Annotated in this window: 87 protein-coding genes, 1 tRNA gene and 1 pseudogene; 78 read left to right on the top strand and 11 right to left on the bottom strand. The window is 57.1% G+C overall.

Annotation, left to right across the window (positions count from 1 at the left end):
- The first annotated feature begins 229 nt into the window (after nt 1–229).
- Nucleotides 230–318, top strand: a tRNA-Ser gene (locus HMPREF9166_RS08885).
- A gap of 86 nt (nt 319–404) precedes the next feature.
- Here HMPREF9166_RS08885 and HMPREF9166_RS08890 read toward each other — a convergent pair.
- Genes HMPREF9166_RS08890 through HMPREF9166_RS08900 form a run of 3 tightly spaced genes read right to left on the bottom strand, consistent with a single transcriptional unit; the run spans nt 405 to nt 2,799 of the window.
- On the bottom strand, nt 405–1,511 hold the full coding sequence (locus tag HMPREF9166_RS08890; RefSeq protein ID WP_009753680.1) for a tyrosine-type recombinase/integrase: 1,107 nt from the start codon (nt 1,509–1,511) through the stop codon (nt 405–407).
- Between the two features lie 3 nt (nt 1,512–1,514).
- Complete coding sequence (locus tag HMPREF9166_RS08895; protein WP_009753681.1) at nt 1,515–1,979, bottom strand: hypothetical protein; 465 nt, start codon at nt 1,977–1,979, stop codon at nt 1,515–1,517.
- Nucleotides 1,980–1,992: 13 nt separating this feature from the next.
- Nucleotides 1,993–2,799 carry a GIY-YIG nuclease family protein gene (locus HMPREF9166_RS08900; RefSeq protein WP_009753682.1) on the bottom strand — a complete coding sequence of 269 codons (807 nt, stop codon included), beginning with the start codon at nt 2,797–2,799 and terminating at the stop codon, nt 1,993–1,995.
- A 313-nt stretch (nt 2,800–3,112) separates the two neighbouring features.
- Between HMPREF9166_RS08900 and HMPREF9166_RS08905 the strand changes: the two genes are divergently transcribed.
- Nucleotides 3,113–3,565: a DUF3290 domain-containing protein gene (locus HMPREF9166_RS08905; protein ID WP_009753683.1), complete on the top strand. Its 453-nt coding sequence runs from the start codon at nt 3,113–3,115 to the stop codon at nt 3,563–3,565.
- A gap of 1 nt (nt 3,566) precedes the next feature.
- Nucleotides 3,567–4,202 carry a DUF421 domain-containing protein gene (locus HMPREF9166_RS08910; protein ID WP_009753684.1) on the top strand — a complete coding sequence of 212 codons (636 nt, stop codon included), beginning with the start codon at nt 3,567–3,569 and terminating at the stop codon, nt 4,200–4,202.
- Nucleotides 4,203–4,278: 76 nt separating this feature from the next.
- Here the strand turns inward: HMPREF9166_RS08910 and HMPREF9166_RS08915 are convergent, their stop codons facing one another.
- Nucleotides 4,279–4,737, bottom strand: a complete 459-nt coding sequence (locus HMPREF9166_RS08915) for an Hsp20/alpha crystallin family protein (protein WP_009753685.1) — start codon at nt 4,735–4,737, stop codon at nt 4,279–4,281.
- Nucleotides 4,738–5,128: 391 nt separating this feature from the next.
- On the opposite strand from HMPREF9166_RS08915, the gene HMPREF9166_RS08920 reads away from it, so the two are divergent.
- Genes HMPREF9166_RS08920 through HMPREF9166_RS08930 form a run of 3 tightly spaced genes read left to right on the top strand, consistent with a single transcriptional unit; the run spans nt 5,129 to nt 7,176 of the window.
- Nucleotides 5,129–5,494, top strand: coding sequence for an arsenate reductase family protein (locus HMPREF9166_RS08920; protein WP_009753687.1), 366 nt, complete (start codon nt 5,129–5,131; stop codon nt 5,492–5,494).
- A gap of 39 nt (nt 5,495–5,533) precedes the next feature.
- Entirely contained in the window at nt 5,534–6,517 is a 984-nt protein-coding gene (locus HMPREF9166_RS08925; RefSeq protein WP_039981296.1) for a YeiH family protein, read from the top strand.
- 14 nt (nt 6,518–6,531) lie between these two features.
- Nucleotides 6,532–7,176 (top strand): DNA glycosylase, encoded by a 645-nt coding sequence (locus HMPREF9166_RS08930; RefSeq protein ID WP_009753689.1) that lies wholly within the window; start codon nt 6,532–6,534, stop codon nt 7,174–7,176.
- 270 nt (nt 7,177–7,446) lie between these two features.
- Here the strand turns inward: HMPREF9166_RS08930 and HMPREF9166_RS08935 are convergent, their stop codons facing one another.
- The gene (locus tag HMPREF9166_RS08935; RefSeq protein WP_009753690.1) at nt 7,447–8,733 is read right to left on the bottom strand and encodes an adenylosuccinate synthase; all 1,287 of its coding nucleotides are present in this window, start codon (nt 8,731–8,733) and stop codon (nt 7,447–7,449) included.
- Between the two features lie 25 nt (nt 8,734–8,758).
- A complete protein-coding gene (gene purB, locus HMPREF9166_RS08940) occupies nt 8,759–10,051 on the bottom strand; it encodes an adenylosuccinate lyase (RefSeq protein WP_006690502.1) in 1,293 nt (430 codons plus the stop codon).
- A gap of 170 nt (nt 10,052–10,221) precedes the next feature.
- Here purB and HMPREF9166_RS08945 point away from each other — a divergent pair, with 170 nt between their 5' ends.
- The 6 genes from HMPREF9166_RS08945 to HMPREF9166_RS08970 all read left to right on the top strand — a co-directional run bounded on the left by HMPREF9166_RS08945 (nt 10,222) and on the right by HMPREF9166_RS08970 (nt 16,566).
- Nucleotides 10,222–10,959 carry a metallophosphoesterase family protein gene (locus tag HMPREF9166_RS08945; RefSeq protein WP_009753691.1) on the top strand — a complete coding sequence of 246 codons (738 nt, stop codon included), beginning with the start codon at nt 10,222–10,224 and terminating at the stop codon, nt 10,957–10,959.
- A gap of 61 nt (nt 10,960–11,020) precedes the next feature.
- Complete coding sequence (locus tag HMPREF9166_RS08950) at nt 11,021–12,331, top strand: metallophosphoesterase family protein (protein ID WP_009753692.1); 1,311 nt, start codon at nt 11,021–11,023, stop codon at nt 12,329–12,331.
- 207 nt (nt 12,332–12,538) lie between these two features.
- Nucleotides 12,539–13,147 (top strand): biotin transporter BioY, encoded by a 609-nt coding sequence (locus tag HMPREF9166_RS08955; protein ID WP_009753693.1) that lies wholly within the window; start codon nt 12,539–12,541, stop codon nt 13,145–13,147.
- 17 nt (nt 13,148–13,164) lie between these two features.
- Nucleotides 13,165–13,845, top strand: coding sequence for a dethiobiotin synthase (gene bioD, locus HMPREF9166_RS08960; RefSeq protein ID WP_009753694.1), 681 nt, complete (start codon nt 13,165–13,167; stop codon nt 13,843–13,845).
- Nucleotides 13,846–13,974: 129 nt separating this feature from the next.
- Entirely contained in the window at nt 13,975–15,321 is a 1,347-nt protein-coding gene (gene bioA, locus HMPREF9166_RS08965; RefSeq protein WP_009753695.1) for an adenosylmethionine--8-amino-7-oxononanoate transaminase, read from the top strand.
- A 144-nt stretch (nt 15,322–15,465) separates the two neighbouring features.
- Nucleotides 15,466–16,566 (top strand): DUF2939 domain-containing protein, encoded by a 1,101-nt coding sequence (locus HMPREF9166_RS08970; protein ID WP_009753696.1) that lies wholly within the window; start codon nt 15,466–15,468, stop codon nt 16,564–16,566.
- 166 nt (nt 16,567–16,732) lie between these two features.
- Here the strand turns inward: HMPREF9166_RS08970 and HMPREF9166_RS08975 are convergent, their stop codons facing one another.
- From HMPREF9166_RS08975 to HMPREF9166_RS08985, 3 genes are read right to left on the bottom strand one after another with little or no spacing between them, the layout of a single operon-like run.
- Complete coding sequence (locus tag HMPREF9166_RS08975; RefSeq protein WP_009753697.1) at nt 16,733–17,551, bottom strand: MetQ/NlpA family ABC transporter substrate-binding protein; 819 nt, start codon at nt 17,549–17,551, stop codon at nt 16,733–16,735.
- Between the two features lie 20 nt (nt 17,552–17,571).
- The gene (locus tag HMPREF9166_RS08980) at nt 17,572–18,225 is read right to left on the bottom strand and encodes a methionine ABC transporter permease (protein WP_009753698.1); all 654 of its coding nucleotides are present in this window, start codon (nt 18,223–18,225) and stop codon (nt 17,572–17,574) included.
- Nucleotides 18,194–19,246, bottom strand: coding sequence for a methionine ABC transporter ATP-binding protein (locus HMPREF9166_RS08985; RefSeq protein WP_039981298.1), 1,053 nt, complete (start codon nt 19,244–19,246; stop codon nt 18,194–18,196). The genes HMPREF9166_RS08980 and HMPREF9166_RS08985 overlap by 32 nt, the downstream gene beginning before the upstream one ends.
- A gap of 340 nt (nt 19,247–19,586) precedes the next feature.
- On the opposite strand from HMPREF9166_RS08985, the gene HMPREF9166_RS13140 reads away from it, so the two are divergent.
- From HMPREF9166_RS13140 to HMPREF9166_RS09150, 36 genes and pseudogenes are all read left to right on the top strand, one after another.
- Complete coding sequence (locus HMPREF9166_RS13140; RefSeq protein WP_071586087.1) at nt 19,587–19,742, top strand: secretion protein HlyD; 156 nt, start codon at nt 19,587–19,589, stop codon at nt 19,740–19,742.
- A 43-nt stretch (nt 19,743–19,785) separates the two neighbouring features.
- Complete coding sequence (locus HMPREF9166_RS08990) at nt 19,786–20,268, top strand: hypothetical protein (RefSeq protein WP_009753701.1); 483 nt, start codon at nt 19,786–19,788, stop codon at nt 20,266–20,268.
- Nucleotides 20,262–20,405 carry a hypothetical protein gene (locus HMPREF9166_RS12580; protein WP_009753702.1) on the top strand — a complete coding sequence of 48 codons (144 nt, stop codon included), beginning with the start codon at nt 20,262–20,264 and terminating at the stop codon, nt 20,403–20,405. The genes HMPREF9166_RS08990 and HMPREF9166_RS12580 overlap by 7 nt, the downstream gene beginning before the upstream one ends.
- Before the next feature lie 90 nt (nt 20,406–20,495).
- Nucleotides 20,496–21,896, top strand: coding sequence for a hypothetical protein (locus HMPREF9166_RS08995; protein ID WP_009753703.1), 1,401 nt, complete (start codon nt 20,496–20,498; stop codon nt 21,894–21,896).
- 302 nt (nt 21,897–22,198) lie between these two features.
- Entirely contained in the window at nt 22,199–25,942 is a 3,744-nt protein-coding gene (rpoB, locus tag HMPREF9166_RS09000) for a DNA-directed RNA polymerase subunit beta (protein WP_039981299.1), read from the top strand.
- Between the two features lie 45 nt (nt 25,943–25,987).
- Entirely contained in the window at nt 25,988–29,992 is a 4,005-nt protein-coding gene (gene rpoC / locus HMPREF9166_RS09005) for a DNA-directed RNA polymerase subunit beta' (RefSeq protein WP_175279254.1), read from the top strand.
- A gap of 196 nt (nt 29,993–30,188) precedes the next feature.
- Nucleotides 30,189–31,739, top strand: coding sequence for a gluconokinase (locus HMPREF9166_RS09010; protein WP_009753707.1), 1,551 nt, complete (start codon nt 30,189–30,191; stop codon nt 31,737–31,739).
- A gap of 195 nt (nt 31,740–31,934) precedes the next feature.
- Nucleotides 31,935–33,359, top strand: a complete 1,425-nt coding sequence (gndA, locus tag HMPREF9166_RS09015) for an NADP-dependent phosphogluconate dehydrogenase (RefSeq protein WP_009753708.1) — start codon at nt 31,935–31,937, stop codon at nt 33,357–33,359.
- Between the two features lie 231 nt (nt 33,360–33,590).
- On the top strand, nt 33,591–34,910 hold the full coding sequence (locus tag HMPREF9166_RS09020; RefSeq protein WP_009753709.1) for a gluconate:H+ symporter: 1,320 nt from the start codon (nt 33,591–33,593) through the stop codon (nt 34,908–34,910).
- Nucleotides 34,911–34,955: 45 nt separating this feature from the next.
- Entirely contained in the window at nt 34,956–36,470 is a 1,515-nt protein-coding gene (locus HMPREF9166_RS09025; RefSeq protein WP_009753710.1) for an L-fuculokinase, read from the top strand.
- A gap of 17 nt (nt 36,471–36,487) precedes the next feature.
- Nucleotides 36,488–36,844: a PTS glucitol/sorbitol transporter subunit IIA gene (locus HMPREF9166_RS09030; protein ID WP_009753711.1), complete on the top strand. Its 357-nt coding sequence runs from the start codon at nt 36,488–36,490 to the stop codon at nt 36,842–36,844.
- A gap of 10 nt (nt 36,845–36,854) precedes the next feature.
- Complete coding sequence (locus HMPREF9166_RS09035; RefSeq protein WP_039981301.1) at nt 36,855–37,919, top strand: 2-hydroxyacid dehydrogenase; 1,065 nt, start codon at nt 36,855–36,857, stop codon at nt 37,917–37,919.
- A 12-nt stretch (nt 37,920–37,931) separates the two neighbouring features.
- Entirely contained in the window at nt 37,932–39,029 is a 1,098-nt protein-coding gene (locus HMPREF9166_RS09040; RefSeq protein WP_009753713.1) for a zinc-dependent dehydrogenase, read from the top strand.
- A gap of 91 nt (nt 39,030–39,120) precedes the next feature.
- Entirely contained in the window at nt 39,121–41,103 is a 1,983-nt protein-coding gene (locus tag HMPREF9166_RS09045) for a YjhG/YagF family D-xylonate dehydratase (RefSeq protein ID WP_009753714.1), read from the top strand.
- Between the two features lies 1 nt (nt 41,104).
- Complete coding sequence (locus HMPREF9166_RS09050) at nt 41,105–42,013, top strand: dihydrodipicolinate synthase family protein (RefSeq protein WP_009753715.1); 909 nt, start codon at nt 41,105–41,107, stop codon at nt 42,011–42,013.
- A gap of 108 nt (nt 42,014–42,121) precedes the next feature.
- Entirely contained in the window at nt 42,122–42,970 is an 849-nt protein-coding gene (locus tag HMPREF9166_RS09055; protein WP_009753716.1) for a MurR/RpiR family transcriptional regulator, read from the top strand.
- 32 nt (nt 42,971–43,002) lie between these two features.
- Nucleotides 43,003–44,220: an AAA family ATPase gene (locus HMPREF9166_RS09060; RefSeq protein WP_009753717.1), complete on the top strand. Its 1,218-nt coding sequence runs from the start codon at nt 43,003–43,005 to the stop codon at nt 44,218–44,220.
- A 12-nt stretch (nt 44,221–44,232) separates the two neighbouring features.
- Nucleotides 44,233–44,880 carry a DUF4276 family protein gene (locus HMPREF9166_RS09065; RefSeq protein ID WP_009753718.1) on the top strand — a complete coding sequence of 216 codons (648 nt, stop codon included), beginning with the start codon at nt 44,233–44,235 and terminating at the stop codon, nt 44,878–44,880.
- A 49-nt stretch (nt 44,881–44,929) separates the two neighbouring features.
- Entirely contained in the window at nt 44,930–46,015 is a 1,086-nt protein-coding gene (gene rfbG / locus HMPREF9166_RS09070; RefSeq protein WP_009753719.1) for a CDP-glucose 4,6-dehydratase, read from the top strand.
- 156 nt (nt 46,016–46,171) lie between these two features.
- Nucleotides 46,172–47,968: a thiamine pyrophosphate-binding protein gene (locus HMPREF9166_RS09075; RefSeq protein WP_039981302.1), complete on the top strand. Its 1,797-nt coding sequence runs from the start codon at nt 46,172–46,174 to the stop codon at nt 47,966–47,968.
- A complete protein-coding gene (locus HMPREF9166_RS09080) occupies nt 47,965–48,972 on the top strand; it encodes an NAD-dependent 4,6-dehydratase LegB (RefSeq protein WP_009753721.1) in 1,008 nt (335 codons plus the stop codon). The genes HMPREF9166_RS09075 and HMPREF9166_RS09080 overlap by 4 nt, the downstream gene beginning before the upstream one ends.
- Nucleotides 48,973–48,987: 15 nt before the next feature.
- Nucleotides 48,988–50,214: a LegC family aminotransferase gene (locus tag HMPREF9166_RS09085; protein ID WP_039981303.1), complete on the top strand. Its 1,227-nt coding sequence runs from the start codon at nt 48,988–48,990 to the stop codon at nt 50,212–50,214.
- A complete protein-coding gene (gene neuC / locus HMPREF9166_RS09090) occupies nt 50,204–51,385 on the top strand; it encodes a UDP-N-acetylglucosamine 2-epimerase (protein WP_039981305.1) in 1,182 nt (393 codons plus the stop codon). Before HMPREF9166_RS09085 ends, neuC begins: the two co-directional genes overlap by 11 nt.
- A 24-nt stretch (nt 51,386–51,409) precedes the next feature.
- Nucleotides 51,410–52,498, top strand: coding sequence for an N-acetylneuraminate synthase (gene neuB, locus HMPREF9166_RS09095; RefSeq protein ID WP_009753724.1), 1,089 nt, complete (start codon nt 51,410–51,412; stop codon nt 52,496–52,498).
- Entirely contained in the window at nt 52,495–53,163 is a 669-nt protein-coding gene (locus HMPREF9166_RS09100) for an acetyltransferase (RefSeq protein ID WP_009753725.1), read from the top strand. The genes neuB and HMPREF9166_RS09100 overlap by 4 nt, the downstream gene beginning before the upstream one ends.
- Entirely contained in the window at nt 53,150–53,848 is a 699-nt protein-coding gene (locus HMPREF9166_RS09105; RefSeq protein ID WP_139062656.1) for a cytidylyltransferase domain-containing protein, read from the top strand. Before HMPREF9166_RS09100 ends, HMPREF9166_RS09105 begins: the two co-directional genes overlap by 14 nt.
- A complete protein-coding gene (locus tag HMPREF9166_RS09110) occupies nt 53,845–55,224 on the top strand; it encodes a hypothetical protein (protein WP_009753727.1) in 1,380 nt (459 codons plus the stop codon). Before HMPREF9166_RS09105 ends, HMPREF9166_RS09110 begins: the two co-directional genes overlap by 4 nt.
- Before the next feature lies 1 nt (nt 55,225).
- A complete protein-coding gene (locus HMPREF9166_RS09115) occupies nt 55,226–56,026 on the top strand; it encodes a class I SAM-dependent methyltransferase (RefSeq protein WP_009753728.1) in 801 nt (266 codons plus the stop codon).
- The gene (locus tag HMPREF9166_RS09120; protein WP_009753729.1) at nt 56,023–57,180 is read left to right on the top strand and encodes a hypothetical protein; all 1,158 of its coding nucleotides are present in this window, start codon (nt 56,023–56,025) and stop codon (nt 57,178–57,180) included. Before HMPREF9166_RS09115 ends, HMPREF9166_RS09120 begins: the two co-directional genes overlap by 4 nt.
- A 21-nt stretch (nt 57,181–57,201) precedes the next feature.
- On the top strand, nt 57,202–58,242 hold the full coding sequence (locus HMPREF9166_RS09125) for a nucleotidyltransferase family protein (protein WP_009753730.1): 1,041 nt from the start codon (nt 57,202–57,204) through the stop codon (nt 58,240–58,242).
- Between the two features lie 39 nt (nt 58,243–58,281).
- Nucleotides 58,282–58,406 (top strand): annotated as a pseudogene (locus tag HMPREF9166_RS13310) (secretion protein HlyD).
- Between the two features lie 35 nt (nt 58,407–58,441).
- Nucleotides 58,442–59,923, top strand: coding sequence for a hypothetical protein (locus HMPREF9166_RS12590; protein WP_009753731.1), 1,482 nt, complete (start codon nt 58,442–58,444; stop codon nt 59,921–59,923).
- A complete protein-coding gene (locus HMPREF9166_RS11740; RefSeq protein ID WP_009753732.1) occupies nt 59,923–61,674 on the top strand; it encodes a cyclopropane-fatty-acyl-phospholipid synthase family protein in 1,752 nt (583 codons plus the stop codon). Before HMPREF9166_RS12590 ends, HMPREF9166_RS11740 begins: the two co-directional genes overlap by 1 nt.
- An 84-nt stretch (nt 61,675–61,758) precedes the next feature.
- A complete protein-coding gene (locus tag HMPREF9166_RS09140; RefSeq protein ID WP_039981308.1) occupies nt 61,759–62,643 on the top strand; it encodes an NAD(P)-dependent oxidoreductase in 885 nt (294 codons plus the stop codon).
- Between the two features lie 36 nt (nt 62,644–62,679).
- Entirely contained in the window at nt 62,680–64,008 is a 1,329-nt protein-coding gene (gene rfbH / locus HMPREF9166_RS09145) for a lipopolysaccharide biosynthesis protein RfbH (protein WP_009753734.1), read from the top strand.
- Nucleotides 64,009–64,038: 30 nt separating this feature from the next.
- Entirely contained in the window at nt 64,039–65,868 is a 1,830-nt protein-coding gene (locus HMPREF9166_RS09150; protein WP_009753735.1) for a glycosyltransferase, read from the top strand.
- An 18-nt stretch (nt 65,869–65,886) separates the two neighbouring features.
- Here HMPREF9166_RS09150 and HMPREF9166_RS09155 read toward each other — a convergent pair whose 3' ends face one another.
- On the bottom strand, nt 65,887–67,020 hold the full coding sequence (locus HMPREF9166_RS09155) for a YibE/F family protein (protein ID WP_039981309.1): 1,134 nt from the start codon (nt 67,018–67,020) through the stop codon (nt 65,887–65,889).
- A gap of 392 nt (nt 67,021–67,412) precedes the next feature.
- Here HMPREF9166_RS09155 and HMPREF9166_RS09160 point away from each other — a divergent pair, with 392 nt between their 5' ends.
- The 30 genes from HMPREF9166_RS09160 to HMPREF9166_RS09300 all read left to right on the top strand — a co-directional run bounded on the left by HMPREF9166_RS09160 (nt 67,413) and on the right by HMPREF9166_RS09300 (nt 103,498).
- Nucleotides 67,413–67,613 carry a 50S ribosomal protein L9 gene (locus HMPREF9166_RS09160; protein WP_039981310.1) on the top strand — a complete coding sequence of 67 codons (201 nt, stop codon included), beginning with the start codon at nt 67,413–67,415 and terminating at the stop codon, nt 67,611–67,613.
- A gap of 82 nt (nt 67,614–67,695) precedes the next feature.
- Nucleotides 67,696–68,007, top strand: a complete 312-nt coding sequence (locus HMPREF9166_RS09165) for an HMA2 domain-containing protein (RefSeq protein ID WP_039981311.1) — start codon at nt 67,696–67,698, stop codon at nt 68,005–68,007.
- Nucleotides 68,004–68,672 carry an HMA2 domain-containing protein gene (locus HMPREF9166_RS09170; protein WP_009753740.1) on the top strand — a complete coding sequence of 223 codons (669 nt, stop codon included), beginning with the start codon at nt 68,004–68,006 and terminating at the stop codon, nt 68,670–68,672. Before HMPREF9166_RS09165 ends, HMPREF9166_RS09170 begins: the two co-directional genes overlap by 4 nt.
- Nucleotides 68,660–70,783 carry a cation-translocating P-type ATPase gene (locus tag HMPREF9166_RS09175; RefSeq protein ID WP_009753741.1) on the top strand — a complete coding sequence of 708 codons (2,124 nt, stop codon included), beginning with the start codon at nt 68,660–68,662 and terminating at the stop codon, nt 70,781–70,783. Before HMPREF9166_RS09170 ends, HMPREF9166_RS09175 begins: the two co-directional genes overlap by 13 nt.
- 116 nt (nt 70,784–70,899) lie before the next feature.
- The gene (locus HMPREF9166_RS09180; protein WP_009753742.1) at nt 70,900–71,316 is read left to right on the top strand and encodes a flagellar protein; all 417 of its coding nucleotides are present in this window, start codon (nt 70,900–70,902) and stop codon (nt 71,314–71,316) included.
- 148 nt (nt 71,317–71,464) lie between these two features.
- Nucleotides 71,465–71,746 carry a flagellar biosynthesis anti-sigma factor FlgM gene (gene flgM / locus HMPREF9166_RS09185; protein ID WP_009753743.1) on the top strand — a complete coding sequence of 94 codons (282 nt, stop codon included), beginning with the start codon at nt 71,465–71,467 and terminating at the stop codon, nt 71,744–71,746.
- 11 nt (nt 71,747–71,757) lie between these two features.
- Nucleotides 71,758–72,246 (top strand): flagellar protein FlgN, encoded by a 489-nt coding sequence (locus tag HMPREF9166_RS09190; RefSeq protein WP_039981723.1) that lies wholly within the window; start codon nt 71,758–71,760, stop codon nt 72,244–72,246.
- Between the two features lie 6 nt (nt 72,247–72,252).
- Nucleotides 72,253–72,744, top strand: a complete 492-nt coding sequence (locus HMPREF9166_RS09195; protein WP_009753745.1) for a hypothetical protein — start codon at nt 72,253–72,255, stop codon at nt 72,742–72,744.
- Nucleotides 72,745–72,791: 47 nt separating this feature from the next.
- The gene (gene flgK / locus HMPREF9166_RS09200) at nt 72,792–74,516 is read left to right on the top strand and encodes a flagellar hook-associated protein FlgK (RefSeq protein ID WP_009753746.1); all 1,725 of its coding nucleotides are present in this window, start codon (nt 72,792–72,794) and stop codon (nt 74,514–74,516) included.
- Nucleotides 74,517–74,526: 10 nt separating this feature from the next.
- Nucleotides 74,527–75,861, top strand: coding sequence for a flagellar hook protein (locus HMPREF9166_RS09205; protein ID WP_009753747.1), 1,335 nt, complete (start codon nt 74,527–74,529; stop codon nt 75,859–75,861).
- A 39-nt stretch (nt 75,862–75,900) separates the two neighbouring features.
- Nucleotides 75,901–76,485, top strand: coding sequence for a DUF6470 family protein (locus tag HMPREF9166_RS09210; RefSeq protein WP_039981312.1), 585 nt, complete (start codon nt 75,901–75,903; stop codon nt 76,483–76,485).
- Nucleotides 76,486–76,500: 15 nt separating this feature from the next.
- Nucleotides 76,501–76,944, top strand: coding sequence for a flagellar assembly protein FliW (gene fliW / locus HMPREF9166_RS09215; protein ID WP_009753749.1), 444 nt, complete (start codon nt 76,501–76,503; stop codon nt 76,942–76,944).
- Nucleotides 76,944–77,168 carry a carbon storage regulator CsrA gene (gene csrA, locus HMPREF9166_RS09220; RefSeq protein ID WP_009753750.1) on the top strand — a complete coding sequence of 75 codons (225 nt, stop codon included), beginning with the start codon at nt 76,944–76,946 and terminating at the stop codon, nt 77,166–77,168. Before fliW ends, csrA begins: the two co-directional genes overlap by 1 nt.
- An 83-nt stretch (nt 77,169–77,251) precedes the next feature.
- Nucleotides 77,252–77,677, top strand: coding sequence for a flagellar protein FlaG (locus tag HMPREF9166_RS09225; RefSeq protein WP_039981314.1), 426 nt, complete (start codon nt 77,252–77,254; stop codon nt 77,675–77,677).
- Nucleotides 77,678–77,695: 18 nt separating this feature from the next.
- Nucleotides 77,696–79,339, top strand: a complete 1,644-nt coding sequence (gene fliD, locus HMPREF9166_RS09230; protein WP_009753752.1) for a flagellar filament capping protein FliD — start codon at nt 77,696–77,698, stop codon at nt 79,337–79,339.
- A gap of 18 nt (nt 79,340–79,357) precedes the next feature.
- Nucleotides 79,358–79,774 carry a flagellar export chaperone FliS gene (gene fliS, locus HMPREF9166_RS09235; RefSeq protein ID WP_009753753.1) on the top strand — a complete coding sequence of 139 codons (417 nt, stop codon included), beginning with the start codon at nt 79,358–79,360 and terminating at the stop codon, nt 79,772–79,774.
- Complete coding sequence (locus HMPREF9166_RS09240; RefSeq protein WP_009753754.1) at nt 79,764–80,108, top strand: hypothetical protein; 345 nt, start codon at nt 79,764–79,766, stop codon at nt 80,106–80,108. Before fliS ends, HMPREF9166_RS09240 begins: the two co-directional genes overlap by 11 nt.
- A gap of 265 nt (nt 80,109–80,373) precedes the next feature.
- On the top strand, nt 80,374–81,699 hold the full coding sequence (locus tag HMPREF9166_RS09245; protein ID WP_009753755.1) for a flagellin: 1,326 nt from the start codon (nt 80,374–80,376) through the stop codon (nt 81,697–81,699).
- 114 nt (nt 81,700–81,813) lie between these two features.
- A complete protein-coding gene (locus HMPREF9166_RS09250) occupies nt 81,814–85,728 on the top strand; it encodes a glycosyltransferase (RefSeq protein ID WP_039981316.1) in 3,915 nt (1,304 codons plus the stop codon).
- A complete protein-coding gene (locus HMPREF9166_RS09255) occupies nt 85,725–87,203 on the top strand; it encodes a glycosyltransferase family 2 protein (protein WP_009753757.1) in 1,479 nt (492 codons plus the stop codon). The genes HMPREF9166_RS09250 and HMPREF9166_RS09255 overlap by 4 nt, the downstream gene beginning before the upstream one ends.
- Nucleotides 87,200–90,433: a hypothetical protein gene (locus HMPREF9166_RS09260; protein ID WP_009753758.1), complete on the top strand. Its 3,234-nt coding sequence runs from the start codon at nt 87,200–87,202 to the stop codon at nt 90,431–90,433. Before HMPREF9166_RS09255 ends, HMPREF9166_RS09260 begins: the two co-directional genes overlap by 4 nt.
- Complete coding sequence (locus tag HMPREF9166_RS09265; RefSeq protein ID WP_009753759.1) at nt 90,430–93,270, top strand: hypothetical protein; 2,841 nt, start codon at nt 90,430–90,432, stop codon at nt 93,268–93,270. Before HMPREF9166_RS09260 ends, HMPREF9166_RS09265 begins: the two co-directional genes overlap by 4 nt.
- Nucleotides 93,221–94,597 carry a hypothetical protein gene (locus HMPREF9166_RS09270; protein ID WP_009753760.1) on the top strand — a complete coding sequence of 459 codons (1,377 nt, stop codon included), beginning with the start codon at nt 93,221–93,223 and terminating at the stop codon, nt 94,595–94,597. The genes HMPREF9166_RS09265 and HMPREF9166_RS09270 overlap by 50 nt, the downstream gene beginning before the upstream one ends.
- On the top strand, nt 94,584–95,501 hold the full coding sequence (locus tag HMPREF9166_RS09275; protein WP_039981317.1) for a tetratricopeptide repeat protein: 918 nt from the start codon (nt 94,584–94,586) through the stop codon (nt 95,499–95,501). The genes HMPREF9166_RS09270 and HMPREF9166_RS09275 overlap by 14 nt, the downstream gene beginning before the upstream one ends.
- Complete coding sequence (locus HMPREF9166_RS09280; protein WP_009753762.1) at nt 95,498–98,236, top strand: glycosyltransferase; 2,739 nt, start codon at nt 95,498–95,500, stop codon at nt 98,234–98,236. Before HMPREF9166_RS09275 ends, HMPREF9166_RS09280 begins: the two co-directional genes overlap by 4 nt.
- A 222-nt stretch (nt 98,237–98,458) precedes the next feature.
- Complete coding sequence (locus HMPREF9166_RS09285) at nt 98,459–98,659, top strand: cold shock domain-containing protein (RefSeq protein WP_006304954.1); 201 nt, start codon at nt 98,459–98,461, stop codon at nt 98,657–98,659.
- Between the two features lie 191 nt (nt 98,660–98,850).
- Nucleotides 98,851–99,396 (top strand): ribosome hibernation-promoting factor, HPF/YfiA family, encoded by a 546-nt coding sequence (gene hpf / locus HMPREF9166_RS09290; protein ID WP_006690299.1) that lies wholly within the window; start codon nt 98,851–98,853, stop codon nt 99,394–99,396.
- Nucleotides 99,397–99,499: 103 nt separating this feature from the next.
- A complete protein-coding gene (locus HMPREF9166_RS13150; RefSeq protein ID WP_009753764.1) occupies nt 99,500–100,309 on the top strand; it encodes a PepSY-associated TM helix domain-containing protein in 810 nt (269 codons plus the stop codon).
- A complete protein-coding gene (locus HMPREF9166_RS13155; RefSeq protein ID WP_254655029.1) occupies nt 100,213–100,794 on the top strand; it encodes a PepSY domain-containing protein in 582 nt (193 codons plus the stop codon). The genes HMPREF9166_RS13150 and HMPREF9166_RS13155 overlap by 97 nt, the downstream gene beginning before the upstream one ends.
- Before the next feature lie 46 nt (nt 100,795–100,840).
- Nucleotides 100,841–103,498, top strand: a complete 2,658-nt coding sequence (locus HMPREF9166_RS09300; protein ID WP_009753766.1) for a cation-transporting P-type ATPase — start codon at nt 100,841–100,843, stop codon at nt 103,496–103,498.
- 87 nt (nt 103,499–103,585) lie between these two features.
- Here HMPREF9166_RS09300 and HMPREF9166_RS09305 read toward each other — a convergent pair whose 3' ends face one another.
- The gene (locus HMPREF9166_RS09305; RefSeq protein WP_009753767.1) at nt 103,586–104,473 is read right to left on the bottom strand and encodes a radical SAM protein; all 888 of its coding nucleotides are present in this window, start codon (nt 104,471–104,473) and stop codon (nt 103,586–103,588) included.
- Nucleotides 104,474–104,534: the final 61 nt, after the last annotated feature.

A 104,534-nucleotide genomic window follows, 5' to 3' on the forward strand; every position in this document is an offset into this window, starting at 1 on the left:
AAACCGAAGGAACTGCAGCGGATCGAAGATTGGGTTAACAACTATCCGCGCAAAATTTTCGGATATAAGTCAGCAAATGATATGTATGCTGCGATGATATAACTCGCTAAAAGTTTAACGAGACCTTGCGACAATTAAACTTGCAATGTGCCTCTGGCATACAATGCAGAAAAATTCCTTGCCATGCACTCGCTCCTATGATATAATGCGACTTGTCGCACAGCGGCATGGAGAGGTGTCCGAGTGGTCGAAGGTGCTTGACTCGAAATCAAGTGTGGTGATGAGCCACCGTGGGTTCGAATCCCACCCTCTCTGCCAGTAAAATCAAGGCTTCCGAGCATTTTGCTCAGAAGCCTTTTTCTGTTCTATTTTTATTTTTGACAGCCTTTTTGACAGCCTGGCTGTCACGGGGAATACTTTTCTTCACACTTGACTATTTTTTCCGTGATACCTTCCTGCATCTGTTCCGTGTTGTGCACATATCTATCCATCGTGAAGGATGCAGATGAATGACCAAGGCGCAGCTGTATCTTCTTCGCGCTGATCTCCTGCTCTGCAAGCATGGTTGCATGCGTGTGTCGAAAGGAGTGAAAGCGAAGATTCTTCGGCAAGTTCAGCTTCTCCTTCAAATCGGCGAAGATGTGCGTCAGGGCAGTCAGTGTCATGGGCTGACGTACATCTTTGAGGGAGCGGAAGATATAGTCATCCTTCGTGAGCCGAATGCCCTGCGATAGCAGCTGCTCGGCGAGCTTCTTTTTCCACGCGAGGAGATTCTGCACGGCAGCGGGGGAGAGTGTGACCGTGCGAACACTGTACGCCGTCTTGGGTGCGCCCTCATACTCCTTAGACCCGCGATTTCGTGCCTTGGAAACATGGATGAAAGCGGCATCCGCATCGAAGTCCGACCAGTGCAGCGCGACAATCTCTCCGCGACGCAATCCCGTTCCCCATGCAAAGGAAAAGAGGTGCTCGATCTGCGATCCACTCACGGCACTCATGAGCGCGTGATAAATTTCAGGTGTTACAATCCCTGTCGTTGTCGCCGTGTGTTTTGGCTTGCGGATGAATTCCATCGGATTGTTCTCGACCAGTTGTTCAAATTTTGCCGCCTTAAAGATGGAGTGAAGGAGCGTATAGACTGCCTGTCTTGTGCGATCTCCTGTGATCTGTGAGAGAACACGCTTTATTAGTGCAGGCTTTACATCATTGATCTTCATGTTGGGCGGGATGATGGAGAGGATGTACTTGTCCAGAAACCTGCGATAGGTCGTCAGCGTCGATTCTTCGAGTTTATCCACCTCGCGCTTTGTTTGTAAGAAAGTCTCGGCGAAGTTGTGGAATGCGTCAACGAGGAGGAAGTCGGAGAAGTTCGCGGCAAGTACACGCCGCCGCTCTACTTCTAAGTCTTTTAGACTGTAGGCGTAGATGTACCGCTTGACTCGCTCGCCCGTGATGGGATTCTCGACGGTCACGCTTGATTGATAGCGCCCGTCCTTGCGTTTGGTTGGCATTTGTCATTTCCTCGACCGTTCGGCGATCTCTTCCCTGTGCTTTTGGGAATATCCGGCGACGGCGTTCATCAGTGTTTCTTGCTTCGTCCCTGGGATAATACGAGAAGTTTTTCCGTTGGCACCACGATCAACACTGTCGCCACTTTGATCATAGGCAACCGCATCTATGTGAGTAATCATCTGATCCTTTAGATCGAATTTATCATAGAAAACTAGCCGTTTGATAACTTTTCCCCGAAAGGGGCGTTGCTGTGCATAGGCATCGTCGAGCTGCATATACCACCAAACGTAGATTGCATTTTCGTCCAGAGATTCTCCTTTTTGTTCAAACTTTATGCTCGCAGAATCGAAAAAGATTCCGACACGATCATCCGAATCCACCCATACCCAATTGGCCGCTGCGGCCGTTCCTGCCATCGTTAACGAGAAAAAGGCAGCCAACAGGAACGATAGAAACAGCTTTTTCATGGAAATAACCTCCTTACAAATCGCCCAGCTTCACGCCGCCTGCTGTCTTCCATAGGAGGCGTCCGTTGCTGCTGTTCCCAAGGACGACGGATGCCGCGGCAGACGGTGAGCTAAAGCCATGGTCACGCTGGAACACGCCGCCCTTGATGACGCCGTCCTGCTCAAGCATATCTCGGATGATGGCGTAGTTTAATGTCGTGAAGGCAGGGGCGACAGTCGAAGCGATGCGAGAGCCCTTCTGTACGGTGAACCCCTCGTTTGATTTGAAGCCGGTCGCATCGGCGTCCTTCGCCTTGCAGAAAAAGGCTTCCCCTTTCTTCTCCACAGTGCGCAGAGCATTATAGCCGAACGTACCGAGAAAGAGTCCAATCTCATCCATGAATTCCTCGGCAAAGAGAGCGTCACCGGCGCTAATCATGATGTTCTGATTCGACTGCTTCGTCTTTACCGTGTGTCCGTTGTTCGTGATCGTTTGGCAGAGTGCATGTTCCGCAAAATGCAGAATGGACTTGTTCAGATCGGCGGAGCAGAAGGCTACCGCCGTGATCCAGTCCTCCTTATTTTTCGCATGATTCAGTAGGCGATTGTATAGATTGGAGGATTCGCCGATGTATAGCGTCTCCACGCCCAGCAGCTCCCTCTCGTAGAAGAGGCAGTACACGCCGATGTTGCATTGCTGGATCTCTCCGGCAGCATCTGCCAGATGATCGCGCGGAATTTTCAGAGCTCTCGTATTCGAGCCTTTCCGCGATGCGAGAACAATTCCATCCATTGAGCCGTCGAAGAGCAGGAACTCGACGGCTTTTTTCTTTGTGTGCATCAGGGGGCCCTCCGTATCAGCAATCTATACGCTTCAGCTCCGCAAATTTCTCCGACACCCCGACAGATCGCGCAATCTGGTAGATAGAGCAGTCTTGTCCTAGATTTTTTGCAGAATATCTATGCCTACGGGGCTGTCCATATCCATGCGCATTACCTTAGATCAAATGATCTACCTATATTTTATAGAGATTTTGTCTCTTTTGCAAGATTGTCATTTCTCCTGCATAGCAAATCCATATACCGCTCAAAAGACCATTGACAGAAAGTGTTCGGCGTAGTAGCCTATACGAACATGGAAGGGGGGCGTTTCGTTGCCATTTTATACCTACAGCTATATTGAGCAAGTTGGACAGGCGAGCCATACGGCGTGGTATGTCGTCTCATTCCTCGCGCTCGCTGCGCTGCTTGTTGTGAGCATCAAGTATCTGCGCAGCAGCTTTTCCTCGCGCTACCGCGATCTTGTCGTCCTGCTGTTTCTGGCGGTGATCTTCCTCGGGGGCATGCAGTACGGCGACTACAACCGCATGAAGAGCGACCGCGAGCAGACCTCACGCATGGCACAGTTCGTGCAGAGCCTCGGGAAGGATCTCGATGTCCCTGTCAGTGATATCAAGGTGAACTCGACCAATCTGAAGCAGGGCATGCTCGTCGATGTAGAGGGCACGTTCTACGTGATTCATTTCAATGCGGACTACACGTCGTTTCAGTATGAACGCACGCATCTCCTGCGGCGGGATATACAGATCGTAGATAAGGAGGACTGAGATGATCGTCTACTCACTGGTACTCGCAAAACTCGCTCTCGGTCTGCTCTGTCTCATCGTGCAGATCAACCTCCTTGGCAAGGGCAACCTCGCCCCCACGTCCGCGACCGATCAGGTGCAGAACTACGTGCTCGGCGGCATCATCGGCGGTGTTATCTACACCAGTGCCATCTCTATGATTGACTTCCTCCTCGTGCTCGTCGCGTGGACGCTCCTCGTGCTCCTGCTGAAATATATCAAGGCGAACAACCGCCGCGTCAAGGAGATCGTTGACGGATCGCCTGCCATCCTCATCGAGCGCGGCAAAATCCTCATGGACGAGTGCATGCGGCAGGGGCTCCTCGCGCATGATCTCACGCTGAAACTGCGTCTGGCGGGCGTCTACTACATCAAGGATGTCAAGCGTGCCGTGCTCGAGCCGAATGGACAGCTCACCATCATCCAGTATGGTGAGGAAAATGCGCGCTATCCGCTCATCCTCGACGGGCAGGTCGATGAGGATATCCTTGAGCTCATCGAAAAAGACCACGTGTGGCTGAACGCTGCCCTGCGCGATGCGGGCTACGAACTAAAGAACGTCTACGTTGGCGAATACAAGGACGGCAATCTCGCCATCTATCCGTACGCGGAGTCCTAAAATTGGCAAAAACAGAGCCACGCGAAAGAGTTGCTTTCGCGTGGCTCTGCTTATCAATGACAGGAAGCCCCCAAGATCAGTGGATCTCGATCTGCTTGCGCTCAGGGGCAGATGCCGATTTCGGCAGGTTCACCTGCAGGACGCCGTCCTTGAACTCGGCGCGGATGTTCGCGTCATCGATGCCGTCGATGTAGAACGAGCGGCTGACTTCGCCCGTATGACGCTCGCGGCGGATGTAGCTGCCGTTGTCGTCCTTTTCGTCCTTTGACTCGTTGTGCGTCGCAGCGATGGTGAGGTAGCCATTCTCGTAGCGGAGACTGATGTCTTCCTTCGCCATGCCCGGCAAGTCGGCGCTCAGCTCGTAGTGGTCGCCGCTGTCCTTTACATCAACCTTGAATGAGGATGCCCCCCAGTTCGCTGCGGGGAAGCTGCTGTCGAAGAAGGAATCGCGCATGGCGTCGAAGAGATCAAACGGGGTATTATGCTCACGTGAGGTAAGCCCGCGATGTCCGCCAAAAGGTACAAGTCCAAACATGATGATCAACTCCTTAGGTTTTTTTGTTGGCTGATGCGCTGTTTGGTATTCGCCTCAGCCATGTGAATATCTTTATTGGGAAGGTGCTTCAATCACCTTTCGATTGTTATTATACTGCTAAAAGTCAAAAAGTCAATAGGTCAAAAAGAAAAAATTGAAAAATTTTTTTGTAACGATATAATAAAGGAACCACTGATAAAATGAAGTCCCTCGGATTGGCGCAGATTTTTTGTCCGTACGAGGCGGAAAACCGGACGCAGAGAGGGGCTCTGTGGAGGATTTTCTGCCGAAGTGCAGGCAAAAAGATGCGTCAAGATGGCGTGGCTGAGTTTAGCAGTGATTCCTGAATAAAGATATATGTTATTTCGTCAATGGAACTGGAGGAAACAATATGGCAGATACGGAAGTTCTTTTTATCGGCTACCCGAAGTGTTCGACGTGTCAAAAGGCGGAGAAATTCCTGCGTGCGCACGGCTGTGCGGCACCGATGCGCGACATTAAGACACAGAACCCGACGGCAGAGGAGCTGCGTGCGTGGCACAAGAAGAGCGGACTGCCGCTGAAGCGGTTCTTCAATACGAGCGGGATGATCTACCGCGACCGCGGGCTGAAGGATACGCTGCCGGAGATGTCGGAGGAGCAGCAGTACGCCGCGCTCGCCTCGGACGGGATGCTCGTGAAGCGGCCGCTCCTCATCACGAAGGACCGTGTCTTGGTGGGCTTTCGCGAGGCGGAGTGGGCAGAGCTGTTTGCGTAGGGGATGATCCCGCAGGCGCGTTTTGAAAGAAGGATTTCGATGAAACGAGAGTACATGGACGGCATCCTCTATGCGATGCTGTTTGCCGTGCCGGCCTACGTGCTGGGGCTGTATTTCCCCATTGTGGGCGGACCCGTGTTCGGCATTCTGCTCGGGATGCTGTTCGCGAAAAAGCGGCGTCCGGAGAAGACGGAGAGCGGCATCCGCTTTACGGGCAAGAAGATTCTCCAGTATGCGATCATCCTGCTCGGCTTTGAGATGAATCTCTTTCACGTTGTGGAGGTGGGAGAGCAGTCCCTCTATGTGATGGTCTTTACGCTCGCGGCAGCGTTCCTTGCGGCGCTTGTCGTGGGACGTTTGATGGGGCTTGATCGCGACATGACGGCGCTCGTTGGTGCGGGAACGGCGATCTGCGGCGGCTCGGCGATTGCGGCGGTTGCCCCTGTGATCGGGGCAAAGGATCGGGATGTGGTGATCTCGATTGCGACGATTTTCTTCTTTAACGTGATTGCGGTCTTTCTCTTTCCGTTCCTCGGGCACACGATGGGGATGTCCGATCAGGGCTTTGGCATGTGGGCAGGCACGGCGATCAACGATACGTCGTCCGTGGTTGCGGCAGGCTATGCGTACAGTCACGATGCGGGCGCGTATGCGACGATTGTGAAGCTGACGCGTACGCTGATGATCGTGCCGGTCTGCCTCTTCTTCGCGCTGCTCGTGATGCGCGGGGCGAAAAAGAGCGGCGCAGGGTTCTCTCTTCGGCGCATCTTTCCGATGTTCGTGCTCTACTTCATCGTCGCGTGCATTGTCAATACGACGGGCATTCTCCCCGCAGAGCTCTCGCATGGGCTGGGGATGCTCGGAAAGTTCGCGATTGTGCTCGCGATGAGTGCGATCGGGCTGAACACGGATCTCCCTTCGCTTGTCAAGAACGGGGCGCGGCCGCTTGCTCTCGGGATGGTGTGCTGGGCAGCAGTGGCGGTGACGTCGCTTATCGTTCAGCATGCATTGGGGCTGCTGTAAGGGGCGGGGGGACAATGAGGAATCAAAAAACCACGCATGAAAAAAACACAGCGACGGATGAACAGGATGTCGAGCTGCGGCCGTTTCCACCGTTTCTGCCGCCGCAGGCGACAGTGCTGATGATGGGGAGTTTTCCGCCGGCAAAGGAAAAGCGGGCGATGGCATTCCACTACCCGAACTTTCAAAACGATATGTGGCGCGTCTATGGGCTCGTGTTCTTCGGTGATGCAGCACATTTTCAGGTGCCGGGGGAGAAGGCTTTTGATGCGGAGCGCATCAAGGCGTTTCTCACGGAGCGCGGCATCGGCTCGTGTCCCGGCGTGCGGCGCGCCATCCGCACGCACGGCAATGCGTCCGACGCCTATCTGAAGGTCGTGGAGACGGTGGAGCTGCCCGAGATTCTGGCGCAGATCCCACAGTGCCGCCGCATCTGCACGACGGGCGGAAAGGCGACGGAGATCCTTTTTGATCTGCTCACGGCGGAGAAGAAGGGCAAGGATGTCAAGACGGGCGAGACCGTTCCTGCTCGCTGCGGTACGCGTGAGCTCCTCGTCACACGCCTTCCGTCCACTTCGCGTGCCTATCCGATGAAGCTTGAGAAGAAGGCGGAGGCGTATCGGCAGTTTTTCCGCACGGCGGGGTTCACGGTGACGGAGTAGGAGAATAAGACGAAAAAGGGACTGTCGCACGAAGTTTGTTGATCTGCCCCCAAAAGTTAGACTTAGGAAAACTAATTTTGGAGGCACTACATCTAGCTTCGAAGAGCAGTCCCTTCTATATGATTGTTATCTGTGAGGTGTGTATTGTATGGTGACGATATGCACTTCTTTTGTTTCTTTCAGCACACGATAGATATTTGATCGGAGATTCAATCCATTGTAAAACGGCACGATATGAGATGATTCATACCGTGCCGTTTTTGTATTCTCTTAGAACAAGTCGTTTGCGAGGACGATGGTCTGCTCGCGTGAGGGGCCGACGGAGATGACGCCGAGGGCAATGTCCGTGATCTCTGCCATGCGCTCGAGGTATTTGCGTGCCTTTTCGGGGAGGTCGCCGTAGCTGCGGATGCCGGAGATGTCCGTCTTCCAGCCCGGGAAGGTCTCATAGACCGGCTCGACCTCGGCGAGGACGTTGAGGCTTGCGGGAACGCCCTTGAGGAGCTCTCCCCTGTACTTGTAGCCCGTGCAGATCTTGATCTCGTCAAAGCCGTCAAGGATGTCGAGACGTGTGACCGCCATGTAGTCGATGCCCGAGAGCATCCCCGCATGGCGGACGACGACGGCGTCGAGCCAGCCGGTACGACGCGGACGCCCCGTGACGGTGCCGAACTCATGTCCCGCCTCACGCAGTTTCTCTCCGATGGGGTTCAGCTGCTCCGTGGGGAAGGGACCCTCGCCGACGCGTGTGCAGTATGCCTTGACAACACCGACGACCTTGTCGATCTTCTTCGGCGCAACCCCCGCGCCGATGGTGACGCCGCCCGAGATGGGGTGTGAGGCGGTGACGTAGGGGTAGGTGCCGTAGTCGATGTCCAGCATGGTCGCCTGTGCGCCCTCGAAGAGAATTTTGCGCCCCGCGGCGATCTCCTCGTTGATGAGGGGAATGGTGTCGGTGACGAGCGGACGCAGACGTTCTGCGTAGCCCTGGTACTCCTTCAGCACCTCGTCATAGTCAAGGGGCTCGTGGTGGTAGACAGCGGCGAGCTCTGCGTTCTTGTTGTCGAGGTTTTTCTTAAGCTTCTTGGCAAACTCTGCGCCGTCCATGAGGTCACAGACGCGGATGCCGATGCGGTCGTCACGATCCATGTAGCAGGGGCCGATGCCGCGTCCTGTGGTGCCGATCTTGTCTGCGCCGCGCTGGGCGTCGCCGATGCCGTCCATCAATCGGTGGTAGGGCATGACGACGTGCGCACGGTCGGAGATGCGAATGTTCGATGTGTCGATGCCGCGCGCCGCCATGGCGTCCATCTCCTGCAGACAGATCTCGGGGTCAAAGGCGACGCCGTTCGCGATGATGTTGTGCGTGCCTTTGTAGAGGATGCCTGAGGGCAGGAGGCGGAGTTTATACTCTTCGCCTGCCGCGACGACGGTGTGTCCCGCATTGCAGCCGCCTTGATAGCGGACGACGGTGTCTGCCTTGCTCGCGAGGTAGTCGACGATTTTCCCTTTGCCCTCGTCGCCCCACTGCGTTCCCGTAATAACGATGGTTGACATAATGAGTCCCCCTTATTTCTTCTCCTTAGAGATCAAATCGTGCAAAGATGTCGTCGACGTTGCGCAGGAAGTACTGGTAGTCAAAGCACGCGTCGATTTCCTCCTTCGTGAGGTGGGCGGAGATGTCGGCGTCCTTCTCGACGTTCGTGCGGAAGTCCTCCTTGTCGAGCCAGCGCTTCATGGCGTTGCGCTGCACCCAGACGTAGGCGGTCTGACGCAGGATGCCCTTGTTGACGAGTGCCGTGAGGATGCGCTGACTGTAGATGAGACCGCCCGTGCGGTTCATGTTGTGCAGCATGGCGTCCGGGTAGACGAGGAGCTTGTCCACGATGCCGGTCAGCTTGTGCAGACAGTAGTCCACATTGATCGTGCTGTCGGGCAGGATGACGCGCTCGACGGAGGAATGCGAGATGTCGCGCTCATGCCAGAGGGTGATGTCCTCCATCGCCGCGACGGCGTTGCCGCGCACGAGTCGTGCCATGCCCGAGACACGCTCGCAGTTGATCGGATTGCGCTTGTGCGGCATCGCCGACGAGCCCTTCTGTCCCGCCTTGAAGAACTCCTCTGCCTCACGGATGTCCGTGCGCTGGAGGTTGCGGATCTCGGTGGCGATCTTTTCCAAGGTGCTCGCGATGATGGCGAGTGTCGTGACGAACTCGGCGTGGCGGTCACGCTGGATGACCTGTGTCGCCAGACGGACGGGCGTCAGCCCCAGTTTTTTGCACGTCAGTTCCTCGATGCGCGGGTTGATGTTGGAGTACGTGCCGACCGCGCCCGAGAGCTTGCCGACGGAGACGATTTTCTTGGCATGCGTAAGACGCTCGATGTCGCGCTCGATCTCCGCACTCCAGAGCAGAAGCTTCAGCCCAAAGGTCATCGGCTCCGCGTGGATGCCGTGTGTACGTCCGATGCACGGCGTATGACGGAACTCGTTCGCGCGGCGGCGGAGCACGGTGCGGAATTCCTGCAGATCGTCGAGGATGATGGCGGCGGCGTCGCGCATCATGACGCAGTATGCCGTGTCCTTCACGTCGCTCGAGGTGAGTCCCTTGTGGATGTATTTCGAGTCCTCTCCGATATTCTCCTCGAGGTTCGTGAGAAAGGCAATGATGTCGTGGTCGGTGGTCTTTTCGATCTCGTTGATGCGCGCGACGTCAAACTTCGCCTTTGCCTTGATGTTCTCTACGGCGGCGGCGGGGATCTCGCCCAGTTCCGCCATTGCCTCACACGCAGCGATCTCGACGTTCAGAATGGTCTGCCACTCGTTCTGAATCGACCAGAGATGCCCCATCTCCGGGCGTGTATAGCGTTCTATCATGTGCGTCCTCCTGCCTGAAAATAAACAAATTTATCCTGCACTATCATATATCTCCATGGGACGATTGTCAATGTTATGCGGAGACAGCGTTTTGTATACGGGATATTCTCATGCGGATTTCAGGGTTCTTACGATATAATAGAAATGTTTATTGCGGAGGGGGCGATCGGATGTTCCGCCGGATTCTTGCTGTCGGCGATGTGCACGGGGAGGCAGACGGGCTCGAACGTCTCTGGAAGAAGATTGCGTTTGACGATGAGCGGGATCTGCTCGTCTTTCTCGGCGACTATATTGACCGCGGCACCGCGCCTGTCCGTGCCCTGCAGTTCGTGCAGCGGCAGGTGGAGAAGTACCGCAATGTCCACGCACTCATGGGCAACCACGAGGCGATGATGCTCAGCTATATTGATGCGTATGGACTGGGGCGCACGATCATGGGGCACTTCGATCTTTGGCTGGCGAACGGCGGCAGGATCACGAGGAAGCAGCTTGCCGCTCTGCCAAAGGCGGAGGCGGAATCGCTGACGGCATTCGTTCGGTCACGCCCGATTTCCTTCCGCACATCGCATGCCGGTGAGGACATTCTCTTCGTTCATGCGGGTGTGAATCCTGCGGCAGAGGACTGCCGGGAGGATATGCTTTGGATTCGTGAGAAGTTTTTCGCGGGGTATCACGGCAGCACGCTGGTTGTTGTCGGACATACGCCGACGCAGATGCTGCGGCGCGGCGGCGCAGCGGTGCCGCTCTTTCTGCCGAACAATATCATCGCCTGCGACACGGGCGCGTATCTGCCCGGCGGACGCATCAGCTGTGTGGACACGGCGCACTATCTGCGCCTGCGAGCGGGCGGACATGCGCTCACGGCGGGAGAACGCGCATCCTGCTATATGCAGGCGGAGCGCGGGTAAGGCTCGTGTGATTCCTTAGATGTATCAGTGATTCCTTTATATAGGAGAGAGGAAGAAATTGATGGAAAGGAAAAAGACGTTTACGCGCCGTACGTTTATCAAGGCGGCGATAGCGGCGGGGACAGCCGCTGCAGGCGGTGCGGCGCTCTGGAAGCTTGCCGGTATGGAGTGGCTGCGCAGGAAGGGTCTGCATCCCTTTCCCAATACTCTCTATATCGAACGCCTGCGGCAGATCATCACCTCGGATCCCGGGAGCAGCCGTGTCCTCATGTGGGAGACCGATGCAGACGGGATGGATCAGATGGTCGAGATACGGGCGGAGAACTCGGAGGAAATCCGGCGCATCCCTGTGAACGATGCAGCGTTTTCCGATGATGGTGTGACGGTGTATCAGTATACGGCGGAGATCGACAGGCTGGTACCGGGGACGAAGTATCGCTATCGCATTGCGGCGAATGACGGGGCGACGGGCTGGCAGGAACTCTATACCCCTGCTGCTGATGCACCGTATAAGATGCTTCTTTTTCCCGACAGCCAGTCGAGCGACTATGCGGATTGGCAGCAGCTTGCACATCTTGCGTGGGCACGCAACACAGATGCCGCGTTTTTTGCCTGCCTTGGCGACCTCGTGGACAACGGCGAGGATCGTGCGCAGTGGACAGCGTTCTTCACCGGGCTGGATGAGATGGAGCGCGTGATTCCGATAGCTCCCGTCATGGGGAATCATGAGACCTATGACCGCCAATGGGAGACGCGTCTGCCGACGGCATACCTGAACTACTTTAAGACGCCGCGCAACGGGAGCAGAAAATTCGAGCGGTACTACTATTCCTTTGATTACGGTAATGTGCACTATGTTGTGCTCTGCACGCAGCAGAAGGAGATCGACGGCTTTAAGAGCGGGATGGTCGAGGAGCAGCTCGCGTGGATCCGCCGCGATCTGAAGGCACACCGCAAGAAGTGGAATATCGTCCTCATGCATAAGGATGTATTGCAGTACCGTATTCATGGACGCCCTGAGCGCAGTGAGGGTATTGATGAGGAGATCGGCCGGGTGTGGATGCCCGTCTTTGACGAGCTGCTCATCGATGTTGTTTTCACAGCGCATCTGCATACCTATCGCAATCGCGGGCATATCTACGCGTTTGTCAAAACGCCGGAGCAGAAGGGACCACTCTACATCCTCACGGGTGTTGCGGGGAATGTGCGCTATCCAAATCTCTGGATCGACCATGCCTTTGACGAGGTGACGCTCCCGCAGCCGGAGACGGACAACTATCTCACGATGGAGGTCCGGGATGATCGGCTTGAGATCGCGTGTTTCCTGTCCGACGGCACGGAGATGGATCGCGTGAAGGTGACGAAACGGTAAGGGGATCGTCCGCTCGTGTGTGAGGGACAAGGAGGGACTGCTGCACAAAGCTTCGGCTTCGTGAAGCAGTCCCGTCTTTTTTATATGCAATCGATATACAATTTTGGTAAACCTACATAGAATATTCTGGTTGACAATAAATAAAATAGCGAGTAAGATAAAGCAGGTCTATGAGTCTGTCAGTTTTTATGGAGGTATCTGAAGATTATGAAGTTACGTGAAGTAATCCTATGCGGGCTGTTTATCGCGCTTATTACGGTCGGGACGTTCGTGCGCATCCCTGTGGGTACGGATGTCTACACGCTGCAGTTCCTCTTTACCCTGCTCGCGGGGCTGATGCTCGGTGCGCGGCTCGGTGCGCTCGCCATCGGCACGTATGTACTCATGGGGCTCGTGGGAATTCCCGTGTTCGCCTCGGGCGGCGGCCCTGCCTACGTGCTTCAGCCGACGTTCGGCTATCTCGTCGGCTTCATCCTGCAGGGCTGGGTGACGGGCGCGCTGGCGCGCCGCGGCGTGCCGACGTTCCGGCGTGCACTTGCCGCGTGTGCAGCAGGCATGGTGGTGCTCTATGCCCTCGGCATCCCGTATTTCTACTTCATATCGAACTACATTATCGACGCGCCGATCGGTTTCTGGGTGGCGGTCTGGTACTGCGGCGTGCTGCAGGTTCTGCCGGACTTCCTGCTCTGCGTCGCGGCGGCGTACGTCGGGATTCGCCTCTACAAGGCGGGGCTCTGGATTCGTGAGACGCAGGAGACGCAGAGCACTGCTCCCGTGCAGGGGGCAGCAGTGCATGCGAATCGCATGGATGGCTGACGGGAGGCGTATCATACGTGGGTAAGGCGTTATTTGTCACGGGAACGGGGACGGACATCGGCAAGACGTATGTCACGGGGCTGATTGTGAAGTGTCTCCGTGACGCGGGATTTGCGGCGGGCTACTATAAGGCGGCACTCTCGGGCGCGGAGGTCGCCGCGGACGGTACGCTCCTGCCGGGTGATGCGCTCCATGTGGCGCGTGTCGCGGAGCTCGATGCGGCGGATGTCACTGTCTCCTATGTCTATCGCGATGCGGTCTCGCCGCATCTCGCGGCGCAGATCGAGCACCGCCCGATGGATTTTGCAAAGGTGGCGCAGGACTACCGCCGCGCGAAGGAGCGCACGGACTATCTGACGGTGGAGGGGAGCGGCGGCATTATCTGCCCGCTGCGCTGGGACGGCGATGAGCACGTCGTCCTTGACGATCTTGCCGTGCGGCTGGGGCTCGCTGCGCTCGTTGTTGCCGATGCAGGGCTCGGAACGATCAATGCCGCTGTGCTGACGGCAGAGCATCTCTATGCGCGCGGCATTCCCCTGCAGGGCTTTATCTTCAACAATTGGCAGGGCGGTCTGATGCAGGAGGACAATGTGCGGATGGTCGAGGAGATCACGGGAGCGCGTGTCTTGGCGCGTGTGGCGCACGGCGCGGCGGAACTGCCGATGAGGGCGGATGCGCTTGCCGCGCTGTATGAGTAATGTGTGTTTAGGGAAGCACTGATCAATTCAGCCCGCGGCTCTTGACGCCTATTTTCCCGCACTTCGGCGGAAAATCTACGCCAATCCGGGGGACTGTTCTATCCGTGATTCCGCAGGAGGAGAGCTTTTATGCCGACGATTGAGGAGCGTGACCTGCGCCATATCTGGCACCCGTGTGCGCAGATGAAGGACTATGAGCAGCTGCCGCCGATGGTGATCGATCACGCAAAGGGGGCATGGCTCTACGATGTGTACGGCAAGGGCTATCTCGATATTATCAGTTCGTGGTGGGCAAATCTCCTCGGACATACGAACGAGAAGATCGATGCGCGGATTACGGCGCAGCTGAGGCGGCTCGAGCACGTCGTCTTTGCGAATTTCTCCCATCGTCCCGCGATTGAGCTTGCAGAGCGGCTGGCGATGCTCGTGCCCGAGGGACTGACGAAGTTCAATTTCAACGATAACGGCTCGTCCGCTGTAGAGGCGGCGCTCAAGATGGCGTTTCAGTACTGTCAGCAGACAGGGCGTACGAAAAAGACGCGGTTTATGTGCCTTTCTGAAGGGTATCACGGAGGGACAATCGGGGCGCTCTCCGTGGGGGGCGTGGATCTCTTTGCCGAGATGTACAAGACGATGATGATGGACAACATCCATATCGAGGCGCCCGACTGCTATCGCTGCCCCTATGGGGAGACGCGCGACAGCTGCTCCTGCGCGTGTTTTGAGCATGCGGAGCGTGCCTTTGCCGCACACGGACACGAGACGGCGGCGATGATCGTCGAGCCGCTCCTGCAGGGGTGCGCGGGGATGCGCATCTACCCCGAGGACTATCTCAGGAAGCTGCGCGCCCTCTGCGACGCATACGATGTCCTGCTCATCGCCGACGAGATTGCGACGGGGTTCGGGCGCACGGGACGGCTCTTTGCGTGTGAGCGTGCGGGCATCACGCCCGATCTCATGTGCCTCTCAAAGGGGCTGACAAGCGGCTATATGCCTACCGCGATCACCGTCGTCAAGGAAAAGATCTACGACGCGTTCTATGCGGACTGGAGCGAGGGCAAGGCGTTCATGCAAGGTCACACGTATGCGGGCAATCCGCTCGGATGCAGCGCGGCGCTCGCCGTGCTCGACATTCTCGATGAGGAGAATATTCTGGAGCGGGCGGAGGAGACAGCATCGTGGCTGACTGCGCGCATGACGGAGACGTTCGGTGCGCATCCGAACGTCGGTGAGATCCGCCACATCGGGCTGATTCATGCGGTTGAGCTGGTTGAGGATCGCGAGGCAAAGCGTCCCTTTGATCCCAGTCGCCGCCTTGGCTATGCGATCTATCGCCGTGCGCTCCGGCACGGGCTGCTCCTGCGCCCGCTCGGCGACGTGCTTTACTTCAATCCGCCGCTGAACATCGGGCGCGATGATCTTGACACGGCGATCACGCGGATGAAGCAGTCGATGGATGAGGTGCTGGGGAGATAAAGAAGGATGGCGGACTGCTGTACGAGGGGCGATGAACCTTGTACGGCAGTCTTTTTCGTAGAGAGTAATTTTCACTGATTGAACGGGGGACGTATTCCATGCTATAATAGCATCATTCGAATTCGTGCAAAGGGAGGTGTGGCAATGCCGCTGGATGAGTTTGCGTGGCGCGTGCGCCTCGCACGCCGACGCAGGGCGAGTCAGCGTAAGTTTCGCGCGGCAGCAGGGGTGATCGTCCTGGCAATCGCCGTCCTCGCGTGGTATCTCGGCTACTACATACAGCGTCCCGCCTACGCTCTCGAGCAGGCGGCGGCAGCGCTCACCGCGCATGATGCGGAGGCGTTTCAGCGGCGCGTGAATATCAATGCTGTAACGGCGGCGGGATATGACGATCTCACCTACGTCCTCTTTTCGGGCGATACACATCTGAAGGAAAAAGAACGAAATAAATCGGGAAAGTTCTACGAGAGCATCAAGGACAGCGTCGCAGGCGGGATGGCGCAGAGCATTTTGACGGCGGTCGGGAGCGGGACGTGGCCGACCCCTGAGGGCGTAGACCCGCTGAAGGGACGCCAGCTCGGCATCGACTTTGAGTATCTCATGGAGTGCAGCCACCTGCGCGACACGACCCTCCTGCACATCGACAGCGTTGTGCGGGACGGGAGCACCGCAATGGCGAACATTACCGTGCGCGACGAGGGGACCGACCTAGAGTTCCCCCTGCAGCTGCGCATGGAGCGCGGCGATACGGGCTGGCAGGTCGTGCGCATCGTGAACTATCGTTCCTATCTCGAGGCAGTGCAGAAGGCGGCGGCGAGCAACCTCGGGCGCTACATCGACGCGACGCGCCCGATTGTCGACCGCTATAACGGCGTTTTCCGCTCGAAACAGCGGGAGTTCCGCAATCTGACCGAGACGGGACGCAGTACCTATACGACGGTGTACCGCAAGTCGCTGACACATCTCCTGCAGGAGGATATGATTCCCCTGCTCAAGAAGTATCAGAAGGAGCTGGACGGCGTAGATGTTCCCCACGGCGCACAGTATCTTGCTGCACAGCGCAAGGCGGCGACCGAGGCGTTTATCGGCGCGTATGAGAGCTTTGTGAAGGGGCTGAACGGAGGGACGCCCGAGGACTTTGCACGGGCGGAGACCCTGCACAAGATGGCGCTCTCCTATGATCTGCGTGTCGGCGACATGATCCGCCGCGGTGCGGTAAGTGCGGAGACGCCCGCAACACCATAAATATGAATGAAAGAAGGGGTGTTGTACGAAGCCGAACGCTTCGTACAACACCCCTTTTGTGCCCCTTCCACCGCTTACGCGGTCCCCCTTCCCCGTGATAACGGGGAAGGCTTTGTATAACGGCATAGCAGCGCGTCGATGAGGCTAGATTCCTTTGCTCTTACGATCAGAACGCGGGGACAATCGCGCCCTTGTACTTATCGTTGATGAAGTTCTTGACCGTCTCAGAGTGGAGCGCCTTGACGAGCGCCTGAATCTCGGGGCGGTTCTCATCGCCCTGGCGGACGACGAGGATGTTGACGTACGGCGAGGTCTTGTCCTCCATGATGAGGGCGTCGCGCGTCGGCACGAGATCCGCCTGCATTGCCCAGTTCGTGTTGATGACGGAGATATCGACGTCATCCAGTGTACGCGGGAGCTGCGGCGCCTCGATCTCCTGGATCTTGAGGTGCTTCGGGTTGTCGACGATGTCCTGCACCGTCGCCGTCGTACCGGCACCGTCCTTCAGCTTGATGAGGTTCGCACGCGCGAGGAGCAGCAGCGCACGGCCGCCGTTCGTCGGATCGCTCGGGATGGAGACGGATGCGCCGTCCTTCAGCTCGTCGAGTTTCTTGATCTTGTGCGAGTAGACGCCCATCGGCTCGATGTGGACACCGAGAACGTTCACGAGCTTCAGCTCGGGGTGTTCCTCAATAAAATTCTTCAGGTATGGCTCGTGCTGGAAGAAGTTCGCGTCGATTTCCTTATCGTTCGTGGCGATGTTCGGCTGAACGTAGTCGTTGAACTCGACGATTTCGAGCTTTACGCCTTCCTTTTCGAGCTCGGGGCGGATCGCCTCGAGGATCTCCGCATGGGGAACGGGCGATGCACCGACCTTGACGACCTTCTCCGCCTTGGCGTTGTCGGCGGGTTTGTCTGCGCTGCCGCCGCAGCCGGCGAGGGCAAATGCAGTGACGGCAAGCACAAGAGCGAGCAGTTTTTTCATAAAATACCTCCTTAAAAAATTTATCTCTTATTCAGCCGCGCAGCGAGGGTGTTGCCCACGAACTGCACGAGCTGGACGAGAACGATGAGAATGACGACGGTCGCGAGCATGATGTCGGGACGGAATCGCTGATAGCCGTAGCGGATCGCGAGATCACCAAGACCGCCGCCGCCGATCGCACCGGCCATGGCGGACTCGCCGACGAGTGCGATGACGACCGTCGTGAGCTGGCTGACGATGCCGGGCATGGACTCCGGCAGGAGCACGCGCGTCACAATCTGCAGCGGCGTCGCCCCCATGGAGAGCGCCGCCTCGATGAGACCGTGCGGCACCTCGCGCAGCGAGGTCTCCACCTGCCGTCCGATGAACGGGACCGAGGCGATGACGAGCGGCACCATCGCCGCCGTCGTGCCGATCGCCGAGCCGACGATGAGACGAGTCAGCGGGATGATTGCCACCATCAGGATGATGAACGGGATGGAGCGGATCGCGTTGACCACCGCGCCGATCGAGCGGTTCACCGCCGGCGCATCGAGGATCTCGCCCCGCGCTGTCACGTGCAGGAGCACGCCGAGCGGGATGCCGAGCGCACTCGAGATGACCATACTGACCGCGACCATGTAGACCGTCTCTCCGAGTGCCTTAGTCAGCAGGGGAATCATTTCGGCGGACATAGCCGATCACCTCCTGTTTCAAATGCTGTTCCGAGAGATAGTCGATGGCGCGCTGTATCTCCTCCGGTGCGCCGCGCATCCCGATGATCATACGCCCGAACGGCAGCTCCTTGATCTGGTCGAGTGTACCGAAGAGCATCGTCACCTCAATGGTTGGGAAGCGGCGGATCATCTCCGCGAGCACGGGATCGTCCGCGCGCTCGCCGAGGAATGTGAGGCGCAGGAGCATATAGCTCCCCTCGCTCGGCGTTTTCTCGACGGGATTGCCACGGAACGCCGTCGGCAGCTCGTTCGACAGGAGCACACTGATGAACTCCTTCGTGATGGGCTGCTGCGGTGCGGTGAACACATCCACCACATCGCCTTCCTCGGCGATGATGCCGCCGTCGAGGACGGCAACGCGGTCACAGATATCCTTGATGACCTGCATTTCATGCGTGATGACGACGACGGTCAGTCCCATGCGGCGGTTGATGTCGCGGATGAGCGCGAGGATGGACTTCGTTGTCTGCGGGTCGAGCGCCGAGGTTGCCTCGTCACAGAGCAGTACCTTCGGATCTCCTGCGAGTGCGCGTGCGATGCCGACGCGCTGCTTCTGCCCGCCCGAGAGATGGCTCGGGTAGGAATTTGCCTTGTCGCCGAGCCCGACCAGCGTGAGCAGCTCCGTCACCTTGGGGCGGATCTCCTCGGCAGACTTCCCTGCGAGCCGCAGCGGGAACGCCACGTTGTCGTAGACCGTCGCGGAGGACAGCAGGTTAAAGTGCTGGAAAATCATGCCGATGTGCCGCCGCTCCTCGCGCAGCTCGCTCTCCGAGACCTGCATGAGATCGCGTCCATCCACGAAAACTGCGCCGCTCGTCGGGCGCTCAAGCATATTGATGCAGCGGATGAGCGTGGACTTCCCTGCACCCGACAGACCGATGATGCCGTAGATGCTGCCTCGCTCAATCGTGAGATCGATGCCGCGCAGAGCGTGCACATCGCCTGCGTATGTTTTGACAATATTCTTTAGCTGTATCATTTGTAGCCTTTCTTTATCGATACCGATTAAACGTAGCATAGACGCGCCGCTTTGTCAATGACTTCGCCGTTTGATGAAGGACGTGTCGTGTAGGATTGTCAATTATATGTTACACAGGAGAGAAGGAGAGAAAGGGTCTCATGAGGAGACTTCCATTTATTGTGACACCGTGCCTATCTGCATAGGAAAGAATCGCTTGATAGTACTCGATGTCTTGTGTTATGTTTTTCATGAGAAAGCCTCCTTTGTGTGTGGCTTGTTTGCGTAGATAGAGCATAACACAAATTGGCTTCCTCTTTTTATTTACTTGCGTACCATATCTATAGGAATCGCTGATAAAATGAAGTCCGTCGGATTGGTACAGATTTTTTGTCCTGTCAAGAAGACAAACCGGACGCATAGCAGAGGCTATGTGGAGGATTCTAGGGCACAGACAGGGCGAAAAAGATGTGCTAAGACGGCGGTGCTGAATTTATCAGTGCTTCCTATAGTATAGCCAAGCACTATGACGGCGAGATCCGCTTTAGGGAGGAATAACCATGGATAACCAGATGGTAGAAGTACTAAACCGTATTCGCTTTGCAGAGAGGTATCAAGCGCTCCGCATACAGTATTCTTTTGATCTAGAAGAGAGCTTTGAAGACTACGATAATCAGCATGTCTTGGAAATGCTTCAAGAGATAGGTTATACATCTGTGAAATATTGGAGAAAAGAGAATTTTTTTCAAGCAAAAAAGAAGAGCAACGTATATGAATTTAGATACCATATTTGTATAAAGTATGGTGTCGCTGAATTGATGTGGTACGCCATGAAGGATAATAAATATTATGAAGGGGGTACTTTCCCTTGTTTAGAATATGAGCTGCTGAATTTGGAAAACTGCAACTACCCGCCCCTTTTCCGTAATTACAAAGATTTGCATGAAATTCTCACAGTTGCATTCCAAATATGCGAAGATATGACAACTGAGTTTTTGAACGTATATGGTGACCCTATCTCGCGGCGGAGACCCTCGTGCTGAAGGACAAGACACTCTGGAAGCACGGCGCGGCGGAGGAGGTCATCGATGAGGCGGGCATGAGTGCACTCTACGGGCTGCCCGTCCACATCGCTCAGATCGGCACGCGCACGGTCTGCGTCGGCGGGGATATTGCGTGAAAAATTTCCGATAAAGCAGGAAAAACGCGGGGGGGGGGGAGAATAACTAATCATCGTTATTATTTTGGAAGCGGCAAAGGAGTGCTGACTATGACAATGCGGGTGAATGGAGAAGCGCCGTCTGTATACGCGGCGGCAAAGACGACGAACGCAAACGCGGCACAGAAAAACGATGCGGCACAGACGGGGCGCGTGGAGACACCCGCGTACCGTGTCGAGATCAGTGCTCGCGGACGCGACGAGAGCGATGGTGCATACATCGCGCGTCTGATGAGTAGCACCACGCGCTACGACGGCGAGATCAAGGCAGGCTCGATGGAGGAGTTCTACACATCGTGGCGTGCGAAGCAGAAGGAGCTGACGGAGTGCGCGGCGGAGAAGAACAGCGAGGTTCTCATATTGCCTGAGCCATATTCGGACGAGTTGTATTGGAAGGGCGATCAGATACTCGGCATCAACATCTACGCCGAGCACTGGACAGAGAAAAAGGGTGTAGAGAATCCTCTGTATGCGGAGGCGGACGAACACTTTGAGTCGTATCGAAATGTCCTCGGCAAGGTGCGTGCAGGCGGTGCATCTGCGTTCCGGCAGTACAATCTGAAGTTCGCGGGGATGGCGGCGCTTGCGAATACCGCCTATGCGGACGAAGAGCTCGGCAAGCGTATCGCGCGTGGACATACAACGAGGGCGGAGTATACGCGTGCAAAGTCGTACGCAAACGAACTCCAAAACCGTGCGGGTGTCTTTGTTGCAGTCGATTTTAGTTCGCCATCGACTAAGTTTGCCGCGCGGATTCGTTACGAGTATAATGGTTCACTTGCGAACATCGGTGTCAAGGAACTAGATTTCATGGCGCGCCATAAGGAAGCGGGTGACGTGTGGGTCAAGGCAGCACAGGGCGCGTACAAGAACCATGCGGAGATTACAGCGGCGCTCAAGGACGCAGGACTGGATGATACAGCCACGGCCTATCAGGAATTTGTCGGCGGCTTGACCCGCCGTCACTATTCTTTGGATGAGGCGATGAGAGCGAACTTCTCTTATGCACATGGCGAACTCTGGGAGGCGGCAACGAACGATGCGGACGGCTATGACCGCTTGCAGCATTCCATGCGCGACAATGATAACGCTTCGATTCGCTATACGCAGGGAGAGATGAGCCGCGCACTTTCGGACGGCGCAGATGAAATCAAGTTCCTTCACCGTCTCAGCCGTCAGCGCGATCCCCTTCACCTCATCCAGACGGCGGATGGTCACTGGGTAAAGGCGAATGAAGCACAGCAGAGCGACAAGAGTGCACGCCGCCATGACAACCCGCTCGATCAGGAACTGGCGAACCTGCACAAACAGCTTGCCGAGGTGAAGAAGTCCGCGATGAGTGACGATCAGAAACAGCCGCTCATCACCTCCATCCAGAACCGCATCAACACCATCCTTGCACAGCGCCTCTCGGAACTGACGGCAGAGAGCAAGAAGAACAAATACACGTGAGCGATGTGCTCCTTTGAACCGCATGGCAAAGTCATGCGGTTTTTGAGGGAAAAAATTCATACGATGAAAAATTTTTCTTGACACGGGTATTGCCAATGTAGTATCATACAATGACCTATTGACGTAAGTATGGGATTTGTGCGCCTTTTTTCAGGGGAGGACGCCGCGCAGTATGCTGTGCGGTTAGAAAGGACAAGAGAGCAAGGTACTCACATGGCTGCCTTGTTCTTTTTGTGTCTGTTCAATTCTGAGAGCGGCGCTCAGATGCCAGAGGATATTCCAGCGAAAGGGTGACAGCGTTCATGTTCAATCCTGTGTCGGTCGGCCGTCGAACCCGCTACAGCTACGCGCGGATCAAAGAAGTGATGGAGATGCCGCATCTTCTTGACATCCAGCGCGAGAGCTATCGGTGGTTTCTCGAGGTGGGGCTTGCGGAGATTTTCCGCGACATCTCGCCCATTCAGGATTTCTCCGGGAATCTCATCCTTTCCTTTGAGTCGTTTGCGCTCGGTGAGCCGAAGTACGATCTCGATGAGTGCAAGGAGCGCGATGTGACGTATGCCGCGCCCCTGCGCGTCAACGTGCGCCTCGTGAACCGTGAGACGGGCGAGATCAAGGAGCAGGAGGTCTTCATGGGCGATTTCCCGCTCATGACGGATACGGGGACGTTCATCATCAACGGCGCAGAGCGCGTCATCGTCAGTCAGCTCGTCCGCTCGCCCGGTACGTACTACGGTGTGGAAATCGATACGACGGGCAAGGAGCTCTACAACGCGACGATGATCCCGAATCGCGGCGCGTGGATCGAGCTGGAGACGGATGCAAACGACATCGTCTCCGTGCGTATCGATCGTACGCGCAAGATGCCCGTGACCTATCTCATCCGCGCCCTCGGCTACGAGACGGACGCGGAGATTCGTGCGCTCTTCGGCGACGATCCGCGCATGCTCGCAACGATCGAGCGCGATACGGACGAAGTCAAGACGCGCAGCCGCGCGGTCATCGAGATTTACCGCCGTCTGCGTCCGGGTGAGCCCGCGAACGAGGACAATGCGCGTCAGCTTCTCGAGACGCTGTTCTTTGACCCGCGCCGCTACGACCTCGCGACGGTCGGCCGCTACAAGCTGACGAAGAAGCTCGGCTGGCGCCGCCGCCTGTTGGGCAAGGTGCTCGCCGAGCCCGTTGTGGACGTGGAGACGGGCGAGATCGTCTTCCCGAAGGGCGAGCCGATCACGCCTGCGATGGTGGATGCGGTCAGCGAGGAGCGCGAGACGGCGCTCTTCGGCGACGGCGAGCTCATCGCATTTCAGGTACAGAAGCCCGACGGCGATATCTATCGGATGCTCTGCGCACCGACGCGCGACTATCAGTACCGCACGGTGACGCGCGAGGACATCATGGCGGCGATCAGCTACCTCCTCGGCCTCATGGACAGCTTTGGCAATACGGACGACATCGACCATCTCGGCAACCGCCGCGTGCGTGCCGTGGGCGAGCTGCTGCAGAACCAGTTCCGCATCGGCCTCTCGCGCATGGAGCGCGTCGTGCGCGAGCGCATGTCGATCCAGGAGACGGAGAGCATCACGCCGCAGGGGCTCATCAATATCCGCCCCGTCGTGGCGGCGGTAAAGGAGTTCTTCGGCTCCTCGCAGCTCTCGCAGTTCATGGATCAGCACAACCCGCTCTCCGAGCTGACGCATAAGCGCCGCCTCTCGGCACTCGGCCCCGGCGGTCTCTCGCGCGAGCGCGCGGGCTTTGAGGTGCGCGACGTTCACAACTCGCACTACGGCCGCATGTGCCCGGTCGAGTCGCCGGAAGGTCCGAACATCGGTCTCATCGGCTCGCTCGCCAACTATGCGCGTGTGAACCGTTTCGGCTTTATGGAGACGCCGTATCGCCGCGTGGACAAGGAACATCACCGCGTGACGGAGGATGTGCGCTACCTCACGGCGGACGAGGAGGACGATCTCATCATCGCGCAGGCGAATGAGCCGCTCGATGCGAATGAGTACTTTGTCAACGAGCGCGTGACGGCACGTTTCCACGAGGAGACGGGACTGCATCCGCGCGAGCGTGTGGACTATATGGACGTGTCGCCGCGCCAGGTCTTCTCCATCGCAACGGCGATGATCCCGTTCCTCGAAAACGACGATGCGAACCGTGCCCTCATGGGTGCGAACATGCAGCGTCAGGCGGTGCCGCTCCTGCGGACGCAGGCGCCGCTCGTCGGTACGGGCATGGAGTACAAGGCGGCGTGCGACTCGGGCGTTATGGTGCTCGCAAAGCACGCCGGCGAAGTCACGGACGTTACAGCAGATGCGATCACCGTCCGCTCGGACGAGGGCGCATTTGATACCTATAAACTGCAGAAGTTCATCCGCTCGAACCAGGCGACCTGCATCAACCAGAAGCCGCTCGTCTACGCGGGCGACCGCGTGACGGAGGGGCAGCCCATCGCCGACGGTCCCTCGACGGACAACGGCGAGCTCGCCCTTGGCTACAATATTATTGTTGCCTATATGCCGTGGGAGGGCTACAACTACGAGGACGCCATCCTCCTCAGCGAGAATCTTGTCAAGCGCGATCTCTACACCTCGATCCACATCGAGGAGTATGAGTGCGATGCGCGCGACACGAAGCTCGGCCCCGAGGAGATCACGCGCGACATCCCGAATGTGGCGGAGGAAGCGCTCAAGGATCTCGACGAGGACGGCATCATCTCCATTGGTGCGGACGTGCGCCCCGGCGATATCCTCGTCGGCAAGGTCACCCCCAAGGGCGAGACGGAGCTGACGGCAGAGGAGCGCCTGCTGCGCGCGATCTTCGGCGAGAAGGCACGCGAGGTGCGCGATACCTCGCTGCGCGTGCCGCACGGCGAGGCGGGCAAGATCATCGACGTGAAGATCTTTACCCGTGAGAACAACGATGAACTGCCGCCCGGCGTCAACCGCCTCGTGCGCGTCTATATTGCACAGAAGCGCAAGATCTCGGTCGGCGACAAGATGTCCGGCCGTCACGGGAACAAGGGTGTCGTCTCGCGCATCATGCGCCAGGAGGACATGCCGTTCCTGCCGGACGGCACGCCGGTCGATATCGTGCTGAACCCGCTCGGCGTTCCGTCGCGTATGAACATCGGTCAGGTCTTGGAGACGCATCTCGGCATGGCGTGCCGCGTCCTCGGACAGCGCATCAAGGACGGCGATCCGACGGTGGAGGGCGATCTCCGCGCGGCGGGCTATGATTTCGATAAAAACGGGATGCCCGTGCCCGACGTGGCCGGAATCCACATCGCGACCCCGGTCTTTGACGGCGCGGGCGACGACGACGTATTCGGCACGATCCGCGCGGCGGGACTTCCCTCCGACGGCAAGACCGTGCTCTACGACGGCCGCACGGGCGAGCCGTTCGAGAACCGCGTCACGGTCGGCTGCGTCTACATGCTGAAGCTGCATCATCTGGTTGACGACAAGATTCATGCGCGCTCCACGGGGCCGTACTCGCTCGTCACGCAGCAGCCGCTCGGCGGCAAGGCGCAGTTCGGCGGACAGCGTTTCGGTGAGATGGAGGTCTGGGCACTCGAGGCATACGGCGCGGCGTACACCCTGCAGGAGATCCTGACGGTGAAGTCCGACGACGTGGTCGGCCGTGTCAAGGCATACGAATCCATCGTCAAGGGGGACAACATCCCCGAGCCGGGCGTACCCGAGTCGTTCAAGGTGCTCATCAAGGAGCTGCAGGCGATCGGCCTCGACATCAAGGTACTCAATGAGGACGCGAAGGAAATCGCGATCCGCGACGAGGAGGACGAGGACATCAACGAAAAGGCACGTTCTCTCGACCTCGATGTGGAGGGCGTGGACGAGAACGGTGCCGCACCGCCTCCTCCTGCGGATGACTACGAGGAGAACGTGGAGGCTGAGGAGTCTGCGGATGAGGATCTCATCGCTGACCTCGGCACCGACGAGGATCTCGCGGCGGACGACATGGATGCGATTCTCCATGGCGGACTGGACGACATCGACGATCCTCATGAGGACGATCTATAAGGAAGGGAGTGGCAGCTGTTGCTGGATGTAAACAATTTTGACTCGATGCGGATCGGACTCGCTTCTCCCGATAAAATTCGTGCATGGTCGCACGGCGAGGTAAAAAAGCCGGAGACCATCAACTACCGTACCTTGAAGCCCGAGCGTGACGGCCTCTTCTGCGAGCGCATCTTTGGACCGACACGCGACTGGGAGTGCCACTGCGGAAAGTACAAGCGCATCCGCTACAAAGGCGTTGTCTGCGACCGCTGCGGCGTCGAGGTGACGCGCGCAAAGGTGCGCCGAGAGCGCATGGGGCATATCGAGCTCGCCGCACCCGTCTCACATATCTGGTACTTCAAGGGCATTCCGAGCCGCATGGGACTCATTCTCGATGTCTCCCCGCGTTCGCTTGAAAAGGTGCTCTACTTCGCCTACTACATCGTCCTTGATGCGGGCGAAACCGATCTGAAGAAAAAGGAGCTGCTCTCCGAGCGCGAATATCACGATGCGCTCGAAAAGTACGGCAATACCTTCCGTGTCGGCATGGGCGCGGAGGCGATCAAGGAGCTCCTCGAGGAGCTGGATCTTGAGCAGATGAGCGCACAGCTGAAAAACGACGTGCGGACGACCTCCGGACAGAAGAAGGTGCGTGCCATCCGCCGCCTTGAGGTGGTTGAGGCATTCCGCAAGTCCGGCAATCAGCCTTCGTGGATGATCATGGACGTCGTGCCCGTCATTCCGCCTGACCTGCGCCCCATGGTGCAGCTCGACGGCGGACGCTTCGCGACCTCTGATCTCAACGACCTCTACCGCCGCGTCATCAACCGCAACAACCGCCTGCGTCGTCTGCTCGACCTCGGTGCGCCCGACATCATCGTGCGCAACGAGAAGCGCATGCTGCAGGAGGCGGTGGACGCGCTCATCGACAACGGCCGCCGCGGCCGCCCCGTCACAGGCCCCGGCAACCGTGCGCTGAAGTCGCTCTCGGATATGCTCAAGGGCAAGCAAGGGCGCTTCCGTCAGAACCTCCTCGGCAAGCGTGTCGACTACTCGGGACGCTCCGTTATCGTCGTCGGCCCGGAGCTGAAGCTCCATCAGTGCGGCCTGCCGAAGGAGATGGCGCTCGAGCTCTTCAAGCCCTTTGTCATGAAAAAACTGCAGGCGGACGGCGCTGCCCACAACATCAAGTCGGCAAAGCGCATGGTCGAGCGCGCACGCCCCGAGGTCTGGGACGTGCTCGAGGATGTCATCAAGGAGCATCCCGTGCTCCTCAACCGTGCACCGACACTGCACCGTCTGGGTATCCAGGCCTTTGAGCCGGTGCTCACCGAGGGGCGTGCCCTGAAGCTGCATCCGCTCGCGTGTACGGCGTACAACGCGGACTTTGACGGCGACCAGATGGCCATCCATCTGCCGCTCTCGGCGGAGGCTCAGACGGAGGCACGCGTCCTCATGCTCGCCGCAAACCACATCCTCGCGCCGAAGGACGGCAAGCCCATCATCGTCCCCTCGCAGGACATGGTGCTCGGCTCGTACTATCTCACGAAGCTGAGACCCGGCGCAAAGGGCGAGGGCAAGGTGTTCACCGGCATCGCCGAGGCACTCCTCGCGTATCAGGAAAAGGTGCTCGACCTGCAGGCGGAGATCCGCGTGCAGATCGCGGGCTACGGCCTCGTCCGCAGCTCGCTCGGCCGCCTCATCTTCAACGAGATCCTGCCCGAGGAGCTGCGCCACTACGCGCAGGATGCGGAGACCGGCGAGTGGCGCCTCGGCGTCCTCATGAACAAGAAGGAGCTCGGCAAACTCGTCGCGAACTGCTACGATCATTTCGGCGCGACTAAGACCGCTGAGGTCATCGATAACGTGAAGAACCTCGGCTACCACTACGCCTGCATTGCAGGCATGACGGTCGCCGTCTCCGACGTCATCGTGCCGCCGAAGAAAAAGGAAATCATCGCGGACACGCAGGCGAAGGTCAACAAGGTCGAGCGTCAGTTCTCGCGTGGTCTCATCACCGAGGACGAGCGCTACAAGAAGGTCGTTCAGCTCTGGACACAGGCGACGGACGACGTCGCGGACGCCATGATGGACAACATGGATCCCTTTAACCCCATCTTTATGATGGCGGACTCGGGCGCCCGAGGCAACAAGCAGCAGATGCGTCAGCTCGCGGGTATGCGCGGACTGATGGCTGACCCATCGGGTAAGATCATCGACCTGCCGATCACGGCGAACTTCCGTGAGGGCCTGTCCGTTTCCGACTACTTCATCTCCTCGCATGGTGCGCGCAAGGGTCTTGCCGATACGGCACTCCGTACAGCGGACTCGGGCTACCTCACGCGCCGTCTCGTCGACGTGGCACAGGATGTCATCGTCCGCGAGGAGGACTGTGACGTCTCTGCGATTAACCTCCTGCAGGTGCGTGCGCGCATGGCAGAGTCTGCGTTTGACGCACTCGAACTCCTCGTCGACAGCCTCATGGGACGCCTCCTTGCGGCGGCGATCTATGACCCCGAGACGAAGGAGATCCTCTACCCACAGGATACGACGCTCGACGACGAGGTCCTCGAGACCATCGGCGAACGCGACATCCGCGAGATCATGGTGCGCGGTTCCTCCGTCAACGCGGAGGGGGCGGTCAGCAACGCCATGGTTACGGAGAGCATCACACTCGGCGAGCCGGATGCGAGAAAGCGCAAGAAGGCACACGCTGCCATCGTGCGCGAGCTCAGCGGAAAGGAAGTCGTGCGTGAGGCTGTCCTCGACGACGGCACCGTTCTCGCAGAGGAGGGCGCGATCCTCACTGACAAAATGGTCGAGGCGATCCTCTCCTCCGAGCTCCACGAGATCCACATCCGCAACAACAATGTGCGCGGCATCGAAGTCGAGGCCATCATGGAGGGCGCGGGCGTCATCGAGTCGCTCGCCGACCGCATCGTCGGCCGCGTGCTCGCCGAGGACATCGTGGATGAGGCGACGGGTGAAACCATTGCCCACATCAACGACTCCGTCGATGAGGCACTTGCCAAACGTATCGAGGGCGTCCGAAAACGCGTTTCCATCCGCAGCGTCCTCACATGCAAGTCGCAGTTCGGCGTCTGCATGAAGTGCTACGGCCGCGACCTCGCCAACCAGGCGGAGGTCGAGATCGGCGAGGCGGTCGGCATCATTGCCGCACAGTCCATCGGCGAGCCGGGCACACAGCTCACCATGCGTACCTTCCACTCGGGCGGTGTCGCAGGTGACGACATCACACAGGGTCTTCCGCGCGTCGAGGAGCTCTTCGAGGCACGCAAGCCCAAGCACAACGCCATCATCGCAGAGAACGAAGGTGTCGTCGCCATCGACGATACGGGCAAGGGGATGCGCACAGTCACGATCACGCCCGAGGGCGGCGTGCCGCGCGAGTACTCTGTGCCGTTCGGTGCGCGCATGGCCGCGCGTGACGGCATGGTCATGAAGCCTGGTGACAAGATTACCGAGGGCTCCGTGAACCCGCACGACATCCTGCGCGTCTGCGGCCTGCAGGCGACCCAGCGCTACCTCGTCTACGAGGTACAGAAGGTCTACAAATCGCAGGGCGTTGAGATCAATGACAAGCACATCGAGGTCATGGTACGGCAGATGCTGCACAAGGTCAAGATCGAGGAGGCCGGAACCACCGACTTCCTCCCGGGCGAGTACATCGAGATCAACGCATTCGAGGCGGCGAATACCAAGGCAATCGAGGAGGACGGCGAGCCCGCAGTGGCAAAGCCCATCCTGCTCGGCATCACGAAGGCATCGCTCGCCACGGATTCCTTCCTCTCGGCGGCGTCCTTCCAGGAGACCACGCGCGTCCTCACCGACGCCGCGATCAAGGGCAAGATCGACCCGCTCGTCGGCCTCAAGGAAAACGTCATCATCGGCAAACTCATCCCGGCCGGTACGGGCATGACCCGCTACCGCCACCTCGAGATCGTCGACCATGCACCGCAGCCGGTGCCGGAACCACCCGCGCCCGAGGAACCTGAGGAGGAGACATACGAAGAAGTTGACCTCTCGCGGCTCGAGAAACTGAGCAGCTGAACCGACATAGAGTCATAAACATACCGCACAGAGGCAATGTGCTCTGTGCGGTATGTTTATCTCTATAAATGATAAAAATACATCATTTATATAATAAAATATGATATTTAAATTGCTTTTTTTCTATTGTCGTGCTAGAATGAGGAAGAAAGATCATAGAACATGACTCTTCGTTTCGCAGAAAGGCAGTGCCATCATGGGTGAGACCATTAAAGAGCAGCACATTTGGATCGGGGTAGATGTGGGGACGACGGGCGTCCGCGCTATCGCATACGAGGCGTCCGGGGTGAGCCGTGCGTCGGCGGAAGCATTCTACCCGCTGCGTACACCACATCCGGACTGGGCGGAAGAACGTCCTGCCGAGATCTGTGCCGCGACGGAGCAGGTTGTCCGCGAGACAGCAGATGCGCTGCACTATCAAGGACGGACGACATCGGGCATCGCATTGAGCACGGTCATGCACAGCCTGATCCCAATGGATGCGGAGAAAGAGCCCCTCACGGATATGCAGACGTGGGCAGACAGCCGCAGCGCAGGCATTGTACGCGAACTCAAGGAAAGTGATCCTGCCCTCTGCCGTGCCTTCTATGAGCACACGGGCTGCCCTATGCATGCCTGCTATCCGCTGGCAAAGATCCTCTGGCTTAGGCGCAATCGTCCCGAGCTCTTTGCACGCACGAAGTACATTGGATCGATCAAGGATTATCTCTTTCACACGTTTACGGGGGAGTTTCTCATTGACCGTTCAACGGCGAGTACGACGGCTCTTTACAATGCACGAGAACTTGCCTGGGATCAGGAGATCCTGACGTTCATCGGCATTACGGAGGATATGCTGCCGCCCGTCATCTCGACGACGGAGTCACGGCCGCTTACGGCAGAGGCAGCAGAGCGGATGCATCTGCCTGTCGGACTCCCCGTGGTGATCGGCGCGACGGATGGTGTGCTCGTCAACGTCGGTATCGGTGCGGTCTCGGCGGGGCAGCTGAGTGCAACCATTGGGACGAGCGGTGCCGTACGCATGCTTGTCGGCGAGCCACGTGTCGATGAAAAGATGCGCACGTGGTGCTACAATCTCGTGGACGATCTATGGGTCACGGGCGGTGCGATCAACAACGGCGGCATGATCCTGCGCTGGATGCGGGATAAGATCTGCCATTTCAGCAAGGAGCAGATGGCGGCACTGGATGTCGATGCCTACGACCTCATGACAATGAAGGCATCCAAGGTAGCTGCGGGATCGGATGGCCTGATTCTCCTGCCGTTCTTCACGGGCGAGCGTGCCCCCTACTGGAACTCCGATCTGCGCGGCCTCTTCTTCGGACTCTCTCTGAACCACAGTCGATCCCACATGATTCGTGCAGTGATGGAGGGGATTTGTTACGGCATACGCAATGTATTCGAGGCGCTGCAGGAGTTCGGCACAGTGCGTGACATTCGCGCGAGCGGGAGCTTTACGAAGTCGTCGCTCTGGATGCAGATCCTTGCGGATGTTCTCGGCGAGCCGCTTGTCCTTCCTGACAACAGCGAGGGCGCGGCGTATGGCGCGGCAGTGCTGGGCTTTATCTCCGCAGGAGAGATGGCAGGAATTGCCGATACAGCGGATCTCGTACACGCGAAGAAAATCTATACGCCAGATTCCGCAAATACAAAGATCTATGCAAAGCTCGCGGATATCAGTGATCGTCTCTATCACAATCTGCAGCGGGAGTTTGCTGAGATTGCGGAGTATCAGGCCGGAATCTAAGGAATCGCTGATAAAACAGGCTCTCAGATTGGCATAGATTTTTTGTCCGATTTGAGGCAGCAAACCGGACGCATAGCAAGGGCTATGTGGTGGATTTGCTAACGATAAGCGGGCGAAAAAGATACGTCAAGATGGTGGTGCCGAATTTATCAGTGATTCCTTAAGGACAAATCGACAGGATAATGGAGGAAAATCATGGCAGAGAAAATAACTGGACAGATGGATATCGGCGTCTATGGCATGGCGGTCATGGGCAGCAATCTTGCGCTGAACATGGCGGATCATGGTTTTAAGGTTGCCGCCTACAACCGCACGGGAGATCTGACCGAAAAGGTCGTGAAAGATCATCCTCACGAGAACATGACCCCTTTTTACGCATTGGAGGACTTCATCCATGCGCTCAAGAAGCCGCGTCGCGTTGTTCTGATGGTACAGGCGGGAAAACCGGTGGACATGGTGATTGACTCCCTGCTGAAGGTGATGGAGCCGGGGGATGTCATCATCGACGGCGGCAACTCCTTCTTTAAGGATACGATCCGTCGTACGAAGCTCGTCGAGGAGCATCAGCTCCACTACTTTGGCATGGGCGTTTCGGGCGGTGAGAAGGGCGCACGGTTCGGCCCTGCGCTGATGCCGGGCGGCAGTGCAGCACTCTACGAATCCATCCGCCCCATTCTCGAATCGATCGCGGCACATGTGGATGGCGAGCCATGCTGCACCTATATCGGTACGGACGGCGCAGGACACTACGTGAAGATGGTGCACAACGGCATCGAGTACGCCGATATGCAGCTCATCGCGGAGTCCTACCTCCTGCTGAAGTATCTGGGCGGCAAGACGAATGAAGAGTTGTCGAAGATCTACCATGAGTGGGATGGCGGCGAGCTAAAGAGCTACCTCATCGGCATCACCGCCGATATCTTTGCCGAACAGGATTCCGCCGGTGGCATGGTCGTGGATTACATTGTCGACAGCGCCGGGCAGAAAGGAACGGGCCGCTGGACAAGCATCCAAGCGCTCGAACAGGGCGTGAATACGGCGATGATCACCTCTGCCTGCAACGCGCGCGTCATGAGTAACCTCCTGGCAGAGCGCGAGAAGTTTGCTGGGCTCATTCCGTCGCCAAAGCAGTCCCCATCGGTGGGGGACATCGTAGAGGATGTGCGCCGCAGTCTGTATACGGCGAAGATCGTGGCGTATGCCCAAGGCTTTGCCCTCTATCGTGCGGCGGGACGTGATTTCGGCTGGGATCTCGATCTCGGACGTATTGCTGCCATCTTCCGCGGCGGTTGCATCATCCAGGCAGAGTTCCTTGGCAAGATCACTGAGGCATACCGTTCACAGCCGAATCTTGAGAATCTGATGGAGGCGGAGTTCTTCCTGACGAAGATCAACGCAAACCTCGAGAGCCTGCGCCGCATCGTGGCGGCTGCTGCAGGCGCTGGCATTCCTGTGCCTGCCATGATGAATGCGCTCGCCTACATCGATGCGAGCCGTGCCACGCACCTTGGCGCGAATCTCATCCAGGCGCAGCGCGACTACTTTGGGGCACACACCTTTCTCCGCACGGACAAGGAGGGCTCGTTCCATCACGAGTGGCAGGAGCACTACGGGAAATAAGGATACAGCGCTTTTGAGAGCTGGCGCACGAGGATATTACTTCGTACGCAGCTCTTTTTATATTCAAAAAAAGAAAATAAAACAACAAAATAAATTTAAATAAATGAAAAAGTATTTACAAATGACGCGATAGCATCTATAATAATATCAACAATTGTTATGGAACTTGCTATTTAGTCAAACGATGGCAAGGCAATGAAGTGTCTGTATCTATGAAAGGGGAGAAATCCTATGCCGCTCATTATTCTTGCAGTGGGCATCCTGCTGCTGTTCTTCCTCATCGTCCGCGTGAAGTTGAACAGTTTCATCTCACTGCTCATCGTTGCAGGTGTCGTCGGCTATGCCGAAGGTCTGCCCGTCACACAGATCATCCCCGTGATTCAGAAGGGGCTCGGCGGAACGCTTGGCGGTCTCGCGATCGTCGTCTCGTTCGGCGCGATACTCGGCAAACTGATGGCAGAGAGCGGTGGTGCACAGCGCATCGCCATGACCCTCATCAATATGTTCGGTCGGGAAAAGGTTAAGTGGGCTGTCTGCTTGACGGGTTTTATCGTCGGCATCGCACTCTTCTATGAAATCGGTTTCGTCCTCCTCATCCCGCTTGTCTTTACGATTGCGGCATCCGCACAGATCCGTCTTCTCGAAGTCGGTATCCCAATGGCGGCAGCGCTCTCCGTCACTCATGGTTTCCTGCCTCCGCATCCCGGTCCCACGGCGATCTCGGTGATCTACAATGCGGACATCGGGCTGACACTGGTGTACGGTGCGATTCTCGCCGCTCCGATTGCCATTATCGCTGGCCCTGTGTTCTACAATTTTGTCAAGGATCTCAATCCCGCGATTCCGCAGGGACTCTATAACCCGAAGGTGTTCAAGGATGAGGAGATGCCGAGCTTCGGTATCAGCGTATTCACAGCACTCGTTCCCGTTATTCTCATGGCGGGTGCAGCCATTGCGAAGATGACTCTTCCTGCCGGCTCGCACGCACTGGCCATCATGACCTTCCTCGGCTCGCCGGATATGGCACTCACGATTTCCATCTTTATCGCGTTCTACACATTCGGCATTGCACGCGGCAAGAGTATCCCTGAGATCATGAAGATCTGTGAGAATGCGATTCTCGCTATAGCCATGATCCTTCTCATCGTGGGCGGCGGTGGAGCGCTCAAGCAGATTCTCATCGACAGCGGTGTTGGCCGCTATATCGGCGACCTCCTCATGGGCTCGGATCTCTCTCCTCTTGTCCTCGCTTGGTCGATTGCCGCCGTCATCCGCATTGCCTGCGGCAGTGCAACGGTTGCGGCACTTACGGCAGGCGGCATCGCGGCCCCTGTGGTCGCACTTACGGGCGTCAGTCCCGAGCTGATGGTGCTCGCAACCGGAGCGGGCAGTCTCATCATTTCCCCGCCGAACGATCCGGGGTTCTGGCTCTTTAAGGAATTCTTTGGACTTACCGTCAAGGAGACCGTCCGTACGTGGTGCACAATGGAGACGATCATCTCAGTGCTCGGCCTTGCGGGTGTTCTGATTCTCAACATGTTCGTCGGCTGATCAGGCTGATGCATCGAATTTTGCATCTGAGAGGGCGTGAAGACCATGGGCTATCTTCTTGGGATTGATGCGGGGTCGACGAATTACAAGGCAATCGCGTGTGATGCGGCAGGACAGTTCCTTGCCTCTGCCCGTCGCCCTGCCAATACCAAGTACCATGAAAATGGATGGGCAGAGACCTCCCCAGAACAGATCTGGGAGGGCGTTGCCGCCTGCATCGCAGATGTGGCAGCACAGCTCCCCGGGGAAACATGTGACGGTATCGCCGTCGCAAGCACGGGGGAAGATGTCCTGCTCGACGGTGATGCGCAGTCCGTGCATCCTGCGATTCGTTGGTTTGACACGCGGACAGAGGCCATCGCCTCCGCGTGGGAACCATTCGGACGGGAGTATGTCTATCAGATCACAGGAATCAATCCAAATCCTGTGGCAAGCATTACGAAGATGCAGTGGATCAAACGCTATGTGCCTGAGGCATGGGCTCGTGCTCGTCTCTGGATCCCAATCGCAGGGTTCCTCAGCCTGAAACTGACGGGGCAAGCACGTGCTCCTTGGACGAATGCCTGTCGCACGATGGCTTTTGATCTACGGCAGCGTGACTGGTCGGAGGAGATTCTCGCAGAGGCGGGGATTGACCGATCCATGCTCGCGGAGCCGATCCGTCCCGGTGCTCAGATTGGCAGCCTCACGACCGCCGCGGCTGCAGCGACCGGACTTAAGGAGGGAACGCCTGTTTTTGCGGGCGGGGTGGACTATGCCTGTGGCACGTTTGCAACGGGAATCATCCGTCCCGGCCAAATGCTCGACTCGACCGGAACGAGCGAGCAGCTGCTTGCCATCCTCGACGCTCCCGAGAGCAGCACTGCCTGCATGGAGAAAAACTTCACTTCCGTCGCCTACGTGGTGAATGATGCCTACTATATCATGGGGATGATCGTGGCGTCGGGTGGAATTTTCGAATGGTTCAAGAATACCTTTGTGTGTGAGTCTTTCGATCAGCTGGTGGAGGAGGCGTCGCGCGAGCCAATCGGAGCGCGTGGCTGTATGATGCTTCCATATTTTTCTGGGCGCCATACCATGGGCAGCGATCCTGCTGCGCGCGGTGCTTTTCTGGGGCTCACGCGTGGGACGACGCGTGGTGCATTCGTTCGTGCCATTCTCGAGGGGCTCTGCTACGAAATGTATAGTATTGTTGAAGCAATGCAGGAACTTCCGGGGCAGCGTGTCGAATCTATCTATACCATCGGTGGTGCGGCGAAGAGTGCGTTCTGGATGCAGATGAAGGCAGATGTCACTGGGATTCCTGTCCGCAGCAAGAACGTTCCCGAAGCGGCTGCCCTTGGTGCGGCGATGTTGGCGGGGCTTGGCGCCGGGATCTATACGAGCCCGGAGAATGCCGTGGCACGTGTGCAGTTTGATGAACATCGCTATGCGCCGGATGCAGAGCGTCATGGGCAGTACATGGAACTGTATGAGACGCTGAATCGTCTGATCTATCCTGCGCTGCGAGAGTTCAATGCGGCAGTGACACATGCCCAAGGGACGAATGAAGTGAAGTGAAACGGAGGAGATATGCGATGAAGTATGAAGTAACAGTCACGGGGATTGGGGATTTTGTCCTTCCTTTTATGCAGACGCGCGAGTCTGTCATCCTCTTTAACAAGGATGTGCCCTATGAGTATGAGAATATGGTTGTGTCACATACCAAGGCAGCCCTGACGGAAGATGTCGCGGTGGGGGATACGCTCCGCCTCGCGGACCGCAGCTATACCGTGACGGCAGTAGGCGATGAGGCGATGAAGACCCTCCGCGAGAATGGACACTGTACCATTGTCTTTACGGGAAAGGATGCCGTCGAACAGCCGGGACAGATCATGGTCAAGGGCGATGGAGTGCCGCGCTTCATGGTCGGGGATGTCATACGTTTTGAATGAGGTGGACAATATGAAGGCTTTGGTGATTGGGGATCCGTTGCTCTCGTCGGAGCGCTTGGAGACTGCTGTCAAGAAAATCATGGGGGACGTAGAGGTCGCACGCGTGGATTGGAAACCTGCGAGTGATGAGGAGTTCTGGTTTCTGCGCAGCGAGGTGGAGAAGAAAGGTCCGTCTGCCGGAAGACCGCCGAAAGAGATTTTCGACCACGTCGGTGATGTCGAGCTGATCATTACCCATCATACGCCGATCAATGCAGAGATTGTGGCGGCTGCGAAGAAATGCCGCATCATCGGGGCGTGTCGTGCGGGCGTGGAGAACGTGGATGTCGCGGCGGCGTCGAAGCAGGGGATCGCCGTATTTCACACGATGGGGCGCAATGCCCATGCCGTATCGGACTATGCGATCGGCCTCATGCTTGCCGAGATGCGCAATATTGCTCGTGCCCATGCGGAACTGAAACAGGGGCACTGGAAGAAGCAGTATTCGAATGCCGCTTTCGTCGGTGATATGCTTGAGAAGAAGATCGGGCTCGTTGGCTTCGGCTATATCGGGCATCTCGTCGCAAAAAAGCTGAAGGGCTTCGACGTGGAAATTCTCGTCTACGATCCGTATGCGAAGGCTGCCGATGTTGAGGCAGCGGGTGCACGTCTCGTCTCGCTGGAGGAGCTCTGCAAAGAAGCGGACTTCATCAGTATGCATGCGCGTCTCTCGGAGGCGACGCAGGGGCTCATGGGAGAGAAGGAGTTTGCGCTGATGAAGCCGACGGCGTACGTCATCAATACGGCACGCGCAGGCCTCATTGATGAGCAGGCACTTATCAACGCTCTGCGTGAGAAGCGCATCGGCGGCGCTGCGATCGATGTGTTCTGGACAGAGCCACCGCCGGCGGATCACCCGTTTATGACGCTCGAGAATGTAACAATCACACCGCATCTCGCGGGCTCGACGCGCGACGCCTTTAACCGTACGCCGTATCTCCTGCTGGAGGAGATCAAGGGGACGATCGCGGGCGGTACGCCACGCTGGGTCGTCAATGCGGATGCAGTTTCGACGGATTTCTCGGGGCTTGCATAAGAGGAGAAGCGTATGAAAGCAGCGATATATCACGGCACGGCAGACGTGCGTGTGGAGGAGGTCGCAAAACCTGTGATCGGTGCGGGGGAGCTCCTCGTCAAGGTCAAGGCATGCGCGATCTGCGGCGGCGATCTTCGGACCTTCCGCCACGGGCATAAGGCGATCCATCCGCCCATTATTCTGGGGCATGAGATCGCAGGTGTGATCGAGGAGGTCGGCGCGGGCATTGAGCGCTACCATGTTGGGGATCGCGTTATTGTGGCACCTGGCATCGGCTGCGGTGCATGCTCCTACTGCCTTTCGGGACGGCAGCATCTGTGCTATACGCGCGAAACCATTGCGCATCACTATGACGGCGGCTTTGCGGAGTATGTGCGCATCCCTGCTAACGCCGTCCGCGCGGGCAACGTCAATTTTATCCCAGATGAGGTTGACTACCTCGCCGCATCGCTCTCAGAGCCCCTCGCCTGTGTCATCAACGGGCAGGAGGCAATGGATATTCAGCTTGGCGATACGGTGGCGGTCATTGGTGCCGGGCCGATCGGCATCATGCATGCAGAGCTTGCACGTGCGCGCGGCGTAGGGAAGATCTTCCTGCTGAACCGCAGTAAAAACCGTCTGGACGCGGCACGTGATCTAAACTATGATGCCTATATCAAGACGGGGGCGGATGGCGGCGTGCAGGCCGTGCTTGACGCGACGAACGGGTTGGGGGCGAATGTCGTCATCGTGACGGCCGGAAGTGCCGCAGCACAGCGCGCAGGAATTGAAATGACGGGGAAGATGGGGAAGGTCTGCCTCTTTGCGGGATTGCCGAAGGATACGCCGGAGCTGACCTTTGATGTCAATTTTGTCCACTATCGCCAGATTACGCTGTATGGGACATTCTCCTCCGCTCCGCGTCACAACGCACTTGCCGTGGAGCTGATCCGCAGCGGAAAGATCAACGCAGACCGCATTCTCACCCATGCGGTCTCACTCGATGATATTGTGCATGGTTTCGACCTGGTGGAGCATCGGGCAGGGATGCGCGTCGCCGTTGTGCCACACCTAGAGGAACTCGCAGAGGATCTTGCACGACATCCGGATATTGTCGTCTCAAAGGGATGATTTTTATGCAGGCTGCTGTACGCTTTTCGTGCGGCAGCTTTGTTTTATTTGTGTATGATGTGTGTATTGTGTATGGAAGGGTGGAACATCTATGTCGATGGAGAGCCTGTATGCGAAGGAATCTGCAGGGCTGTATGATGTCTGTACGCGTCGCGAGGGACCTCAGGGACAACTGCCCCTGACAGATGAAATGCTGCGTATGTCACCGAGCGGGAACATCTTTGGCATGACCATCAATGCCGGAATGGGGTGGAATCCCGACGACCTCGCGGGCGGGGATGTCCTGATCATCAGTACGCAGGGCGGCATCCGCCGCGATGATGGAACGACGGTGGCTGTGGGGCTTCACAACGGCCATTTCGAGCTCGGGGGATTGATGCGCTCGGCGGCAGAGGAACTCAAGGCGGAGGGCTATGTTCCTCACGCGGCGTTTGTCACCGATCCCTGTGACGGACGCTGCCAGGGGACCGTCGGTATGTTCGACTCCCTGCCATACCGCAATGATGCGGCGATGGTTATGCGCCGTCTGATGCGTTCGCTGCCGACACGCAGAGCGGTCATTGGTGTGGCGACCTGCGATAAGGGGCTTCCTGCAATGATGATGGCACTTGCGGGCATGCATGATACACCGGTGATTCTGATCCCCGGCGGAGCAACTCTATCCCCCATCGATAGCGAGGATCTCGGTACGGTGCAGACGCTCGGTGTACGCTATGCCAATGACGAGGTTACTCTTGACTATGCACGACGGACGGGATGCAGCTCCTGTGCCTCGCCGGGCGGCGGCTGTCAGTTCCTCGGCACGGCGGGGACATCACAGGTGGTCGGAGAGGGGCTTGGACTCACACTGACCCATGCGGCACTCGCTCCATCGGGCGAAGAGATCTGGCGGGAAATTGGACGTGCGTCGGCACGCGCTGTGATGGAACTCGCTGCGCGCGGCATTACGGCACAGGACATCCTGACGGACAAGGCAATCGAGAACGCAATGGCGGTGCATGCGGCCTTCGGTGGATCGACCAATCTTCTGCTGCATCTCCCCGCGATTGCTCATGCAGCAGGCTGCCATATACCGACGGTTGCCGACTGGTCTCGCATCAACCAGGAAGTACCGCGCCTGGTGAGCGTTCTGCCGATCGGTCCTGTCAACTATCCGACAGTCTTTGCCTTCATGGCGGGCGGTGTGCCGGAGGTAATGCTCCATCTCCGCAAACGAGGACTTCTGCATGAGGATGTGCTGACGGTGACGGGGACGACCCTCGGCGAGAATCTTGACTGGTGGGAGAACTCCGAGCGGCGGCGCCGGTTGCGACGGCATCTTGAGGAAATCGAGGGGATCTCTCCGGATGAGGTGATCTTCACTCCGGACGAGGCAAAACGGCGCGGCATCGGCTCGACGGTGACGTTCCCTACAGGTAATATTGCCCCCGAGGGCTCGGTGGTGAAGTCCACGGCAATCGATCCTTCGGTGATCGGCGCAGACAAGGTGTTTCGTCATACGGGGAAGGTCAAGACGTTTGTTTCGGAGAAGGCGGCGATCGCCGCACTCAAAGAACCAGGGCGTATTGTGGCAGGCGATATCATGATCGTCATGGGCGGTGGGCCGAAGGGCACGGGCATGGAGGAGACCTATCAGCTCACCTCGGCGCTCAAGACGCTGCCGTTTGGCAAGCATGTCTCCCTCATTACCGACGCGCGTTTTTCGGGAGTTTCGACGGGCGCATGCTTCGGGCATGTGGGCCCTGAGGCGCTCTCCGGCGGTCCGATTGGCAAGCTGCGTGATGGGGATGTTGTTGAGATCATCGTCGATACGGTGCATCTCGAAGGAAGTTTAAACTTCATTGGCAGCGAGGAACATCCTCTGAGTTATGAGGATGGGGCGCGCGTCCTCGCCCAGCGGCCCACGCATGAGGGAATCGGCCCGGATGCGGATCTCCCCGCAGATACGCGCCTCTGGGCAGCACTGCAGGAGGTGAGCGGCGGTACATGGCGCGGCAATGTCTACGATGTGGAACGCATCATTTCCGTACTCGAGGCCGGGAAAAAGGCACTGCACCGGGAGATCGACGATTGATATGAAAACGGAGGATATTATGTTTAAGGGCGTCAATTCACCCGTCGTCACCATCATGAAGGATGACGGCAGCATCGATTATGCCAATATGGAGCGGCACATCAATCATCTCGTTGAAGCAGGGCTGGACGGGCTGCTCTTTCTCGGTAGTCTGGGGGAGTTTTATGCGCTCAGCGATACTGAAAAACGTGCGCTGATCGATTTTTCCGTGCATACGGTTGCGGGACGGACGCAGGTGGTAATCGGTGTCGGACATACTGAGGAAGCAGAGACTGTCCGCCTTGCTGACTACGCTGCTAGAGTCGGTGCAGATGCGCTCAATATCGTCTCACCCTATTACTTCGGGCTGCCTGACACGGAGGCAGTCGCTTATTTCGAACGGATGGCAAAGGCGGTCTCTTTGCCCGTCATGCTCTATAATTTCCCTGCACGGACGGGGAGCGACCTCAGCCCTGCCATTGTTCGTGAGGTTGCGCAGCGCTGTCCGACGGTCGTGGGGATCAAGGATACGGTGGATAATATCAGCCACACACGCCGCATCTGCCAGGCGGTAAAGCCTGTACGCTCCGATTTCTCAGTGCTCTCGGGGTTTGATGAATACTATATGGTGAATCGCATCGCGGGCGGTGACGGCGTCCTCTGCGGGTTGACGAATGTCGTTCCGGAACTATTCGTCAAGATGCACAGGGCGTACGAGACCAATGACTGCACCACAGCACATCACTGTGCCGAACGGATCGCGGGCCTGATGCGGATTTACGAGGTGACGCCACTCTTTATCACGGGGATGAAGGCGGCGGTCCGTGCTGCGGGACTGCCGATCTCGACCTATACCCGTGCACCGGGAGGTTCACTGACCAAGGAGGAGGATCAGAGGATCCGCACCATTCTCGCGGAGTGCGGTGCCTAGCGTCATCATCAGCAGTAAAGGAATACCACCTGCGAATCATCGTCGGTGGTATTCTTTTGTGCACAATTTTGCTATAATGGAACCAGCTTGTAAAAAGAGGAGGTCACCATGGCGACAGAACTTCTGCCGCTGCCGATTTTGCGCGGCAGCTATGCACATATGACGCGTACGGAAAAGCGGATCGCAGACTATGTATCCGAACATCGCAATGAGGTGATGGAGCAGACGATCTCGGAACTTGCCGCCGGGGTTGGCAGCTCGGAGATCACGATCTCGCGCTTTTGCAAAAAACTTGGCTTCAGCGGGCTGCAGAGCTTTAAGATTGCGCTTGCCGCCGAGCTAAGGCAGACGGATACGGTCTATCGGGACATCACAGGCAATGATGGGACGGAACTGATTGTACAGAAGATTTTTCGCAACATCGCCGAGGGATTGCAGGATACGCTGAAGCTTCTCGATGCGGCGGCGCTTGAACGTGCGGTTGACCAGATTTGCCGCGCCGGGCGTATCGCCGTCTATGGGTTCGGCAACTCTGCCACGGTTTGCCGGGATATAGAGACACGCTTCCTGCGGTTCGGGATGGTCGTTCAGGCATACAGCGATGCACATCAGCAGGCAACGTCGGCATCGCTTCTCACCCCACATGATGTGGTGATTGCCGTTTCGCATACGGGATCGACGCTCGAACTCCTTGACAGCGTACGCATCGCGCGGGCAGCGGGAGCAGTGGTCATTGCCATCACCAGTCATGCGAATGCACCGCTGACAAAACTTTCCAACGTCGTGCTGCACGGGATGGGGCGGGAAACGCACTATAGCTCTGAGGCAATCTCCTCGCGGCTCATCCACATGGCGATTGCGGATGCTCTCTATACCGTGATTGCGATGCGTAATCCACAGGAATATCGTCGTAATTTGCAGAAGATGCGTACGGTGATTGCAAAGAAGCGGTCGTAGGGAGAGGTGTTTTCCTAAAAGGAGGTACTATCATGGGGAAAATCTTAGGGATTAAGATTCAAAATTATGGCTCCTTGCAAGATGTTCAAATGGGACGTTTGTTTAGTGACCAATCTGGGAAAGATTTGGATAACATGGTCGCAATTATTGGGGCAAGTGGGAATGGAAAAAGTACCTTAGCGGATGCGTTTGGTTTTATTTCGGACTGTCTTTCCACCGATGTTGAATCCGCCTGTGATGCAAGTCATCGTGGTGGTTATGATCAGCTGATATCACAGGGGGCAGAGGGTCCCATTCATTTTGAAATTTATTATCGTGAGACGTCAAATGCGCGTCCGATTACCTACGAATTAACGATCAGTAAAGATGAGAGAGATCGTCCTTTTGTTGCAGAGGAGCGACTCCGGCAACGCAACAAAACACATGGACGACCGCTGTCTTTCCTTTATCTTATCAGCGGGAAAGGCTATGCGTTTGAAGGGACGGAAGGCGGACAGGAAGACGGCGGGCAGGTACATGGTGAAAAAAAGGAAGTAGAGATGGCTGATTCCAGGAAACTGGGCATCGTTACATTGGGGGCGATGAAGCAGTATTCCAGAATCGAGAAGTTTCTGCTCTTTTTAAGAAGCTGGTATCTTTGCTATTTTACGCCCGATGCGGCGAGAGGTATTCAATCTGCTGCACCGACGCAGTATTTGGATCGTACAGGCAGTAATTTGAATAATGTGGCACAGTATATGTTTCGAGATAACCCAAAAGCTTTTCGGAAGGTTTTGGATGAGATACAGACCAAAATTCCAAATATCGAAAAAATTGAGCCGGCAAAAATGCCGAATGGACAGATGGTTTTGGAGTTCTTGCAGAAAGGCTTTACAGAGCCGTTCTTTTCCCCACGGATGTCTGATGGGACGCTGAAACTCTTTGCGTATTATCTTCTGTTGAACGAGAAGACGCCACGTCAACTGGTTTTTGTTGAGGAACCCGAAAATGGCCTCTATCACAAATACTTAGCGCGTCTTGCAATTGAGATGAAAAAAAGTGCAGGGACAGGTTACATCAAGCAACTATTTGTTACAACGCACAGCCCTTTTTTTGTAAATGCTCTGGAGCCAAAACAAGTTTGGGTTCTGGAGAAAGAGCCGGATGGATTTTCTGCCATTAAGAGAGCTTCTGATTATGATGCTGTGAGGGAATTGACGGAAGAAGGCGTGCCTTTGGGAGACCTGTGGTACAGTGACTACTTTGGGTGAGGGGGCGCGGAAGTGCACATTCAATTTATGATAGAGGATCGCTCAAGTGCGGTTCTGATTGACCTTCTCATGGAGAAATTGCAAGGGACATTTCCAGCGTTTACATGGAATATAAAGTCTTTTCGAGGAATCGGCGGATTTACGAAGAAGAATACGATAAAGGAGACGAAGACCGGAAAGCTGTTGAATGATTTGGCAACCTATCTGAGTGCGTTTGACAAGCAGCTTCAAGGGATTGCTGCAGCAGTTTTTATCATTGTTGATAATGACACACGGGAAACGGCTGGTTTTCGCAGGGAGCTGGAGCAAGTTGCACAGAATAGACATGTTTCGATAGACCATGTTTTTTGCATTGCTGTGGAAGAGGTTGAGGCGTGGCTGTTGGGAGATCGTGATGCTGTAGAGCAAGCGTACCCTTCTGCAAAATCTTCCGTTTTGAACACGTATATACAAGACGGTGTTTGTGGAACATGGGAGTTGTTGGCAGATGCTGTTTATCAAGGCGGCAGCCGAAAGCTAAAAAAAGACTGTCCTACCTACATGGAAATTGGCGAAAGAAAAGCTATTTGGGCTAAAAATATTGGTACATATATGCAGCTGAATAAAAATAAATCACCGAGCTTCCAGTATTTTATAGGCGAGCTAACAAAAAGACTGTGATCTGCATGACTGTTCGTTGTGATTGGGAGACTCGTGAGAGGAATATGAAATGGACGATCTGAGTTTTTATAAGGGAAAGCGCGTCCTCCTCACAGGGCATACGGGCTTTAAGGGAATGTGGCTCACACTCCTGCTCCTGAAGGCGGGGGCGGAGGTGACAGGATTCTCTCTCGATGCACCGACGGAGGGCGGACGGGAGGCGCTCCGTCGCCTCGGCATATTGAAAGAAATACGGGATGTGCGCGGAGATGTGCGCGACCTTGCTGCGCTCTCCCGCGCATTTCACGAGACGCGTCCCGAGGTCGTCTTTCATCTCGCGGCGCAGCCCATCGTGCGCGAGAGCTACCGTCAGCCCGTGGACACCTTTGCGGCGAATGTGATGGGCACGGTCAATGTCCTTGAATGTATCCGCACATCGGACACCGTTCGTTCTGCGCTCATTGTGACGACGGACAAGGTCTACGAAAACAAGGAGTGGGCATGGGGCTACCGCGAGAACGAGCCGCTGATGGGGTACGACCCGTATTCGGCGAGCAAGAGTTGCGCCGAGATTGCCGTCTACAGCTATCGGCAGAGCTTCCTTGCGGCGCAGGACGTGCGTATCTCAACGGCGCGTGCGGGCAACGTGATCGGCGGCGGCGACTTCGCGCCCGACCGCATCATTCCCGACTGCATTCGCGCCGCCGTGCGCGGGCAGACCATTGACATCCGCAATCCGCACTCGACGCGTCCCTATCAGCACGTTCTCGAACCTCTTTCGGTCTATCTCACGATTGCGGCGCGGCAGACGGAGTGCGCAGGTCTGGTCGGTGCGTGGAACGTCGGCCCCGACGATGCGGACTGCGTGACGACGGGCGAGCTGGCGGACATCTTCTGCCGGACGTGGGGCGCGGGCGTACGGTGGGAGGCACAGGCAGACGGCGGTCCACATGAGGCGCATTTTTTGAAACTCGACTGCTCGAAAATAAAGAGTGGACTCGGGTGGAAACCGCGCTGGCACATCGTTGAAGCCGTCGAGAAAACGGTGGAATGGGCAAAGGCATGGGAGCAGGGAGCGGATATGCGCGTTGTGACTGAGGGGCAGCTGCACGATTTTGGCGCTGCTCCAAAACTAGTGGAAATACTATTGCTCTAGTCTGCGTCCGGTTTGCCTTCTCGTTCGGACAAAAATCTGCGCCAATCTGATGGACTTCATTTTATCAGTGATTCCTAAAGTATATAGAAATACATGACGATATTATTTATTAAGATAAGGGTTGGTCGCTTTGCAGGACAGGGGGATGATAAGGATATGGGAAAACAGCGCATTGCGGACTATATCGCAGAGATTTTGGCAGCACGTGGCTTTGATACGGTTTTTACGGTCGTCGGCGGCGGCGCGATGCACCTCAATGATGCATTTGGCGCATCGAAGCAACTGAAAGACATTCATCATCATCACGAGCAGGCAGCCGCTATGGCGGCAGAAGGCTATGCGCGCGTTACAGGAAAGCCCGCGATCGTATGTGTAACAAGTGGTCCCGGCGGAACGAATGCCATCACGGGGGTATTGGGGGCATATCAGGACAGTGTGCCCATGCTCGTTATTTCGGGACAGGTGCGTTATTCCATCACGGTGGAGGCATCCGGGCTTCGCCTCCGTCACTTTGGCGAGCAGGAGCATGACATCGTGCAAACGGTGCGACCTCTGACAAAGTATGCAGAGATGGTGCGACGCCCCGAGGATGTCCTCTATGCGCTGGAAAAAGCATTGTATATCATGGCGGAGGGCAGGAAAGGCCCTGTGTGGCTGGATATCCCTCTGGATGTGCAGGGGGCGGAAATTGACGTGGAGAACCTTCGTCACTTCACACCGCCCAAGTCGATGCGACAAGATAATCTGTCGTTGGCGGAACTCGTACTGGGCAAGCTCCGAACGGCGAAGGCTCCGCTGCTGCTTGCGGGCTCCTCCATTCGCCTGTCGGATTCCTATGCATCTTTCCGTCGTGTCGCAGAGGCACTTGGTATACCAGTTCTCGCGACGACATGTACGGCAGATCTCTTTGAGACAGGACACCATCTGTATTTTGGAAATTTTGGCATACTGGGCGGCCGTGCGGGGAATTTCCTCGTACAGAACGCGGATGTGATCGTCTCCCTCGGCTGCCGTTTCGCCTTGAATCAAATCGGCTTCCGCTATGAGGCCTTTGCGCCGCAGGGATATAAGATAGCGATTGATATTGATGAGGAGGAGCTCAAGAAGGAAACCATGCGCCCGGATCTTCCGATTCATGCAGATCTGAAGGCGTTTCTCCCCGCCATGGAAGCCTGTCTGGCAGATAAGCCTATGCCGGGAAAAAGGGCGTGGATGTCCTATGCAAGGCGTTTGCGCGATGCCTTTCCCGTCTTGGCGCAGGCAGCGGACAGAACGGGCGTAAATCCCTACCTTCTTGCGGATTGTCTGATGTCGCTGCTCCCTGCGGATGGTATCGTCGTCGTCGGAAGCAACCTCGGCGGCGAAATGGCGATTGAGACGGGCATACGCAAGGATGGACAGCGGCTTTTCTGCAATAAGAACTGCGGCAGCATGGGCTACGGGCTTCCCGCAGCAATCGGAGCGGCGGTTGCGTCGGGCAGGACGGTGTTTTCCTTGGATGGGGACGGCAGCATACAGATGAACCTGCAGGAATTGCAGACCGTCGTTTATAATCGTCTCCCGATCAAGATTCTCGTCTACAACAATGGCGGCTATGGCAGCATTGTGCGCACCCAGCGGGGCTTTTTCGATGGCCGACTCACGGGTTGCACAAAGGAATCCGGTCTGGATTGTCCGGATTTTTCCAAAATCGCGTCTGCCTTTGGAATCCCGTACTTTGCCATTCGGGAAAACGGAGAGACGGATGCTGTCCTTTCGGCGCTGCTGGAACAGGATGGCTATGCGCTCTGCGAAATCTTTGAAGATCCGGCGCAGGGGCTTGCCTTTAAGACAACCTCGAAGAGGCTTTCGGATGGATCGATTGTCTCTGCGCCGATTGATGAGTTGGCACCTGCTCTGTCCCCCGAGGAATTTGAAAAATACCGTCTTTTCCGAGAGGAGGAAGAGCTGTGAGCAAGTTTCAAAAGGTCTTGGTCACGGGTGCGGATGGCTTTATCGGATCGCATCTCGCGGAAACCCTGATTCGCAGAGGGAACAGCGTCAAGGCTTTCGTTCAGTACAATTCGTTTAACTCCTGTGGCTGGCTCGATACACTGGATGCGGATGTCGTTCGCGCAATGGAAATCTTCTCGGGAGATGTACGCGATCCGCATGGGGTAAAGACCGCGATGCAGGGCTGCGATGCGGTCTATCATCTCGCGGCACTCATTGCCATCCCCTATTCGTATCACTCACCCGACACCTATATCGATACGAACATCAAGGGGACGCTGAATATCATGCAGGCGGCGCGAGAGCTTGGCGTGGCAAAGGTTGTGCAGACCTCCACGAGCGAGGTGTACGGAACGGCGCAGTTCGTCCCCATTACGGAGGAGCACCCGCTCCATGGACAGTCGCCCTATGCAGCGAGCAAGATTGGTGCAGACCAGCTTGCCATGTCCTTTCATTATTCCTTTGGCACGCCGGTTGCAGTCATCCGCCCCTTTAACACCTATGGTCCCCGTCAGTCTGCGCGCGCCGTCATTCCGACGATCATCACACAGATTGCAAACGGCAGGAGGAATCTGCATCTGGGCGCTGTCTCTCCGACACGTGATTTCAACTATGTGGAGGATACGGTGGACGGCTTCATTGCAGTTGGTGAGCAGGACGCCTCCATCGGTGAGGTCATCAACATCGGGAGCAATTTTGAGATTTCCATTGAGGCAACGGTTCAGCTCATCGCTGACATCATGCAGGCGGATGTGACGATCACCACAGACGAAAAACGCCTTCGTCCCACGGGGAGCGAGGTGGAGCGGCTTTGGGCGGAAAATCGGAAGGCGAGGGAACTGCTTGGATGGGTGCCGCGCTACGGTGGGCGCGATGGATTCCGGCGGGGGTTGGAAAAGACCGTTGCGTGGTTTACGGACGAACGAAATCTCCGAAAGTATAAGGCAGACCAATACAATATCTGAGGAGAGAGCATGGAAATGAAAGATTCATCCGATGTGCAGGCGATTGTTGCAGAGATAAGGGACGCAGTACGGAAAAGCGTCGCGCCGCCGTATGCATCGGAGACCATACCGCTCGCCCTGCATGAGCCGTGTCTGCAGGGCAACGAGAATGCCTATGTGAAAGAGTGCATCGACACGGGCTGGGTATCCTCGGTGGGAAAGTTCGTTGACCGTTTTGAACAGGAGCTTGCCGACTACACGGGCATGAAGCGTGCCGTCGCTGTTTCCAACGGGACGGCGGCTCTTCATATAGCCCTTCTTCTCGCAGGGGTGGAGGCGGGGGATGAGGTGCTTGTGCCCGCGCTGACCTTTGTTGCGACGGCGAATGCCGTCTCCTATCTGGGTGCATCCCCACACTTCGTTGACAGTGAGGATGTGTCTCTCGGAATGGATGCGGAAACACTGGATCGGTACCTCTCTTCGACAGTGATGTTAAGGGATGGACACGCCTTCAACAAATCGACGGGACGCAGGATATCGGTCCTCCTTCCCATGCACACCTTTGGGCATCCCGTCGATCTTGATGCGCTGACTGCAGTTGCAGAGAAATATCATCTCACACTCGTAGAGGACGCAGCGGAATCCATCGGTTCTTTCTACAAAGGTCGTCATACAGGAAATTTTGGCAGGATTGCCGCACTGAGCTTTAACGGTAATAAGACCATCACAACGGGGGGCGGTGGTGCGTTGCTGACCAATGACGAAGATTTGGGCAGGCACGCCAAACATCTGACGACGCAGGCAAAAGTTCCCCATGCATGGGAATTTGTGCATGACGCAATCGGCTACAACTATCGCATGCCGAACATCAATGCCGCCCTAGGCTGCGCACAGCTTGAGGAACTGGACGGTTTTTTGCGGGCACAACGCGCGTTGGCGGATCGCTATGAGCGTGCCTTTTCCCCAATTCAGGGGATTCGATTTGTCAAGGAGCCGCCATATACAAGAAGCAATTATTGGCTTCAGGCGATATGCCTTGAGGGCGCAGATCTCGAGATGCGCGATGCGGTCATCTCCGGCCTTCACGCAGCAAATATTTTTGTGCGGCCTGCGTGGCGTCTTCTCTATAAGCTGCCGATGTTTGAAAACGCCCCTCGGATGGATTGTGCGGTGGCGGAGCGCATCGAGGCCTCCCTCATCAACCTGCCGAGCAGCGTCCGGTTGGGGGAGAGGGTTGAAACGAGGGACGCCGATGAGCCGTAACATCTGCGTTGTCACGGGGACGCGGGCGGAATACGGGCTTTTGCATCCGCTTCTTGCAGTTCTCGCGAGCGATGCGGATATTTGCCTTCAGCTTGTTGTGACGGGGACACATTTATCGCCGGAATTTGGCAGGACGGAAGAAACGATTCGCGCGGATGGATTCACGAACGTTGAGCGTTTGGAGATGCTCCTTTCGAGCGATACTCCTGTCGGCATGGCGAAATCGACGGGGCTTGCCGTAATCGGCTTCGCTGATCTCTTTTCCCGCCTCGCTCCCGATATTGTCGTCGTCTTAGGCGATCGCTATGAGATACTGGCGGCAGCTCAGACGGCTATGCTTTTGCAGATCCCCATTGCACACATTCACGGCGGAGAGATCACCGAGGGAGCCGTTGATGATTCCATACGCCATGCCGTAACGAAGATGGCAAGTCTCCACTTCGTCAGTGAGGAGGAGCACAGACAACGTGTCTTGCAGATGGGCGAAGCGCCGGAGCACGTGTACCTCGTCGGTGCGCTCGGCTGGGATGCCATTCTTGGCATGGAATTTCTTTCACTCCCCGCACTTGGGCGAGCACTGGATTTTCCATTGAACGAGGCATTTTTCCTCTTTACCTATCATCCGGAAACGAGAGGTGAGGAGGGGGTCGCATCCTCTTTAGAGGACATCCTCGCTGCCCTCGATGCCTTTCCTGCGTATCAGGTGCTCATGACGAAGGCGAACAGCGATGCCGGCGGCAGGGCAATCAATCGACGGCTGGAACAATATGCCGAGGAGCATCCGGAGCGCTGCGTGCTCTGTGCGTCCTTGGGAACGCTGCGATACCTGTCCGCAATGCGTGCGTGCGCGCTTATGATCGGGAACTCTTCCAGCGCACTGCTCGAGGCACCGCTCTTTGGTGTTCCTGCGGTCAATATCGGAAGCAGGCAGAAGGGGCGTTATCGCTACGGGAATGTAATTGATGTCAGGACGGCTCGAACAGATATTGAGCGGGGCATCCGTGAGGCGCTCTCGCCGCACTTTCAGGAGATGTGCAGGGATGCTGTCATCCCCCTCGCTGACGGGAATGTCGCAAAGCGCATTGCACATGTCTTGAAGAACGTACCCCTAGAGGATTTATGTCGGAAAAGATTTCATGATTTACAGGGATTGGGACTTTTACCGTCGTAGGGCTGAGTGAGGATAGACAGCCATATGGAAAAATTTTTGGGAAATAATGTATACATCATCGCTGAAGCGGGCGTCAATCACAACGGATCGCTGCAAACGGCAAAAGAGCTTGTGCGTGTCGCAAAGGACGCCGGCGCGGACGCTGTGAAGTTTCAAACATTCCGTGCAGAAAGCCTCGTGACAGCGGATGTGGAAAAGGCACGGTATCAAAAGGCGGCAATGCCGTCGGACCCCCCTGCGCAGCTTGCCATGCTAAAGCAGTTGGAACTTCCACCGGAAGCCTTCATCGAGCTGTCGGACTACGCGAAGAGTCTTTCCATCGACTTTCTGTCCACACCGTTTGACGAAGTGAGTCTTTCGTTTCTTACAGAGAAAACGGATATGCCGTATCTGAAGATTCCCTCCGGTGAGATTACGAATGCCCCGTTTCTTCTGGCATGCGCGCGAACGAAGATGCCGATCCTCCTGTCCACGGGGATGAGCTTTATGGGGGAGGTGGAGATGGCACTCGCCGTGCTTGCCTATGGATATACGAGATGGGGGGAGCCCACATCTCTTGAAGATTTCTGCCACGCCTATGCGTCTGCCGAGGGGCAGCGCGTTCTCTCTGAGAAACTGTGCCTGCTCCATTGCACGACGGAATATCCCGCGCCCGTCGATGAGGTCAATCTGTCTGCGATGGATCGGCTGAGAGCCGCATTCTCACTCTCCGTCGGCTACTCAGATCACACGGAGGGGATCGCCGTGCCGATTGCAGCGACAGCTCGCGGGGCTGTGGTCATCGAGAAGCATTTCACACTGAGTCGGCATCAGGACGGTCCTGATCACAGGGCGTCTCTGGAGCCTTTGGAGTTATCCGCCATGGTAGAGGGGGTACGCAGGGCGCACCGTGCGATCGGCTCCATGGTAAAGGCGCCTACACCGTCGGAGTGGGACAATCGCCGGATCGCGCGGAAGAGTCTTGTTGCCGCGCATGATATTGAGAAAGGGGATGTGTTCACGGGAGACTGCATCACAGCGAAGCGTGCAGGTGCGGGGCGATCCCCTTTTTCCTATTGGGAGCTTCTGGGAGCGCGTGCAGCGAGCGCCTATCGAAAGGATGAGCCCTTATGAATCCTTCGAAAGATATGCCTGTCATCCTGCTTGGTTCCGGCGGACACGCAAAGGTCGTCCTCGACTTGCTTCTCGAAAATGGGTTCACGGTTTGCGGGATGACAACCGCCGATCCTGTTGTGCTTCGGGAATCTGTTTGGCGCGGGATTCCTGTTCTGGGAGACGATGACGCCCTTGCATCATATCCTCCGGAGAGCTATGTCCTTGCCAGCGGGATCGGCTCCGTTGGAATACCGACAATGAGGATGCAGATCCATCGGCACATGAAGGCAAAGGGGTATTTCTTCCCGCCGCTCATTGCACGAAGCGCCATTGTAAAGGGGGGTGCAGTGATCGGTGAGGGAGTGCAGATTCACGCCGGTGCCGTCGTGCAGACAGATGCCGTTGTGGGGGAAAACGCCGTTGTCAATACACGTGCTGTCGTCGAGCATGAGTGTGTCATCGGACAGCACAGCCATGTTGCTACCGGGGCAATTCTTTGCGGACAGGTGACGCTCGGCTCTTGCGTGCACGTCGGAGCAGGGGCGACGATACGTCAGTGTACGACGATTGGAGAAAACGTGTGTATCGGTGCAGGCAGCGTCGTCACCTCTGCTATTGATGCGCCCGGCATCTATTACGGCGTGCCCGCGCGGAAGAATGGAGAATTTCATGAGCAGGTCTAAACTCCTTGCTGTCCTTCCGGCGAGAGGCGGGTCGAAGGGAATACCGAAAAAGAACATCCGCCTTCTTGGCGGGAAGCCGCTCATAGCATATACGATTGAGGCGGCAAAGGGCGTTTCTGCCATCGATCGTCTGATTGTCTCCACAGATGATGCAGAGATTGCAGAGGTCGCAAGAGAATACGGGGCGGATGTACCCTTTCTCCGTCCGAAGGAGCTTGCCGGCGATGCCGCTCCGGTATCGGGTGCAATCCTGCATCTCCTGAACGCTTTTCCGGCGTATGATTCCGTTCTTCTCTTGCAGCCGACAAGTCCCTTTCGGCAGAAAGAGGACATCGAGGGATTCCTTTCGTTCGCAAAGAGGAGTGCAGCGAAAGTATGTGTGAGCGTTACCGAAGTGGAACACAGTCCCTATTGGATGTATACAGTGGAAGCGGAAGACCGCCTCAAGCCCATCCTTCCACTGCCTACTGAGGCAATGTATCAAAGGCAGAAACTGCCGTCTTGCTATCGTCTGAATGGCGCACTCTACTACGCACAGACAGCATACTATAAAGAGCACAAGACCTTTTTGACGGAGGACACCCTTGGCTATACGATGGATCGAAGACGCAGTCTCGATATCGATACGGAGGAGGATCTCGTCATGGCGGAGTGGATTCTGGCAAATAGGAGGGAAGAGGCGTGAAAAAAGGCATTGTATACGTTCTGCATTGCATCGATACGGAAGGCCCTCTCTATGAATCCCTCCCCGCGACCTTTGAGAGGATTGCCTATCTGACGGGGGTGCAGCTTCCGCCGACGGCGGAAAACCTGCGGAAGATCCAAAAAAAGGAGATTGCGCTGAACGGCTTCGAGGAGGTCGCAAGCCGTGCGTTCTCCCCCCATATTCTTGGCTATAACAAGCATTGGGGCGAAGTCGATGCGATGCTTGAGCGCATCATGGACAGGGACTACCGCATGCGCCACAGGGACAGCTTTGGCGGCGGCTGGGTGTATAACTGGTTCCTCCTCGACTGGGTCGGATTTACCGTAAATCCTAGATGCAGAGACATTGGATACCATAATATCTACGATCACTATCGGGATTTCTATGCCGCACATGGCACTGCTCCGGAGGAGTGGGGGGATGAGTTCCACTGGCATGCACACCCTATGAGCGTCTATCGGGAGGCGCATAAGTGTGCGACATCCTTCTTGAACTCACCGCATATTTTTGAGAGCCTTGCAAGGCGTCTGATTGACCGCAAGGATTTTCCGCGGTGCTTCCGTGCAGGATTTCATACGGAGCGTCCGGACAGTCATTGGTTTCTGGAGCAGTTCATTCCCTATGATTTCTCGAATCAAGCGATGGTGCTGACGGAAGAAGATGTGAAGCAAAAGGATCTTGCGAACGGGCGGTTTGGAGACTGGCGTCGGGCTCCCGCCAACTGGGACTGGTATCATCCGTCACATGAGGACTATCAGGAGCGGGGACAGTGCAACCGCGTCATATTCCGCTGCCTCAATGTCGGGACGCGTCTGCGCCTTTTGACGCAGAACGAGGTGGACAGGGCGTTCCGGCGTGCAGATCACGGGGAAGATACGGTGCTGGCGTTTACCGATCACGACTTCCGCAACCTTGGCACGGGGGTGGAGGAGGTCTATGGCTATTTGCAGAAAGCGCGGGAAAGCTATCCCGATGTCCTATGGAAGAACGCGGGCGCATATGAGGCGGCTCGTACGGTGCTCAAGGAGACGAGGGCACCGGTAGGCCTAAAGGCAGAGCTTTTCTCTGAGGGCGGCATGCACGGTCTCTCTGTCTCCTGCGATGAGAAGAGCTTTGGCCCGCAGCCCTTCCTTGCACTGAAGCTGTCTACGGGACGCTATCTCATGGACAATCTCGACGTTCAGGAGCCGAGAAGACGTTGGTCGTATATCTTTGATGAGCACAGCGTACCGCTCTCCGATATCGAGAAGATTGGCGTTGCGACGAATTCCTCCTGTGGCAGCGGTGCGCTGATCGTCATAGATGTGAAGCAGAGCGGCATACAGGGCGCAGCCTCTGTGGAGAGGACGTGGTGATATGGATCGCAAGGACTATTGGAATCAGACCTATGTAGACTACTACAAGGCGCGCGTAAAGGAATCGAACATCGAGAAACAGGACGCTTCGAAGCTCGTAGAGGGCGATGTCAAAGTCGCAGATGACCATGTGGCGGAGGTTTTCTTTGATCAAGTGGCGTATGCGCCCGGTATGAAGCTTCTGGATTTTGGATGCAGCTGGGGCAGATTTTCCCCTTTTTTCCGCAAAAAGGGCGTGGACTATTATGGCATTGATATCTCTGAGCAGATGATTGCTTCTGCCTTGGAGGACTATCCCGATCTGGAGGAGAGACTCTTTGTGGCGGAAGGAGAGAATATGCCGTTCTCCCACGGATTTTTTGACCGCATCATCTGCTATGGTACGTTTGATGCCTGTTATCAGGAGAGTGCGCTCGCTGAGATGCTCAGGGTTCTCAAGAAGGGGGGCTGCGTCCTCATTTCTGGAAAGAACGACAACTACTTTGACGATGATGACAAGGCACTCTTAGCCGAGCACAATGCAAGGAAGAAGGGGCATCCGAACTACTTCACAAATGTTCCCGCGATGCAGGAGGCACTTGTGCGCAGTCATGTTTCTGTTCCCTACGCTGAGTATTTCCTCCGCCGCGGTGACATGGGAAAGCTCGCGTTCTCCCGCGTCATGCCGGAGCAATTCTATGAGTATCGCCTTGTGCTCGAAAAAGAGGGGGATGAGGAAAACTATGCATTTCCCTCCTTTTCTGATGCCTATTCTGCCACCTATCGACGCATTGCACATACGGAGGAGGCAAGATTTGCGTGAGAAAAGAAGCGTTTGAGACTGCAGACGGAAAAGTATGCTGTATTGTGGACGGCATCACCGTTTCCGTGCTCCTATCCATTCTCTTCCAAGGGCGAAAAATTGACTGCTGCATCATGGAGGAGCGCGCGCGCCCCTTCTTCTCCACTGCATCGATTGGAGAGCGGCTCGTCATATCCCTCATCCTCTCCGAGCTTTCCATTGAAACCGTATATGTGGAAAAATGCGATGATGTCAGTCTCGTGGACACGGGAACGGACGAAGGGATGGCTCTCTTGACGAAGAATGCAGCGCGGGCGAGGGAGCTGTGGGAAAAATTTCCGCAGGAGCAGCTGGAACAGATGCATTTCTACGGTGCACCGACATCGACCCTGATGCAATTCCTGCCCATACGAGAGGAGCACATCCATCATCTCGATTCCGGGACAGAAGGGCTTTTCCGTATGCAGGCTGCACGCGGAAAGGATCTTCCATTTTCCTTGGAGGAGACAGCGGCGTCCGCACTGCAAAAGATCCTGCCGAAGCACAATTACCCGAACCGCAATCTCATGGGGCAGGGCTATACGCTTGCAAGTCTGACGGGCGATTTCTATACGCATGTGGACTATCGCGCTTTTCAGAACCGCAAGATGGCAGCGTTGTTCCATGAGAGCAGGGAGAAGGCAAGGCGCATCGGGAAAAAAATTGTCCTCATGCTGCCTGCATCGCAGCTAGAGTATGACATCCTGCAGGCAACCTATCAGGGGGCGCAGAGGACGATTGATTTTTTTGCTGTGTACGAAAAGCTGCTGGCTGCCGTGAATCCTGCCGAGGAGGCTGTGCTCATAAAGCTCCATCCCATATCGTATCTGAAAGGGGCTGGGCAGGCGCAGGAAGTTCTGGAAAGCGTACGTGCCGTCTGCACGAAGCTGTCCATTGCATCGTATTCGGTTGAGGAGTTCTTCGGAGACAGCATTGCAAAAACGATACCTGTGGAGCTTTTTTGCCGCTATTTATCCGTGTCCGCACTCCTCATGATGGGCTCTACGGCAGGGCTAAATGTCGCCATCCCCGACGGGGATGTGCGTTGCTGTAGCTATACGGAGCTTCCCGGGTACGAAGAGGAGTACATGGGCATCTACAAAGAGCTCAATCCGCGCATCGTACATATCAAATAGGATGAGGAAAGGGGGAAGAGGATGGAAATTTGGCAGAGATGCTTGATCGATGTGACGGAAAAATGCCGTAAAGCCGTCGAGGTCGTGGATGCGACTGCGGCACGTATTGCGCTGGTCGTCGAGGACGGATGCCTTGTCGGCGTGGTGACGGACTTTGACATCCGAAAAGCACTTCTGTGCGGCATTCCTTTGGAGCAGCCGGTCAGAGAGATGATGAACTGCCATCCCACGGTGATGCAGGAAGAGAGTACGGAGAGCGATATCCTGCAGACGATGAAGCGGGAGAATCGAAAGCAGATTCCAATCGTAGATGCCAAGGGGCGGGTAAAGGATCTTCGACTTTTTAAGGATATGATTGCAGAGAGCGGGCCGCGCTTCTCTCTTCCTGTCCTTTTGATGGCAGGGGGGCTTGGTATGCGTCTGCGTCCCTTGACGGACAACTGCCCCAAGCCTCTCCTTAAGGTCGGCGAAAAGCCGATATTGGAAATCATATTGGAGAACTTCATCGAGGTCGGGGCGCGGGAGTTCTATATCTCTGTCAACTATAAGGCGGAGATGATACGGGACTATTTCGGCAATGGACGGAACTACGGGGTATCCATCACGTATATCGAGGAGACCACCCGCCTCGGTACAGCCGGCGCCCTCGGACTTCTCCCCAAGACGATTGACAGCCCCATTCTGGTGATGAATGGGGATCTCCTGACAAAGGTGGACTTCCATCAGCTCGCCTCCTTCCACAGGATACAGGGGGCTGATGCGACGATGTGCGTCCGCGAGTCCTGCTATCAAATCCCCTATGGCGTAGTGAAGTCCAAGGATTTCATCATGGAGGATATTCAGGAAAAACCGATGCGGATGGACTTTGTCAACGCCGGCATATACGTTCTGTCACCTGAGGTCGTAAAGCATGTGAAGGAAAATGAGCATCTCGACATGACAGATCTCTTCCTGCAGCTGCTGAAGGAGAAGAAGCGTGCTCTCGTCTTTCCCATCCGCGAGTACTGGCTCGATGTCGGGCGCATGGAGGATTTCAATCGCGCCAAGGAGGAGTTTTTCTAGGGAATCGCTGATAAAATGAAGTCCGTCAGATTGGTGTAGATTTTTCGTCCGATTGAGGAGGCAAACCGGACGCAGAGTGGTGCTCTGTGGAGGATTTGCCGACAAAAAGCGGGCAAAAAAGATACGTCAAGATGGCGGTGCTGAATTTATCAGTGCTTCCCTAGGATTGTTCGGCGGTGACGATTGAAAGGCGGTGTGCATGAACGAGAGAGCTTCTTCATTTTCCTTGGATGACCGTGTTCCAGTCGTGCTCTATGGGGGCGGCATGCGCGGCAGACAATTCTTCCACAGGCTGCATGCGAGAGGCGTGCCCGTTCTTGCGTTTTTCGATGCCAATGCAGCCGAGGGGGCGCGTTTCTTTGACCGTCCTGTCTATGCGCCCCAAGCAATCCCTGCGCATGAGCTCGGGACGCTGCGTTCGGCGCTCGTCATCATCACGCTGCAGAATGCCGGAATTCACGAAGAGGTCGCAGGGCTGTTGGTGCGTCAAGGCTTTACCAAGCTCCTCTATCTCCCGTTGACAGGAGATCGCTTTCACGACGAGGCGGATGCCCTCCTCCTGCGAGAGGCTTATCTCGCCTATACGGGTGAGCATGGCATCCGTGGAATGTGTACCGTGCTCCCTCTGACAGAAGTGCGTCCCGTGGAGTATACGGAGCATCTCATTCTGAAGGAAAGCGGTGACTTCATGACTGCGGCGCTTCCCTTGGATCTGCTCGCAACGGATGGCCGCAATCATGTTGCCGAGAGCTACGTGCATTCGCCCGTTTTACGCCTGTTTTCCTTTTTCTCTACGGGTATGGGCGATCTTACAGCGATAGAGGAGAGCTTTCATGCACATGAAGAGGAATTTGGCTATCTGCTCCAAAAGAGCTTTTGCGAATATGTGAACGACCGGCAGAACCTTTACAGCAGGTTCACGGCGGCGCTCGGTGACGGCATGAAATTTTTTCAGACCTCGCCGGCCTATGGCGTTTGGCGTGGCGGCTATTTCGCGATTGAGGACGGCAATCATCGAACTGCATTTCTCTATGAAAAGAACCTCTTTTTTGCACCCGTTCGCGTGACGAGAGACGACTGTCAGAGATGGCGCAATCGAACGGTCGCAGACCGCATCATTCGAGAGCTTCCGGATGAAACGGCAGCGCGCATCTTCTTCTGGCATCCGTACGCCAATAAGAGCCTCGTTCCCGCCATGCAGGCAGATCGCGTCCTGCTCCGCTTCCTGCTAATCTTGGAGCGGCGACTCTACGATAAAGAAAGTGAATGCCTTTTGTATCGTCTGCCGAAAACGCGTGGATTTGCCGTTTTCTTTGGCTTCCCACCTGTTTCCTATCCGATGCTTGCGCTTTCGATGGAGGGATACAACGTTCTCGCATATTTTGAAGAGAAACAGGATGCGCGCGCGGCAGAAATGTTTTTCTCGCTCTATTATCAAGACATTGCAGTGATGCAAAAAAAGGAACTGCCGTGCATGCCAAAACTCCTTGTTGTCACGTGGGACTGCTTCCACGCGCATGCGCAAGGGGCTGCTCCTTTTCTCTGTCATATCCTCGTTCTCGTGGATATCCCGGAGGGGCAGGGGCTGCCAACATGGCTGTTGGAGAAGAAGGAGCTTCTTCGAAAAGATTGCATCAGGGCGAATGGGCACTATTATATCAAAGCTTGGGAGATGAATTGATGGCTACAATCAATCGTAAATTTTATCGTGGAGAAAAAGGGCTCGAGTACAAGGATTCGTTAGAAGAGCACATGCTTGCCATCCTGAAGGAGCACCCCGATGACCTCGAAGAGTATCTGTCGACCGGTGAAGAGCGCTTTATCATCGGTGATATGTCACGCCTTCGCGAAAATCTTCTCTCATGGTATCCCTTCAAAAAGAATGCCTCCTGTCTCGAAATCGGTGCAGGTGTCGGTGCACTCACGGGATTCCTTGCAGGGCGGATGAACTCCGTGACATCCATCGAGATGACGGAGTCCCGTGCGAACGTGATTGCTGCACGCAACCGGGAGCGGGACAATGTCGAAATCGTCCTTGCGAATCTCGATGATGTGGAGTTCGACGAGCCGTTTGACTATGTTGTCGTCGTCGGGGTCATGGAGTATGCACGCCGCTTCATTCAGGCGGAGCACGCTTCGGTTCGCTTTATGGAAAAGGCAAAATCCTTTCTGAAGAAGGACGGCATCATCCTCCTTGCCATCGAAAACCGCCTCGGTCTGAGGTATTTCGCCGGTGCCGGGGAAGAGCATACCAAGCGCCAATTTTTGGGGTTGAACTCCTACGACACATACGATTATGTGCGTACATTCAGCCGAGCCGAGTTGGAGAGCATACTTGACCGTTCGGGATTTTCCGATTGGTCGTTCTTCTACCCGTTCCCCGACTACGGAATGCCGTCAGAGATTCACTCCGATGCCTCTCTGGAACTGCTGCCCTATGCACATAAGCACTACAACCCAACGCTCCAGCGCTATCGCTTCTTCGATGAGACGCGGCTGTTCCGCACCTTCCAGAAGGAGGGAATTGCGGCAAATTTTGCTCATCATTTCCTTGTCGAGATTTTCAACGGCAAGCCGTCTGACCATCACATTCTTTACGCGCACGCACCTCTTGAAAGTGGGGAAAAGGATTTCCTTGTCACATCCTTGGTAAAAAGAGATGGGAAGCTCTTCCTTGAAAAGCGGGAGGTCTATAAAAACGGGAAAGTGCATCAGCTCTACGAGGCGTATCAAAAGCTCATCGAACGGGGGAAATACGCCCTTCGATACAATCCTCTGTCACTGGAGACCGATGCGCGCGGGGATGCTGTTCTCATTCAGTCCTACAGCGAGGGGAAGACGCTCAGAGAAGAACTGCTTGAGGCAATGGATCGCGTTTTAGAGTGCAACGATGACCATCTGCCCGCACGCATTGCGGCATGCCTTGACATCTTTTCCGCGCTTGCCCATATGTGGAGAGCGAATGCGGTGCAATGCGGGAACTATGGCAATGAAGAATTTGTTTCCCTGTTTGGAAAGAGTGAGACACCGCCGCTTGCTTGCGCGGAGGGCAGCGCGCTTGCTCTTTCTGCCGGAGATTTTCAAAAGAGCGACGACGGCAGCTACACTGTCGTTGGGTACGAACACATCGCCCTGTGTGCCGTCCCCGTCGATTTCCTTCTCTATGATTTTATCACGACGTGGTATAAGGAGACGGTCGAGGGGTATCATAATGCCGAGAAACTCATTGCGCCGGAGGCAATTCTGAAGGCTGCTGACATCTCTGAGGAGCATATCGAACTCTACAAGGCTTGGCAGAATCATCTCTATGCAGGGCTGCATTCCAATCACGTGATGGAGCATATGGCGTGTCCCGTGTATGAGGCCGCATTCCTCCATGTGGACGATGTGAAAGCATATGCCGCAGATTCTGCGAGCACATTGCTTGTCTAAAAAGGCGGTTCGGAATGGAACAGAGACAGGTGAGGGAGCTCCTTGATCTCGCAATTGAGGGGGCTGTACAGTGGAGGCCATATCTTGAAAAAATACATCATCACAGGCGCAGCGGGCTTCCTTGGCATGAATCTCGTGGAGCGGCTTCTGCGGGAAGAGAACGTGCACATCTATGCCGTTGTGCGTCCGAATTCGCCGCATAACGCGCGTCTTATCGAGTCGGAGCGGCTGACTCTTGTTCCTGCCGATTTGTCTGAATACGGACATCTGGACGAACGTATTGCAGAGTCATGCGATGCGTTCTTTCATCTCGCGTGGCAGGGCGGGCGCTATGATTTCGTGGCGCAGTATGGGAATATCGCGGATACACTGGCGGCGCTCGAGGCGGCTGTGCGGCTCGGCTGCCGCCGCTTCATTGCCACGGGGTCGCAGGCGGAGTACGGACCGCAGACGGCGCTCATCTCGGAGGAGACCTGTCCGCATCCCACAGATGCCTACGGCGCGGCAAAGCTCGCCGCGTGCGCACTCTCGCGTCAGCGTGCCGCTGATCTCGGGATCGAATGGATCTGGGGACGCGTGTTCAGTCTCTACGGCACGTATGAGCCGGAGGGGCGGATGCTGCCCGCGCTCGTCGCCGCACTGCGTGCGGGGCATCCCTTTGCCCTTTCCTCCTCGGGGGCGCAGAACTGGGACTATCTCTACGCGGCGGATGGGGCGGACGCACTCGCTGCGTTCGCTGACCGCGGGCGCGCGGGCGAGATCTACAACATCGCACATGGCGGCTATCGTCCTCTACGTGATTTTATTGAGGAGGCGCGCGCAGTGCTCAATTCGCGTGCGCACGTGTCCTATGGGGGCGAGGCCGGTGCATTTTCCCTACAAGCCTCTGTGGAGAAGCTACAGCGGGATACGGGATGGATACCATCGACGCCATTTTCGGATGGGATACGTGTGGGATATGCTCTTTGAGCGGTAATTTGTATTTGTGTAAGGGAGAGCAAGCGAATGACTGAGCAGGAAATGCGTGGGGAGATCCTTGCGCTCGTGCGGGAATACTGCGAAAAATACCATACGCCGAAGGCGGACTTCACGCCGGGGGATCGGCTGCCCTATGCGGCGCGTGTCTACGATCACGAGGAGATGGAGAATCTCGTTTCGAGCGCGCTCGAGTTCTGGCTGACGGCGGGGCATTATACGGATGAGTTCGAGCGCGGTCTTGCCGCATATCTGGGCGTAAAGCACTGTTCGCTCGTCAACTCGGGCTCGTCGGCAAATCTGCTCGCCTTTATGGCACTCACTTCGCCCCTCCTCGGAGAGCGAACCATTCGGCGCGGGGATGAGGTCATCACGGTGGCGGCGGGCTTCCCGACGACGGTTGCGCCGATCATCCAGTACGGAGCGATCCCCGTCTTTGTGGATGTGACACTGCCGACGTACAATGTCGATGTCAGTCTTCTTGAGGGAGCACGCTCAGAGCGGACAAAGGCGGTCATGATTGCGCATACGCTCGGCAATCCGTTCGATCTAGCGGCGGTCAAGGCGTTCTGTGACAGGCACAATCTCTGGCTTGTCGAGGACAACTGCGACGCGCTTGGCTCGCAGTATACGCTGAATGGCGAGAAGCGCTATACGGGAACGATTGGCGACATCGGTACGTTGAGCTTCTATCCGCCGCATCATATGACGATGGGCGAGGGGGGCGCAGTCTATACGAATAATGCCCTGCTGCACCGCATTGTGCGCTCCCTGCGGGACTGGGGGCGCGACTGCATCTGTGCATCAGGGCAGGATAATCTCTGTGGACATCGCTTTGACCGGCAGGACGGGGAACTTCCGTGCGGCTATGATCATAAGTATGTCTATTCGCATTTCGGCTACAATCTGAAGGCGACGGATCTGCAGGCGGCAATCGGCGTGGCACAGCTGAAGAAGCTGCCGTCCTTTGTGGAGCGTCGGCAGCACAATTTCGCGCGCCTGCGCGCGGCACTTGCGGATATGGAGGAGTTCTTCATCCTGCCCGAGGCGACGGAGCACGCACATCCGAGCTGGTTCGGCTTTCTCCTGACTTGCCGCAAAGGGATCGACCGAACGAAGATTGTGCGCTATATCGAGGAGCACGGCATTCAGACGCGCATGCTCTTCGCGGGCAATCTGACGAAGCATCCCTGCTTTGATGAGATGCGGCGTTCGGGTGAAGGCTATCGCATTGCGGGCACGCTTGATGTGACCGACCGCATTATGAACGACACGTTCTGGCTCGGCGTCTATCCTGGGCTGACGGATGAGAAGATCGACTATATGGCGCAGGTGGTGAAGGACGCTGTGCGCGGATAGCAGACAAAGGACTTTGGGAAAGGCAATGATATGAAACAGGAAGAGATGCGTTCGCTGTTGGATGTTTCCGTTGAGGCAGTGGAATACGTGCAGGGCGTGCTGGCTCGTGGAGAAGAGGATTCTGCTATTGCGGAAATTATGGATCATCTGCGTCGGATTGCAGAGGTGTTCGAAGCTGAATATTCCGGTGCCACAGGGCTTTTGCAAAAGGTGTATCTATATGCACGCAATATTCAGGCGTCTGTAGATGAGCTTCGGCGTGATCCGAGCTTGTTTACACGGATTTTTTCATTGGAGATCCGCCCCTTCGTCCTCGAGATGAATCGGCTCTGGCGACTTGATGCCGATGTCCTTTCGGATGCGAGGCAATGGAGGGCGCATCAACAGGAACTGATGCAGTCGATGACCGCATTGCACCAAGCGCCACGCAAGAACTATCCGTATGAGGTGTCGATCATACTGCTCGCCTATAATAAATTGGAGTATACAAAAGCCGCTGTTGAGAGCCTCTTTGCCCATACGGATTTTTCGAGCGGGCGGGTGGAACTCATCACAATCAACAACGGCTCGGACGACGGTACACGGGAATATTTTGAGCGTCTTCCTCATACGAAGAAGGTGAACCTCAAATACAATGTCCTTGCCATCAATGCGCATCAATATATTGTCGAAGGCAGGTACGTTGTCGGATTCTCAAATGACATTATTGCAACGCCGCATTGGCTCGACCATCTGCTTGTGGCGATGGAATCGGACGCGCGTATTGCCTGTGCTGTTCCGACCTGCAACGAGGGAGGAATATCGAATGATCAGGGAATCCCTGTTTCCTACCCGAATACGTTTGAGGGCGTTGAACCTATGCAGGCGTTTGCTGCCGCACATAATCATTTGAATCCTGCGCTTTGGGAGGATCGGTGTCTCCTGATGCCCTTCCTTTCGATTATACGGACCGATATCTGTCGGATGGGGGGGATCGATCCCATCTATACACGTGCAGAATTTGTGGATGACGATCTGTCTACCCTCCTGCGCCGTACAGGCTGGCGGCAGCTGCTTCTCAAGGATACCTTTATGCACCATTTTGGCGGCGTAACACTCGGCGAGGGACGCCGTAAGGGGGCAGGAAATGCTCTCGATGAGATGCGTCGTGTCTATTATGAGAAATGGGGCGTGGATGCATGGGATTCACGGGGCTCTTTTATCGCCGTAGAGGATGTGTGGAAGTGGCATGCTTTTCGTGCTGGTGAACGCGTGCTGATATTGGAGCCGCGTTTTGGCGATTTTGCCTGTGGTCTGGTCAATGAATATCGGCGCAGCGGATTTGCACCGCATATGACGGCGGCGGTCTTTGATGAGCGCTATCTGCCGGATACGGACTATCTCTTCGATGTGACAGTGACGGCGGCAGGGATTGAAGATGTTGCTGCGGAGGGGGGGCGGTATGATGTAATCTCTGCGGGCTGTTATCTGGACGAGCTCCCTCTTAAGGATGTGATCGCTGATCTGGAGCACCTTTATTCGCTTCTTGCAGAGGACGGAATGCTGCTCCTGCCCGTGCGGAATCCTAGCAGTGCCTATGAACTGGATCATGTCATGAACAAAGGGATGCGGGATGTGTACGGCCTCGAGAACGAAGTAAAGAGCTATCGCAGCTTTTCTTATCGGCATCTCTTGCGTGCGCTCTATGCACATCCTTACCTGCATCGTTATCAAGTTCATTCCATCATGTTCCGTGAGGACGAGCCCCTTGTGGAGCGTATGAAGCCGCTCCTTCGGAGCGATGAGGATGTGCCGTCGGATCTGGAAGTCAGCCTTTCGATACGTATGTTTTTTCTTGGTATTTTCAAAGAAAATGCATAGCTGTACATCGGGCGGAGGTCAGTCCTCCGCTCTTTTTTTGCGCCGCGGGCGGATGGTGATGAGGAAGGCGGTGGTGTAGGCGGTGATGGGGATGGCACAGAGGAGGCCGATACTGCCGACGAGGGAGCGGACGATCTCGGTGGCGATCATGTTGAGGTTGAGGACGTGGCGGAGCGGGAGGTCGGGCTGGGCGGAGATGAGGAGGATGAGCGGGAGTGCACCGCCGATGTAGGCGAGGACAAGGGTGTTCGCCATGGTGCCCATGACGTCGCGGCCGACGCTCATGCCCGAGGAGACGAGTGCCTCGAACTTCGTCTTGGGGGCGAGCTGCTTCATTTCGTACTGCGCGGAAGCGATGGAGACGGCGACGTCCATGACGGCACCGAGCGCACCGAGAACGATGCCGGCAAAGAGCAGTTCACGGAAGTCCACCTCCTGCAGATAGAGTGCCTTAAGCATGCCCGCCTGTTCCTCGGCGATGCCCGTGAGGTAGGTGCCGTGGATAGCGATGACGGCGAGGAGTCCCGCGATAAGGATGCCGCCGATGGTGCCGATGATGGCACCCGCCGCCTTGACGCTGCGCCCGCTCACGATGAGCTGGGTGGCGAGAGCGATGATGCTGCCGATGCAAAGCGTTGCGAGGATGATGTGCGAGGGCGCGTAGAGGATAAAGGAAATGAGTCCCTTTGCGATGAGAATGACGGCGAAGAGGAGAACCAGGAGGGCCTTCGCGCCCGTTATGCCGCCGAAGAAGATGAGGAGTGTGGCAAAGATGGCGAGCAGGAGGAGCATGGCGGGAAGGCGGTCGTAGTCGACAATAGCATAGCTTTCGCCCGCAGGACGGACGAGGATGTGTTCGCCCTCCTCCGGATGAATGTCAAAGGCAGGATTGTTGAAGGTATGGTGGAGAATTGTCTCCTCTGTTCCCTCCGCAGGACCGGAGTTGAGATGAATGCGAACCGTGTATGCGGCGCTGTCCGGGGCAAAGGAGGTCGTGCCGCCCGCTGCGTTCTCCACGTGGAGGATTTCCGCCTTGTAGGTCGGCGGGTCATCTTCTTCACCTGCGGGCAGATGCGTGAGGACAGCGCAGAAGAGGATGACGGAGAGGACTGCAATGAGGAGATGCGGCAAGCGGCGGGGGCGATGTTTCATGGTGAACTCCTTTTGATCAACGATAAACTCCTGTGAATAATCACATGATTTCTATATATTATCGCATGAAGTAAAGGTGATTTCAATAGTTATTCTTGATTATGCAAGAGCTATTGACAGATGAGTCATTCTCACATATACTGAGAACAACGAGATGATTCCAGAGAGGATGGCGGCATTGCCGCACCTCACGGCGCAGGAATTGTCATCGTCTCAGGGAGCGATCCATCAAGGCTGCCATTGGGCAGCTTTTCTTTGTCATAGGTGTTTCTGTACAGGGGATCGGTCGCTCTGTGATGCGGCAAAGCGCCAAGGATAAAGGGGGCTTTCACTGGGCTGCGGAGGGAGAATCGGCATGCGCGGGAAAGCGATATAGTGAAGGAGGAAACAGTATGTTCTCGAAGACAGATTTTTGGATTGGCCTTGCGGTTGGCGCGGTCGCCGGTATTTTCGGCTATCGTTTCATGCAGGAGCGCACACAGCAGCTGGCGGCGCTTGAGGCCGGCTCGGCGGATCTCTCGCTCGCTGAGCTCCAGCGCCAGAAGGAGGAGCTCGAGGATCTGATCGCGGCACAGGCTGCATCGGAGAAGTAAGTTTTCCACGCCACGGGGGCTGCTGCGCATCTCTGCGCGCAGCCCTTTTTCGACAAATATGGATAAAGAGAAGGGGGTTTCAATGAGTATTTTCGATACGATCAAGAATGCGATTCCGCACTCGGCGATGGATCTGTTCATCCGCTCGACGGATGTCGCTTCCTATATGCCGGGACGCGTGCGTCTCTACAGCAAGCAGCTCGTGAACAATGCTTCACTCGAACAGCAGGTGCGTGAGCGGCTGAACGCACTCACAGAGATCGAGTGTGTGGATACGAATATTGCCACAGGATCGATCCTCATCACGTATGAGCCGGAGCGTCTGCGTGCGAATGCGGAACTGCGGCGTGTGGAGGACTATATGCGTAAACATGCGAGGAGGCGGGCATCATGACGTACCTGTCGGGGCTGATGCTCGGCGCTTCATTGGCAAATATGGCCCGCCAGATGATTCTCGGGACGGGAGGACATTCTGCTGAGGGCCGTATGCTGCACGGACCAGGCGGCCTGTTTGCTGCACCGGAGCGCCCGCGCGGGAAGAGTTCGCATGCCTTGGCGCATACGGCCGAGCAGCCCGCTGCGCCGGTTTCCTGTGCGGTGCCGACGGCTGTTTTTTCCTGTGTTCATGCTTCACCGGGACGCCGCCGCTACCGTACGCCGTATTTGACGGAGTCATTTGCCGCTGTGCTGGAGGAACGTCTCCTTCGTCTGCCGTTCATCCGTGCGGTTCGTACCAATGTGGCTTCGGGCAGCATTCTGCTCATCTATGCGCCGGAGGATGAGGCGCATGTACTCGTCCTGGCGGAGGGGCTGAGTGCCATCTTTGCCGAGGGCAAGGTTCAGCCGCCCGCGACGTTTGCCAAGAGTGTGCGCCGTTCAGTGGAGACGCTTAGTGGATGGATTCAGCGCAATACGGGCGGAGCCCTCGATCTGAGTTCGCTTGTCGCCGGGATTTTCATTATGCGCGGCATACGTCAGCTGGTGATTTCCAATAATACGCCCTCGGGCTCGCAGATGCTCTGGTGGGCGCTGTCGCTGATGAGGGGATGGAAGGTATGACACGAGTGATGCACAAGCGGATCCGTCTCTCGGCGGCATTGCCGCGCGAGGATGCACAGCAGCTCGCAGCGCGCCTGCGCCGCTTCCCTGCAGTGGTGGCGGTATCCGCCCATGAGAAATACGTGGATCTCTGGCATGTGGGGACGCTCCCGACGGCGCGCGTCCTCACAGCGGCAGAGCGTGCCGTGCGCGCGGCGGCAGAGAAGGCAGTGACGCCGACGGAGCGGCTGGCGGAATTCCGCCGCGATGCAGTGATCTCACTCGCGAGCTTTGCGGCGATGGAGCTGCTGCGGCGCGGTGCACCCGAGCTCTTTGCCTCGGTGAAGGTACTGCGCTCGCTGCTCGTGCTCGCGATTTCGCGCAATTTCATCAAGACGGGCATCGGCGGTCTGATCGAGGATCGGCAGCCGAATGCGGATACGCTCACGACGACGGCGGTGATCGCCTCGGTGCTCGCGGGGAAACCCGAGTCGAGCCTCATGCTCCTCGCGCTCAGCAACGGGGCGGAGATGCTGACGAGCTACGCGGCGGAAAAGGCGCGCTCGCACATCTCAGGGCTCCTGTCCCTCGACCAACGCGATGTCTGGCTCGTGGAGCAGACGCCGAATGGCGAGGTGGAACGCAAGGTGCCCGTGGAGGAGGTACGCCCCGGTGATACGATCGCTGTGCACGCGGGAGAGAAAATCGTCATCGACGGCCGCGTTCTGCGCGGCAATGCGGCGGTGACGCAGGCGTCCGTGACGGGCGAGTCTGCCCCTGCGATGAAGAAGGAGGGCACTCCGGTCTACGCGGGCAGCGTGGTCGAGGCAGGCGAGCTTGTGATCGCCGTGGAGAAGGTGGGCAGCGATACGTCGCTTGCACACATCGTCCACCTCGTCGAGGAGGCACAGACGCGCCGCGCACCCGTGCAGAATTTTGCCGATCAGATGGCGAACTATCTCGTGCCCGTGTCCTTCCTCGGGGCGGCGATTGTCTACGGGGCAACGCGCGATTGGGGACGTGTGCTGAACCTGCTCTTCATCGACTTCTCCTGCGGCCTGAAGCTCTCGACGGCGACGGCGATGTCGGCGGCGATTGCGGCAGCGGCCAAGCGCGGGATCCTCGTCAAGGGCGGCAACTACATTGAGGCGCTGGCACGCACGGATACGGTCGTGCTCGACAAGACGGGCACACTGACGGTCGGCATCCCAGAGATCACGTTTATCCGTACGGCGTCAGGGGTGACGGAGAAGGAGATGATTCTGCTCGCGGCATCCGCTGAGGAGCACTCCGTGCATCCGCTCGCCGTGGCAATCCAGAAGTATGTGGAGGAAAAGGCGTGGCAGGCACCGCAGCACCGCTCCTCTAAGACGATCGTGGCACGCGGAATGCTCGCTGAGGTGCCGGATTTTGAGGACTTTACGGGCGGAACGATCCGCGTCGGCAGCCGCCGTTTCCTGCAGGAGAACGGCGTGACGGATCCGGAGGATCTCGCCGCGTCGACATCCGGCAAAAATGTGCTCTTTGTTGCGCGCGACACGCGCCTCATCGGTGTGATCGGGATTGAGGATCCCATCCGTCCAAAGATGAAGAAGACGCTGAATCAGCTGCGCCGCTGCGGTGTGGATGAGATCGTCATGCTGACGGGCGATTCTAAGGCGGTCGCGGCAGAGGTGGCGCGCGATATGGATGTGGACTCCTATCATGCGGAGATTCTGCCCGAGGACAAGTCGCGCTATGTGAACGAGCTGAAGCAGCGCGGGACAGTGATGATGGTCGGCGACGGCATCAACGATGCGCCCGCACTCGCCTTCGCCGATGTCGGCGTTTCCCTCGGCGGACGCCAGACGGATATTGCGGCCGAGTCCTCGGCGGTGACAATTCACGGGGAGGATCCAATCCGCCTCGTGGAGGCGCTGCGCCTCGGACGGCGGACGATGCATCTCGTGCATCAGAATTTTAAGGCGACGCTGCTCGTCAACTCGTCGGCGATGCTGCTCGGCGCACTCGGCGCGATCAGCCCGCTCGCAGCGGCCGCGATCCACAATACAGCGACGCTCGCGGTGGTGCTGAACAGCTGCCGCATTCTGACGCCCGAGGGCGGTATGTTTGCACGGAAAATGGCGAAGTAGAACGCCGAATCTTTGTTTGTTGATTTTTCTCTCATATTGTTGTAGAATATGACATGTGAAGATGAGATAGGATCTACGATATGCCGATCCGCTGTTTTGAGAGGAGAGTTTGACCGATGGCAGGAAAGATGAAGAACTGCTCGAGCTGCGGGAAGGTGTTCGTTTCAATCAATAACTCCCGCATCTGCGCGGACTGCCGTGAGAAGGAAGAGAAGTGGGAGAAGGAGATCATCGAGTACGTGCGTGACCATCCGAAGAGTCAGATCCCCGAGATTGTTGAGGCAACAGGCATACAGGAGCCTGTCATTCGCCGCATGATCCGGGAAGGACGGTTTCTTTCGAGCGATGTGGAGCTCTTTTATCCGTGTGAGAAATGTGGCTCGCCCATCCAGAAAGGGCAGTACTGCGATAAGTGCCAGAAGGAGATGCGTGACGAGCTGAAAGCAGCTGTCAGCAAGCAGAGTGCCTCGGGCATGCGCACCACATCGAAAGGCAGCGGCCGCCGCGGCTATGTGACCCTCGGCGGGAAGTAAGAATCCCCGATACGTACTTAAGAAAAAAATCTTAAGTACGTATCTTTTTTTTTCGATAAAGAAGGTGAAAGGATTCCGAACCCATTTCGCAGCGGGAACGCGAAGGCCGCGCAGCGATCGGTTCGGAGATACACAGGTGGTGAACGATATGTTAATCAGAAATCAGACAATCGCAGCAGTGAGCAGACTCTACGCCGGTGTACCGGCAGCGGGAACGCGCCGTGTGGATGCGGCGGGAGCCGTGCAGGCACCGGATGCACTCGAGCTTTCGGGTGAGGCACAGAGCTTTGGCGATATCCTGCAGCAGCTGCGCGGCATGAGCGATGTCCGAAAGGAGCGCGTTGCAGAGGTCTCCGCACGTGTCGAGAACGGCAGCTATGCACCGGCCTCGGCGGAGATCGCGGCAAAGATGCTCGCCATGCGCTATTGATGGAGCAGCTCATGTGGAATGCATTTACGGCGACGCTCGAGGAGCTCTCGCGTCAGTATGAGAAGATCCGTGCCGTGCAGGAAAAGAAACGCAAGATTCTCGTCGCACTCGACATGGAGGCACTCGAAAAACTGACCGCCGAGGAGGATTTTCTCGCGCGTGCGGTGGAGCGGCTTGAGACGGATCGGCTCGCACATCTCGCCCACATTGCGAAGGCAACGCCGGGCGTGAGCGCCGAGACGAATATGGAGGAGCTGGCGCTCCTCGCTCCGAGCGATGCCGTACATCGCAGTGTGCTTGCGGCAAGTCGCAGGCTGAGCAAAGTCGTCGCGGAGACGAAGGAACTGCGCGATGGAAATGCCCTCCTCATCGAGGGGGCACTCATGGCAGTGAACCGCCAGCTCGGACGCATTGGCGGCGCCGTGGTCGATCCCGTGTACGGGAGCGGCGGCACGGAGCAGGTGCGGCATCTGCGCAAGAACCTGGACTATGAGGCGTGAACGGCCATGACGAATGAGACCCGCGCGGCACTCATGCTCCTGAAGGAGCAGCTCGCGGCCGCGGAGGAGGCACTTGCCTCCTATGATGCGCTTGTCGCCGCGCTCCAGCACAGTGCATTTGGTGCGGGGATCAGCGAGGCAACAGCGACAGCTGAGCGGAGCCTCTCTGCGGTACGTGCACTCGCACGGCGGCAGGAAGAGTATCTCGCGGAGGTGCAGGAAGACAGCATGGCGGACGCCGTTGCACGCGAGCCAAATCCACGGGAGCACTTCGCTGCAGTACGTGCCATGCGTGCTGTGCAGACACGGCATGAGAGACTGCGTGAGCGCGTGCGAACGGCAGAGCAGCTGCTGGAAAAGAGTGCAGAGTTTATCCGCTATCAGCTCAACGTCGTTTCGGGCACGATGGCGGATGATACCTACGGATGCTCTCAGCCTGTGGCAGGGCCGCCCGTCGGACTGCGGCGCGAGATCGCCATGTTCGACGCAGATGTATAACGGATGGAATAATCAGGACTTCCAAACAGGGAAAAGAGTGAGGGAATATGCGGTCAACATTTGCCGGGCTCAATACGATGGTGCGGGGTATCCAGAACAATCAGCTCTCGCTTGATACGACCGGTCACAACATTACCAACGCCTCGACAGAGGGGTACTCACGTCAGCGCGTGGACTCGGCGGCGACGAACTATCAGGAGCGGCCGTCCCTCTACGGGAATGTCTACGTCGGCGGCGGTGTCGATGTCGTCGCGCTGAACCGTGCACGCAACATCTACGCGGACAAGCAGTTCTGGTCGGAGACCTCGACGCAGAATCTCTATAAGACGTACAAGACGAACTACGACAAGGCACAGGCCGTCTTTAACGATGCAAAGGAGACGGGCGTTCTTAACGCGATGCAGCAGTTCTACAGCGCGTTGGTCAACCTCTCTGACTACGCGAGCGATTCAGCGTCGCGTACAGCGGTACTGACGAAGGGCAACAACCTCGTGGACCGCATCAAGACGGGTGCACGTCAGCTGCAGGATCAGATCAAGGCGCAGTACGATGAAATGCGCATTCAGGTCGGCAAGGCAAACAGTATCGCGGAAAAGATCGCTGTCCTCAACCAGAACATCATGCTCGCCGAGAACAACGGCGGCAAGGCAAATGATCTGCGTGACCAGCGCGATCTCCTTGTGGACAAGCTTTCGGAGATCACAAACGTCAATGTCTATGAGGAGGCAAACGGCCAGTACACCGTCGTCTCGAACGGCATGACACTCGTCCAGCGCGACAGTCACCTCACCATCGAGATGAGCCCGCCGATCGACAACGTGCGTTATGGTATCAACGACTATACGCTGCGTATCAAGGAGGCGGGCGGTATCGGCTATGTCCCGCAGGGCGGTGTCCTGCGGGCACTGCAGGATACGATCGTGCAGGACAAGGGCTATATTGACAATCTTGCCGACATCTCGGCGACGCTCCTTACGACGTTTAACGGCGTACACAAGCTGGGGGCGGGGATTGATGCGGATGCGACGTCGTGGTTGAATTTTTTCGGTCGGAATAAGTTCACCAGCCCGTCGGGCACATACGACCAGATGAACTACGTATGGCATGTGCATCCGACGACGGGCGACAGGTGGCTCGAGGCCTATGGCGTAAATATCACACGCACGACAAGCGGTGGACCTCCTCCGACGTCGGCCACAGTGACAATGGCAACGGCCGCGACACCCGATGAACTGCGCTCCATCCAGATTATCAATGAGCTGCAGGTCAGTGAGCAGCTTATGGCGCAGGGTGGACAGAACCTCGTCGCTGCACGTCAAATCAAGAATGCGACGATCTCTGCCGGCGGTATGACGTATGATTTTGCAAATGTCAACGGAACAGCAGACGGATCACTGGCTGTTGAACTGAGCAAGCTGTTTAACATGGATGTGAAAAACACCATGAATCCGGCAGACATCATGAACCTCACAGGATTTTCTGTGACGCATGACCGCCCGATCGGATCGGTCTCGATTAACCAATATTATAACACGGTGATGAGCCATCTCGGTGCGGATGCCGAGAACCTCGACAAGAAGATGAAGCAGCAGGATGACCTCATGGTGCAGATCAACCAGTGGCGGCAGTCGACGGCAGGCGTAGACTGGAACGAAGAATTGACGAATATGATTAAGTTCCAGACGGGCTACGGCGCATGCTCGCGTGTCCTGACGTCGATGGACGAGATCCTGGATCGCCTCATCAACAGCACGGGTGTCGTCGGAAGGTAGGGGATGAACGATGATTCGTATCAGCAGTAACTACATGGTGCAGCGCTATCAGAAAGACTTGAATGAGCTGGACTACACGAAAGCAAAGCTCATGGAACAGGGCGACGGGAAGAAGCTTCATCGCCCCTCCGACAACTCCGTGGACTATTCGCGCTATCTGCGCTACAACGTCTCCGAAGGCGAAAATGACCGCTATCAGGCGAGCGTCAAGGCGGGCATCTCATGGATGAACACAACCCAGACAGCCCTCAGTTCGATGGAAGACATTCAGAAGACGTTCAAGGCGAAGACCATTCAGGGCGCGAACGACGATAAGGATGAGAACGGCGGCGACTGGCCCGCGATTGCACGTGAGATGAAAGCAGAGATCCAACAGATCGTTTCTCTCGGCAATACACAGCTCGGCGACCGCTATATTTTCTCGGGGCAGGCAGATCTGCGTCAACCGTTCTCCATCTCAGATGAGAACAAGCCGCTGCTTCGCGGTGTTGCCAAGACGCTCGATGACCGGCAGGCAGCCTTCTTTAATGACGCAAGCAATGACAAGAGCGCAAACTTCCTGCATCAGATGATCTCCCTCGACGGCAGTGACGGAGAAAACTACTATATGAACACCCTGACGGGCGCAGTCTACTCGCGGCAATTTGTGCAGGAAGGGTATAAGGCTCTGCTCGCCAAGGGGTATAAGACGGTGGGAGAAGCTGCCGCGGCCGGCGAGGCGACATCCATCGGGAATGGCGGCGCAGGCCCGAACTTTATCAAGAATAATTTTAAGAATACAGGAGAGGTACTCAATCCCGGATGGTCGGTCGGTGTGGGCGGTGTGACGATGAAATTCTCGACCGTACGCCAGCAGATCGTTTCCTACAACGGCGATTTTCGCTACATTTCGATGGTTAAGCAAAATGGATCGGTTGAACCGACGGCAGACACGGTGAACAAGACGGGGCTCGATATCTTTGGGCGTGACCTCTTCGATGACGAGAATTCGGGCAACGAGCCCTCGGGGACCGCGATGGTGAACAGTATGCTGACCGTGTACGCCAAGACGAAATCTGCCGACCCGCATTGGCTTAGCTCGGACGGCATCTCGCTCGCCGATGCGGCGAACCAGGTAACGCTGCAGGCCCATACGGAGACGGGCGCACGCACCCAGCTCTACAAGAATATGACCGATGTTCTCACCGATTATAAGGAAAACATCACGCGCGATATCACAAATGTTTCGTCGGCGGACGTCGCGGAGCTCGCGATGAAGATGATGCAGCAGCAGACAGTCATGAGCATGTCGCTCTCGATGGGCGCGCGCATCCTGCCGCTCTCGCTCGTGGACTATCTGCGGTAGGACGCCGCACGGATGATATGATGGGAAAGGATGCCCAAGATGCCGATGCTCTACCTCAATGTGCGCCATACGCTGCCGATGATCGGGATACAGTCGCAAAAGAATACACTGGACTCCGGTATTCAGCAGCCGCAGTATGACCAGGAGACGCAGAATGCACGCTCCAATCTGTACGCGACCCAGCCAAAACTCGATATTGACAGCTATCCGAGCCGGCATAGCTATGGCTGCACCAGCAATTCAGATTTTGCCCGCGAGAATATGCAGCGCGGCTTTTCGGGAGTGCAGGAGGGGACGTCGAAGCACACGCAGATGGGCTGGTCGCTCGCCGAGGATGGGCCGAAGCCCGGGCGTCAGATAGCGATCGAGCAGATTTACCGTGATATGATGAGCATTGCCGACCAGAACCGCGTGCTCGTCGCACAGGCAATCCCTGATCCCGAGGTGCATTTCACCGTCGGCGAGGTCGCCGGCGAGCCGGCCGTCGGGCGCACGACGCCGCACTGGAATGTGACGAGCCGTGCGCGCGTCGAGTACAACCGCGGCAATATCGAGATCTATCTGCAGCAGAAGGGCAGCATCCGCGCGTGGGTCAGCGAAGGAAAATATGATATACTTGCGTAACAGGAGTCTCTGACGATGAAGATTATGACCAGCCGTTTCGGTGAGATTGAGGTCGCTGAGGATGCCGTCATCCATTTTGCAGCAGGCATTCCTGCGTTTGAAAAGGAGCACGAGTTCCTCATCATTCCCTATGGGGACGACAGCCCATACTCATTTCTTCAGTCGGTGAAGACACCGGATCTTGCCTTCTTGATGGCGATGCCGCACACGTTCTTCCCGGACTATGAGGTCACGATTGACGATGATGTGGAGCGCGAGCTTGCACTCAACTCGCCGGATGATGTGTTGATCTACGCAGTGCTGACGCTTTCGGGCAGCAACATCCGTGACCTGACGGCGAATCTCATCGCCCCAATTGTCATCAATGCCAGAACCCGCAAGGGAAAACAGATCGTGCTTGACCGCAGCCCGTATACGACGAAGCATCGGCTCTTCCCACAGGATCAGGAGGAAAAGTAATGCTCGTACTCACACGGAAACCCAGACAGCAGATCATGATCGGCGATAATATCGTCATCAACATTGTGGAGGTTCAGGGCGACAATGTGCGCATTGCCATTGATGCGCCGCGCAGTGTCAAAATTTACCGCGGTGAGATTTATCGTGCCATTCAGGAGGAGAACCAGCGTGCCGCAGCACCGCAGATGATTGATCTCGAAGCGCTGCCCACGCGTTCATCATAAAGATATATCAAAAATAACATGTCCCAAGGAAGGACAGACGGGTGCGCGGGATGTGCACCCCGTAGCACATGGAGGGATGCCTTATGGCCGTAGGTAGTGTTCAGGATTACATGTTGGCGGCGGTCGCTGTCAGCAGCATGCAGGACGGCGCAACAGCGCAGAGTCCCCTGCCGGGAGACGGGAAAACGGAGGCGGCAGCGCCGCCCAATGCAGCTGCAGCGGTTGCAGAGAAGGCACGGAAGGAAGCCGATGCCGCCGCTGCCCATGAAAAGAAAAAGCCCATCAACGAGGAGCAGGCGGCGTATATTACGAAGCAGCTCAACGAGATCATGCGGCGCATCGACGTGAACCTCAATTTTCAGTATCACAAAGAGATCAACATTATGTCGGTACGCATGCTGGACAAGAAGACGGGCGAGCTCTTGCGCGAGATTCCGGCGGAATCTCTGGTCGAGCACATGATCAAGGTGCGTGACTGGCTCGGTGCATTCCTGGATAAGACGGCGTAAGGCGATAAGGAGGAAATCATGGCAGGAGCAAGAGGTATCTACGGACTTTCGGGTTCGGGGATTGATGTGGAGTCACTGGTCAAGGTCGGCATGATGTCCGAACAGAAGAAGTATGACCGTATCTATAAGAAGGAAGTCGAGACGGAGTGGCGCAAAGAGGCCTTTGCTGATGTCTACAGCGCAGTGAATACATTCCGCAGCAGTATGTCTGACATGCGCCTAAGCTCGCGGACGAAGCCGATGACGGCGACGAGCTCCCTCTCAGATGCTGTGACGGCAACGGCAAATGCAAATGCCGGCGTGATGTCGCATACCGTGGAGGTCACGCAGGCAGCGTCGAACGCCTATCTGATGACTGCCTCGGGGCAGAAGGTGGCGCGTACGAACACGGCAGCTCCCACGAGCGTCGCACTGAAGGATGTTGCCTTTGCGGGCGGCACAATGCCGGCAGGCATGACGAGCACCGATACGGCGCTCAGCTTTAAACTTTCAAACGGGACGGGCACGACGGAGATCAAGTTTACGGCGGAGGAGGTATTCACAAAGAACCTTACGCTCAACGATCTCGCGAAGCGCATCAACAATGCACGCTTCATCGACAGCGACGGCAAGAAGTCAGCGCTCAACATAACGGCAAGCTACGATGCTGTGTCCGATGCATTCTCCATCGTGAACACGAAGTCGGGCAGTGACAATAAGGTCAGCCTTTCCGTGGATACGGGGGCACCCTCGGCAACGTACACGACGGCACTGCTCAACAACTTGAAGCTCGGGCAGGTCAGCGGCGGGTCGATCAGCGCACCGCTTTCATTTACGATTTCGGGCACGACGGCCAAGCTTGAGGCAGCGGGCGCAAATGCGAGTGTCAAGGTCGATGGGCGTACGTATACGAATCTGCAGGACAATAAGCTGCAGGTCAACGGCGTCACCTACACCTTTAAGAAGGCAACGCCTGTAGGGACGCCGGCACAGGTTACGATCGCACAGGATCAGGACAAACTCGTCGAGAACGTCAAGAAGTTCGTCGAGGACTACAACAAGCTGCTCGATGATCTCCACGGACGTTACAACAACAATAAGTATCCGGACTACGGCGTTCTGACGAAGGAGCAGGAGGCCGGGATGTCGCGTGAACAGGTCGACAAGTGGAACGAGCGTGCCAAGTCGGGGCTGCTCTACCGCGACGGCTACCTCCGTTCGATCATCAGCGATATGCGCGATGCCGTGACCAATCGTGTCGGCTCTGCGCCGGGACGTTACAACAACCTCGCGGCAATCGGCATCACGTCGAAGGATCAGAGCGGGCATCTGAAGCTCGATGAGAACAAGCTTCGCACGGCGATCGCAGCGGAGCCGGATGCGGTCAACCAGATCTTCTCCCATACGGATGACGACGACAACTACGGCGACAACGGTGTCGCTACACGCCTTGCCGAGCGCCTCGGCAAGCGCATGGAGTCGCTCAAGAGCCATGCGGGCATTACGGCGGACAAGTCCGACCGCAGTGAGCTCGGCAAGCTCATCGAAAACTACGAGAAGCAGATGAGCGATTTCAAGCAGCTCATGAGCTCCTTTGAGAATCAGCTCTACAAGAAGTACAATGCGATGGAGGAAGCAATCTCGAAGCTCTCCTCGCAGTTTGGCTTCTTCTCCAGACAGTGATGCTAGGAGGATTCCCACATGGTCAACAGTGCCGCGGAGGCCTATAAGAAGCAGCAGATCATGACGGCAACGCCCGAGGCGCTGACGCTCATGCTTTACAACGGCTGTCTGAAGTTCATCAAGGAGGGGGCCGACGCGCTCGCCGAAAAGAACTATGAGGCGGCAAACACCTCGCTGCAGAAGGCACAGAACATCATCTCCGAGTTCCGCGTCACCCTCAATATGGACTACGAGATCTCGCATCAGCTCCTGCCGCTCTACAACTATGCGTACGACCGCCTGGTCGAAGGGAATCTCGATGACAATTTCGACGCGATCAAGGAGGCGACGGACATCATCACCGAGCTTCGCGATGCGTGGGCACAGGCGATGAAAAAGGCACGGGAAGAAAAGGGCCGGCAGGGAACAGAGGGGAGCGGCGTCTATGCCGGATAACGTCTACGAAGAGGCGCGTTCCCTCTGGGAAAAGTACCGTATGCTGACCCATGAACTCATGAAGTTCATCGATGAGGAGGAGGTCGATACCTTCCTCGATCTCGTCGATCAGCGCGGGCAGGTCATCGAGATGCTGCAGGCGCTGCCTGCCGATCCCTATCGGGGCAGTGCGGATTTTGCGGCACTCGATGCGGAGCTCCGTCCGCTCGAGATGCAGATCCAGTACAAGGCGCGCGCGTGGCTGAACCGCTCGCGCCGCCGCAATGCGGCTGTGCACAGCTACGATACGGGCGAGGGCAGCCCTGTGGGTGCCTATCTCAATCGGCGGCACTGAGGTGCGGGACCTCTTCCCAACGACCCTTGACAAACGATCATAAAAAAAGTAAACTTTTTTATGAAAGCGCTTAAGAATGTTCTCGCTTTGACGATATATTATATGTAACAGGGTAATACGCAAGCGGTGCGGTTGCCATGGATGGCCAGCTAGCAGCCAACCAGGATAGACGCGTCACTTGCATATTATACAGCGGGCATGGATGTCCGCACATAAAAGTTAAGATTCCGGATCATCCGGAAACACACCAGGGAGGAATTTTCACATGGCAATGGTAGTTAAGAACAACATGTCGGCGGTCAACACGCTCAACATCCTGAACCGCAACCAGTCGGCTCTTGCGAAGAGCCTGCAGAAGGTCTCTTCGGGCATGAAGATCAACGATGCCGGCGACGATGCATCGGGCTATGCCATCTCCGAGCGTATGCGCGTCCAGATCCGTTCGCTCGATCAGGATAAGCAGAACACGCAGAACGGCAACAGCATGATGAAGACGGCCGAGGGCGCTGTCGCAAGCACGGTCGAGATCCTCAAGACCCTGAAGGAAAAGGCCATCAACGCTGCGAACGACACGAACACGGACGAGGATCGCCGCACGATCCAGAAAGAGATCAACCAGATGGTTGACCAGATCGACGACAATGCGCTTGCTACGTATAACGGCAAGTACCTCGTCGATGGTTCGCGCAACAGCATCGGTACGGCAACCTGCACGACGCTGACGAACAGTGCACTGAGCACGGCTGCGGATTGGGGTTCTGCGCTGACGGCTCTTCAGAGCCGCCAGAACGAAGGCCTCAACATCCAGTCGACGGATAACGTCACGGTCTCCTATGTCCGCCAGGGCAAGACCTACACGACGACGTTCTCGGTCGGCACGAATACACTGTCGAGTATCATCACGAAGACGGCATACAACGGCACGGATTCCGTGAAGGGGACGGATCTCGTCGGCGGCACGACGGCTGGTGCTTGGATCGGTCTCGACAAGTCCGGCAACAGCGTCTACACGGCGGACAACAAGACGGCACTCTCGATCAACTCTGCTGGTGCTGGTACGTCCTATCAGATCTCGGCATTCACGATCGGCATCACGGACAACACGGGTGCTCTCCGCAAGACGGCGAACACGAGACTCGATGCATTCAACGAGCGCATCCGCTCCGAGAACAAGTCCGAGGACAACGCTCTCGTTCTCCAGACGGGCGTGAGAGCCAACCAGGCGATCAAGGTCAGCATGACGGATATGCGCTCGCTCGCACTCGGCATGAAGGGCATGGATGGCGCTGTCATCAGCGTCCAGACGCAGGATAAGGCGAATGCAGCGATCAACTCGATCGATTCCGCTCTCCAGAAGGCGCTCGACGAGCAGGCCAACATTGGTGCTGTCCAGACGCGTCTCCGCTACACGGCTTCGAACCTCACGACGGCTTCCGAGAACGTCCAGAACTCCGAGTCCACGATTCGCGATGCGGATATGGCAAAGGAGATGACGGAGTACACGAAGAACAACGTTCTTCTCCAGGCTGCTCAGTCGATGCTCGCACAGGCGAACCAGAACAGCTCTGCTGTCCTCTCGCTCCTCCGCTAATTCGTTTCGACGATTTATACGGAACGCAGGAATCCCTCCCCTCGGGGAGGGATTCTTTTTTTGCCAAAAATCCCTGTATCGCGTATAATGGAGCGTAGAGAGAGGGTGTACCGGATGAGGATATCTGCGTGCTATATTGTCAAGGATGAAGCAGAGGAGCTGCGCCGTTCTCTTGCCTCTGTACGAGCTGTCGTGGATGAGATCATCGTTGTTTCAACGGCGGGCAGCTCCGCCGTGCGGGACGTATGTGCTGCATTTTCGGCAGAGGTTCATGACTTCGCATGGGTGAATGATTTTTCTCTTGCCCGGAATAAGGCGCTGCGGTATGTAACGGGAAATATTGTTATTTTCCTAGACGCAGACGAATATTTTTTGTACCCGAATAAAGTGCGTCGAGCGATCACAGAGATTGTTCATGGTTATACACAGTGGGATATCGCCATGGTCGGTCTATACAGTTATTGGAGTGCTTCTGGACAAGATGCACATTACGAGAGATCCCCGCGTATTTTTCGAATGCCGGGGATGCACTACGAGGGAATGATTCACGAACAGTTGGTACGCGACGACGGAGAGCAGTGGATTCTTGTCTATGCAGATGAGGACCTTTCTCTTGGTCATACGGGATATCTATCGGAACGAGGACCCGAGAAGATAAAACGCAATATTGCCATGCTGGAGGAGGATGCGGCGCGGCATGGGCATACGACGATGCACGATGCCTATCTGGCGGACTGCTATTTTGGGCTGCAGGATTATGCACGTGTTCTTTCCCTCTCACGTAAGGTGCTGGCAAGTGATGTGATTCTTGTCGGGACAGGGAGCAAGATCTATCATCAGATGATCGAGTCGATGCGTGCGCTGCACTATTCTGATTCGGAAATGCTTGTCCTTGCTGACGAGGCGCTTGCGAAGTATCCGGATCTTCCCGATTTTTATGCGCAGCGCGGGATGATCCTCTGTGGACTAATACGATATCCTGAGGCGGCAGAGTGCCTGCGGACGGCATTATATAAATTCGATCATGGCTTTTCCGCGCTTCACGATTCGAGCTTCTTTAACCCCATGGTGGCTGCGCGTGTGGCAGCGCGTCTCGCTCAGATCGATACGCATCTGGGGAATGCAGTACAGGCAAAGCACTGGCAGGAGAGAGAAAGGGCATATATGCAGGGAAATACTGTTGAAAACGCAGAGAATATTCGCATCAGTGCTTGCTATATTGTGCGCGATGATGCTGTGCATCTGAAAAAATCAATCGAAAGCATCAGGGATGCTGTGGATGAGATCATCGTCGTTGATACGGGCTCGCATGACGACACTGTGGCAGCCGCGCAGACCTGCGGAGCTGCTGTGTACGAATTTCCTTGGGCGGATGACTTTGCTGCGGCGCGCAATGCAGCGCTTTCCCGTGCCACAGGGGATTGGATTGTTTTTATCGACGCAGACGAATACTTTTCAGATGAGACAAAAGGAAATCTCCGCCCAGCAATCACGGCGGCGGATGCCGAGGGCACGGAGGTGCTTCTCATCCCTTGGCATAATATCGACGAGGTGACGGGTGAAGTGCTGCTGGACTCCTATGCGCCGCGCATCTTTCGCCGCTGTGCAGGGCAATGCTATGTTGGCCGTATTCACGAAGAGCTGCGTGATGCCGATGGCACTGTGCCCAAAACCAATGCCGTTGCCCCTGCCCTGCTGACACTCGTACATACTGGTTACTCTGCTGTGCTCACACGTGAAAAGGGAGAGCGCAATCTGCGCATTCTACTGGCGGAACTCGCAGCGACCAAGGAGCCGGAGCGGATCTGGGGCTATCTCGCGGAGACCTATGATAATCTGGGCGACGCCTATCATGCGGAGCAGTACGCACGCAAAGATGTGGCACTCGGACGGCGCAGCATCGTCTATGCGAGTCGCTGCTGGCGTATTCTGCTGCGCATCTATGGTGTACAGCCGGAGCGGCGGGATGCGTATCTGGCTCTTGCGGAAAAGGTCGTGCAGGCGTTTCCGGAGCTGCCCGAGATGCATGCGGAGTATGCGGAGGCTCTGGCGGCATTTCATCGCTATCGTGAGGCGGCAGCGGCGGCTGTGCCGGCACTGGAGCTGGCGTCCCCCACGGGAACGGAACAGTCCCTTTTTACGGATGAGATGAGAGCGGAGCTGCAGCGCCGCGCAGAGATCTGGCAGCGTATCGATGCCCACACACATGAGATCCGCATTGTAGCATGCGTCTTTGCGCGCAATGATCGTCAGGATATGGAGCGCTGGCTTGAAAATGCCGCGGCCTATGCGGATGAACGCATCGTCCTCGACACGGGATCGACGGACGGTACACGGGAATGTGCGGAGAGCGCAGGTGCGAAGGTCTATGATTTCCTCTGGCAGGACGACTTCGCCGCTGCGCGCAATGCCGTGCTGGCACATGCGAATGCAAGTTGGGCAGCCGTGCTCGATGTGGATGAGAGCTTTTTTGACCCCTCCGAACTGCGCTCTTATCTAGCGATGATGGATGTCGTGATGCCGCATAAAGATGCTGTCCTTCTGCCGATTGTGCATGTGGATGAGGATGATGATGACCATGAGATCGGGCGTGCGCCGCACATCCGCCTCCTGCGGATGGGCCGTGAGCTTTTCTACGAGGGAAGGGTGCATGAGGCACTGCAGAAGAAGGACGGTGCACCGCAGCTCTATCATGAGCCCGTCGCCCTCGCCATCCGCCACGTGGGGTACTCGGCAGGGCGGATCCGTGCCAAGCACGCGCGCAACCTTGCCCTGATGGAGCGGCGCATCAGCGAGGAGGGAATCCGCCCCGGGGATTATCGTTATCTTGCCGATACTTACTATGGCCTCGGACAGTATGCGGCGGCACTGCTCTATGCACGTGCCGCACGGGAAGATCATGTCATATCGGTCGGTGCACAGAGTCATCTGCATCACCTTCTGCTCGATGCGATGGAGAAGGAAAATACGCCGCTTGCCGAGCAGATCGCAGCGGCACGAACAGCATGTGAGGCCTTCCCGCACCTGCCGGACTTTCATGGGCGGCTTGGACTGCTTTTGGATGCTGCAGGAGAGGCGGCATTATCGGAACTGACGCGTGCGATCGAGCTCTATGCGCAGCCCGAGGAGACAGAAGGCGAGGCGTCGGCATTTTCTGCATGGGCAGGGACGGTATCCGCAGCGCGTGCGCGTCTTCTTGCCGCCGCAGGGGAACGTGCGGCAGCAGCGGAAGAACTTTCACGTGCATTCTCTCTTGGGACGGCGCGTGAAGAGACCCTGGATGCCTTTATGGAACTGCATCGCGGTATGGATACGGGCGCACTGCTCACAGCACTGCGGGAGCGGCTCGGCAGGGATCGCGAAGTCCTTTCTTATCTTATCCGTTTTGCTGACAGCTACGGCTGGCTGCATTTGGGTGAGTCGGCACGTGATGCGTATCAGCAGGAGACGGGCACAGAGTTTCCAGAGCCCCTGCCCTATCAGTGGCTGCGTTCGGATGCGCCCGTGGAACTGGGGCAGCATATCGTTGGAACGCTTGCGGGAGACGTACGGGAGATGCCCGAGGTATTGCTCCGTCTCGAACAATCCACGCACGCAGGGCATCTGCGCCTCTATGAACGGCTGCGCAGCCTTCTGCCGCGTGCGATACAGGAGTTCTGGCGGCATTATGATGAGCCGGATGCCGTCCCGCGCCCGCAGAGTACGGAGGGGCTGCATCTCGTGCGTGAGGCGTTTGTACGCTATGCGGATACGGATCAGGCCGAACGTTTTTTGCGCGTTGCGGCATCATACGGTGCCGAGGAGCTGTACGCCGCTGCCGATGCCTATATGACGGCGGGACGCGATGCGGAGGCGCGTACTGCATGGGAACTCTGCGCGCAGCAGGGCGGCGCGGAGGCACTCTACAGGGCAGGGCTCTGTACCATGCGCATGGGCGATGCGGACGCAGGACGTGAGTATCTCATGCAGGCGCTGGCGACGGCTCCTGCACACCGCAAGGCGAGGGAATTGATGGAGTGGATCGGATGAAAATCTCAGCGTGTGTCATTGTCAAGAATGAGGCGGAGAACCTTCCGCGCTGGCTCACCTCGATGCGCAGTTTTGCCGACGAGATGATTGTCGTCGATACGGGTTCGACGGATCAGAGTGTGGAGGTCGCACGTGCAGGCGGTGCACGGGTGCTCCATTTCGACTGGATCAACGATTTTTCCGCAGCGAAAAATTTTGCGCTCGATGCGGCGACGGGCGACTGGATCGTCTTCCCCGATGCCGATGAGTATTTTACGGAGGAGAGCAATCCGCGCGTGCGCCCTCTGCTCGAGGAGTACAACGCACATCCGTATCTTGATGGCTTCATTGTGCATCTCGTCAATATCGATGTGGATACGGGGGCTCTTCTCGGGACGAGTGCCGAGGTGCAGCGGATCTTCCGCCGTGCACCGCACATCCGCTTTGTGGGCAGCATTCATGAACACATAGAAAATCTCAGCGGCGATACGGCGCGGCAGATGATGATCGCGCCCGGTCTGACACTCTATCACACGGGCTACTCGCCGCGCATCATCAAGGGCAAGTCGCAGCGCGATCTGGAGCTCCTCCTTGCGCGCCGTGCACGCGGAGAGTGTGCGAGACTCGACGAATACCATCTGATGGACTGCTATTATACGCTTGAGGACTATCCGCAGGCGGCACACTATGCACGCCTTGCACGGGACAGTGCGGATCGGCCGGTCGGCTCGGAAAACCGCCCCTATGCGGTTCTCCTGCAGTCTCTCATTCTGATGGGGGCATCGGACGCGGAGATTCGAGAGGCGTATGATGCGGCGCGCGCGGCTCTTCCGGAAAAGGCGGACTATCCGCTGATCTACGGGACGTATGCGTGGGATCAGTCGTATATCATGACGGCATGTGCTGCTTATGCGGAGGGGATCCATCTGCATGAGGAACACTATCGTGAGGGGGACTTCTCTGCCGTGCTTCTTCCAACGGCGTATATGCGTCTCGGCGAGGCGGCACTGCTGCGCAATGCACGGGAGGAGGCGATCCTATCGGCAGAGCATGCACTCCGCCTGAATCCGCGTCATGCGCCGCTCCTCGCCGCGTTTCTGCGGATCATGGCAAAGGTTGGGGCAGATGATGCTGCGTTGATTGAGATTTTAAACGGCATGTATGACCGCGAGGCAGACGCGGCCTTTCTTGCCTCGGTACTTGCCGGAGCAGATTTTCCCCTCGCAGCGCTCTACTATGATCGGCGTAGTACGGCAAAGTTTCCGCCGCGCCGCCGCCTCCTGCTCGCAGGGGATGCAAATGCGGCAGCGGCATCGCTCATCGAGGAAATGGAGTGCGCCGCTGCGGTCGGTGCGGCCTGTGGAGTGACGCTTTCTCCCGAACAGCAGAGCGCACTCGCCATGCTCCTGCCGCGTTCCTGTACCGAGGTCCTCGCGGCACCCGAAGCACAGCGGATGCTGCGGCGCGTTGCGCGGCTGGCGGAGGTGCGGCAATGAACGGGCAGAAGCTTGAGGCACTGCGTGACCGTATCTTTGCGGCGCTTGAGCGCGGAGCCGTGAGAGAAGCGCGGCGCAGCATCGAGAAGCTGCGTCGCTATGAGCCGGCGGAAGCGGCAAGTCTCCTGACGGCGCTCTGCATTGAGGAGAGGGATGCGAAGGGGGCTCTGAAGGCATGGCAGGAGTGCCGGGCACTTCTGCCCAAGGAACCCTATACGGTATTCCTTCGTGCACGCATCCACCTCCTTATGGGAGAGCGCAGGGCGGCACTGCGTGTCCTGACCCCTCTTTTCGAAGCGCCCATGTCTGCGGAGGTCGCGGAGAAGGTCTATAATCTCGCGGGGCAGTGTGCACGCTTTCTTGGGGCTGCGGAAAAGGCGGTGGAGTTCTATGCGCGTGCGCGCGATGCTGCGCCAAATCTCACGCTGCGTGCGCTCAATGCGAGCAATGTGCTCTTTAACCGCCACTATATTCCTGCGGCACCCGCCGAGGAGAAGCGGGCGGCAGAGGAGTACGGGGGGCTCTTTGCGCAGATCCGGACGTTCGATCACTGTGCACACCGACGAGGGCAGCGGCTCCGCATCGGTTATCTCTCTCCCGATGTCAGAGAGCATGTGGTGCTCTCGTTTTCGTATGCGCTGATGACGGCGCTCGACCCTGCGCGCTTTACGGTGACGGCCTATGCGCTCGGCACAGAGGATGACTATACGGAGCAGGTCAAGCGTTCGGTGCAGGGGTTCCGCAATCTCTCACACGTCACGCCCGAGGAGGCGGCATACGCGATTTATCGTGACGGCATCGATATTCTCGTGGATCTCGCAGGGCATACGGCAGGCAGCACCCTGCCGATTCTCGCCTATCGTCCCGCGCCCGTCCAGATCTCGGGCATCGGCTATTTCGCCTCCACGGGGCTCAGAGCGGTGGATTACTTCCTCGCCGATCCCGTCCTTGCCGCAGGAGATGCAGAGCAGGGCTTTACCGAGGAACTGCTCGTTCTCCCCGCGACGCATTTCTGCTGGCAGCCGCTCCGCCCCGCTCCCGCCGCCGTGCATCCGCCGGCCGCCGGCCGCGGCATTGTGTTTGGCAGCTTTAATAACTTTACCAAGGTCAATGACCGTGTCCTGCGCGTATGGGCGGAGATCCTGCGCCGTGTGCCGGAGAGCCGGCTCTTTCTCAAGGCGGACATTTTTTCCGAGGATGATGCGCACGCGGAGGTGCTGGAACGGATTGCCGCGGCAGGCATTCCCACGAGCTGTGTGGATACAGAGGGGAATTCTCCGGACTATCTCGCCGCATACAATCGTATGGATATTGCACTGGATCCCTTCCCCTATCCCGGCGGCGGGACGACCTGTGATGCACTTTATATGGGGGTGCCCGTCGTGACGCTTTCAGGAGAGACACTCGGCAGCCGCTTTGGTGCATCGCTCCTCACGAACATCGGGGCAGAGGCACTGATCGCTCATACGGAGGAGGAGTACATTTCCTTGGCCGTTTCTCTTGCCGGGGATACACAGACGCTGGATGCACTGCATACGGGACTGCGCGGGATGCTGGTCAGGTCACCCGTGATGGATGCGGCGGGATACGGCGCGGCGGTCGGCGCGGCATACGAACAGGTATGGTCAATCTATGAACAGCACAGTGAACAGCTAAAGTCCATTGATGATCATGACGATAGTATCTATAAGAACAGTAAGGCTCTGCGGGAGCGGCTCTTTGCCCTCCTTCGGGCAGAGCAGTATGCTGCGGCGCAGGAGGTTGCGGAGAATGCCATGGCCCATGGTGCAGCGGAGGATATGCTGTGCTATCTCCACACCTACGCCATCGAGCGACAGGGGGATCTGCCGCGCGCGATGGCTCTTGCGGAGGCGTATCTGAGCACGGGGCGCAGTGCACTGCGCCATGAGTTCATGCGGCTGCGTGCTGCCGTCGCCTATCGGATGGGGGATGTGCGGGCGGCGGAGTTCTATCGCTGCGCCTATGAGGAGGAGCCGTCGGATCCTTCTCTGTATAGTTCTTTCCTCTTGGCGCAGAATGCAGAGGATGTGGACGAGAAGGAACTCTTTCGGGCGCATTGTGCCTACGCTGAGCTTTTCGCCCGTGTGCCGCAGTATGACTGCCGAACCCCATACGCACATCAAAAGATTCGCGTGGGCTATATTTCACCGGATTTTCGCCGCAATGTTCTGCAGCATTTCGTACAGCCCTTTCTGACGATGTATGACCGCACGCGCTTTGCGGTCTATGTATACAGTACGGCGGAGCAGCCGGATGAGGTGACGGCGGCGCTGCGTCCTCATGCGGATCAGTGGCGGGAGATGGGCGGACGCACGGCGGAGGAGATCGCTGAACAGATCCATGCGGATGAGGTGGATATTCTCGTCGATCTGGCGGGACACGCGGCGGGCGGCGCCTTGCCCGTGCTCGCACGACGCCCCGCTCCCGTGCAGATGATGGGGCTCGGCTATATGGCGACATCAGGGCTCTCTGCCGTCGATTACTTCCTCACGGATGCGCTGTGCGATCCCCTTGATGGTGAGCGTGAACGGTATTTCACCGAGAAGCTGATCCGCCTGCCGAGCCAATTCGTCTATGTGCCGCGCGCGGAGCTGCCCGCGCCGACGGGGACGCCCGCGCGTCAGCGTGGAGCGATCCTCTTCGGGGTGTTCAACCAGTACCGCAAGTGGACCGACGAGATGCTCTGTGTATGGCGGGAGATTTTGGAACGCGTACCGCAGTCCAAACTGCTGCTGAAGTCGCAGGTGTTCTTTGCCGCTGCGATGCGGCGGGAGGCAGAGGAACGCCTTGCGCGGCTGGGATTTGATCTTGACCGCATCCTGCTGGAACCCGCGACGACGGACTATATGGAGCGCTATCTCGATGTGGATATTGCGCTCGATACCTATCCGTGGCCGGGCGGCGGGACGACCTGCGACGCGCTCTATATGGGCGTACCCGTGGTAACGATGTACGGTACGCGGCGCAGCACGCGCTTTTCCTATGCGATGCTGCACCTCGTCGGTGCGGAGGAGCTGGCGGTCACATCTGCCTCGGCATACATCTCCTGTGCCGTCTCACTGGCGGAGGATCCGGATCGTTTGGACGGGATACACTGCACGCTGCGCAGGAAGATGGAGACATCGCCGCTCATGGATCAGAGGGGCTATATGCGTGCGTTGGAAGAGGCTTATATCATGGCATGGAGAAATGCCGGACAGGGGCTATGATGAAAAAGAAGAAAAAGCAGAAGGCACATGCGGCAAAACGCCGCAAGGTGCAGAAGATTCGGCTGGGCTATCTTTCTGCGGATCTCGGACAAGGCCGCCTGCGCGAATTGCTGCCCATGTTCTTTATGGCGTATGATGCCTTTCGCTATGAAATTTATGCCTATCATACAGAGATCGGCGGCGATTCGTCACGTTTTGCTGAGAAGGCGACGGTACGTGAGGTCGGTACATGTACGCCTGAAGGAGCAGCAGAGCTCATTCGCCGTGATCATCTCGACCTGCTCGTCGATCTCTCGCTTGATGCGGTCAGCGAGCATCATGCTGCGGTGATGCGGCAGAGGTCGGCAGAGCATATCGTGTCGCTCGCAGAGCATGTTCCCGCGGGGCTTGCCATGCGCCTTCCGATGGTCGATGGGCAGGAGGTCTTCCCCTACTGCTATACGCAGATCGAGGAAAAAACAGCATATACCTATCGCCCCCCGCTGCTCGATACGGGCATCCCAGCCATCGGCGTGAGCGGCAGCATGACGGCAGGCGAATCCTCCCATTTTTTGGAACTACTGTCGTATCTGCTGCCCGCGATCGGCGATGTGCATCTCGTTTTGCCCGCGTCCATCGCGGGGGCACTGAGCGCAGAGGATATCGAGCAGATTGCTGCGCGCGGCAGTGCGGGGTCGTCCCTTGACTTCGTGGATGATCTCTCATACGATACACTGGATGTCGTGCTTGGCGTGTCGGTCGATCTCATCGATGTCTGCCATGCGGCAGAGCATGGGATTCCCTTGATTACGGCGGAGCATCTTGTGCGGGACCGCTATGCGAAACATCTGCTGTGTCAACTGGAGCTTGCCCCACGATGTGACGTACAAGGAGCGGCAGCTGCGTGCCTGGCTCTGTGCGCTGACCGTGAACGATTGTCAGCGTGTCATGGACTGCTGCGCTGGCGGCTGATTGATTTTTGCGATGCGGGGACGCTTCAATTTGTACTGGAGCGTGCCTACGAGCGCGTCCTTGCACAGGGAGACGGGCGCTCTTCCGCTGCGCTGAGTGATGAACTTGCCCGTGCCGCCTCCCGTCAAGACTGGAATGCAGTTCTCACTGCTGCGCATCAACTGGATGGGCATGATGCACTCTCTGCGGAGCAGCGCATGAGCCTTGCGTGGGGCTATCACTTCGGCGGTGCTGCCCCGCTGGCGGCACGGTGGGCAATGTCTGCACAGGGGCTTCCCGCGGATCGTGAGGGGGCGCGGCTCTACCTCTCGGTTTCGGGGATTGTGCCTGGGACACAGAATGGCGTGTTTGAACGTGTGCGGCATGGGCTTAAGCGTATCGAAGAAGGCCTCTCCGTTGTATCGGAGGTTCGGGCAGCGCTTCTGAAGGCATATGCAGATCATGCGCCTGCGGACAGTGATGCGGAACTGGCATCGCAGTGTGCGATTGCCTATGCGCGTGAGGCGGCAGATCCGTTTCTCCAACGCGTTTACTATGGTGCCGGACTTCTGAAGCTCAATGCGGCCGATGTCAGTGCGCAGGAGGTCTATGAGAAGAGCCTAGGCTATGGCGCGCTCTTTGCTGATGTGCGGCCCTGCACGCATCAGGAACGGCGAAAAAAGGATAAGATTCGCATCGGCTATATCTCCGGGGATTTTCGGCAGCATGTCATGCAGTACTTTATATGGCCGTTTTTGGCGGGGTATGATGCAGATACTTTTGAGGTCTATGTTTACAGCCTTGGCCAATCAGATCAGTATACCGACTTTTTTAAGACACTCGTGACGCGATGGCGTGACCTCTCGGAGTATGCGCAGGATATGGAGTGCATTGCGCGCGAGATCCATGCGGATGAGGTGGATATTCTATTCGATCTTGCGGGACATACGGCGGGCACAGGGCTTGCCGCTCTCGCATGGAAGCCGGCACCGGTCCAGCTCTCGGGGCTTGGCTATATGGCGACGACAGGTCTGCCTGCCGTGGACTATTTTGTGACAGATCATTACTGCGATCCGGAGGGGAGCGGCAGCGAGGCGTTCTATGTGGAAAAACTTCTGCGCCTGACGAGTCAGTTCTGCTATAATGGGTATACGCACCTCCCTGCATCGACGGGGACGCCGGCACGGGGGCGCGGCTATATCCAGTTCGCCTCCTTCAACCAGTACCAAAAATTCTATGATCCTATGCTGCGTGCATGGCAGGAGATTATGGAACGTGTGCCGCAGTCGCGACTTCTTCTCAAAAACAACGCCTATGCAAAACCAGGGGTGGTGCAGTCGGCCTACGAGCGACTGCAGCGGCTCGGCTTTGATATGAGCCGCGTGCAGTTTGAATGTGCAACCAAGGACTATATGTGGCGCTATCTCGATGTGGATATTGCGCTCGACACCTTTCCGTGGCCGGGCGGTGGGACGACCTGCGATGCGCTCTACATGGGCGTCCCTGTCGTATCCTATTATACGGAGCGGCACAGTACGCGTTTCACGTACAGTATTCTGGCAAACATTGGACTCTCCGATCTCGCCTCAACCAGGCTTTCGGATTATGTCGAGACGGCCGTGGCTCTGGCGGGGAATCTCGACCTCCTCGATGCCCTGCATCGTGAGCTTCGCGATCGGATGAAGGCATCGCCCGTCATGGATCAGGCGGGGTATATCCGTGAAATGGAGGAATGCTATCATGCCATCTGGGCAAAGTGGGAGAGCGAAAACAAAGGCCTTTCAGCAGGCATATCGTCGTGTCAAACGGGAGTTAGGTGCCGGTCATCTAGGGAAGGGGCTGAATCTCCTGCGAGAGATGGAGCAGGAGAGTTTGTTTCCGGCGGAACGCCAGTGGGAACTGCATGACCTCATAGGACAGGCACTCTACTGGCTGGCGAATCTTCCTGCGGCTCTGCCGCATCTGCGGCTGGCGTGGGAACTGCCGCGTGAGCATCATGCCGATCGTCTTGCGGCATTGAGCAACTACCTGATGTATCTCCACTATGCGGATGGAGTCACGGATGAGATGATGCGTGATGCTCATGCCGCCTATGCGAAAATGCTCGGATCTCTGCCGCTGTTTTCCCACACGGTACGCAAACACGGAAAACTGAGAATTGGGTATCTCTCACCGAATTTGACCGACCATATTGTTCTGAACTTTGCGATACAGCTTTTTTCTGCCTATAACCGCAGTCGATATGAGGTTCGTCTCTATGACATAGGAACGCTCCAATGTGAGACGACAGATTGGGTCGCCGGCATGGTGGATGGTTACACAGATCTCTCCAAGTACCGTCCGCAGGAGGCGGCGGCACGTATTCATGCGGATGAGATCGACATCCTCTTTGACCTTGCGGGACATTCGGCGGGCGGGAAGACGCTCATGATCGCCGCGCATGCGCCTGCACCTGTGCAGATTTCGGGGATCGGATACTTCAATACGACGGGGCTTTCTGCGATGGATTACTTCCTGGGTGATCCATTCTGTGATCCTCCGGGGGAAGAAGCGCATTTCACAGAGCAGATTCTGCGTCTGCCGCAGACACATCTATGCTTTACCCCGTCGGAGCGGTTCCGTCCCTATGAGCACCTGCAGCGCACCCCGCATGAGAACGTTGTCTTTGCCAGTTTCAACAACTTCGCAAAGATCACGGATGCGATGCTGACGGCATGGGGGGAGATCCTGCGTGCTGTTCCCACGGCGCGGCTCCTGCTGAAGAACGTACATCCGCTGAAGGAGACGCTGACGCGGATGAAGAAGCGCGCCGTGCAGGCGGGCATTGATCCGGCGCGGCTTGAGCTGCGGCCGGGGTCAAAGGACTACCTCGCGGACTATCTGGATGCGGATGTGATTCTGGATACATTTCCGTATCAGGGTGGTGGGACGACGTGTGAGGCGCTCTGTATGGGGCTTCCTGTCGTTGTGCGGGCAGGGACGCGCCATGGCGCACGGTTCGGCGTGAGTCTCCTGCACAATGCAGGGCTTTCCGAGTTAATTGCGGGCAGTACGGAGGAGTATATCGAACGAGCCGTTTTGCTGGCGCGTGACAGGACGCTGCTCGGTGCCCTGCAGACGGCGATTCCGCGGATGATGCGCGCTTCTCCGCTGATGAACGGCATGGGCTATGTCCGCGCAATGGAGGACGCGTATGAGATGATATGGGAGCGGTGTCTTCATGAAAAAACGTAAGAGAAACCGCGCAGAGCGTGCACGCCGAAAACGTGCGCGGCGGGAAGAGAAACGGCAGATGAAAGGGACGATGACGATGGCAGAGAAGAAAATCATTACGGCAGAGCAGATTCATGCGTATCTGAAGAAAGGACAGTACGCAGAGGCGATCAATGCTTTTGCCGATGCCCTTGCCCAGGGAGAGCCGCCGAAAGAGTGCTATGGAGACGTGGCACATGCCTACTTCGAGATGGGAGATTACAAGCGTGCGGCAGACTGGATCTCGAATGCACTCTCCATCAATGCGGACAATGTCGATGTGCGCATTCTGCTCGCGCGGATCTGTCAGCGGGAGCGCCGGACAGACGACGCACTGAAGCTCTATGAGAATATTCTTGCGGTACATGCGGCCGCACTTACCGCTGCACAGCGTGCGGAGATCGAGCAGCGTGCAGGGCTCGACGCACGTCTTGCGCAGGACAAGACGCGCACGGCGTACCCCCATCTCGCGGCACTTCTGGGACTTGCCCCCGCACCGGCTGCACCGGGGGCACAGACCGTATCCGCTGCGCCGGCTGTATCCGCTGCGGCGCCGATCGCGCCCGTATCCGTCCCGGCCGCACCGGCAGCTCAGTCCTCCGGCAGCGCCAAGGCGCAGGCCGCACAGATCCTAGCGCAGCCCATCCGCCCCGCCGAGAAGACGGCGGCACTCAATGCCTTCGCAGGTGCGGCATATGTGCAGGATGACTATGCGGGCGCACGGGAACTTCTGACGGCGGCACTTGAGCTTGATCCCGGCTGTGATGTGACGCTGCGCAATATGGCACTCCTCCTGCATGAGATTGGCGAGCGGGAAAAGGCTCTTCAGGTCGCGGCAAAGATGGGGCAGACGGACTTCATGCTCCTGCGCACGCTGAAATCATGAGCACACTCAGCATTGTTCTTACGCTGACGGAGGCGGGGGAATATCTGCGAGAGACGGCAGAGTCCGCCCTTGCGGCGGCGTCTGCGGCGAATGTTGCGGCAGAAGTGATCATCCCGGTTCCGCAGGGAGCGGAGGACGCCGTGCGGGCGGAGCTCCATGATCTGTCCTGCCGTATTCTCCCTGTGGCGGAGGAGCATCCTGCTGCATGGAACAATCGCGGCGCAGAAGCAGCTGCGGGCGATCTGCTGCTCTTTCTGCAGGAGGGTGTGATCCTCACGCCTGTGGGACTGGAAAAGATGGCAGAGGTACTTATCTCCGATGCACAGATCGCTGCTGTTGGCCCATTCACTGACCATACCGTATTTTCGTGGCAGTATCTGAGTGCGGAACGCATGGAAGCTCAGAAAATAAACGCGGAGGACTGGGTGCAGTCGAATTTGACGTACCCGACGGAGAGCCTGTTTCTTGAGCATTTTTGCTTTCTTATACGTCGCGCATTATTTCTTCAGCACGGTGGTTTTGATACAGCGTTTGAGGGAGTCAGCGGTGCGGATATCGATCTCTCGTTTCGCTTGCGCTATGCAGGATATACGCTTCTGCGTGTGCCTGCCTATGCCGCACACCGTGCAGCGGGAAAGTGTGAGCTCTGGGATCTGACGCTGACCGCCATGCGTCCACCGCTCTTGGAGCGATGGGGACTGGATGTCGGTGTGCCGGAGATGCTCTGGCAGAGGACACTCGACAGCATCGGTGAGGCGTGGGATCCTGCCTCCGTGCGTGCGGCCTGCCGCAGTGCAGCCCTATGTGCGCCGCTCGTCAGCATCATGATTCCGACCTATAATCGTCCCGATTATTTCCGTGAAACACTCGAATCTGTCCGCGCACAGACCTATCCGAACATCGAGATCATCGTCTGCGACAACAGCACGGATGAGCGGACGGCGGAGCTGATGCAGGCGTACGAAGACGATGTGCGCATCCGCTATGTGCGCAATCGCGCGGCGCGGACAAAGGCAGAGAATTTTATGCCGTTCGAGCATCTGGCACAGGGCGAATATCTGCAGTGGTGCATGGACGATGATATCCTTCTGCCTGACAAGATCACACGGATGATGGATGCTTTCCTGCGTGAGCCGGGCATTGCCTTGGTTACGTCACTGCGCGGTGTCGTAGACGGCAACGGGAATTATCTTGGACTATGGCAGGGGAATGTGCCGGTGCATGGCCTGTATGAGTGTTATCGCGGCGCGGATGTCGGGCGGGCAATGCTGATGGATCGCTCGAATTTCCTCGGTGAACCATCTGCTGTACTCTTTCGGCGCAGTGATATCACGCACCACTATTGGCGGGCAGAGGTGCGCGGATATCAGACCATTTCGGACTGTGCCATGTGGCTGGAGCTCATGGAACGCGGCGATGCGGTCATCTTTGCGCGCCCTCTCAGTCTCTACCGCCGCCATGAGGGGCAGGAGGGTGCACAGGCAGAGGTCATCGTGCGCAGCCGCGTGGAGTGGCGTCGACTGGTCGAAGAATATTGGCATAAACGTATCTTTATTACGCAGGAAAAGGACCATCAGGTGATTCTGGCACGGATGAAGGAGGAGCATGGTGAAATTGCTTCGTTGTTTTCTCAGGTTCCCTTAGAGTTACGGATGGCATACGAGCAGGAGACACTACCGCTTCCCATCGTTTTGATGAATCGTGTGGAGGAATGCGCTCCCGTGCGGATGGATGCGCCGCTGAATCTGCTCGCTGCACGCGGATGTGTTTCACTTATGGGATGCATGGGGGCTGGAGATCTGCCGCTTGAATTGTATGACGTGATGAATATGTACGGCAGCATCATTTTACTTGAGCGAGCCAATCTTAAGCCCGCTGCCCAGACCGGAAAACTGCTTACAGACATCGCCGCACGCGGAAATATTGTGTTGCAGGAAATGGATGATCACCCCAATGTGAACGAAGCGACGGCTCGTAATGATTATTTCCTCTTTCGTGCAGTCTCTGCGGTGCAGACCTCGACGCAGTATCTGAGGGATTATCTGCGACAGTTCAGCCCCTATATCTATCTCTTTGAAAATCAATTGGCCGAGCTGCCTCCACAGCGTAATTATGATGAGAACGCACCGCAGGTGACGATTTTCTTCGGAGCTCTGAACCGCCGCGCGGACTGGGAACCCCTGATGCCAAGCATCAATGCAGCGATTCAGGAGCATGGAGATCGCCTGTATTTTCGCGTGGTGTCGGACTACACATTCTATCAGCAGCTGCGGACGGAGCAGAAATCATACGTCGGCGGCACGCAGGATGGATCTGTCGTTGCCCCCTATGAGCGCTATGTGGAGGAACTCCACGCCTCGGATATTGCTCTCCTGCCGCTCAACGATACGGAGTTCAACCGCGCCAAGTCCGACCTCAAGTTCATCGAGGCGGCAGGAAACGGTGCGGCGGTGCTTGCCGCGCCGACGGTCTACGCGGCGACGGTGCGCGACGGGGAGACGGGGCTGATCTATCGCAGTCCGAAGGAGTTCGCACAGAAGCTCGATCTCCTGATCCGCCGCGCTGATCTGCGGCGGAGTCTTGCGGAGAACGCCTACCGCTATGTGGCAGAGCAGCGCCTTCTCGCAGGGCATCTGGATGCGTATATCCTGGCGTATCGTGAGCTCTTTGACCGCAGAGAGGAGCTGGAACGGGAGCGCCTGCGGCGTGTGGCGGAGTTTTTTCCCCATCTGTAACATAACGATAGAAAAGCTGTTGTTTTTCACAGGGAAAGACAGCAGCTTTTTTGATTATGCATCTGCGGCATGTCAAAGAGTGTGAATAATTCCTCTTTGTTGTGATTTTGGATAATGATTGACAGATGATATGTCGGCTTTTATAATAAAGATAGGTTACGTGTAGATTGGAGATCGTTCTGCTTTCTGCACGATACTTCTATCATGGAAAGGAGAGCCGACATGACGGGAAAAGTAAAATGGTTCAGCGCGGATAAGGGATATGGATTTATCTCCCGCGAAGACGGCGATGATGTGTTCGTCCACTTTTCTTCGATTCAGGGTGAGGGATATAAGACGCTGAGCGAAGGACAGGAAGTGGAGTTCGACATTGTCGAGGGTGCACGCGGTCCGCAGGCGGACAATGTGGTCAAAAAGGAATAAGACAAAAAATCTGAAAAGCCCGGCTTACACAGCGGGCTTTTTCCTTTGACGATGGATGAGAAAAATCCTGGGAAAAATCTGAATTTAACGAAGTGAGCGCGATTTTTTTGCAGGTATTTTCTCCTTTATGTCGAACTAAACAGGTAAAAGAGGGAGTTCCTGCTCCCGTAGATAGAAAGGGGCTGTGTTTCATGGCTGCATTCACGATTCGAGGAAAGAATGTCGAGGTTACCCCCGCCCTGCGCGACTATGTGGAAAAGCGCGTCGGCAAGATCACGAAGTACTTCGATAATGTCGGTGAGATTGCGGTTCTGCTCTCTGTGGAAGGGAAGCATCACAAGGTGGAAGTGACTGCCCCCGTCGCACGCGGTATCCTGCTGCGCGGCGAGGAGCATTCAGAGGATATGTACAGCTCCATTGATCTGGTCATCGAGAAGCTTGAGCGTCAGATTCGCAAACAGAAAACGAAGCTTGCGCGGCGTTTCCGTCAGGGCGGGTTCAAGGCAGAGGCGGTCGAGACGTTTGCCCAGCCGATTCCGGAGGAGGATGAGCTCTACCCCGTTGTCAAGACGAAGCGTTTCACGCTCCAGCCGATGGATGTGCAGGAGGCGATCATGCAGATGAATCTCCTCAACCATCATTTCTTCGTGTTCCGCAACGCGGAGTCGGAGGAGGTCAACATTGTCTACGGGCGTCACGATGGAAAGTATGCGCTGATCGAGGTCGAAGAGGGCTGATCGCGCGATCGGATTCTGAGGAAAAGGACGGCTGCGGCCGTCCTTTTTGCTGTCCTTTTTCGACAGATGTGCTATAATGCAGCCATTGGGATAGGAGGAAACGATGCGAAGAATCTATGCCGTTCACCAGTGGGTAAGTCTGATTTGTGCGCTCTTTTTGCTGCTGCTGACGCTGACGGGGCTGCCGCTCCTCTTTCGCGGGGAGATCAATGCGTGGAACACGGTGAATATGCCGCAGAGCGGGGAGCCCATGCCGATGGCGAAGCTCTGGCAGGCACTGCCCGAAGGAGAGGCTGCGGTGCGTGCGGCGTATCCGACGAAGGATATCCTGGCAGTGACGCCGGACGACACGGATGGGACGCTCTATTTCCGCGTCGTGGAGCGCGGCGGCGCGGCAGGGCGTTCCCACATGCGCATGGGCGGCGAGCAGATCATGTACGATGTGCGTACGCATACGGCATTTGACCGCAAGGAACGCATCTATCGCTCCGAGGGTGTACAGACCTTTATGCACACGATGCACATCCTTCATGTCCGCATGGGGCTGGAGGAGGGCGGGCGTGACTTTCTCGCTCTGATGTGCGCCCTCTCGGTCGTCTCCATTGTGACGGGCATCTATCTCTATCTGCCGATGATGAAGAGCATGGCGTTCGGTACACACCGGCGCAGGACCGGCCGCGTGTTTTGGTCGGACTGGCACAAGATCACGTCGATCTTCGCGGGAACATGGGCGACGGTCATGTGCGTGAGCGGGATTGTGATCGTCCTCTACTCGGTCGGGATGCGGGACATCACCGCACGGCGCATATTGCGGCGATGGAGCATTTTGCCGCGCAGGAGCAGCAGGCGGAGACGCTCCGTCCCGCAGATGCACTGGCACGCGTCGAGGAGAGCAGCCCCGGGCGAGATGTGATCTCCATGCAGCTGCCGACGGCGTCATATCCCTTCTACGTCTTTCAGACCGCCGATCCGCCCGTGCGCGCGACGGACTTTGTACTGGGCGAACAGACCTATCTTCCAGCGGGCGGCGGCACACCGTTCACCGTCCCCGTACCGGCGTGGATGAAGGCGGCACCATTCTTCCTGAACATCCACATCCACAATCATGAGCTCCTCGCCGTAAAGATTTTCTGGGCGCTGCTGATCCTCATGACGGCGGCGATGATCGTCACGGGCATTGTGCTCTGGCTGACGCGCTGGCACAGCCGCATTGCGGCGGCTGCCGAGATCGCCGTAAAGAAACGCTCCAATGCGTCGTGGGAGGAGCCCGCACGTGTCGCATTGGTGAGCCTTGTGATCTTCATCGCGCCGATTTACGGCGGATGGGCAGGCGAGGGACTGGCACTTGTGCTCAGTGCGTACCTGATCGTGTATTTCGTACGCGCTGTGCGCAGATGATCGTTTGCCGCTGTGAGGCGGCGCTGCAGCGGGGAGGAGAACAGCGTTGACGCATCGAGGACTGACAACGGCAGAGGCGGAGGCCTCGCGCCGCATCCATGGGGCGAATGTCCTGCCGGAGCCGGCGCGGCTGACCTTCGGACAGGCATTTTTGGAGACCTTCCGCGATCCGATGATCCGCATTCTGCTCGTGATGGTTGCGCTGATGGTCGCGATGTACTTCGTCGGCTATGCGGAGATCTATGAACCGGTCGGTACGATTGTCACAGTGCTCATCGTGGCGACGGTGACCGCGCGAACGAGCCTGACGAGCGACGGCGAATACCATGCGCTGCGCGCGCGTACGGCAAAGGACAGGGCAAAACTGCGCCGCGACGGCGGACTCCATGTCCTGCCCGTGGATGAGATCGTGGTGGGCGATCTCGTCATCCTGCAGGGGGGCGACAAGATCCCCGCCGACGGCGTACTTATTGCCGGTGATCTGCGCGTGAGCAACGCGGCGCTGAACGGCGAAACGGAAGAGTGTCATAAGTGCGCCGATGCGGCTGCCGCATTTCCGGAGAAGACGACGGGGGATACCTTTGTCGATGGCACGACGCTCTTTCGCGGGAGCGTCGTCTTTGACGGCGAGGGCGTACTGAAGGTGTGCCGTGTCGGCACGGCAACCGTGATGGGGCAGATGGCGTCGGAGATGCAGGGGCGTGAGCCCGCGTCCCCGCTGCAGGTCAAGCTCGCCAAGCTCGCCGATCAGATCTCGGCATTCGGCTATATCTCGGGCATCGTGATCGTCGCGCTCTACATGATGTTCTTCGCCCTGCGCGCAGGCGGCATCGAGTCGTATATTCTCCTCGGCTGGGGACAGATCCTCGTGGACGTGATCGAGGCGGTCTCGCTCGCCATCCTCATCATCGTCTGCGCCGTGCCCGAGGGGCTGCCGCTCATGATCTCCATTGTCCTGATGCAGAATACGAGCCGCATGCTCTCGCGCGGCGTGCTCGTGCGCCGTGCCGTCGGCATCGAGACGGCGGGTGCGCTGAACATCCTCTTCAGCGACAAGACGGGGACGATCACGGGCGGGCGGCTCTCGGTGGTCGAGTTTTTTACGGCGGATGGGTCGGTCTATGGTGCCGATCTCCTCGCGGGAGAGACGGCGCTCGCGGAGCAGCTGCGGCTTGCCATCGGCAGAAACACTGCCTCCATGTACGATGAGAGCGGGACTGTCGTCGGCGGGAATCCGACCGATCAGGCGGTCATGTATGCCCTGGGGGAGAAATACTATCGTGCTCTGCAGGCGGATGAAAACGCGTGTACGGGGCAGCGGCAGACGTTCAACTCGGTGAATAAATTCAGCCAGGCAGAGCTGCCCGCGCGCGGCGTTGTCGTCTATAAGGGCGCCCCCGAGGTGCTCCTTGCCCGCGCACAGTATGCACTCAATGCGGCGGGAAATGTCGTACCCTACGATGCCGGCGCCCTGACGGAGACGATCAACGCCTACGCCGCGCGCGCCATGCGCGTCCTTGCGTTCGGGTATTCTGCATCGGCATTCTGCACGAATGAGGTGAATGCGGACACCGTGCTCATCGGCTTTGCCGCAATTCGCGACGATGTACGCCCCGAGGCGCGTGCGGCGATCGCCGAGGTGCAGGTGGCGGGCATTCAGGTCGTCATGGTGACGGGCGACCGCCGTGAGACAGCGGTCGCGATCGCACGTGATGCAGGCCTCCTGCGTGCGGACGGGGAGCTCGTTTTGACGAGCAGCGACCTCGCGCAGATGGACGATACTGCCGTGCAGCGCGTCCTGCCGCAGCTGCGCGTGATTGCGCGTGCCCTGCCGACAGACAAGTCGCGCATCGTGCGCCTCGCACAGCAGATGAATCTCGTCGTCGGCATGACGGGAGACGGGGTCAATGACTCGCCTGCCCTGCGGCGCGCCGATGTCGGCTTTGCGATGGGGAGCGGCACGGAGGCGGCGCGGGATGCGGGCGACATCGTTATCCTCGACGATAATTTCCGCTCAATCAAGGACGCGATCCTCTATGGACGCACGATCTACAACAACATCCTGAAGTTCTGCCGCTTTCAGCTCGTCATCAACATTGCCGCCGTTGTCGTCAGCGCACTCGCGCCGTTCTTCGGCATCATGGAGCCGCTGCGCGTGACGCATCTGCTCTTCATCAACCTCGTCATGGACAGTCTCGGGGCGATCATGCTCGGCAACGAGCCCGCCCATGAGAGCTATATGCACGAGAAGCCGCGCCGCCGCGACGCGAGCATCATCAGCCCCGCGATGGCGGCACAGATTCTCTGGATGGGGACGTGGCTGGTGCTGCTCAGCTTTGCCTTCCTCACACAGCCAATTTTTGCCGCATGCTTTGCAGGGCAGGCGGAGCAGTACACGGCGTACTTCCTGCTGTTCGTGCTGGCCTCGCTGATGAACGGGTTCAATGTGCGGTCGGGCGGCTTCGGCATCTTCCGCGATCTCGGGGCAAATCCGGGATTTCTGCGGGTTTGGGGCGGCATCGTCCTCATCATGGCGGCCATCATCAATGCACCGCTTCTCCCGCATGAGGTCGGCACGTGGATCGGTGCAATGTTCAGCTGCACGCCCATCCATGCAGGCGGCTGGGTGCTCGCCTTCCTCCTCGCCGCAACGATGCTTCCCGTCGACCTCCTCCGCAAGGCGATGGTACGCGGCCTGCGGTGAGGGGGGATCAGTGATTCCCTAAACGAAAGCCTCCCCCGTGGTCACGGGGAGGGGGAGAGATCACAGGGGTAGGGGCACAAGAATCCATTATCTAAAGTCGGGTACGTACTCTGTGCCGACCGCCTCCGCACCCTGCACGTAGACCTGCGTCATGCCAAGATCACGTGCGGCATCGACGACGGACTCGTACTCGAAGGTCGTGAGCCGACGGTGGAGCGGCGGGAACTCCGCCGCGCGATAGAGCGGGGTATACTGCCGCATGAGACTGAGCTGTATGCACTCACCGAACGCCTTCCAGAGACGCCGTACGAGGGCGATGCTCTCGTGACGGTGTCCCGGCAGGACGAGATGACGGACGAGGACGCCGCGCAGGAGCCGTCCGTCCGCGGCAAACTGCAGTGCGCCGACCTGCTCGACCATGGCACGGAGCGCGACAAATGCGGCCTCTGTATAGTCGGGGGCGGCAGAGTAGAGCCGTCCGCTCTCCTCCGCGTTGTACTTGAGATCGGGCAGGTAGATATCCACCACTCCCGTGAGGCATGCGATATTCTCCTCCGTCTCATAGCCGCCCGTGTTCCAGACGACAGGGAGGGTCAGCCCTTCTGATCGTGCACGCGCGAGTGCAGCGAGAATCTGCGGCGTGTAGTGCGTCGGCGTCACGAGATCGAGCGTTGCGGCGCCCTGCGCCTGCAGCGTGAGAAACGCCGCCGCAAGCTCCTCCTCCGTCATCTCTCTGCCGTGTCCCTCGTGGCTGATCTCGTAGTTCTGACAGTAGACACAGCGGAGTGTGCAGTGGGCGAAGAATACCGCCCCTGCGCCGTGCGCTCCCACGAGGCAGGGCTCCTCCCATGTGTGCAGCATCGTGCGCGCAACACGCGCCAGCCGCCCTGCGCCGCAGAACCCGCGCCCGCCTGCCGTGCGGTCGACGCCGCAGCGCCGCGGGCAGAGCGTACAGTGTTTCAGCAAATCAATCAATCGTTTCTCCTTGTATGTTGTATGTGTTGGGGGCTATGAAGTTGTTCTCTCGTGACTTTCT

Origin of the sequence: Selenomonas sp. oral taxon 149 str. 67H29BP, assembly GCF_000146365.1 — a bacterium.
GTDB lineage: Bacteria > Bacillota > Negativicutes > Selenomonadales > Selenomonadaceae > Centipeda > Centipeda felix.

Bases quoted from the DNA above. Each gene is read 5' to 3' on its own strand.
- HMPREF9166_RS08890 (WP_009753680.1), bottom strand. From the start codon at position 1,511: ATGCCAACCAAACGCAAGGACGGGCGCTATCAATCAAGCGTGACCGTC.
- HMPREF9166_RS08895 (WP_009753681.1), bottom strand. From the start codon at position 1,979: ATGAAAAAGCTGTTTCTATCGTTCCTGTTGGCTGCCTTTTTCTCGTTA.
- HMPREF9166_RS08900 (WP_009753682.1), bottom strand. From the start codon at position 2,799: ATGCACACAAAGAAAAAAGCCGTCGAGTTCCTGCTCTTCGACGGCTCA.
- HMPREF9166_RS08910 (WP_009753684.1), top strand. From the start codon at position 3,567: ATGATCGTCTACTCACTGGTACTCGCAAAACTCGCTCTCGGTCTGCTC.
- HMPREF9166_RS08915 (WP_009753685.1), bottom strand. From the start codon at position 4,737: ATGTTTGGACTTGTACCTTTTGGCGGACATCGCGGGCTTACCTCACGT.
- HMPREF9166_RS08920 (WP_009753687.1), top strand. From the start codon at position 5,129: ATGGCAGATACGGAAGTTCTTTTTATCGGCTACCCGAAGTGTTCGACG.
- HMPREF9166_RS08925 (WP_039981296.1), top strand. From the start codon at position 5,534: ATGAAACGAGAGTACATGGACGGCATCCTCTATGCGATGCTGTTTGCC.
- HMPREF9166_RS08930 (WP_009753689.1), top strand. From the start codon at position 6,532: ATGAGGAATCAAAAAACCACGCATGAAAAAAACACAGCGACGGATGAA.
- HMPREF9166_RS08935 (WP_009753690.1), bottom strand. From the start codon at position 8,733: ATGTCAACCATCGTTATTACGGGAACGCAGTGGGGCGACGAGGGCAAA.
- purB (WP_006690502.1), bottom strand. From the start codon at position 10,051: ATGATAGAACGCTATACACGCCCGGAGATGGGGCATCTCTGGTCGATT.
- HMPREF9166_RS08945 (WP_009753691.1), top strand. From the start codon at position 10,222: ATGTTCCGCCGGATTCTTGCTGTCGGCGATGTGCACGGGGAGGCAGAC.
- HMPREF9166_RS08950 (WP_009753692.1), top strand. From the start codon at position 11,021: ATGGAAAGGAAAAAGACGTTTACGCGCCGTACGTTTATCAAGGCGGCG.
- HMPREF9166_RS08955 (WP_009753693.1), top strand. From the start codon at position 12,539: ATGAAGTTACGTGAAGTAATCCTATGCGGGCTGTTTATCGCGCTTATT.
- bioA (WP_009753695.1), top strand. From the start codon at position 13,975: ATGCCGACGATTGAGGAGCGTGACCTGCGCCATATCTGGCACCCGTGT.
- HMPREF9166_RS08970 (WP_009753696.1), top strand. From the start codon at position 15,466: ATGCCGCTGGATGAGTTTGCGTGGCGCGTGCGCCTCGCACGCCGACGC.
- HMPREF9166_RS08975 (WP_009753697.1), bottom strand. From the start codon at position 17,551: ATGAAAAAACTGCTCGCTCTTGTGCTTGCCGTCACTGCATTTGCCCTC.
- HMPREF9166_RS08980 (WP_009753698.1), bottom strand. From the start codon at position 18,225: ATGTCCGCCGAAATGATTCCCCTGCTGACTAAGGCACTCGGAGAGACG.
- HMPREF9166_RS08985 (WP_039981298.1), bottom strand. From the start codon at position 19,246: ATGATACAGCTAAAGAATATTGTCAAAACATACGCAGGCGATGTGCAC.
- HMPREF9166_RS13140 (WP_071586087.1), top strand. From the start codon at position 19,587: ATGAAGTCCGTCGGATTGGTACAGATTTTTTGTCCTGTCAAGAAGACA.
- HMPREF9166_RS08990 (WP_009753701.1), top strand. From the start codon at position 19,786: ATGGATAACCAGATGGTAGAAGTACTAAACCGTATTCGCTTTGCAGAG.
- HMPREF9166_RS08995 (WP_009753703.1), top strand. From the start codon at position 20,496: ATGACAATGCGGGTGAATGGAGAAGCGCCGTCTGTATACGCGGCGGCA.
- rpoB (WP_039981299.1), top strand. From the start codon at position 22,199: ATGTTCAATCCTGTGTCGGTCGGCCGTCGAACCCGCTACAGCTACGCG.
- rpoC (WP_175279254.1), top strand. From the start codon at position 25,988: ATGCGGATCGGACTCGCTTCTCCCGATAAAATTCGTGCATGGTCGCAC.
- HMPREF9166_RS09010 (WP_009753707.1), top strand. From the start codon at position 30,189: ATGGGTGAGACCATTAAAGAGCAGCACATTTGGATCGGGGTAGATGTG.
- gndA (WP_009753708.1), top strand. From the start codon at position 31,935: ATGGCAGAGAAAATAACTGGACAGATGGATATCGGCGTCTATGGCATG.
- HMPREF9166_RS09020 (WP_009753709.1), top strand. From the start codon at position 33,591: ATGCCGCTCATTATTCTTGCAGTGGGCATCCTGCTGCTGTTCTTCCTC.
- HMPREF9166_RS09025 (WP_009753710.1), top strand. From the start codon at position 34,956: ATGGGCTATCTTCTTGGGATTGATGCGGGGTCGACGAATTACAAGGCA.
- HMPREF9166_RS09030 (WP_009753711.1), top strand. From the start codon at position 36,488: ATGAAGTATGAAGTAACAGTCACGGGGATTGGGGATTTTGTCCTTCCT.
- HMPREF9166_RS09035 (WP_039981301.1), top strand. From the start codon at position 36,855: ATGAAGGCTTTGGTGATTGGGGATCCGTTGCTCTCGTCGGAGCGCTTG.
- HMPREF9166_RS09040 (WP_009753713.1), top strand. From the start codon at position 37,932: ATGAAAGCAGCGATATATCACGGCACGGCAGACGTGCGTGTGGAGGAG.
- HMPREF9166_RS09045 (WP_009753714.1), top strand. From the start codon at position 39,121: ATGTCGATGGAGAGCCTGTATGCGAAGGAATCTGCAGGGCTGTATGAT.
- HMPREF9166_RS09050 (WP_009753715.1), top strand. From the start codon at position 41,105: ATGAAAACGGAGGATATTATGTTTAAGGGCGTCAATTCACCCGTCGTC.
- HMPREF9166_RS09055 (WP_009753716.1), top strand. From the start codon at position 42,122: ATGGCGACAGAACTTCTGCCGCTGCCGATTTTGCGCGGCAGCTATGCA.
- HMPREF9166_RS09060 (WP_009753717.1), top strand. From the start codon at position 43,003: ATGGGGAAAATCTTAGGGATTAAGATTCAAAATTATGGCTCCTTGCAA.
- rfbG (WP_009753719.1), top strand. From the start codon at position 44,930: ATGGACGATCTGAGTTTTTATAAGGGAAAGCGCGTCCTCCTCACAGGG.
- HMPREF9166_RS09075 (WP_039981302.1), top strand. From the start codon at position 46,172: ATGGGAAAACAGCGCATTGCGGACTATATCGCAGAGATTTTGGCAGCA.
- HMPREF9166_RS09085 (WP_039981303.1), top strand. From the start codon at position 48,988: ATGAAAGATTCATCCGATGTGCAGGCGATTGTTGCAGAGATAAGGGAC.
- neuC (WP_039981305.1), top strand. From the start codon at position 50,204: ATGAGCCGTAACATCTGCGTTGTCACGGGGACGCGGGCGGAATACGGG.
- neuB (WP_009753724.1), top strand. From the start codon at position 51,410: ATGGAAAAATTTTTGGGAAATAATGTATACATCATCGCTGAAGCGGGC.
- HMPREF9166_RS09100 (WP_009753725.1), top strand. From the start codon at position 52,495: ATGAATCCTTCGAAAGATATGCCTGTCATCCTGCTTGGTTCCGGCGGA.
- HMPREF9166_RS09105 (WP_139062656.1), top strand. From the start codon at position 53,150: ATGAGCAGGTCTAAACTCCTTGCTGTCCTTCCGGCGAGAGGCGGGTCG.
- HMPREF9166_RS09115 (WP_009753728.1), top strand. From the start codon at position 55,226: ATGGATCGCAAGGACTATTGGAATCAGACCTATGTAGACTACTACAAG.
- HMPREF9166_RS09125 (WP_009753730.1), top strand. From the start codon at position 57,202: ATGGAAATTTGGCAGAGATGCTTGATCGATGTGACGGAAAAATGCCGT.
- HMPREF9166_RS12590 (WP_009753731.1), top strand. From the start codon at position 58,442: ATGAACGAGAGAGCTTCTTCATTTTCCTTGGATGACCGTGTTCCAGTC.
- HMPREF9166_RS11740 (WP_009753732.1), top strand. From the start codon at position 59,923: ATGGCTACAATCAATCGTAAATTTTATCGTGGAGAAAAAGGGCTCGAG.
- rfbH (WP_009753734.1), top strand. From the start codon at position 62,680: ATGACTGAGCAGGAAATGCGTGGGGAGATCCTTGCGCTCGTGCGGGAA.
- HMPREF9166_RS09150 (WP_009753735.1), top strand. From the start codon at position 64,039: ATGAAACAGGAAGAGATGCGTTCGCTGTTGGATGTTTCCGTTGAGGCA.
- HMPREF9166_RS09155 (WP_039981309.1), bottom strand. From the start codon at position 67,020: ATGAAACATCGCCCCCGCCGCTTGCCGCATCTCCTCATTGCAGTCCTC.
- HMPREF9166_RS09160 (WP_039981310.1), top strand. From the start codon at position 67,413: ATGTTCTCGAAGACAGATTTTTGGATTGGCCTTGCGGTTGGCGCGGTC.
- HMPREF9166_RS09165 (WP_039981311.1), top strand. From the start codon at position 67,696: ATGAGTATTTTCGATACGATCAAGAATGCGATTCCGCACTCGGCGATG.
- HMPREF9166_RS09170 (WP_009753740.1), top strand. From the start codon at position 68,004: ATGACGTACCTGTCGGGGCTGATGCTCGGCGCTTCATTGGCAAATATG.
- HMPREF9166_RS09175 (WP_009753741.1), top strand. From the start codon at position 68,660: ATGGAAGGTATGACACGAGTGATGCACAAGCGGATCCGTCTCTCGGCG.
- HMPREF9166_RS09180 (WP_009753742.1), top strand. From the start codon at position 70,900: ATGGCAGGAAAGATGAAGAACTGCTCGAGCTGCGGGAAGGTGTTCGTT.
- flgM (WP_009753743.1), top strand. From the start codon at position 71,465: ATGTTAATCAGAAATCAGACAATCGCAGCAGTGAGCAGACTCTACGCC.
- HMPREF9166_RS09190 (WP_039981723.1), top strand. From the start codon at position 71,758: ATGTGGAATGCATTTACGGCGACGCTCGAGGAGCTCTCGCGTCAGTAT.
- HMPREF9166_RS09195 (WP_009753745.1), top strand. From the start codon at position 72,253: ATGACGAATGAGACCCGCGCGGCACTCATGCTCCTGAAGGAGCAGCTC.
- flgK (WP_009753746.1), top strand. From the start codon at position 72,792: ATGCGGTCAACATTTGCCGGGCTCAATACGATGGTGCGGGGTATCCAG.
- HMPREF9166_RS09205 (WP_009753747.1), top strand. From the start codon at position 74,527: ATGATTCGTATCAGCAGTAACTACATGGTGCAGCGCTATCAGAAAGAC.
- HMPREF9166_RS09210 (WP_039981312.1), top strand. From the start codon at position 75,901: ATGCCGATGCTCTACCTCAATGTGCGCCATACGCTGCCGATGATCGGG.
- fliW (WP_009753749.1), top strand. From the start codon at position 76,501: ATGAAGATTATGACCAGCCGTTTCGGTGAGATTGAGGTCGCTGAGGAT.
- csrA (WP_009753750.1), top strand. From the start codon at position 76,944: ATGCTCGTACTCACACGGAAACCCAGACAGCAGATCATGATCGGCGAT.
- HMPREF9166_RS09225 (WP_039981314.1), top strand. From the start codon at position 77,252: ATGGCCGTAGGTAGTGTTCAGGATTACATGTTGGCGGCGGTCGCTGTC.
- fliD (WP_009753752.1), top strand. From the start codon at position 77,696: ATGGCAGGAGCAAGAGGTATCTACGGACTTTCGGGTTCGGGGATTGAT.
- fliS (WP_009753753.1), top strand. From the start codon at position 79,358: ATGGTCAACAGTGCCGCGGAGGCCTATAAGAAGCAGCAGATCATGACG.
- HMPREF9166_RS09240 (WP_009753754.1), top strand. From the start codon at position 79,764: ATGCCGGATAACGTCTACGAAGAGGCGCGTTCCCTCTGGGAAAAGTAC.
- HMPREF9166_RS09245 (WP_009753755.1), top strand. From the start codon at position 80,374: ATGGCAATGGTAGTTAAGAACAACATGTCGGCGGTCAACACGCTCAAC.
- HMPREF9166_RS09250 (WP_039981316.1), top strand. From the start codon at position 81,814: ATGAGGATATCTGCGTGCTATATTGTCAAGGATGAAGCAGAGGAGCTG.
- HMPREF9166_RS09255 (WP_009753757.1), top strand. From the start codon at position 85,725: ATGAAAATCTCAGCGTGTGTCATTGTCAAGAATGAGGCGGAGAACCTT.
- HMPREF9166_RS09260 (WP_009753758.1), top strand. From the start codon at position 87,200: ATGAACGGGCAGAAGCTTGAGGCACTGCGTGACCGTATCTTTGCGGCG.
- HMPREF9166_RS09265 (WP_009753759.1), top strand. From the start codon at position 90,430: ATGATGAAAAAGAAGAAAAAGCAGAAGGCACATGCGGCAAAACGCCGC.
- HMPREF9166_RS09270 (WP_009753760.1), top strand. From the start codon at position 93,221: ATGGAGCAGGAGAGTTTGTTTCCGGCGGAACGCCAGTGGGAACTGCAT.
- HMPREF9166_RS09275 (WP_039981317.1), top strand. From the start codon at position 94,584: ATGAAAAAACGTAAGAGAAACCGCGCAGAGCGTGCACGCCGAAAACGT.
- HMPREF9166_RS09280 (WP_009753762.1), top strand. From the start codon at position 95,498: ATGAGCACACTCAGCATTGTTCTTACGCTGACGGAGGCGGGGGAATAT.
- HMPREF9166_RS09285 (WP_006304954.1), top strand. From the start codon at position 98,459: ATGACGGGAAAAGTAAAATGGTTCAGCGCGGATAAGGGATATGGATTT.
- hpf (WP_006690299.1), top strand. From the start codon at position 98,851: ATGGCTGCATTCACGATTCGAGGAAAGAATGTCGAGGTTACCCCCGCC.
- HMPREF9166_RS13150 (WP_009753764.1), top strand. From the start codon at position 99,500: ATGCGAAGAATCTATGCCGTTCACCAGTGGGTAAGTCTGATTTGTGCG.
- HMPREF9166_RS13155 (WP_254655029.1), top strand. From the start codon at position 100,213: ATGGAGCATTTTGCCGCGCAGGAGCAGCAGGCGGAGACGCTCCGTCCC.